We start from the raw sequence: 97,989 nt of genomic DNA on the forward strand, positions 1-97,989 counted from the left end.
AAATCATAGCCTAAACCGTTACCCAACATTAAAAAAAATGCGAACTGAAATTAAATATTTAGAACTGAAAAGTGGATTTTCCGGAAATGGTCCAGCATGGATTGGACTTGTTTCATTCTCAAAAAGCGGAAAGACAATTTATTTTGATGGTAAAGCATTTCAGAGAATGGGAAGTGTAAGAATTCAAGGAAATTTTATGGACATAGAATCTGGAAATGAATATTGGATTTCTGGAGTTAAAAAGGATTTATCTGACCGACATAAATTTGGTGGAGGAAAAGTATTTGTGGAAAAACGAATTTTGAGTGAGTATTTGAAAATTATTGACAAAACGGAATTGCCAAAAACCGACTTCGAATTGACTGAAGTTGATATTGAAATTCCAATTGGTCGAATTAATGAAATAGAAAACGAAAAATACGAAACGTCCGAATTTGGGGTAAATTTACATTTTAAAGAGCCTAATGAATTAAGTAATGCTGAAATTGAATATGTAATTGCGGAATTACTTAAAGAAGAAAAAAATGCGAGATTTAATAAAGGTCGGAGATTTACGAAAAAGAAAAGGCTTGAATTTGAGTCTGAATTAGAAAAACGTGGAATAAAAAACGTTGGGTAACACCGTGTATAATTAATTGCTTACGGATTTGTTCCTTCGGACAAATCTCGTAGACAATTAATTTCATCTATTTTAATTACTTTTACGTTAAAATTACGCAACTAACCATACACAAATACGTTAGCAATAATAACAAAAAATGAAAAAAATTATTTTAATATTTTTATTAAACTCTATTATTTCTTTTTCACAAACAGAATCAGAAAACACAGAAATTGAAAACCTTTATAATGAATTTAATCTTACATTAAATAAATATTATCCTTCAGAAAAATTAGGGACTTCATATAAGTTATTCCTTAATGATTTGGATAAGAAAAAAGTAAATCCTCAAATCATTAGAGAGAAAAATATTGTCGAAGCTTTTTCAAAAATTAAAAATTCAACGACATTTTATAAAATTTGGAAAAAAAACAATGTTAATTCTGCTCGAAATAATTCTATTAATTATGAAAGTGAATTTTATAAAAAATTAGTTAATGATTGTGAAGATGAATATTCAAAAAAACTATTGAAAGAAACAGGAAATACGGTAATTTTAATTCCTGATTTAAATCCTTTTGTAATTGTTGGAACATACGTAGATAACTTTAAAGATGAAAATTATAATAATGAAAGTGTACAGAAAGCAATATGTTTAACGATTTACTATGACATTGTAGAAGAGTTCACTAAATAACTTTGTTCAGAATGTTTAAAATTAAAGAAATACTTTAACGACTTAATTCTTTATTCAAAAGTTTTATTTTTGATAGTGTGTGAATACAGAATATGACAAACCTCTTCCCTAGCACAGAAAATTTAGAAACAAGAAAGCTAAGATTGAAAAAATTGAAAAGAAAAGAGTGAGAGAGCAAAATCAATTGAATAGCGGTATTTAATAAAATACTATTGCTAACAATGGCTATAATTAATACGGGGTTTAGTCTTTAACCCAAAATTTAGTGTATTTTTATAAAGTCCGCCAAATCTTTTGATTTGGCTTTAAAACATAAAAAGTAAAACAAAATAAAAAGTTTTGGCTAAGTGCTTAATCGGAAATTAATCGCTTTTTTATTCCCGCACTAATCATAGCCGAAGCCGTTGCCAACAAACAAAAATTCGAACTCCATTTGAAACTTTTAAAAATTATTAAAGTCTTTTATAGTTTGAAAAATACCGCTTCTACTCTATTTCAAATCTTTGTGGATAACTGGAAGTTTAATGATTCTCTAAAACTAAACTTTTCAGGGAATCGTGAACGATTTTAACAACTTGAGGAATTTACATTTTTTTTAAACCGACAAATTTTTAGTTTAATTGAACGATTTGAAACTTTGAAAACAAAGAATTTCCTCGGCTTTGTGGAAGACAAGAGTCCGATAAATCTAGTTTTTATTGAATAGAACTGCTAAGTTGAATAATTTGATGAAAATCTGGATCTGATAGTTGATACGGTTGAATTGAAAACAGTTGATTTAAAATCTCTCTATTCAATCAAAATTAAAACTTAAAGTGAATAATCCCTACTCGATTGATTTCTCACTCAGACGCTGTCTGTAGGCAACAATGCATAAACTCAATTTGGGGCTGATTTTCTTACAGAAAATCACTACTTTTAAACTCACTTCAGTAATAGGGTGAAAAGTCTACGACATTTTCTCCCCAAACTGAAGCTTATACTAAACCGTTGGCATTAATTAACAAAAAATGTAACAATAAGAAGATGTTATTGTCTTTACATAAAAACAAATTCAATGAATAAAATATTAATACCAATATTATTAAGTATCTTTTTAAATATTTCTTGTCAAAACACTATTCAAGAAAAAAAGAACTTAAAAATTGACTCTTTTATTAAAGAACAAATTAAAGTTCATGAAATTCCGGGTTTAGCATTAGCAGTAATAAAAAACGGAGAATTAATGTATGAAGGTTATTTTGGAAAAGCAAACTTAAAAAACAACTCTAAAGTAGATAAACATACTATATTCCCTCTGTATTCTATAACTAAACTTACTGTATCAACTGCTTTATATCAACTTGTAGAGCAAGGTAAGCTTTCTTTAGAAGACACAATTTCTCAATATATAGATGATTTACCTAATCAATGGAAAAGTATTGAAATAATTCACCTGCTAACACATTCTTCTGGATTGCCAGATTTTACTTTTCAAGATAGAAAACTAACCGACAAAGAATTAAAAACTAAACTATTCAATGAAAAAATTTCCTTTCAAAAAGGGAATCAATATAAATATAATCAAACAAATTATTGGCTTATTGCTCAAATTATTGAAAAAATAACCAAACAAACTGTAGCCGAATTTGTTTTAAAAAATCAATTCCCAGAAAACAAAGGGGAAGTACTTTTTTCTTCTAACTTTAAAGATTCTATACCTAATAGAGCAAAAAGGTATTACTATGTAAATGAAATAAATAGATATCGTAATGTAAGTACCAACTTTCAAGAAAGGTCTCATGCAGCTAATGGATTAAACGCTACGTTGAAAGAATTTATCAAATGGAACAAAAACCTTGATGATAATAATTTATTAAAAAAAGAAACAAAATTAAATATGTGGAAACCATTTAATTATGCAAACAATACAGATAAATTTCTTCATGGTTGGAAAATATACACTTCAAACAATACTACTTCTTATGGATTTACTGGAGGTTTACAAACGGGCTACAGAAAATTTATTGCAAATGATTTAACTATTATACTATTAACTAATGGAAATAAATATTTTCCTATTCATAATAAAATTATTAATAGCATAGCTGGTATTGTTGACACTTCATTGTTTGATAAAAAATTAGTAGCAGAACAGAAACTAACATCTCTTTTATTAGATAAAGAATTGGATAAAGCAATATCGGAATACTACATATTGAAAAATAAAAACCCAAATATATCATTTCAAGAAATCCTAAATACTTTTGGTTATTTTTTTCTAAATAAAAATAAGGTAAAAAAAGCAATTAAAATTTTTGAAATAAACGTAAATGATTACCCTAAATCAGCCAATGCTTATGATAGTTTAGCAGAAGCATATTTTATAAATAATCAATTTGAAATTTCAAAAAAAAATTACGAACAATCATTAAAATTGAATTCAAAAAATAACAACGCCAAAGCTATGCTTGAAGTAATTGAAAAGCGATTGAAGAATAACTAATGCCAACACAGTTTATAGTTAATGGCAGTTTAAGTTAAATAATTGAAAATTAGGTTTTATATTTAAAATCGTTACTGGTGGAAAAGAATCGTTTTCAAACTCCGCCACAAACCATAAACCAAACCGTTACAAGCAAGCTGAACAAACCAACATAAATGGAAATATTGATAATAACAGGACCACCATATTCTGGGAAAGGAACACAATGTGAAATTTTAAAAACACAACTTAATTTTGAACATATATCAACAGGAGATAGATGCCGATTAGAAAAACAAGATGAAACCGAAATCGGAAAAATAATGTCCGAATATGAAGAAAAAGGAGATTTAGTTCCTGATTCGATTATGAAAAACCTTTTCAGTCAAATATTGGACGAAAACAGTTCAAAAGGAGGAATTATATTAGACGGTTATCCAAGAACTGAACCACAAGTTAATGACCTAATTGAACTTGTGAATTCAAAACAAATGAATATTGGGAAAGTGCTGAATATATATGTGCCGAAATCTGAACTTTTAAAACGAGCGGAAAAAAGAGCCGAAACATCAAACAGAAAAGATGACAAAGACCCTAAAATTCATATTAAAAGAATTGAGGTTTTTGAGAATTCGACAAGACCAGCAATTGAATATATGAAATCAAAAATTAAAGTTCTGACCTTTGATGGACTTGGAACAATTGAAGAGATAACTGAACGAATAAAAGCCAACTTGTAACAACGTGTATAATTCATTGCTAGTGCAGGCTTACTTACGAAAATCCTCGCGGATTTTCTATTCGGTTTGTATTTAGCTAAATTAGTTGCTAAAACACGCAACGAAACCATACACAAACACGTTGTGCCTAATTAGAAAAAAACAATTGAATTAAAACAAGGATTTGAAAATATTTGAAAATATACTAACTGATTTACTAAAATATTATTTAGGATTAGATGATGTCTCTTTAGAGAAACATTTGAATGAAAAAGCTTTAGCAACTAAAGAACGGGTTGAAACAATCAACGACCTTCAAGTTAAAATTTATCCTAATGACCATAATCCGCCTCACTTTCACGTTATTTCAAAGAATAGAGATATAGACGCAAAATTTACTATTGAAAATTGTGAGTTAATTTCTGGAAATATGAGCTCAAAAAACCTCAAGAAGATTGAAGCGTTTTATAAAGGGATGAAAGGTAAAATGGTTTTAGAAACAATTTGGAAAAAATATCACGGAAATAATGACTGAAGTTAAACAAGAAAAAGTTCTATTTAAATATCATAGTAATGTCTTGGATGAACTAACTGTGGAAACAATGTGGGCAGAGGTTATAGATAAAGACAAAGGAATTTTCAAATTGGACAATATCCCGTTCTATGGACCATTGATTGCTACTGATGACGAATTTTATGCGGAATTTGATGAATCGGAACAAATGCTAACTTATCAAAAGACAACTAAATATTCTGGAAATTCGATTGTATTAGTTATAATCACGCAAGATGAGTTTGACAAAGAAATCATCCGAGACCGATTTAAGGAATTGAATTGTACATCCGAAGGATTGAACGACGCATACTTCTCTATGGAGATTTTGAAAGATGTGGATTATTTCGGAATTCAAAAAATACTAACTGAATACGAAAAAGACGGGATTTTAGAATATGCAGAACCTTGTCTTTCGGAAAAACATCGAGAGGACTTAAAAAAATAACTAGGCACAACAATGGTTATAGTTAATACGGGTTTGATGCTTAACTCAAAATTTAGTGCTTTTAACCAAGTCCGCCAAATCTTTTTGATTTGGCTTTATAACAAAAAAAGATAAAACAAAATAAAAAGTTTTGGCTAAGTGCTTAATCGGAAATTCATTACTTTTAATTCCCGTACTAACCATAGCCTTGACGTTGGCAACAAGCAACAACTGAATCAGATAAATAAACATAGTAGTAAAGTATTTTTATTAAAAAAACAATAAATTGCTAAAGATAGATGAATATAAAGCAAACCTGTTTCCCGATTTAATCGAGAGAATATGGATTTCGGAAAATACCGAACACACAGTAGAAATAATAATACCTCCAAATCAATATGTTAACTTAATAATTCCTTTAAACAACTCTAAATACAAGCGAAATCAAGTTTGGATAACTGCACCACATATTGAAGGTATTTCTTCAGCAAATACTATTTTGTCATATCCAACTAACACAAAATTATTAGGAATTAGATTTTTTGCTTTTGGGATCTTTCCTTTTTTTAAAACTCAAGGAAAAAATATAATTAATACATCGTTTGAATTAGCAGAAACGAATGGAAAACTTCAATACTCTATTACAGATTCAAACGCAGATTTAATTAATGAAATTCAGAAACTACTATCTGATTTATTTTCTGAAACATTATATAAAACTATTCTTCCAATTAAGAATTTTTACGAACAATTTAGATGGAATGATGATTCTATCTCTATTGAAGAATACTGTAAAACAACAGAAACTAATTATTCAACTCTCAATCGTAATTTCACTAAAATAGTTGGAATTACGCCTAAAAAATTTGAACGCCTAATAAAGTTTCGAAAATCACTCTGCAACTTAATTGGGACTAATGACAACTTGACTTCAATAGCCTTAAATTCGGGATATTTCGATCAAGCACATTTTATTCGAGAATTTAAAAAATTTTCCAATCTTACACCTTCAAATTATCAGTCTCTTATTAAACAGGATAATGATAAAAACGAAATAATTAATTACAATTTCAAATTGTTTTAATCTGCTTAAAATATACAATTTATTAATTCTTATGGTCTCTACTTTTGTCCTCAATGTTTAAATGAATATAAAATAATAAGATGAAAACAAAATTAGGAATTATAGGCTATGGTAATTGGGTTAAAGATTCGTACTTACCAGCAATAAAATACGATGGCAGGGTAGATGTTGTTGCTATTTCAGCAAAAAGTGAAGCTACAATTACAGCTATTAAAAATCAATTTGGCAATTCTGTAAAAGTTTATAGTAATTATAAGGATTTATTAAATTTAGATAATATTGATGCGGTTATGATTGCCGTTCCAGATGCAATACATGGAGAGGTAATAATGGAAGCCATACTGTCTGGAATTCCTTTTTTTTATGAACCTCCTATTGGACATACCAGAACTTTAATAACTGAAGTTCTAGAGAAATTACTAAAAGCACCTCAAATCACGCATGCCAATTTAGAGTTAGGACTGATACCTGTAATTTCTAAAGCAGCAGAACTCATAAAAAAAAATCAAATTGGCAATATTCAATCTGTTAGTATATCACTTCGATCTAATTGGGGAGCAGAACCTAATCAAGACATCAATGTTATTAATCGTTTATCTCTTTGGTATGTGCATGTACTTAATATTATATTAGATGCTTTCCCAAAGCGTGTATTACTTTTGGATGGCAATGGTGTTAGCGGAAGAAGACAAAGTCAAAGTAGTTGTATACTAGATTATGATGGTATTTGGGGCAAATTAAAAGTAAATGTTGACAGTTTAGATGAATTGATTATAAAAATTGAAGCAATTGGTAGTGAGGGAGAAATTTTAATAGATATTCTAACTGGAGAATTAACAACAAGGTTAAAGAATGATGAGATAACAAACTTTTTTCCAGCAAAACAACCTTATGCAGATTGGCCAGGAATGAGAGAATCCATTTCACATTTTTTTGATGCTATTGAAAACTTCACACCTAGTTTTTCTAATGCGGGTTTAGTTGCAGAATTACAGGCTATAGGTTTGGCTACAGAGGTTTCAAAAGACACTGGTACTTGGGCTAAAGTTAAAAATGAGATTGAGTTATAACCTTTCATTCCTATACAACTAGAACAAAAATGAATTAGATTAAAAAAAGCCAATTGCCAACAACGTGTATATTGCATTGCTAGTTCTCGTCTACTTGGAAATTCCTTCGGAATTTACTCTGGTTCGTTTTAGTTTACTAATTTAGTTGCTGAAACACGCAACGACATCATACACAAACACGTTACAAGCAAGCTGAACAAACCAACATAAATGGAAATATTGATAATAACAGGACCACCATATTCTGGGAAAGGAACACAATGTGAAATTTTAAAAACACAACTTAATTTTGAACATATATCAACAGGAGATAGATGCCGATTAGAAAAACAAAATGAAACCGAAATCGGAAAAATAATGTCCGAATATGAAGAAAAAGGAGATTTAGTTCCTGATTCGATTATGAAAGACCTTTTCAGTCAAATATTGGACGAAAACAGTTCAAAAGGAGGAATTATATTAGACGGTTATCCAAGAACTGAACCACAAGTTAATGACCTAATTGAACTTGTGAATTCAAAACAAATGAGTATTGGAAAAGTGCTGAATATAGATGTGCCGAAATCTGAACTTTTAAAACGAGCGGAAAAAAGAGCCGAAACATCAAACAGAAAAGATGACAAAGACCCTAAAATTCACATTAAAAGAATTGAGGTTTTTGAGAATTCGACAAGACCAGCAATTGAATATATGAAATCAAAAATTAAAGTTCTGACCTTTGATGGACTTGGAACAATTGAAGAGATAACTGAACGAATAAAAGCCAGCTTGTAACAACGTGTATAATTCATTGCTAGTGCTCGCCTACTTACGAAAATCCTCGCGGATTTTCTATTCGGTTTGTATTTGCTAATTTAGTTGCTGAAACACGCAACGAAATCATACACAAATACGTTGTACAACATAAGGAATGAAAATAAAATTGCTAATAACTTTCATACTTTTCGCTTTTTTAAAAGTTGAAAACACTAATTCCCAAAATGACACAATTAGAGGGAAATTATTTTTTTCTAATGCTTTTTATAATAAATTCAGTTTAATTCTGGTTAAGGAAAAAAGCACCAAAATTCCTGTGGTTCTGAATGAAAATGGAGAATTTGAACTAATTCCTAATGAAAACAAAAAAAATTATGATTTAGTCTTTATATACAAAAATGACACATTAAGAAAATTTAAGTTCAAAAAGGAATGGACAAAACGAAAAGGATATAAATCAATTTCACTGAATGAAAAATGTGACGCGAGTAAGAAAACAGCTTTAGCTGATTTAAAAAATAACAAGGTGAAAATATTTTTATTCTCCAGAAATCAAAATAAAAGAAAAATTACTGAAGATGAAAAAACACTAGAAGAATGTTATAATTTTAAATATATCTATCTGAAAAATATTAATCAGTTTGACTGTTATTCGGAATATAATCGGAAAATTTTGAAAATACTACCTCTTAAAATGGGGAGGGAATTTTTAAATGAACTGAACGAAAATGTAATTGGATGGAAATAAAAAACGTTGTACAACAATGGCTATAATTCAGCGTGGCTTATTAACTTTAAAACAAAAACCCTAACTTAGTTCTGGCTGATTTCTACTTTGGACAAATCCTGCGGATTTATCCACGCCGAAATCATAGCCGAACCGTTGTAACCCATTATGATCTCAAGAAAAAAAACAATACAGTTAATTATATCTTTTGTAAGTTTAATTGGGTTTTCTCAATCAAAAATTGGTATTATAAATGATAAAGATGGATTTGTAAATGTTAGATTAGATAAAACCATTAAAAGTGAAATAATTGGAAAAATTATCGAAAATGAAAACTTTACATATTTTAATAATAATGATTCAAATTGGTGGATTGTAAAAACCAAAAAGGGATTAATTGGCTACATACATAGATCTCGAATTCAGTTCATTAAGAAAGGTTTCTTAGAAAAAGGGAAGATATTAAACAAAATTGCTACAATTTCTGTTCATGAACATCTTTTAAAAGATATTTATATAAAAATTATCCAAATAAAACCTAGTACAAACTTTTATAATTTCAGCTGTAAAGGGTTGATAAGAACTATTAAAGATAAAAAACTAGTAGATGAGATTAGTTACCCAGAAATTGAAGCTGTTGGTGGTAATCATGGAATTACATTTTCCAAAAATCAAAATGTTCCAAATTTATTTATAGCTTCTAAATTTGGAGATTACAATGGAGAAATTATGATTGTAGACTTAAATGGAAAAATAAGTAAATTTGAAGGAGGACAATATTTCATAACTAAGAACAAAAAGTATTTGATATCAACTTGGGATTCTGATCTTAGTGGATTAACAATTTATGATTTACAAAATAAGCAAATTAAATTCAAAAAGGAATTAGATTTTTACCTAGGTAACTGGTATTATAAAGACAATATTTATTACGCACCTGAATGGAATGGAGAAAAAGAAATTAACAAAACATATCGACTTGACTTCAAAAATTTTAAACTATTAAAAAGCACATTAAAAACAACTAACGGTATAAAAATTGATGAAGTAAACCAAAGTTGTAATTGTAATTAACAGGTTACAACAAAATGTATAATTAATTGCTTACGGATTTATTCCTTCGGAAAAATCTCGCAGACAATTAATTTCAAGTATTTTAATTATTTTCACGCTAAAATTGCGCAACTAATCATACACAAATACGTTGTAATACATTTGAGTAAACTAAAAAGCATTGAGTATATTAAAAAAACTAATTGATAGAATTATTGAATTTGGAACAAATGAAAAAATTGAATCCGAAAACAAAACGCTCGAAATCCAAAGACTGTTAGTTGGAATTTATGCTGAATATTTGAAAGTAGAAACGGAATTTGATGATGACGATTATGAAAAACCTATTAATTTAGATTATGACGGAATGAGAAGTATAGTAACTCAACATTTTCCAGATTTCGGTTGGTATCATTCTGCTATGGAAAGTCATAAAATTAACAAAGATGCTTATTTGGTTACTGAAGACCCTATTGATGATTTGACTGATATAATAAAAGACTTAATAGAAGTTCAATGGAGATTTGAAAACAACAGTAAAAAAAATGGACTTTATCAATTTGAGTTTTTAATGAAAAATCATTCTGAACAACACTTGGTAAATTTACTTAAATACTTAAAAGACAAAGATGAATAATGTTTAGACTCAAATATGTATTTCTGACTTTGTTAATGTCTATTTTAGTTTTTTTATCAACTTCCTTTTTGACTGTGTTTAATCATTTGAATTCGCCAATAAATAGATCAGTTGGTTATAAATCTTTAGAGATTGGTTTTCCTTTCAAATATTACAAAGAATTTATGATAGATTGTCCAAATCCAAATTACGGTTGGAATTTGAATTATTTAATTTTAGATATAATTATAACATTAATAATTGTAGGTGGAATAATGTATTTCGTTAATAAAAACGTATTACAACAACATGTATAATTAATTGCTTACGGATTTATTCCTTCGGAAAAATCTCGCAGACAATTAATTTCATGTTTTTTAATTATTTTTACGCTAAAATTGCGCAACTAACCATACACAAATAAGTTAGGCACAAGCTGAACTCACTCATACGGAATTGAATGAATAGGAAAATTTTCATACTCATACTCGGAATTTTAATTCTATCGAGCTGTAAACAAAAAAGCGGAATTGAATACTCTTTCGCTGATGTCCAAATAAAAAAAACTGACTATTATTTGACTTTACCAATCGGAATTGAAAAAAATGAGGTTGAAGATTATACAGAAGGCATTTTCCAGAATTTTATTTATTCGGATAAAAGTTTTGTAATAATTTCAACCAGCGGATTTGGACAAATAAAATCACCTGAAAATGAATATCCTGAATTTCATTGGAGAAAAGAAAAGATTGACGGAATTCAAATCACTTATGGAAATGTAAAAACGGAACGGAAAGCGGAATTTGATAAAGCTTTTGATTTAATGAAAGAAAACAGAATAAAGAAAAAGTAAAAGCCAGTTCCTAACAACGTGTATAATTCATTGTGGCAAAGAGCTAAAACAAAAATTAAATTTATAAATTACACTGATTTCTTAAGCGGAATAATCCTGCGGATGATTCCACAACGAAATCATACACGAACACGTTGTAATGCATTTAAGGAATGTATTCTCAAGACAAATTTAAAAATTTAAAAAGTTCTACAATTAAATAAAATTTTGCAATTAAAAAGATTAAAATATGAAAACATTAAGGATTAAAACTAATCATTTTTTATTATTAATAGTTTTGTCATTAATAATTTATTCGTGTGGACCTTCGAAAAACTGGTTAGAGAAAGATAAAAAAGGATTTATATCTGGTTGTATGAAAGCAAATAATGGTAAAGTTTCAGAAGAACGCGCAAATGCGTTATGTAATTGTATGCTAAATAAAGTGATAAAAAAAAATATAACTATGGCTGAATCACAAAAAATAAAACCTGAAGTTCTTAAAAAAATAGTACTCTCTTGTATTTCTTCTGAACAAAATGAAATGAAAAAGTCAAAATAAAAATCACATTACAAACTCATTATAATGAGTTTAGAAGAATCGAATTTTTAAAAAAATAGTCTTTAACAAAGAATTATTAGAAATTTAGCAATGACTAAACATTGAAATATTAAAAGAAATTACGAATTTGAATGACACTAATGGAAAAAGATAAAAACGCATTACAACAAAATGTATAATTAATTGCTTTAGGATTTGTCCCTTCGGACAAATATCGCAGACAATTAATCTCATGTATTTTAATTATTTTTACGCTAAAATTCCGCAACTAACCATACACAAATAAGTTGTGCTTAATTAAAAAATCGAACTAAAATTGAAATTCGGAATATTTGACAAATTTTGGGATAATCAACCAAATCACTTACCTCTTTTAAATCTGATAGTTGATTTATCAGATACCGAAACTTTCAATCTTGGTAAATCTTTAAAGCTGATTGACGGAATAATATCTAAAAACCAAATTGACGATATTTATAATGATACGAGAAAAATGCTAACTGAACTAAATTGGAGGTTACATTTAGTAGCATTTATTACAATTTTAAAATTAGATAAATCTGAACAACAAAAATTCATTGAATTTTTATGGAAACGACTTTGTTTAGGGACTTGGGTTAGTCCTCAACTATTAGTTACTCTTTCTAAAATAGACTTCAATTTTAAAGAAAAAGCTGAATTAATAATTAACCAAATCGGACTGAATGAATTCAGAGGATACTATTTAAGCGAAATAGAATTGGCTGAAAGGAAATTTAACCATCAATTGACCGACAACGAAATATTAAACTCTCTTAGGTATCTAAAAGACGGAAAGTTTTTAACCAATATCGATGATGACAATGGAGCAAAAATCGCTCAAAACTGGAAAGAACAACTCACCGAATTAAATAAACTTGAACTAATAAAAAAATAAGCACAACACCATGTATAATTAATTGCTAGTGGATTTGTTCCTTCGGACAAATCTCGCAGACTATTAATTTCATGTATTTTAATTACTTTTACGTTAAAATTGCGCAACCAATCATACACAAATAAGTTGTGCTTCATTATTCAAAAATATTCGAACTGAAAAAGAACATTATCATATTATTTACATTTCTTCTGTTAACAAGCTGTAATGACGGAGCAAATTACGTTTCTCAAAATGACGGAAAAACTCACTTAATTGATTTCGACCTGTTCAGTATTATTTTGCCAACAGATTTCAAGTATAAAAAAATTGATGGAATTGATTCTTTTGTCGGAGAAATTAAAAACGGAAAATCGAAATTTATTTTTGATTACGGCTGGTATTCACCAAGTCCACCAATGGACGAAAAAAGCTATATTGAGGAAAGCCGAAAAGGAATGAATTTTGAAACGACTCAAAAGTTTTTTAATGAAATTGACTTAAAACCTTACGAAAATGAAAATGGAGGTGTAAACCCACGAGAAATCGTTAAAAAAATCAAAAACTTGACTTTACATAAAATGACTGATAGTATTGCTACACAAAATGATTTTAAAAGTAATTGTAAATACTATTACACTTTTGAGTACGATAAATCGGAATATAAAATTCCTTTCTGCATACCAAATGAAGAACGAAAACAATTTGAGAATTACGAATTGACTATTGACACAATCGGAAATTATATAAGGACAATCGCATTGTGGAATGACAAACAAAATCCGAATATGTCAAGCGTGAATTTTGAACCGATTAATAAAGAAACAGATAGTAATAAATTGTTCTTCGGAATTAAATCAAATATGGAATTTGACAAAAGTGAATTAAAAAAAATATTTAAAACAGTTGAATTAAAATAACGAAAGCACAACAAAGTGTATAATTAATTGCTTACGAATTTATTCCTTCGGAAAAATCTCGCAGACAATTAATTTCAAGTATTTTAATTATTTTTACGTTAAAATTTCGCAACCAATCATACACAAATACGTTGTGCATAATTATGAAAAACATCCAGGATTTAATAATATTTCTTTTTTCTATTGGAATTTCAGCACAAAATATATCTGAAATTAATTATGATTTGAAACTATCTGATTCTTTGACTTACCAAACAGAAGTCCGAATTTATCAGGGTGGCGGAATAACAAATTACTCTTCACTTTTTAGAATATTTAAAGACAAATCAGAGAAATGGACAGCCGAATTTTACGAACACTACGCAAAAGTTAATAGACAAGAGGAATTACGGACTGAAAAGCAAACTCTAAAATCGGAAAATAATGTGGGATTTATTTTTCAAAATTTTGTTCGCAGTCATATTTTTAACTTACCAAGTTTAAGCGAGATTCAATGGAAATTAGGGACTCGTGGAAATGTAGAAAAGGTAAAAAACATACATCGTGGAAAAGAGATTGTAGAATATCAATTAATAACCAAAAAGATTTCGATATTGGACGGAGAAGGATTCAAGGTTCAATCCAAAGGTTGGAATAAAATCAATGAATTTGAATTTTCTAATCCCGACAAATATTTAAAACATTACCCGGAAATTGACGAACTGATTTATATGTGTGAGATTTTGAACATAATCCGAAATGAATTTGGAATATGGAAAAAATAACTATGCACAACAAAATGTATAATTAATTGTCAGCGAGATTTGTTCCTTCGGACAAATCTCGCTGACAATTAATTTCATCTATTTTAATTACTTTTACGTTAAAATTGCGCAACTAACAATACACAAATACGTTGTGCAACATAATGAGACAAACTTTTAGCATCATACTAATCTTAGTGACTAGCCTATCATTTTCGCAAGAATATTATAATGTGGATATGACTCGTGAAAAGCCAAAACTTAAAAATTATTATCTCAAAACATTAAGACTAATCGACTCGACTGGAGGAAAACCATATATTTCATTAATTCAGGTTTTTGATGAAAAAGGAAGACATAAAATCGATTATGAATTTGACAGAGATGGGGACACAATTGCGAAAATCACAACCACATATCCAGGTAAGTTAACAGAAATAGAAATTCATAGTTACAAAACGGAAGAAAGCGATACTGCAATTTTCAAATACAACAAACGGAATCAACAAACGATTGAAATTTGGAAATGGGGAGAAGACAAATCAATTGATACAACTAAGTTTTTTTACGACAAAAAAAATAGATTAATTGCGAATTTTGACACTTATGATTTTGGGTCAAATCAAGATTCATTATTTTATGAAAATAATAGAATAATAAAATCTATATCTTATGATTCTGGAAAGACAGATTCTATTTCTTATCAATATAAAAATGACAAAATAATTGGTATTAAAAAATATAATAATAAGGCGGAATTAATTTCAGATTATAAAATTGAAATTGGTAAATATGATAAACCAAAACGGATTGAGAATAAATATAAAAGTTATAACACAAAAATATTCGATTTTAAAACTATAACGATATTTGAGTATCATAACAAGCGACAAATCAAGTCTAAAATAGTTACAAAATATAAGAATGGAGAGCTTGAAAAAAGTACAGAGTTTTACTTTTCAAAGTATGGCTATTTAGAAAAAAGTAAGGCAATTGATAGCGAAGGAAAAATAATAAGTGCGCATAAAATTACGTTGCACAACAAGGTATATAATAAATAGCGGTTTAATCGCTTAATTAATAGAAAATAAACAAATTAAAGGTCAGTGTAAATCCGAAAAGTTAGTGTGTAAAAATCCGCTACTTTTCATATACAAGACCGTTAGCGAAAATATAAAAAACCAACCTCTATGAATTATAAATGGACAAAAGAAGTTGAATATGGTCAATACGAAAATGGATTTGTTGATGTATTTCAAACAGTAATTAATGGAAATAAAGCATTTGCAATAATCAACTATTTACCACAATTTAAGGATAAAGACCAAAAAGTACTGACAACTTTAATTTTAGAGTCCAATAAAGATAATTGGAGCAAAGGAACTATTAAGGATATTCTTTTTGATTGTGAAGACAGAATAAAAAATGTTGCTAACTTGAAATTTAGAGTATTTAACAAATTAGACTATATGACCATTCAAACATTCTTTATTAAGGATATCGAAAATTTTGAATTTGGAACAAATGGCGATTTTAGTTTTGAATAAATAACTTGAATAAAATAATAACCAGATGGCACAAAGAGCAATAGTGATTGCAAATCACAAAACAAAAACTGCAAAACTTAATTTTATAGATGAAGAAAAGAATTTAGTCGCTGTAGATTACAAAAATGAACCTCTTACGAATATGAATTTCCCTTATCAAAATATTGAAGCATATGATTTCTTGTTTGAAAGTTTAGGGAAAATCGATGAAAATACTGAAAAATTTTATTTCAAAATATTGTAAATACTTTTGCTAACACCGTATATAATTTATTGCTAGTTCTACCCTACTTACGAAAATCCTCGCGGATTTTCTATTCGGTTTGTATTTGCTAAATTAGGTGCTTAAAACACGCAACAAACCATATACAACAACGTTAGCAAACATTTAGAACAAGATTTATGAAAAAAATATTATTCTCATTTTTAACTCTATTAGGAATAAATGTCGGAGGAAAAGCTCAAACAATGGAAAAGTTAGGTGTTGGTTTGAAAAAAACAATAGAATTGACTTCTAAAAAATTTGAAAGAAAAAATCACGCTTTTTTAATTAATGTTGCTAAAGACAATGTTGTCGTTATTCAATTAATTCATGGCATATTAATTCCTATGAGTTTAGGAAAATCTATAAACGAAATTAAAAATTCTGATAGGATTTTTAATTTTTCACTCAATTTGCCTTTCAATGATTATGAGAAAAATAAATTAGAGAAGTTTGAAAACCTTGATGTTTTTGAGAAATTTAAACATTATGATGCCAATGGAACACCTTGTTACTCAATTAATTTTGGAACGAATCAACAAGAAGCTAAACGAATTACATTAGAAATTATTCAAAAAGTCTATAGCTATAAATTAAATGATACTTTTGAATTTGAGATTTACGACCAAGGAAAATTTTAAAAAACGATTTGCCAACAACATATATAATTTATTGCTAGTACTAGCCTACTTACGAAAATCCTTGCGGATTTTCTATTCGGTCTTTATTTGCTAAATTAGGTGCTTAAACCACGCAACAAAACATATACAAACACGTTAGCACATATTTAAAAATGACCCTTTCGGAAATTTACTTCTATATACTAATTTCGATTTTTCCAATCGCTAGTTTTTTGATAATTAATTTCTCTGAAGATTTGAAAAAAAACTCAATATTTCAAAAGTATCTTAAATGGACCTTTCTAGCTGGATTTTTGGGAATATTACTCGTATTTTTAAAATGGATATTTTTCTGTAACTACAATTGTATTCTAATTACGTTTTCTCCATTTATAACACTGAATATAGTAAAACTAATCACTGTACTTTTTGACATAATATTCAAAAAAGAACCTTTCAATGTTGATGAATTTGGACTTAACGACGGATTATGGGTCAAAAATAAAGGAAATTTAAAATTTCGAGGTTATTATGCTCTTTACTCAACTGTCTTATGGATTACTCCCTTGCTTTTGATTATGTCAATTTTCTTTGTAATAAAAAAAAACATGTGCTAACAACACGTATAGTTCATTGCTGCGGATTTTCCTATCGGAAAATTCGCCACGGCTGAACAATGGGTCTTTTCTTTTTACTATCTTAGTGTTCGCACCAACGAAACCATACATTAATCGTTAGCCATAATACAAACTAAAAATGAGCAAAAAAGAAAATAATCAAAATGATAAGTCTTTTCTAGTTTTTGTTATGACACTTTTTGCTGGTTTTCCATTGGTTTTTTATGGCTTGTATGCGTTTAAAGAGAACTTAACTTCAACTTTAATTATAATTATTTCGATATTATTAATTGCAGGTTTACTTTTTCTTTTAGTAATTTTAAATAGAGAAAAAATACTTAATAAAATTTTTGGAACTTCTAAAACCACTTTAGATAATATTTTTTATCAGTTTTCTAAATCAATTGAAAACTATTCTCAAGGTCAGATAAAAGAAGGTAGCAAAAATGTGATTGATTTTTCAAGAACCATATTTTCTACTTACGCTTGGACTATATCAAGAAAGTGGATGATTCGAGTTTTGTCAAGTTTATTTTTAACTTTTGGTGTATTAATTGGTTCTATTTTATTATATCGTCAGAATAACTTAATAAGTGATCAGACACAAAAAATGAAAGAACAAAATCGCTTTTTTCAACGACAAGTTCTTTCCGATGATATTGCTAGAGAGTATGAAATTGTTTATTCTGACTATAATAAATATCCAATATCCAGAAAAGCTTTGGCTACTACAATCCTTATTGATGCTATCAAAGAGCGTTTCAGTAATATTAAAGACTATAAAGTCGACTTAAGCAAGGCAAAATTGGCTGGTGTAACACTTAAAAATATAGACTTAAGTAATATGGTTCTTAAAAAAGTTGACTTTAGAGGAGCGAACTTAAGTGGAGTAAATTTCACAAATTCGGACTTAACTGGAACTGACTTTTCTCAACTGCCATCAGACACAATTAGTGGAACAAATATTAAATTAACTAACTTAAGTCAAACATTTTTTAACGAGGCAAACATTACTAACGCAAATTTTCAGTACTCAATTATTGTAGATTCAGATTTAAATAACATTAAGCTTTCTTGGCTAAAAGAGAATGGAGAGTTAGTGAGTGACCCTGATTTCTATGATGAACCAAGAAACGATGTAAAGTTGTTTTTTAATTCGACACTCATAAATATTAAAAATTCACCAAAAGATTTTTTTAATAATTATTTTGATTGGAATTGTATAACTGACATAGCCTCATTAACAAGTAAGATTGATAATTTATCTGGAAATAACCCATATTTCAAGGGAGATGATTACTATAAACTTAAATATTATTGTGAAGTTTTAAGAAAAATACAAGGTTTTAATCCAGACGAAATCGAAGAAGAAGGAACTTGTTGGGAAATTTATCACCAATAAGTACTATGGCGAACAAAGATCTGTGGTAAAAAACAACTAATTTTTGTTTAATTTTTAACTAAAGTACTTCTATAAGTTTCATCATATATTAATCCTCTCTTTTATGCTTTCTGGTTTAATACTTAAATTTACTACTTTGTAAACATAAGATGTATAACCGCAATTACGGCGGATTCGACTATGTCCGGATCCACTCGGAATTGCAAAGATCTGTGTTAAACCGAAAATTAACGCATATTAACCAGTAAATGATGGTTATACGAGACCGTTAGCTAACATTACCCAATTAAGTGCAGATACGCACTTAAAAAGAACTGAGGTAAAAATAATTTTACTGGAATAACTTCAGTTTTAGCAAACATATCCGGCGGAAAAATTTTGAGAATTTATTATGTAGCTACTAAAGTAAGAGATAATTATGTTAGCTCTGTTTTGAGTTTTTGGAATAATGATACGATAACAAAAAATGGACTTGCTCCATTATTAGAAGAAATTATGAAACTAAAAAAATAACAAGTGACGAACAAATACCTAGATATAATAACATACGATTAGTTAAATATAACTCCTTAAAACTTCTATTTATCTTCAATTTATAGAATTGATATAATTATAGTGCTTTTTCTTATTCTATATTTATCCCCTCTTGTGACAATCAAATAAAACGTCATTACATTTTTATTCTTCTTTTGCCTTAATCTTTTGAAATTTGATTCAGAATTTACTAACCAGCTGTTATTACAGCACAATACTTCTAATCATGTCAAATTTAACAATTCCACCAATTCAAAAAACGAGCAAATCTGCAGAACAAACTACTGAATTACACAACTATCTTTTAAAAATTGCAGAAAGTGATGCACCATATCCAAACCCAATTGGCGATGCAGAGCCACTAATTTCATTCAATGGGTACTATGCTCTAAATAGTACAGGTTCTTTCCTTACTATTGACACTAATTTATTGGTTAAAAATGGTGAAGTAACTCCTCATGTAGCACTAATCTATTCACCAGACGGTGTTAACTCTAACGTATATCATCTTACTGGACCACACAAGGCTTTCAAAACTATAGAATGGACAGGAACCACCTTAACAGCCCAGGCTGATGTAAATAGTGATGTGCCAAATTTCACAATAGAGTTTACACGAAAAGACAACAGTCAGCAAATTACCTCATCTTTTAAAGGTAAGGTAACTCATGGTTTAAGTGGAGCAATAGAAAATATCAATGGAGAAACCTACAACAATCCAATTCCTATGGCTATGTATGCTGGTACTTACTACGAAGACAAAGGAAAAGGAGCAGAAATTCTTAAAATAGGAACAGATAATACACTTCAATACAACTATACCAACATAGGAGGTAATAAAGGTAACCTTCAAAATGTGGGACTTTTCGTTTACAACCTTAATATGTATGTGTTTTCTTTCAGCTCATTAGATGGTTTATTTAATTATAGCATTATTATGGGAACTTCTGCAGAAGGAGGAATGGTATGTAACGATCTTTTTTCATTAAAAAATAGTCATTTATCTATTCCTCGTTCATTACAAACAGTAACAGCGACTCCTGTTAAGAAACCTGCTAATGGAACAAATACAGCAAGTAAAGAATTGGCTAAGTTTGCTGGATTTTATCACATCAATTCAAGTTCTCAAGTATTTAATAATGCATTCATATCTATAGAAGGACAGTACAAAACCCACAAAGATGGTACAGAAGATTATACAGTTACTCTTGGTGTTTCTTTAGATGGAACTTCCTCTACCGTGTATACTTTTGACAGTACCATGTCATTCGTTCAAAATGGAAACAGTTGGGAGCTTACAGTTCCAATTACAACTCCAATAGGGAGTGACCTAAAAATAAAATTTACTCGTCAATACAAAAGTGTCTATAAAAATGCTGGTAGTTACTATGGTTCGGTTGTGAGTATTTCAGGGAGCTATAATGTTGCTCAGTTCACAGGAGAAACGTTACTTAATGTAGTTCCTTTAATGGGATTTGCAGGAGCTCCTATGAAAGTTACTGCAACATCAAATAAAACGATTGTAATTAAAAGTAACTCTGAAATAGAATATCACGGTACATCTTATAAAACTTTAACTATTGTACCTTTAATGTATATTGTTGGATTTATTGATGAAAATGAAGATGAAGTAATCCTTTCTTTGGGAACTGACGGTGGGAAAGGAAATACTTGCCTAACTACAGTAAGAAGTACTGAAATGGTTAATGGAAAACGAAAGGCTGGTTCTATCAAAAGCATTGAACTTTACACAGCTGTTCCAGATGGAAGTGCTAGTATACCAAAACACTAAAAACTATATATAGTTAAACGAAAAGCCTGGTAAACCCAGGCTTTTTTATTCAATTTAATCATCATAAAAATTTTCAAGTTAAACAATAAATAATAAAAATCTAATGTTGCGTTAATTAGAAATATATTATTTTTAAATTTCTATATTGTCACAGAAAAATAAGAAAAATTAAAAATTGATCGTTTAAAACTAGAAAATCTCCAACACTAAGCCTTAATAAAACTTAAGATGAAAAAATTAAAACTGACTATTACTTTATTTACCCTTATCCTTTTAAATTCCTGCGCATTAAAACCTATAACTTCTCAATATAACTTTGTAAAAACAACTATAAAAAATATTCAATTAAATGATTTAGGTAATGGTAATATTTTAATTTATAATGGCTCAAATATTTTACACAAAATTGACAATACTGCTCGTTTAAATATATGGCTTGACAATAAGCCGCTTGGTCAAATAAGACCTAGTGAATATGTTATAATAAACCTTAAAAAAGGTAAACATCACTTTAAGGTATTACATATTGATGTAGTGAATATGAGAAGTAAACATGAAATTGAAATTGATAACGATACCAAAGTTATTAAAATAAAACCAACCATAACATCTAACAAACTTGAAGTAACGAATAAACTTCCTAAAAAATTCAGTAAGTTTAAGTATGCTAAAAAAAGAGGTCATGAGTAAACAAAGTTTTTACTTTTTCAAACTAAATGCACTTATAAAATCGCTTCTATTAGTTTTAATACTATCAAGTTACTATAGCTGTTTTAAACAATATAAAAAAGAACAGAAAACAAATAACAATGATTATAAAAACGTAAAAATCAACACCTCAAAATCTCCACATTACAAAAAAGATGAAAAAATGAGGGTTTTAAAAAAATTCTATAAAAACGGTCAGTTAAAAAGTGAAGGAGCTTTTATAAATAATAAAAAAGAAGGGCTGCATAAGGAATGGTCAAATAATGGCACTTTAGTTTTAGAAGGCTATTATAAAAATGGACTAGCAAATGGATTAATGAAATGGTATCACGAAAAAGGATATTTAGCTGGAGTTGGATTAATGAAAAACGGATTAAGACACGGAATATGGAAAGTTTACGCTATTGAAGATGGAAAACTAACAGCTAAAGTTCAATTTAAAGAAGGTAAACAAAAAGAAGTATTAAAAACATACTAACAATTGTAAAAAACAAAATTCTTCCTACAAATGCTTTATATTTTCAAACAATAATACACTATAAAATATTTTCTTAAATTAGTATAGTAAAAATCTTATTTTCAAGATTTAAAAAAATAATAATTTCAATTATGGAACTTTCAAAAAACATTAACATCAATGGATACAATCATATCAAATATGATTCAATTAAAATATCCAAAAAAGAAATGATTGAAAAAAGTGAAATTTTCTATGAATGGATTAACAAAAGAAGATCCGTAAGAGAATTTTCTTCTGAACCAATACCAAAGGAAGTAATTGAAAATATAATAAAAAGTGCATCAACTGCTCCTTCTGGTGCGCATCATCAACCTTGGACGTTTTGCGCTGTTTCAAATCCTTTTATAAAAGCTAAAATTAAAATTGCTGCTGAAATAGAGGAAAAAGAAGGATATGAACATCGAATGAGTGAACGTTGGAAAAAAGATCTAGAGCATTTAGCCACAGATATGCACAAACCTTTTTTAGAAGACGCTCCATGGTTAATTGTTGTTTTTAAAAAGTCCTATGATTTTGATATAAACGGAGAAAAATGTAATAATTACTATGTTAATGAATCGATAGGAATTTCTTGTGGAATGCTTATTTCAGCTATTCATAACGCAGGATTGGTAACACTTACACACACGCCTAGTCCTATGAATTTTTTAACAAGTATATTAAACAGGCCAGTCAATGAAAGAGCTTTTTTATTACTCCCTGTTGGGTACCCAAAAACACCTGTTTATGTTCCTGATTTAAAAAGAAAAACTTTAGATGAAATGGCTGTTTTTTATGAATGAAAAAGATAAAAGAAAATAATTTTTATAAAAAAATTGAAAATGTTTAGTTATTAGTTCTCTTCAATACTAAAAAATACTATTTAAGGATATTTCAATATTTTTAATTCGAGGTTCTGTACCTTTGGTACTCTTATTCTTACTAAAAATTTAATCTTGATAATCATTTTACTATGAATGAAAATACGGTTATATTAAAGCCTATATCTTCAACCGTTAATGGTCAAACAAATCGTATGAACTCTGTTCATGCGAAATTAGGTATTAAAATACTCCCAGCATTTATTCATAATTTAAAAGAAATATCTAAATTTAAAAATATAGTCATTTTTGATCCTGAAGATTATAATATTTTTAAAATCATTGAAAAACTTCCTAAAAAACGAATAATATCTCATTTTCATTTAAATCCAACATATCTGGGTCTTAATAGTGAACTTTGGAAAACAAGTCTTACTATTTTAAATAGATCAGATGTAATAATTGTTCCTGCTAATTTTCTTAAAGTAGAGTTAGAAAAATATATCAATAGAGAAATCATTACAGTTCCCAATGGTGTAGATACTGAAATTTTTAAAATAAAAAATAACGTATCCCTTCCACAAACATTTGGTTTTGTTGGAAAATTAACAAATAGTAAAGGTTTACAAATTTTAAAATACATATGGAGAAACTTCCCCTCAAATTATAGAATTCAAATTGACAGTGTTAATAATGAATTACTCATAAATACAAATAATAAGATTCTTTCAAATCAAAGTTTACAACGAGAAAATCATATAACTCCTTTTTTAGATTGTTTAATTTCAACTTCTTTATCTGAAGTTGCTCCTTTAGTAATAATTGAGGCTTTAGTTGCAGGAGTACCAGTTATCACGACAAATTCTTCACCTTATATTGATGAACTACAAAAGGTATTTAGCTCCAGCATTATTCAAAAAATTATATTACCTGACACTATTAAAAACTTAAATAAAGACGAGTTAAAACTCAATAAACAAGAGGTGAAACAACTAAGCGAGGTTTTTATTGAAAAAATTATAACAATGCCAAAACTGAATAAAACTGAAAAAGAAGCAATAAGAAAAAAAGCACTAGAAATAGGATTCTCTTCTGACAAAATGTGCAATAGCTTTGCTACGATATATCAAGGTCATTAAAATTAAATAATAATATTAAAGCCTTTGAAAATTTAATTTTAAAGGCTTTAATAAATACGAATTCTATTTTTCATTAAAAAACTTCGCTAGCAATAGCTTTTATATTGCTTGATTTCCCCATTGAATAATAGTGAACTACAGGAACACCCGCTTTTATTAATTCTTTACTTTGCTGAATAGCCCATTCAATTCCAACTTGCCTCACTTCTTTATTAGTGTTACAGTTTTCAACTGCATTTACTAAATCTTGCGGTAAATCTAAACGAAAAATTTGTGGTAAAATTTGTAAGTGCCTTTTTACAGCTAAAGGTTTTATTCCTGGAATAATAGGTACATTAATTCCTATCTCTTTTGCCTTTTTAACAAAATTGAAATATTTAGAATTATCAAAAAACATTTGAGTTACCACATAATCAGCTCCCGCGTCTACTTTTTCTTTTAACCGTTTTAAATCACTTTCTAAACTTGGAGATTCTAAATGTTTTTCTGGATAACCAGCTACTCCAATACAAAAATCAGCTTTATAAGGGGTTTCAATAATTTCATGCAAATACTTCCCTTTATTCAAATCACTAATTTGACCTACTAAATCAGAAGCATAGGTATTTCCTCCATTAGAGGCTTTAAAATATTGCTCATCTTTTCTTGCATCTCCTCTTAAAGCCATCACATTATCTAATCCTAAATAATGACAATCAACTAATACATATTCAGTTTCTTCCTTTGTAAATCCGCCACACAAAACATGTGGTATTGCATCTACATCATACTTGTATTTTAATGATGCACAAATACCAACAGTTCCTGGTCGCATTCTTGTTATTTTCTGCTCTAATAATCCATTTTCTTTTGGTATATAAACATGCTCTTCTCTTGATGTTGTTACATCAATAAAAGGAGGTTTAAATTCCATTAAAGGATCAATGTTATTATATAATTCTTGTATATTTTGTCCTTTTTGTGGTGGAACTATTTCAAAAGAGAATAACGTTTTATCTTTTGCTTTTTTTATGTGATCTGTAACTTTCATTATTCTAATAATTGTTTTTTAACTAAATCATACGACTCTTGATATTCCCAATAAATCAACCTTCCATCTATATAATCAGTTAATACATATTTTTTACTTAAAGATTTAATTCTATTGATTGCTATCAATTTAGGAGAGAATTCACCAACAATTATCTCCTCTGTAATTTCTTTATTATTTTCATCATATCCATGAGAAATAATATGGCTCTTTAAATTTAATTCTATAAATTTTGTTTCCATTTCACCTCTTTTAATTGTCAGCAATTGCAGGATGAAGCCATTTTCTTGCTTTATCTAAAGAAATATTTTTTCTAGTTGCAAAATCTCTAACTTGATCATCAGTTATTTTTCCTAATCCAAAGTATTTAGCCTCTTCATTTGCAAAATAATATCCTGAAACAGCTGCAGCTGGCCACATTGCGAGGCTTTCCGTTAAGGTTACTCCAATTTTTTCTTCAACATTTAATAACTCCCAAATTGTTTCTTTCTCTAAATGATCAGGACAAGCAGGATATCCAGGAGCGGGACGAATTCCTTTATAATTTTCTTTTATTAAATCTTCATTTGTTAAATTTTCATCTGCACCATATCCCCAATGTATTGTTCGTACTCTATGATGCAAATACTCTGCAAAGGCTTCCGCAAAACGATCAGCAATAGCTTGTACCATAATTCCGTTATAATCATCATCATTACTCTTATAAGTATTCGCTAATTCATCAGCTCCAAAAATTGCCGTACAAAACGCTCCCATATAATCCGTTTTATTCGAATCGTTTGGAGCTATAAAATCTGACAAAGCAAAACTTGGTTTATCATCTCTCTTTTTTAATTGTTGACGAAGAGTTCTAAAAACGGCTATTTCTTTACCTTTTTTCTTAATTGAAATATCGTCATCATTAGTAGTATTAGCCTCAAATAACCCAAAAATAGCTTTAGGTTTTAACAATTGATTATCTACAATTTCTTGAAGCATATTCTGAGCATCTTCATACAAACTTGTAGCTTGCTCTCCTACAACATCATCAACTAAAATAGCAGGGAATTTACCATGTAAATCCCATGACCTAAAGAAAGGAGACCAATCAATAAAAGGTATTAATTCTTTTAAACTCAATTGTTCTAATGTTTGAATTCCTAATTCTTTTGGCTTTGAAATATTTGATATACTCCAATCTATTTTAAATTTACGCTTACGGGCTTCTTGAATAGTTATATATGCTTTCGTTTTACCTCTTTTAAGAAATTTTTCACGAAACTCTTCATAATCTTTTTTAAGTTTTGCTACATACTCATTTTTAGTGTTCTTATTCAATAAATCACCAACAACAGTAACGGCCCTAGAAGCATCATTTACATGAACTACCGCATTTTTATATTGAGTATCTATTTTAACAGCTGTGTGTGCTTTTGAAGTTGTAGCTCCTCCAATTAATAAAGGAACTTCAAAATTTTGACGTTCCATTTCTTTTGCTAAGTAAACCATTTCATCTAAAGAAGGTGTTATTAAACCACTTAATCCTATGGCATCTACATTTTCTTTTTTTGCTGTTTCAATAATTTTTTCAGGTGGCACCATTACCCCTAAATCAACAATTTCATAATTATTACATCCTAAAACTACAGAAACAATATTCTTCCCGATATCATGAACATCACCTTTAACAGTAGCCATTAAAACCTTACCTAAAGCTTGCTGTTTTTCTCCTTTTTCTGCTTCAATAAAAGGGTTTAAATATCCAACAGCTTTTTTCATTACTCGTGCAGATTTAACCACTTGAGGTAAAAACATTTTTCCTGCACCAAATAAATCACCAACAACATTCATTCCCGCCATTAAATTCCCTTCAATTACGTGCAAAGGTCTCTCTACTCCTAATCTAGCTTCTTCAGCATCCTCTACAATAAAAGCATCTATCCCTTTTACCAAAGCATGTGTTATTCTTTCTTGCAATGGTAATTTACGCCACTCTAATGCTTTTCCATCATCTTCTTTCTTCTTCCCTTTTACGGTTTCAGCAAAGTCTAATAATCGTTCAGTAGCATCCTCTCTTCTATCTAAAATTACATCTTCAATGTGTTCTAATAAATCCTTTGGAATATCATCATACACCTCTAACATAGTAGGGTTTACTATCCCAATATTCATTCCCGCTTGAATAGCGTAATATAAAAATACAGAATGCATTGCTTCTCTTACACTATTATTTCCTCTAAAAGAAAATGATACATTACTCACCCCTCCACTTACACTTACATTTGGTAAATTTTCTCGTACCCAACGGGTAGCTTCAATAAAATCTATTGCGTTTTTACGGTGCTCTTCCATACCAGTAGCCACTGGAAATATGTTTAAATCGAAAATAATGTCTTCGGAAGGAAACCCAACTTTATCAACTAATACCCTATATGAACGTTCAGCAATTTCAATTCTACGTTCATAATTATCAGCCTGTCCAACCTCATCGAAAGCCATTACTATTACGGCAGCTCCATATCTTTTTATTTGAGTTGCTTCCCAAATAAATTTTTCTTCTCCTTCTTTTAAACTAATAGAATTTACAACTGACTTTCCTTGTACAACTTGTAATCCAGCTTCAATAATTTCCCATTTTGAACTATCAATCATTATAGGAACACGACAAATATCAGGCTCAGCCGCAATCAAATTTAAAAAACGTACCATGGCTTCTTTTCCATCAATTAAACCGTCGTCCATGTTTATATCAATAATTTGAGCACCTCCATCTACCTGATGACGAGCTATAGCCAAGGCTTCATCAAATTTCTCCTCTTTAATTAATCGCAAAAACTTTCTCGATCCAGCTACATTGGTACGTTCTCCTACATTTATGAAATTACTTTCTGGTGTAATTATTAAGGGTTCTAAACCACTTAATTTCATGTTTTTTCTTTCTTCAATCATCTATCTATATAGTTCAGGAAATTCAACATTTAATAATTTTATTTACATTAACCATGACTTACTATTTTTGTATTGCTAATGTTCTTCTTGGTTTATAATTAACAGCTACTTCAGCAATAGCTTTAATATGAGCAGGTCTTGTACCACAACACCCTCCAATGATATTTATTAAGTCCTTTTTTAAATATTCTTCGATTTGACTAGCTGTTTCTTGTGGTGTTTCATCATACTCACCAAAAGCATTTGGTAACCCAGCATTAGGATGTGCAGAAATAGCAAAATCTGTTTTCGAAGCTATAGCTTCTAAATGAGGTTGTAATAAATTTGCCCCTAAAGCACAATTAAATCCTACAGATAATAATGGAATATGAGAAATAGAAATAAGAAAAGCTTCCGCAGTTTGCCCTGATAATGTTCTTCCTGATGCATCAGTAATTGTTCCGGAAACCATAATAGGAATATCAATATTTCGTTCTCCTTTTACCTCTTCAATAGCGAACAATGCTGCTTTTGCATTTAAAGTATCAAAAACAGTTTCAACCAATAAAATATCTGCTCCTCCATCAATTAAAGCTTCTACTTGTTGTTTATAAGCTATTCGTAATTCATCAAAGGTAACAGCTCTATATCCAGGGTCATTTACGTCTGGAGACATGCTTGCTGTTCTATTAGTTGGTCCTATTGAACCAGCTACAAACCTTGGTTTATGAGGTTCTTTTTCTGTAAATTTTTGAGCTACTTCTTTAGCTATTTTGGCTGATTCATAATTTAATTCATATACCAAATGTTCCATTTGATAATCAGCCATAGCAATTGTAGTTCCAGAAAAAGTATTTGTTTCAACAATATCTGCACCTGCTGCAAAGTATTTTCTATGTACTTCTTTTACCGCTTCAGGTTGAGTTATTGACAACAAATCATTATTACCTTGTAAAGGTGTAGGATACTCTTTAAAACGTTCTCCACGAAAATCTTCTTCAGTGAATTTATATTCCTGAAGCATAGTTCCCATTGCTCCATCGAGCACGAGAATTCGTTTTTGTATTTCTTTGTAAATGTTTGACATTCCTGATATTTAATTGTAATGTTATCAGGAAAAGAGAAGTAAAATTCTTTCCGTTATCTCCCTGCTTTCACAGTAGAATGTAGCACCTTCTTTGTTTGCACAAAGGGTTGCTAAGGTTTCGTTGGGTCTAATCCCTCCACCTTTCTTGATAACATCATTAAGTTAATGAACTATAATATAATGCAAATAAACGAATTATTTTTTATTTACTACTTTAAAAAGAATAATTGTTTTTAATATTCGAATAATTCTGAAGATAAATAACGATCTCCTCGATCACAAACAATAGCTACAATAATTCCTTTATCTATTTTTTTAGCTACTTCTAAAGCCACATGCAAAGCTCCACCGCTACTCATTCCTGCCATTATCCCTTCTTCTTTAGCTAATTTGCGTGTCATCTTTGTAGCTTCTTCTCTACTTACTTCAATAGTTTTATCTACTTTATTTTTATCAAATATTTTTGGTAAGTATTCTGGAGACCACCTTCTTATTCCAGGTATTCTAGAACCTTCTTTAGGCTGAGCTCCTACAATTTGAATGTTAGAATTTTTCTCTTTCAAATAGGTAGAAACCCCCATAATAGTTCCAGTAGTACCCATTGCAGAAACGAAATGTGTTATTTCTCCTTCAGTATCATTCCATATTTCTGGTCCAGTAGTTTTATAGTGTGCTTTCCAGTTATCATTATTCTCAAACTGATTTAGCATAAAGTATCCTTTTTTATATCGTAATTCAAGTGCTTTATCTCTTGAGCCTTCTATACCTTCACTTGCTGATGTTAAAATTACTTCAGCACCATACGACTTCATCGTTTTAACTCGTTCTTCAGTTGCATTTTCTGGCATTACTAAAACCATATTCACTCCTAAAACTTTTGCCATTAAAGCTAAAGCAATACCAGTATTTCCACTAGTTGCTTCCACCAAATAATCACCTTTTTTGATGTTTTTTCGCTTAATTGCTTCAGATATCATGTTATAGGCTGCTCTATCTTTTACACTCCCTCCAGGGTTATTACCTTCTAACTTTAATAATAATCGTACTCCTTCTTTATTAATAAGCGATGAAATTTCTACTAAAGGTGTATTACCAACACTATCTATTATTGTTTTGGTTTTCATTCGTTTTTTGTTTAATAAAAATCATTTAACATATGATTTTCTCATTATGATTTTATTTTCTGATTCATACGTTACAATTGATCCTTCAGGTACTGAATCTATTACGCACACATTTGCTCCTATAACACTATCTTTTCCTATCGTTACATCTCCTCCTAAAACAGTTGCATTTGCATAAATCGTTACATTACTTTCAATAGTAGGGTGACGTTTAGTGGATGCTAATTCTTTTTTAACTTGAATTCCACCTAATGTAACTCCTTGATATATTTTTACATTGTTTTTTATAATTGTCGTTTCACCGATAACTATACCTGTAGCATGATCAATAAAAAAAGATTCTCCAATTATTGCGCCTGGATGAATGTCTGTTCCTGTTACACCATGTGCATATTCACTCATCATTCTTGGTAAAACAGGAATTTCTATTTTATACAATTCATGACTTAATCGATATACAGCTATTGCATGAAAACCTGGATATGCCAAATATACTTCTCCTAGACTTTTGCATGCAGGGTCAGTACTTTCAAAGGCTTTTGCATCTAAATCTAATTGATTTCGAATTTCACAAAAAGATTGTTGGTAAAATTCCCAAACATTATTTGCTTTAGGAATCTCTAAGCCTTTACAAATTTTAAGAAATAACTCTCTTAAATGATTTGCTTTTTCTTGACAAACATCATTAAACAATGCATAAAATAATTGCTTTGTAAATACTTCTACATCATCTTTTAATGATAAGTCATACTGTTTAAATTGCATTTTATAGGTTTCTTTTTTACAAATGTAATTAACTTTCTGGTGCTAATTCAATCTCTAAGCCTTCTAACTTAGGGGTTATTTGAATTTGACATCCTAAACGACTATTATCCTGAACATCAAAAGCTTCTGCTAACATAGCATCTTCATCATCCGTTATTTCAGGAAGCTCATGATTTGATTTCACATAACATTGACAAGATGCACACATTGCCATTCCTCCACATACTCCAATCGTTCCCTCAGGAGCTAATTCGTATGAACGAACTACTTCCATCAAATTCATTGCCATATCAGTCGGTGCAATTACCTCATGCATTACACCTTCTCGGTCAGTTATTTTTATAGTAACATCTTGCTCCATTACTCTATAGCCTTTACTACTGCTTTTGGAGCTTCTTTTTTGGTACCATCAAAACCTTGAACTCCACCTACCGTTGTATACTTCATTACATACTTCTTATCTGGATGTATTAATTGGTAAGCACTTTGACACATTAAAGTAGCTTCATGAAATCCACATAAAATTAATTTCAATTTCCCTGGGTATGTATTCACATCACCAATTGCATAAATACCAGGTATATTGGTTTGATAATCTAAAGCATTATTTACTTTAATTGCATTCTTTTCTATCTCTAATCCCCAATTACCAATAGGTCCTAGTTTTGGAGCTAATCCAAATAATGGAATAAAATGATCTGTATCTAAAATATAAGGTTCCTGCCCTTTTTCTTCAATAACAACTCCCGTTACATGGTTATTTCCTAAAACTCCTTTTACCTCAGCTGGGGTAATTAAATTAATTTTCCCTAAGTTTTTTAATTCTTGAACTTTTTCAACTGAATCTAAAGCTCCTCTAAATTCATTTCTTCTATGAATTAGTGTAACTGATTTAGCTACATCTGTTAAAAAGATAGACCAATCTAGAGCTGAATCTCCTCCTCCTGCAATTACTACATCTTTATCTCTATATAGTTCTGGCTCTTTTATCATATATTCGATACCAAAATCTTCAAACTTTGTAATATTCTCTATTTTAGGCTTTCTAGGCTCAAAACTACCTAACCCACCAGCAATAGCAACAACAGGTGCTTGGTGTTTTGTTCCTTTATTAGTAGTTACAATAAAGCTTCCGTCGTCTTGCTTTTCTATAGTTTCTGCACGTTCACCTAATGTAAAACCTGGTTCAAACTGTTTTATTTGTTCTAGTAAGTTCTTAGTTAAATCTCCAGCTAAAATTTCTGGATATGCTGGTATATCGTAAATAGGTTTTTTAGGGTAAATTTCAGAACATTGTCCTCCTGGTTGTGGCAACGCATCTATTAAATGACAACGTAATTTTAATAATCCTGCTTCAAAAACTGTGAATAACCCAGTAGGGCCTGCTCCAATAATTAATATATCTGTCTGTATCATTTCTTTTATTTGTAATTATTATGAAAATAAGGAAATCTATATTATTGGATAGTTTTCTTATTCCTTTATTTCATTATAATTTTAATTTATTAAACCTTCTGTAAGTTTATTTAATGTTTGTACTTTTTTCTCAAAGTTCCCTTTGATTGTTTTTCTAAAACTATTTAAGTTTTCAACTAATTGATTAATGTCTTCTGGCATTACTTCTTCAAAAAATTGTCGTAACCTTTTTGCTGTTGTAGGTGATTTTCCATTTGTTGAAATTGCAACTTTTACATTTCCTTTAGTTACAATTCCTCCCATATAAAAATCACAATAGGGTGGATTATCAGCTACATTTACTAGTTTATTTTCTGCTCTACAATCTTTATATACCTGTACATTCACTTCTGGAATATCAGTTGTAGCAATAACCATGTGTTTTCCTATTAAATACTCTTTTTTATAAACATCTTTAATCATTTTTACTGATGCTTTTTGAGCTTCTTTAATCGTATTTTTTCTATAATAAGGAGAAACCATCGTTACCTTAGCATCTGGGCTTGATTTTAATAAAAATGTTAATTTTTCTTCAGCCACATAACCTCCTCCAATTATTAAAACTTCCAGTTCATTTACCTTTAAAAAAACTGGATATAAATTATTTCTTTCTTTATCTATCATACCACACTTTTTAAAACTACTTCTTGTTTTACATCTGCTAACTGTTGACGGTGTTTTACCACTTCTCCTAATACAATAATTGCAGGGTTACTTAAGTTATTTTTAGAAACCACTTCCTCAATAGTATCAACGGTACCTATTCCTATTTTTTCTTCAGGAGTTGTTCCATTTTGAATAATAGCTACTGGTAATTCTGACTTTCCTTCTTCTTTAAAAAGTGATACTATTTCAGATAATTTCCCCATTCCCATTAACACAACTACTGTTGCATTTGATTTTGCGGCTAACCTAACATCATTAGATAATTTATGCTGCTTAGTTGTTCCTGTTATTACCCAAAAACTTTCTGAACTACCTCTTTTTGTTAATGGTATGTTTTGATATGCTGGTACAGCTAATGATGATGAAATTCCTGGAATAACAGCTACCTCTAGACCATATGTTGCTGCATATTGCATTTCTTCAGCTCCTCTTCCAAAAATAAAAGGATCTCCACCTTTTAAACGAACTACATGACCATGAGAAAATCCTCTTGCCACAATTAACTCATTAATTTGCTCTTGCTGATAGCGGTAACAGCCTCTTCTTTTACCAACAAAAATTAGTTCTGCTTTTGGATTGATATAATCTAAAAGTTCTGGATTAACTAAAGCGTCATATAAAACAACATCTGCATTTTTTAGTGCTTTAATAGCTTTTAACGTAATTAGCTCAACATCTCCTGGGCCTGCTCCTACTACTGTTAATTTAGGTTGTTTTTTCATCATTATTCCTTTTAACTTTCTACTACCACTTTTCGGTAAGCATCTATAGTTGTGTAGAATGCTTTAGCTTCTTGCAAATATTTACTAGCAAATGCTTCAGTAGGTTGATTTTTATTAATTTGATATACTAATTCTGAAAATGAAGTTGATAACTCAATTTTCTTTGTTTCAACAAATACCTCATCAAAGTTTTTTATAATTCCTGCTTGAGTATTTGTCTTTTTACCTTCAGATGTTAGCAGTGCTTTTGCTGTATTTACGATAGCCGAATACCCATGATAAATACTATCAGACCATTGTTTTTCTTTAAAAGCCTGTGTTGCATTTTCTAATTTCTCTTCACTTTCAAAAAGTAAAGTTGCTATTAAATCTATTACTACACCAGCACATTCACCTACTCCAATTGCTTTTACATAGTTTTTATCATGACCCCAATCGATAAAATCATCTTCTTTTAAATTGGTAGTATCAGATAAATGTTTTAAAATATCATAAAAATATGTTTTTCCATTTCTATCATAGTATGCTAAGAAATCCTCATCTTCTTCTTTATTATCCTCAAAATCGTTTAATAAAATTCTTAATGCTTCCGGACCTCTTTTACTAGGTATTTTAACTAATTTATCTGAAAAACGACCTTCTCCATTTCCTACAATACCTCCACCAATTAACACTTGTAATGCTGGTGCTAATAAGTTCCCTACTTTTACAGACATTCCTTGAAAACCAATGTGTGCCATATTATGCTGACCACAAGCATTCATACAACCACTAATTTTTATAGTTACTTCCTTATTGTTAAGATATTCTGGATATTCAGTTTTAAAAACACGTTCTAATTCTGCCGCAATTCCTGTACTACTTGAAATTCCCAAATTACATGTATCTGTTCCTGGACATGCAGTAATATCAGCTGTACTATTATAACCTACTTCAGTAAATCCTAATTTTTGTAACTCTACATAAAAGAAAGGTAAAAACTCTTCTCTTACATGGCGTATTAAAATATTTTGTCTTAACGTAAAACGTAGTTCGTTTGCTGCATATTTCTTAATTAAATCAGCTAACAATCGTGCTTTATCTGTATAAAAATCTCCTAAATGAACTTTAACACCAACAGCATACAATCCTTCTTGCTTTTGTTTTATAACATTCGCTTGCTTCCATTCTTCATATGCTTTTTCATCTTCTATTGATACTGAAGGAACCTCTAAAGTTTCAAAAGTAATTTCTTGTTCAAATTTTGAAGTATCAATAGAGTACGATTGGTATGCTAAAGCCTTTCTTTCTGTTTCAACTAAAGTTAAAAACTGATCCAAACCTAAATCTTTTACCAAGAACTTTAATCGTGCTTTTGCTCTTTTTGAACGTTCACCATAACGATCAAACACACGTAAAACTCCTTCAATAGTTGGTATTAATAAATCAGCTTCTAAAAACTCATACATAACATCAGCATGACGTGGTTGAGAACCTAATCCACCCGCTAACAATACTTTAAACCCTTTTATTGTTTTTCCTCCAATAGTTTTAGTTTTAGCTATAAAACCTAAATCGTGCATAAAGCTTATTGCAGTATCTTCATCAGTTGCTGAAAACGACATTTTAAACTTCCTTCCCATTTCTTGACAAATTGGGTTACGTAGAAAAAATTCAAAAGTTGCATGTGCATATGGACTTACATCAAAAGGTTCATTGATGTCTATACCTGCTGTTTCAGATGCTGTTACATTTCTAACAGCATTTCCACATGCCTCACGTAATGTAATATCATCCTTTTCTAATTGAGCCCATAATTCTGGGGTTCTATCTAAGCTTACATAGTGAATTTGAATATCTTGACGCGTAGTTATATGTAACCTTCCTCTTGAATATTCATCAGAAACATCTGCTATTCTATGTAATTGCTCACTAGACACTTTACCATAAGGTAATTTAATACGAATCATTTGTACACCTAATTGGCGTTGACCATAAACTCCTCTTGCTAAACGTAAACTTCTAAAACGCTCTTCATCTATCTTTCCTTCTTTAAATAAACTTATTTTACGTTCTAATTCAAGGATATCTTTTTCTACAACAGGGTTCTCTATTTCTGATCTAAAACTTTGCATGATTTTTAATTGTTTGCTTATAAAAGCATTAATACTAGTTGTGTAATAATTGTTGTTTTACTAATAACTCTTCTTCTGTTTCTACATGATTATCATCAGGTACACAACAATCTACTGGGCATACTGCCGCACATTGTGGTTCTTCATGAAACCCTTTACATTCTGTACATTTATCAGGAACAATAAAATAATACTCATCAGAAACTGGCTCTTGAACCTCATCTGCATCTATTTGATCACCATTAGGTAATTTAACTGCTCCTTCTAAAGATGTACCTTCACTATACTTCCAATCATCAGCCCCTTCATAAATTGCTGTATTTGGGCACTCTGGCTCGCAAGCTCCACAGTTAATACATTCGTCTGTTATTATAATTGCCATTGCTTTATTTTTTTACTTAATAAAACCAACACCTGCTGTGTTGTTTGTTTTTGGATTAATAACTATAAATGCACCATTAGCTTTATTCTCTTGAAATTTATCAACAAAAAGCGGCTTACTTATTTTTAAAGTAACATTACCAATTTGGTTAAGTGATAATTCATTTGGTGAATTTTCTTCTCCTGAAAAATCAGTATGAATTAACGATGATACATCCGTTATTTTAGCTTGAGCATCATTTACACCATGCTTTATATAATATTTTTCTGATACCTGAAGTGGTTGTTTATCCATCCAACAAATAGTTGCTTCAATTTCTTTTACAACTTTTGGTTCTTCACCACTTTTAACCAACATATCTCCTCTACTTATGTTTACATCATCTTCAAGTGTTACAGTTATTGAACTACCACTTTTTGCTTCTTGATATTCATGATTAAAAAACTGAATACTTTTAACTTTAGATTGCGTATTAGAAGGTAATATAGTTACTTGATCACCTACTGCTAAATCACCTCCATAAAGTTTACCTGCATACCCTCTAAAATCGTGATATTCGTCAGTTTTTGGCCTTATAACACTTTGTATAGGAAAACGAGCTTGAGAACTAGTATTTACATTATCAGAACTTAAACTTTCTAAATGATTTAACAAAGGTTCACCTTTGTACCACTCCATCTTATCTGATGATTCTACCACATTATCACCTTTTAAAGCTGATAAAGGAATAAAAGTTAAGTTTTGATTTTGGTATTCACTTTTACTTGCTAAATACTCAATTTCACCTTTTATTTGGTTAAATTTCTCTTCAGAATAATCTACCAAATCCATTTTATTAATAGCAATTACAACATCTTTTACTCTTAATAAATTATTGATAAAGAAATGACGATACGTTTGTTCAACAACACCATTTCTAGCATCTACCAAAACAATAGAAGCTTGTGAATTTGATGCTCCAGTTACCATATTTCTAGTATACTCAATATGACCAGGAGTATCAGCAATAATAAAACTCGTTTTCGGTGTAGAAAAGTAAATATGTGCTACATCAATAGTTATTCCTTGTTCACGTTCAGCTACTAAACCGTCTGTTGCTAATGAAAAATCTAAATAATCAAATCCTCTTTGTTTACTTTTTTCTTCTATCGCTTGTAATTTATCTTCAGTTAATGATTTCGTATCGTATAAAATACGTCCTATTAAAGTACTTTTACCATCATCTACACTCCCTGCTGTTGCTATTTTTAGTACGTTCATTTTAGTATTTTTTAACTATTATTTTAAAATAGTTTATTATTGTTTTTTTAGAAATATCCTTGTTGTTTACGCTTCTCCATTGCAGCTTCCGATCGTTTATCATCTATCCTTGCTCCTCTTTCAGATATAGAAGAATCTCTAATTTCTTCTACAACTGTATTTATATCAATAGCATTAGATAATACTGCAGCTGTACAGCTCATGTCTCCTACAGTTCTAAAGCGTACCATACGTTCTTCAACCTTTTCATCATCTTCTCGATAAACAACATCGTCTTCAGCCGACCAAATAAGTCCATCTCTTAAAAAAGTAGCTCTTTTATGAGCAAAATAAATAGATGGAATTTCAATTTTCTCTTCTTTTATATATGACCAAACATCTAATTCTGTCCAGTTAGATATTGGAAAAACACGTACGTTTTGTCCTAAATCAATCTTTCCATTTAGCATGTCAAATAATTCTGGACGTTGGTTTTTTTCATCCCACTGTCCAAAATCATCACGTACAGAAAAAATACGCTCTTTTGCTCTTGCTTTTTCTTCATCTCTACGCGCACCACCGATACATGCATCAAAACCAAATTCTTCTATGGCATCTAATAACGTTTCAGTTTGTAACATGTTTCGGCTCGCGTACTTCCCTGTTTCCTCTTTTACTTTTCCTGTATCTATATTGTCTTGTACATTTCGTACAATTAACTCTACTCCTAACTCTTTTACTAAACGGTCTCTAAATTCAATCGTTTCAGGAAAGTTATGTCCAGTATCAATATGCATTAAAGGAAAAGGAATTTTTGCTGGATAAAATGCTTTTTGAGCTAGTCGCACCAATGTTATACTATCTTTTCCCCCTGAAAATAATAACACTGGTTTCTCAAATTGCGCGACTACTTCCCTCAATATATATATGGCTTCACTTTCTAAAGCTCCTACTTTAATTATATTTGTATTCATAATCATATTTTTTATATATGTAAACCACACTCTCTATTACTTTCTACTTTAGTTGGATCAAAATATTTGAATTCATTTGGTAAATTATTTTCTTCCAAATAAGTATCCAACTCATTATCTGACCAATTATAAAATGGACTTATTTTTAACTTTCCGTCTTTACTTTTTGATACAATATCAATACTATCTCTAAAAGCTGTTTGACCTTTTCTTAAATTAGTAAACCAAACATCTGGATTATGCTCATCCATTGCTCTTTTAAAAGGCTCTAACTTTACTTGTTCCGTAAAAACTGTATGATTTGGATCTTCAATTGTAGGTAATCCTAAAGTAATATCTCTATGAGCTACGGTTTGCTTAGGCACATACAAATGAATATTAAGTTTTAAATTTACTATTAACTCTTCTGCATGTTTATATGTTTGTGGAGTATTGTAACCTGTATCGCACCAAACCACCTTTACATCTTTTTTTAATGCTGCTACTAAATGTAGAATAGCACCTTCATACGGTCTAAAGTTTGTTGTTACCACTGGTTTAGTTGCCACAGACAAAGCCCATGCTACAATTTCTTGTGGTGACTTACCTTTTAATTGGTTATTTATTGCTGCTAAATCAATTGTTTCTATACTCATTTTTTACCCCATTTAATATTATTCCAAGCTCTTTCATGAAAAAAATACAATATCATTTTTGTTCCTAATTCAATCGCTCCTATAGAAAAAGCTGTTTTCACCTCTCCAGTTATTACCCAAGAAATAAGAATGGTATCAATCGTTCCAACTACTCGCCAACTAATTGATTTAACTATACTTCTTATAGGCTTTTCTGAACGCTTATCTGCGTTAAAATTTGCTTTATTTTCTATTATTTGTTCTACAATCATTTTAAAATACCTTTACCCTATCGGAATACTAGGTTTTAAGTCGACAAATATACATACTGATTATTAATATCAAAGAAAAAAATTAAATTTTTAACAATAAGATAATATTTGTAACTATCTAAACAAGATCAGCAAGTGTAGTATTACGTAATACTTGTAAGGTGTTATCTCTTACTTGAATCATTAATTTATGTACTGAACATGCATCCTCATCTGGGCAGTCGTCACATTTTTCATAATAATTCAAACTAACACAAGGAACCATAGCTATAGGACCTTCAAGAGTTCTAATGACTTCAGTCATTTTAATAGTACCTGCTTCTTTTAGCAAATAATATCCACCACCCTTTCCTTTTTTTGCTCCTAAAATTCCAGCTTTACGTAAGGTAAGTAATATACTTTCTAAAAACTTATGAGAAATATTTTCTTTTTCTGAAATAGTTGCTATTTGTACTTTACTACCAGGCTCTTGCCTAGCTATAAAAGTCATCGCCTTTATTCCGTATTTAGTTTTTTTAGAAAGCATATTACAAAAATACACTTTTACTTTTATTTATTTTCTAATTATTTAATGCTTGATTTAAATCATTAATAACATCTTCTACATTTTCTAAACCAATAGAACATCGTACCAAACCGTCAGTAATACCAACTTCTAACCTATCTTCTATACTTAATTTACTATGTGTTGTTGAAGCTGGATGTGTAACTATCGTTCTCGTATCTCCTAAATTCGCTGATAATGAACACATTTTTATATTATTTAAAAATTTTCTTCCGGCTTCAATGCCTCCTTTAATTTCAAAAGCTACAATATTTCCTCCTAAACGCATTTGCTTCTTGGCTGTTTCATATTGAGGGTGTGATTTTAAAAAAGGATATTTTACTAAGTTTACTTTTGATTCTTTTTCTAAAAACTGAGCTACTTTTAACGCATTTTCGCAATGTTTTTCAACTCTTATAGCCAATGTTTCTAAACTTTTTGACAACACCCAAGCATTAAATGGAGACATTGCCGGCCCAGTATTTCTTGAAAAAAGATAAATTTCTCTAATCAAATCAGCTTTACCAACTGTAATACCACCTAAAACTCTTCCTTGCCCGTCTATTAATTTTGTTGCTGAATGAATAACTAAATCTGCTCCAAACTTGATTGGATTTTGCAAATAAGGTGTTGCAAAACAATTATCAATTACTAACAATAAGTTATGCTTTTTAGCTATAGCACCAAGTATTTCAAGATCTAAAATATCTACAGCAGGATTTGTTGGAGTTTCCGCATATAAAACCTTAGTGTTTGATTTAATTAAACTTTCAATTTTTTCAGGTTCAGAAATTTTAAAATAACTGGTTTCAATATTCCATTTAGGTAAATACTTAGTAAACAAACTATGAGTTGATCCAAATACTGACCTGCATGAAACAATATGGTCACCAGCATTTAATAAAGCTCCAAAAGTTGAAAACACAGCTGCCATTCCTGTTGCAAAAGCATAACCAGCTTCAGCTCCTTCCATTGCAACCACTTTATTTACAAACTCAGTTGTATTTGGGTTAGAGAATCTACTATATAAATTCTTTTCTTTTTCTTCAGCAAAAGAAGCTCTCATATCTTCAGCATCATCAAATACAAAACTTGATGTTAAGTATAAAGGTGTTGAATGTTCAGAAAATTGCGATCGTTCTGTTTGTGTACGAATAGCTTGTGTTTCAAAATTTTTACTCATATTTATTTTTTTTATAGATCTAAAATATTTTTGATCTTATATATTTTAATGAATTTTAATGCCTAGTTATTGCTTTTTGTCAATCGTAGAATATCTCCAAATACTCCTCTTGCAGTTACTTTTGCACCAGCACCTGCTCCTTGAATTACAATAGGTTGTTCTCCATAAGATTCAGTGTAAATTTCAAAAATAGCATCAGATCCTTTTAAACTTCCTAAAGGTGAACTAACAGGTACAGAAACTAATTTTACATCTAACTTTCCTTTTGTTTGTGATAAATCTCCATATAAATCACCTATGTATCTTAACACATGATTTTTTTCTTGTTCCTCTTTTAATTTTTGAAAAATAGGGTTTAATTTTTCTAAGCTTGACAAAAACTCTTCAGATGATATTTTTCTGAATTCTTTAGGAATTAAATTCTCTATTATAATATCATCAAATTCATTTTCTAAATCTAATTCCCTAGCTAAGATTAATAATTTTCTTGCCACATCATTTCCACATAAATCCTCTCTTGGATCTGGCTCGGTAAATCCACTATCTATAGCTTCTTGTAACACCTCTGAAAACTCTACCTTTTCAGATGAAAACTTATTAAACAAATAACTTAATGAACCCGAAAAAACACCTCTAATTCTTGTTATATTCTCTCCAGAATCATGCAGTAACTTTATGGTATCAATTAAAGGTAATCCTGCTCCTACATTCGTTTCATATAAATAACTTTTCTTATTAATATCTAGTGTTTTTCGTAACTCTTTATAAAAATCATATGATACAGTATTTGCTATTTTATTTGACGAAACTAAGTCAAAACCAGCTTCTACTAGTGGAATATAATTATCTATAAAACCTTTACTAGCTGTATTATCTACTGCTATTAAGTTTTCTAAATGATGTTTCTTAGCATAAGCTATTACAGCATCTACAGTTTGTAAATTGTTCTCACTATTTTCTAACTCTTTTTCCCAATTTTTGGTAACTCCAGCTTTTGTTAATACTACTTTTTTGGAGTTTGCTATAGCAAAAACATTTAATTGAACTTTACGTCTATCTAAAATAGCTTTAGCACTCTCTAAAATTTGATCTATTAACGTTCCTCCAACCAATCCTTTTCCAAATACTGCTATATTTATCTTTTTTGCAACTCCAAAAACTTGTCCATGAATTACATTAACTGCTTTATGTAATTCTTCTTTTTTAACTACTAGACTAACATTTTTACCCGTAATTGTATTATTAAATAATAAAGGAACAATTTGATTTTTAATCAAGGCATTATAAGGGTGATGAAATTCACTCAAATCTTGCCCTATTATTGAAATTACTGAAACATTATCAATAATAGATATTTGATTTACATCTTTAGATAATAAATCACTTTCAAATTCTTGCTCTAATACTTTAACTGCCTCTTCTGATTTATCCTTATCAACTACTAATCCAATGCCTCTTTCAGAAGATCCTTGCGAAATAATACTAACACTTATATCCTGGCTACTTAATGCTTTAAAAATACGAGCATCAACACCTACCTTACCCAATAAACCTCTTCCTTCAAAGTTTAGTAACGCTACTTTATCTAATACAGATAATGATTTAATACCCTTAGAACTTGATTTAGCTGTAATCAAAGTACCTTTATCTTCAGGGTTAAATGTATTTAAAATACGTAGATTTATATTTTTCTCTAACAATGGAATAATTGTTTTTGCATGTAAAATGTTTGCCCCAAAATTGGCTAATTCATTTGCTTCAGAAAAAGATAACTCTTCTATTTTTTTTGCATCTTCTACTAAATCTGGGTTTGCTGTAAATATTCCATCAACATGAGTATAGTTTTGCAATTCTTCAGCATCTAAATAATTTGCTAAGAGCGAAGCTGTATAATTACTTCCATTTCTACCCAGTGTTGTTGTTTCATTTTTTGTATTAGAAGCTATAAACCCTGTTACTATATTAACCGTAGTTCCATTAAACTCTTTGAAATGTTTTTTTACATTTTCTTTTGAAACATCAAGGACTGTTTGAGCATTACCCAAATTTTTATCAGTCTTTAATAATCCTCTAGCATCAGTAGCTTTAGTGTTAATTCCTTTTTGTTCTAGTAACTCAGCTACTGTTTTTATAGACAATAATTCTCCTTGTGCTAAAACTTCATCCTTTATTTTATCACTAAAATCTCCTAATAAACTTACTCCTTCAAATAGTTTTTCTAACCTAGTAAACTCTTTTGAAAAATCAACTAATGGTGTAATTTGTGACTGCTCATATTTAAATGCTTCTAGTTGTTCTAAATATGTTTCATTTTTTGATGCCTTAACTAATAGCTCTTCTAATGTATCTGTTGCGTTCCCTCTTGCAGAAACTACAACAGCCACCTTTTCTCCTTCATTAATCTTTTGCTCTATAATAGATACTACATTATGTATCCCTTCGTTAGATAATGATTTTCCTCCAAATTTTAAAATTTTCATTTTTTTATTTTTTGAATTTTTATTGAATATTGGTTCAATAATTTTTTCTAATTGATCATGTTCCATCAAAAATGCATCATGTCCATGATCAGAATTTATTTCGTTATAGGTTACATTTGAATTTACTAATGCTAACTCTTTATGTGTTTCTCTATTTTCTTCCGCAGTAAAAAACAAATCAGAATCTACACCAACAATATGAATATCTCCTTCAATCGTTTCTAATACATTACTTCCTTTTTTACCTTTGGTTACATCAATTGTTTTTAACAATTGATTCATCAATTTATAAGAAGCTAACTGATAACGCTCTTGTAATTTTTTTCCATGGTGAAGTAACCAACTTTCTACATTAAAAATTTGTAGTTCTTCATTTTTAGATCGTTGAAAACGTTTTTTAAAAGATTCTGGTGTTCGATAACATAACATTGCATGCATACGAGCATCATGAACAGGGTTACTAGAATTTACTAAAAACTGCTCTTGTATTTGACAATTAGCAATTAACCAGTCTGTTGATTTCCAATCTGTAGCTACAGGTATAAAATGCTCAGTTATTTTAGGGTTTATAACTACCATTTCCCATGCTATCCCACCTCCTAAAGAGCCTCCAATTAAAGCAAAAAGCTTTTCTATTTTTAGTAATTTTAATCCCTCTAAAAATATTTTAGCTATATCACGAGCTACAAAACTTTTATAATCGTCAATTAAAAAATCATCAAATCCGTTTCCTGGTATATTGAAACAAAGTATTGTGTACACATTGGTATCTATTACTCTTTCATTTCCAACTAATTCTTTCCACCATCCCTCTTTACCGGCTACATTGCTGTTTCCTGTTAGCGCATGGTTTATTAAAATCACAGGAGCAGTACCCAGTTTTTTACCAAACAACTGATAACTTAACGGTAAATTAGTAAACTGAGCACCACTATCTGTAATACAACTAAAAATAGTTAGGTGATTTAATTTTTCTTTAATACTCATGATTTCTTTTAACTTCTTTTTTAAACCAAAACTTCTTGAGGAATTTTAGTAAAAGCTTCTTTTAAATCAGTTTGTAAATCATCAATATTTTCTATCCCTACTGATAAACGAATTAAGTCTTTTGTTACTCCTGCATTTTCTTGAGCTTCTTCACTCAATTGCTGATGAGTAGTACTTGCCGGATGGATAATTAAAGATTTAGTGTCTCCTATGTTTGCTAACAGTGAAAATAACTTTGTAGTATTTGCTACTGTTTTTGCCGCTTCATATCCTCCTTTTAATCCGAAAGTTACAATACCACTTTGTCCTTTAGGTAAATATAAATCTGATAATGATTTATATTTACTAGTTGCTAAACCAGGATAGTTTACCCATGATACTTCTTCTTGATTTTCCAACCATTTAGCTAACTCTAGAGCATTTTCGCTATGCTTTTGAATACGAACTTCTAATGTTTCCAATCCTTGAATTATTTGAAAAGCATTTGTTGGACTTAATGCTCCTCCAAAATCTCGTAATCCTTCTAAAATTAATTTAAATGTATAAGATGCTGCTCCTAATGCTTCATGATATACCAATCCATGGTAACCAGCTGAAGGCTCAGTAAACTCAGGAAATTTTCCATTTGCCCAGTTAAAAGTTCCAGCATCAATAATTGCACCTCCTAAAGAGTTTCCTTGACCTCCAATATATTTTGTAAGTGAATGAATTACAATATTTGCTCCATGTTCTATTGGATTTAATAATGCAGGTGTTGCTACCGTATTGTCAACAATAAAAGGGACTTCTGCTTTTTTTGCATATACAGAAATTCCTCTTAAGTCTAATACGTCTAATTTTGGATTTCCCAATGATTCAACAAAAAATGCTCTTGTATTTTCTTGTACAGCTTTTTCAAAATTTTCAGGATTTGAAGCATCAACAAATGTAGTTGTAATTCCTAATCTTGGTAATGTAACGCTTAATAAATTATAGGTTCCTCCATATAAACTACTTGATGCTACAATATGATCACCTGCTTTTAACAAAGTTAATAACCCTGTTGAAATTGCTGCAGTTCCTGAAGCAAAAACAACAGCTCCTGTACCGCCTTCAATAGCTGCTAAACGATCTTGTAAAATTTGATTTGTTGGATTATTTAAACGTGTATAAATAAATCCTAATTCTTTTAATGAAAATAGATTTGCTGCATGATCAGAATCATTAAAAACATATGATGTTGTTTGATAAATAGGAACAGCTCTTGTTCCACCTGTTTGTTTAACATCATGTCCTGCGTGCAACGCATTAGTTGCAAATTTTTGTGTACTCATTTTTCTTGTTTTTTGAGTTAATAAAAAAATTAAAACAAAAGCCAAAACACATCTTTAAAAGATGTTGCTTACTAGAAAAATGTTATTAAGAATTAAGATGTTTCTTGAATTTAGAAACTTCTCTTGGGTTATCTATCCATTTATTATTACTTCTAAATTTGAAATGAAGTAATGTTTTGGTAGAATTTAGCACCTTCTTTGCATTGCGCAAAGGGTTGCTAAGGTTTCACAGGGTCTAATCCCTCCACCTTTCTTGATAACATCGTCAATAAGTGTTTGAACTTTTACGAGTACAAATATTTTAAAATTAATTTTTAATATCCTAACATTATTTTACTTTTTTTAAATAAAACAAAATAAAACCTGCTTTTATCTCAGTTTAAAACTCATCTCAACAGGCAGATGATCAGACGATTGACCAAATTCTTTCAATACTTTTCCTTTTATATATTCTATCGTGTTTTTTGTGTAAAAAATGTAGTCTAATCGCTCAAAAGGATCTTTTGTATCAAAAGTCATTTCATATTTAGTATCTAAAAAAGCAGCATTACCAATATTTGGAATCTTAAAAACTTGTTTAATTAATGCATTTTTATATTTTGGATCACTATTAAAATCACCTAATAAAATTGTTGGGTTTGTTTTAGAATATTTTTTAAATAATTGTATTACTTTTTGTAATTGATTTCCTCTTGTTTTTTTATCAAAAGCTTCTAAGTGTACATTCATTAATACCACTTCTTTATCTTCAATAACTACTTTAGTTATTTGTAATAATCTATCTAAATAAAAAGCATCTCTATAAAAAGGGTTATCAGAAACCCTTTCTAAAACAACTCTTTTATATTCTTTTAATGGATACTTGCTTAGTATAGATTGTCCAGAAACTACTTTTCCAAAATGCATGCTTGGTGGCCAATACGGAAAAGGTAAATAGCGTTCATCCCAATTAACACCTCTAGCTACGTAATTATATCCTAATTTTGCTATTTCTTCTTCTTGATTAACTTCATATGAACGTGAAGCATTGTAATCTATTTCTTGAAATGCTATAATATCTGGATTCACATTTTTTATTTCCTTAATAACTTTCTTCAAATTAGTATCAAATAGTTCTTTTGATTTAGCTACTGCTCTATTATTTGTCATTCCGCTTAAATATCCAATATTATAAGTTACAATACTATATATAGAATCATTATCTTTTATTGTAGAGTACTCGTTTTGAAGCAATTCAGCATAACTAGATTTCTCTTTTGTTGAAGAAGATGCCCAATAAAAGAAAATTATAAAGATTACAGTTAATAGTAATACAAGCTTCAAAAGAAAGGATAAAAAGCGTTTCATAAAGATGTTAAAGAGTGTTAATATTTCTACCAAATTTAAACCTTTTTATGATTGATTAGTCATAGATGTGTAATTAAAATTTAAATAAAATGAAAAAAATAATAGGGTTTTTAGTTTTTGTAATAAGCATCTCCACTTCTGTAAATGCACAAAAAGAAAAGAAAGAAAGAATGACAGTTGAACAACAAACTGAATTAGCTGTTAAAAAAATGGCTTTAAAGTTAGATTTGACGGATTCTCAACAACGTAGAGTAAAACCTTTACTTGCTGAGCAAATTAATGAAAAGAAGGAATTACGTTCTAAAAGAAAGGCTATGAAAGAAAGTGGTAAAAAACCTTCTGCTGATGAACGTTATGCAGTTGCTAATAGTAGACTTAACAAGTTAATTGCTTTTAAAACAGAAATGAAAAGTATTTTAAACGAAAAGCAATATGAAAGATTTGAAAAAATGACCGCTAAGAAAATGCATAAAAGAAAGAAGAAAGCTAAGAAAAAAATGCACAAAAGAAGTAATAGACATTAATTAGTAGTAGTAGTAGTAGTAGTAGTAGTAGATAGGTTTGATTAACCTGTGATTAGTTTTTAAAGCTCGGTTATAAAACCGAGCTTTATTTTATTAAATTATTTTTTTCCTAGTTCTATTGAAATTGGTTTTCCTGTTTGATTATTAAGTTCTAAGTCAATCACCCAAAACTCTTCAACTAACATATCAGTATTTTCATATGTTACTATAAACTCAAAAGAACCTGAAATTTTTAATTTTGTTAGCTTTCCTTTTGTTTCTTTCTCAAAAGATTGTTGCGTCCAGTTTACAAAGTTATTCCCAACTTTATTACTATATGAATCTATTTTCAATAATTCAAATTCATTTATAATAGTACTTGGAGTATCTGGATTTATTTTTGTTTCTATATTTATATAGGTATTATTATAAGGAAACCTTACTTTAAAATAGCTTGATACAGTTTTATCTAAATTTTCTTGATAGCTCATTTCTTTAGAGTCTATTAATTTAGAAAAATTAGCAAGTAAATCTTTTACTTCTGACGATTCTCCAATCATATAAGTTGGTAAATTTGAAGTTTTTAAAACTTTCAACTTACTTGTTAACCCGATTAAAATGTTAGTTTCAATTTGAAATTTTGCAATTTTTTTAGCTTTACTTGAAACTTGATTAACTTCTAAATAATTTTTAATTTGTTTAGCCTCTTCTTCATTATTAAATAACCACAATAATTCTTCTTCATTTAAACTCTTATCAAGTAATTCATTTATTTTATTTGCTAAAATAGTTGAAGAACAATCATTTCCTTGACAATCTACAGGTAAAGAAATGCCTTCATTTTGTTCATTCAATCCTTGCTCTTGAAGTGTAGTATTAATTCCATCTGGTGATAGAGTATTAATTTCACTCTCACAATTACTTAATGCTAATGGCATGCTTAAAAAAAGTATTCCTTTGCAAATATTTACAACTAATTTTTCTGTCTTTTTTTTCATTTTTATTTTTTTTCGGCAAAACTACAAACAAAAAACACAGAGTAAGTAAGCCAACGACTTACTTTTGGTAAGTCATTGGCTTACTTTTTAAAATATTTTTATAAACTAACTATTTATTCTTTAAACCATCCAGAATACTTTACGTAATTATTTGCTATCCTATCTATTTCTCCAGAAATAAGTTCTTCTGAAATATCTTTTACTTTTTTAGCTGGTACCCCTGCATAAATACTTCCACTTTCAACTCTTGTGTTTTTTGTAACAACTGCTCCAGCAGCAATAATTGAATTTGATTCTACTACACAGTCATCCATGATAATACTCCCCATTCCTACCAAAACATTATCATGAATTGTACATCCATGGACTATAGCATTATGACCTATTGATACATTATTACCAATAGTTGTTGGTGATTTTTGATAAGTCGCGTGAATTACTGCTCCGTCTTGTATGTTCACTTTATTTCCCATTTTTATATAGTGTACATCTCCACGAATTACCGCATTAAACCACACACTACATTCTTTACCTATTTGTACATCTCCAACTATAGTAGCATTCTCTGCCACATAACAATCATCAGGTATCTGTGGATATTTTCCGTTTACTGGTTTTATAATTTTCATTTATTTAAAATATGATAATAAGTTTGCTTTTTTTGTTGATGATACTGTTATTTCTTTTCCATTAGAAACAACAATACTCCCTCCTTTACCTTTTTTATATTTTACAATAGCATTTACGTTTACCAAATACGATTTATGTACTCTAGCAAATGTGTATTCTTTTAATATTTCTTCAAAATGTTTTAATGTTTTGCTTACTAATTTTTTTGTGTTTTCAAAATATATTTCTGTATAATTATCATCAGCTTTACAAAAAAGAATATCATTTACATCTATTACTTCAAAACCGTCTAACTGTGGAATTGTAATTTTCCCAGATTTAGTAATTTCTTTAGGAGTCAATATTTCATTTTCAAGTGCTATCTCTTTTTCTTTTATTTCTGTAACATGATTTACTGCCTTTATCAATTCATCTATTGATATAGGCTTTAATAAATAATAAGAAGCTTGATTATTTAATGCATCTATTGCATAATGATCATAGGCAGTTACAAAAATAGTTTCAAAGGTTCTATCTCCAACTTTTTCTAACAAGTCAAAAGCATTTCCATATGGCATTTCAACATCTAAAAACACTAAATCTAACTCATGCTTCTGAATTAGTTCATACCCGTCTTCAATATTGCTTGCTTCTCCTAATAGCTTTACATTTGGACAATACTTTCCTATATAATTTCTAAGTATATCTCTACTTATAGCTTCATCTTCTACAATGATGGCATTTATTTTCATAGCTTAATCTTTTTTTAATATTAATTCGACTTTTGTACCTCTTCCATCAGCAAAATTATCAGTTACATTTACTGATATTTTATCTTGATACATATCATTAAGAATGCCTATTCTATTTTTTATAGTACTCATTCCTTTTGACTTTTGCTTTAGTTGATTTTTTGTTTTCATTTCCATTGACTTTTGTCTACCCACACCATCATCTTCAATGTTTATCATTATGGTATTTTCTGTTTTCTGATTCATAGAAATAATAAGATTCCCTTTTTCTTTCTTATATCGAAGCCCATGCCATATAGCATTTTCAATATAGGGTTGTAAAAGCATTGGCGGGATAGAATACTTATCTAAAGGAATTTTTTCATCAACAGAAATAGTATATTCAAATTTATCTTGGAATCTATTATGTTCTAACTTCACATATAATTGTAAAAGTTCAATTTCTTTTGAAAGTGGTATAAAATCTTCATCAGAATTTTCAAGTACAGAACGCATTAGCACTGAGAATTCAGATAAATATCGATTAGCACTTCGTTCATCATTTACAGCTATAAAACTATTAACAGAATTTAGTGCATTAAAAATAAAATGCGGATTCATTTGCGAACGCATTGATTTCAAAGCAAGTAAATTATTGGCTAATTTTTGCTGTCTTATATTTCTATACATATAATAAACAAGTAAACTAATTAACAACATACCTCCTAATAAAGAATAAATTATTATTTCTTGTCGCTTATTACTTTCTTCAACTAATTGTTGATCTTTATATGCTAAATTTATTTTACTATCAGAAAGTTCTTTATCTTTTTCTAAACTTGCAATTCTATTTTGGTTATCGAATATTCGTTTACTAAATCTTTTTACTTGCTGTATTTCTTGTTCCTTTTTTATATATAAAGTATCTACTAATTTCACATAATCTTGGTAACTTTTTAAAGCTTTTGTGTAATCACCTACAGTTTCGTGTATTTCAGATAACTTCCTTGTTGCATCTTTTTTTATAATTAAGTCTTCACTTTTATCAGCATCATCAATACTTTTTTCTAAAAAAGCTATTGCTTCTTGATAATTTTCTTTTTGAAGATATGCATTTCCAATTTTATAATTTATTTTTTGTGAAGTTATTGAATCTACAAGTGTTTCTTTATCTTCTGTTTCTATATTAATATCTTTTGCCTTTTTTAAACTCTCTTTTCGTAATTGAATTTCATCATCAAACCGACCAGATTTATTATAAAAATCAGCAACTTTTTGTTCTTCTTTTAATGATCGCTTAATATTTTCTTTATTAGCTAACTGCAATGAATTTTGAAATAAAATATCTGCTTTTTTTATTTTACCTTGTTCAGCAAACACTTCAGCTAATTTTGAATTTAAGTCTGTTACTTTAGGAGTTATTAAATTTTTCTTTGCAATTATTAATGCTTGTTTATAGTTATATTCTGCCTTAGTAAATTTTTTTTTCCCTTTAAAAACATCACCTAAACCTTCAAATGCAGTTAATTTCTCATAAGCACTTAACCTTCCTTTTAAACTTTTTAAATAAGATTGTTCGCTTTCAGAATACTGCTTATTCAAAGACTCAACTTTGGCTAGTTCTAATCGAACTTTAGCACTTTCTTTTTCTTTTAAGGATGCTTTATAATTTTCAATAGCTAAATCATATTGTTTCCAATACAAATAAATATCAGCCAACACCTTAAAAGAAGCACTTCTTCTTGACTTAGACTCTACCTCTTTTAATGTTTTTTCTATGAACGATAAACTTTTATCTATATTTTTTTTCTTATAAAATTTAGCTGAATCAAGGTATTCATTGTATGAAGATTCTCTTTTTCTCTTTTTGAGAGATCTAGGATTTTTTAAAACCCTACTAAACACTTTTTTATCTATAGTGCTTTCTACCTCTATCCGAATATCATCATTACCCTGAATAGTATAATACACAGTATTAAAATCGGAATGCCTTACTATTAATTCATCTCCTTTTTTAGCTTTTATTTCATATCTGCCTTTTATTGGAGAATATTTATAAAAAGAACCATTAACCATCACATCAGCGTTAGGTATTGATTTCTTACTTTCTATATCAACTACTTGTACTTTTATAATATAATTTGCACTTTTTAATTGTTGAGAAACTAGTGTATGAGTTACTAAAAAAAAGAGTACTATTTGTATTTTTTTCCACATTTTTATATGATTTCCTTTTTAAAGATATTTAAAATTGTAAAAAATATCTGTCCTATTTATTAGAAAAAAGTTTTACCGAAAACTTACAGTAGTTCTTTTTACTTTTAATATGATGTAAACTTATCATCAAAAAACCAATAAAAAAAATGCTTCTCCTCTTAAAATAGGGTTTTTCCCTGTGATTTTTCCTTGTTAACTAAATTAGTTATCCCGTTTACTCATTAAAAAAGGGCACATACTCATTCTTCTTTTTATTATGAAAAAGTTGGTAGTAGTTTTACACTATCAAAAAACAATAAATCATTATGAAGACTATTTACATTTTACTTCTTCTTTTTATTTCAACTACAAGTATCAGTCAAATAAATACTAATGAAAGACCACATATTAATATTACAGGAAAAGCTGAATTGGAAGTTAGTCCTGATGAAATTCACATTGATATTTGTTTACAAGAACGAGTAGAAAAGGGTAAGAAAATCACTTTAGGAGAACTAGAAAACTCTTTAAAAAGGGAATTACAACTCATTAATATCCCTAGCAAAAATTTATCTATTTCTGACGTTAACTCTATAATTTCAAAAACTGGTTGGTGGACAAAAGAAATACTTTCAATTGGTAAATATACTTTAAAAATAGCTGGGGCTCAAAAATTGAAACAAGCCTTTAAAATTTTCAAGAAATTAAAGATCACTGAAGCTTCTTTAACTAAAGCTACGCATTCAAAACTTGCAGAGTATAGAAAGAAAAATAGAATTAATGCTATTAAAGCAGCCAAAGAAAAAGCTGATTATTTACTTAATGCTATTAATGCTAAAACAGGTAAACCAATTAAAGTAACAGAAATTGAACAAAACCATCAAAATTTTGCACAAATTAACTATGTAGGTAATTCTAATTCATACAATTCTAACATTTCAAAAATTAAAAGCTACAGAAACGAAACTGTTCAATTTGAAAACATAAAACTTGTTTCTACAATCCATGTGATTTTTGAAATTAAATAATAGTAATTCAACTCCAAACTTTTAATCTTTTTATAAACTTAAAAACAAAAAATTATGAGAACTTATGTATTAAAAGTATTTCTATTAATTTATTTATTAACTGGTATAACCAGCTATGCTTCTAATAATCCAATTATTAAAAATGATGATAAAAAACAAACTGTTAAGGTTGCTTTATTATTAGATACTAGTAATAGTATGGATGGCCTTATTAATCAAGCAAAAGCACAACTTTGGGAAATTGTCAATGAACTTTCATATGCAAAATGTAGAGGAAAATCGCCTAATTTAAAGATTGCTTTGTATGAATATGGAAATAGTAGATTATCTGTTAAAGAAGGGTATATCAAACTAGTTTCAAAATTTACAAGTGATCTAGATGAAATTTCTGAACATTTATTTTCATTAACTACTAATGGAGGAAGTGAATATTGTGGTCAAGCAATCCAAACTTCCATAAATGAATTAAAATGGGGAGAAGATAAAGGTGATTTAAAAATGATTTTCATTGCAGGAAACGAACCTTTTACTCAAGGTAAGGTTAACTTTAAAGACGCTATAACAGATGCTAAAGAAAAAGACATTACTATAAATACTATTTTTTGTGGAAATTATAATCAAGGAATTTCTGGAAGCTGGCAACAAGGTGCGCATTTAGGTGGTGGTGATTATATGACTATTAATCAAAATAAAAATATTGTACATATTGTTACACCATACGATAATGACATTATAATTTTAAATAAAAAACTTAATAAGACTTACTTATATTATGGTAATAAAGGAGCTTCAAAGTATGAAAAACAAGCGAAACAAGATACTAATGCAGAGGCTTTAGATGAAGTCGTTGTTGTAAAAAGAGCTGTTACTAAAAGCTCTAAATTATATAACAATGCCTCTTGGGATTTAGTAGATGCTTCAAAAGATAAAAACTTTTCATATAAAAAACTAAAAAAGAAACAATTACCAAGTTACTTACAAAATAAATCTACTCAAGAAATTAAAAGTTATGTAAAAAAACAACATGCTGAGCGTAAAGAAATTCAACTTAAAATTCAAGAATTAAGTAAAAAAAGAAAAAAATTTGTTGCAAAAAAACAAAAGGAAAACAATAAAAAGAATGAATTAGAAAGTGTTATAATAAAAGCTATTAAAAAACAAGCGAAAAAGAAAAACTACTCATGGTAGTGATAATCGGGGGATTATTAAAAAAGCGAAGTATATATTATACTTCGCTTTTTATTTTATTGTAACAATAAATGTTGTCCTATACTAATTGTATTATCTTTTAATCCGTTTACTTCTTTTAGCTGTTTTACACTTACATCAAACTTTCTAGCAATTGAAAATAAAGTATCTCCTTTTTTAACTTTATAATAATTTCCTACAGTTTTAACTGGTGTATATTTATTTTTTTTCTTTGGAAGTTTCATATAATCATATTTTGATAGATTATACTTTTTTATAATACCTATCAATTTTTGAGGATACCTTCTATCCGTTGCATATCCCGCTCTTCTTAAACCATATGCCCATGCTTTATAGTTTGTGTGTTTGTATTTAAATAAACTCGCATATCGCTTTCTTGATGTTAAAAATTTTGAATGATCTTCATAGGATGTTTCTGGATATTTATATTTTCTAAAACATTCTCCTTTTTCATCATCATCATGTGTTACTCTTTTTCCTTTCCAACCTCTATGACACTTTATTCCAAAATGATTATTTGAACGAATTGCAAGAGGACTTCTACCACTCCCTGACTCTAATACTCCTTGAGCAAGTGTTATACTTGCTGGAATATTATATTCATACATTTTTCTTACCGCTATCGGAGCATATTTTTCAATATAAGCTACAGTATGATTAGTAGTTGTTTTTCTTACTTTTTTTACTTGTTCTAGTTGTGGTATATCTGGTACATTTTCTGGTGTTTTTTCTAACACTACTTGCTTTCTATTAGAATTAACTACTCTTTTTTTAGAACCACAACTTGTTAAAACCAATGTACTTATTATAAGTACTAAACTTATTTTTAATTTCATATATACCTTCCTAAAAATCTTTATTTTATTAATGGTTTCTTTTTTTTCTTTAACCTTTCATTTATGCCGGTTATACCTTGTAAGCCTCCTGTATGGATTGCTATTATTTTACTACCCCTCTTAAATTTGTTTTTAGAAATCATATCTAAGAGTCCAAACATCATTTTCCCAGTATAAATAGGATCTAAAAGAATACCTGTAGCATCTTTAAATTGATTAATAAATGTAATTAATTCGTCATTAAACTTTCCATACCCACCAAAATGATACTTACTTTCTATGTTCCAATTATTATTCCTATTTGATAAGTTAATAATTTCATTAATTAAAAAGTCGCCTTTCAAAGCTGGAAACCCAATTATTTTTTGACCGGAATATGCTGAATTAATCAATCCCGAAATGGTACCACCAGTACCTATTGCACAACAAATATAATTGAATTTTTCATCTTCTGAAGTCAAAATTTCCTCACAACCTCGAATAGCTAATTCGTTAGTACCTCCCTCAGGAATTAAATAAAACTCTCCAAACTCATCTTTTAAACTATCAATAAAACTTGCTGCGGTTTTATTCCTATAAACTTCTCGAGAAACAAATTTAAAATGCATTCCATTTTTATGAGCATGCTTCAGAGTTAAATTTGTTTGTAAAACTTCTTTTAAATTAATTGCAAGTTCATCTCCTCGTATAATTCCAATTGAGTTTAAGCCTGCTAATTGAGCAAAAGATGCAGTTGCAGCTATATGATTAGAGTAAGCACCTCCAAAAGTTAGTAACGTTTCTACTTTTAAATTCTTAGCTTCTTTTACATTATACTTTAACTTTCTAAATTTATTACCAGATACAAAAGGATGAATCTCGTCTTCTCTTTTAATAAAAAGTTGGATACCTTTTTCTTCTAAAACAGGTAATAATACTTCTTGATTTCTTGTAACTACTGAATTAGTAAGCATAAATTATTTCCAAAAATCAATATCAAAAACACTTCCTTTTATAATACCTGTATATGTATTACTCCAATAAATATCTCCATTTGCTAACTCAACAAAAACTCTGTAATGCCCTTCAGGATAACTTGAAAAATCAATTTTTAAAGATGATTTATTCAGCCCCTCAAACGATTTGATTGATTTTTGTTTTAGTTCACTTGAACTATATAATTTAGTATTTAAAATAGACGAATAATCTACATTCAAAAACTCTTTGCTTACTATAGCCTTAACTATCCATACATTTTTTATACTAGATGTCGATTTTACACTTAAAAAGGAATTGGTAGGTATTGGATACATTGCCACGGCACTTCTTTTTGTATAAATATTGGGGTTCGCTATTTTCCCTGTAACATTCCCCATAAGGTCTACCAACTCAAGTCCTGTAGTAATTTCAATTGCCTTTGGTTCTTTTTTAATTTCTTCATCTTTAGTACATGAAAAAATAATTAAAAGGAGAAAAAATAAAGAAAATCTTTTCATAGTATTTATTCTTAATTAAATTTTTCGACTTTTTCTTCTACTAGCTCCCATTCTTCCATTAGTGTATCAACTTTAGCTTTTTTTGCTTTATATTTTTCAAAAAAATTAGGCCTTGAAGATACTTCATCATAATTCTCAGCTAACTCTAAATCAATTTTTTCAATTTCACTTTCCAAATCAGCTATTTGATTTTCAATGTTACCTAGTTTATTTTTTAACTTTTTAAGTTCTTTTTCTTCCTCTCTAGATAATTTATACGCTTCTTTTTTAGAAGTATCTTTAGTCTCTTTTACAACCGTTTTCTTTTCTGCTTCACGTAAACTTTCCATTTTATGTTGCTCTAAGAAATAATCAATATCGCCTAAATATTCTTTAATCTCTCTATCTTTAAACCCATAAACTGTTGTTGTTAAGCCTTGTAAAAAATCACGATCATGCGATACTATAATTAATGTTCCATTAAACTCAGCAAGAGCTTTTTTTAATACATTTTTAGAGGCAATATCTAAGTGATTTGTAGGCTCATCCATTATTAACACATTAAAAGGTGATAATAATAATTTACATAAAGCCAAACGATTCCTTTCTCCTCCAGATAGTACTTTTGCTTTCTTATCTGCAGCATCACCTCCAAATAAAAACGACCCTAGCATATCCCTTACTCGCATTCTATTAGAATCAGTTGCAGCATCTTCCATTATTTCCAAAACTGTTTTTTCTGGTGGTAAATGTTCTGATTGATTTTGAGCAAAATATCCTACTTGAACGTTATGACCTAGTTTTAAATTTCCTTCAAATGGAATTTCACCAACCATCATTTTTGCTAATGTTGATTTTCCTTGCCCATTTTGACCTACAAAAGCTATTTTACTATTACGTTCAATTAATAAGTCAACATTTTCTAAAACGTGCTTATCACCATAACTTTTATATAAATTTTCAGCCTCTACAATTATTTTACCAGGTTCTTTAGATATACTAAAACGAACATTCATTGCTGCATTATCTTCTCCATCAACCTCAATACGCTGAACTTTGTCAAGCTGTTTCATTAACGATTGTGCCATAGATGCCTTACTTGCTTTGGCCTTAAACTTGTCAATTAAATGCTGCTTAGCTTTTATTTCTTTGTCTTGATTTTTCTGAGCTTGTAGTTGTTTTTCTTTTATTTCTGCTCTTAACTCTAAGAATTGAGAATATGGTTTTTTATAATCGTATATCTGACCTAAAGAAATTTCTATAGTTCTATTAGTTACATTATCTAAAAACATTTTATCATGCGATACTAATACAATAGCTCCTTGGTAATTTTTTAAGAAATTTTCTAACCAAATAATTGACTCAATATCAAGGTGATTTGTTGGTTCATCCAGTAACAAGATATCATTATTTTGTAATAATAACTTTGCTAGTTCAATACGCATACGCCATCCCCCAGAAAAAGTATCAGTTAACTTATTAAAATCTTCACGTTGAAAACCTAATCCTTGTAATATTTTTTCTGTATCACCTTGGTAGTTGTAACCTCCTAAGAGTTCATATCTTTCAGTTTTTTCGTTTAAATCAATTATCAATTGATTATAACCTTCACTTTCATAATCAGTTCTTTCTACTAATTGCTGATTTATTTCATCTAATTGAAGTTCAATTTCTTTAATTTCAGTAAAAGCCTGGTATGCTTCTTCTAAAATAGTTCTTCCCCTAACAAAGTCGATATCTTGACGTAAAAAACCTATACGTACCTCCTTATCAAAGGCCATAGTACCTCCACTGCTTTCTATATCTTTTGATAATACTTTTAATAAAGTAGATTTTCCTGCTCCATTTTTTCCTATCAACCCTATTCTATCTCCTTTATTTAATTTAAAAGTGATTCCAGAAAATAAATCAGTTCCCATAAAAGAAACTGTTAAATTATGTACGTTTAACATATATATTTTAACTTATTACAGTAACTTTGTAACTCTTGTTACTTAATGTTTTTTTGTTTTTGTTGAAATTTGTACAAACTTACAAAAACGAAATAGTTATTTAAGCTTATACCCCTAAGATTATGTTTGGAAAAGGCAGTAAATTATATAGTATATTCAAAAGTAAATGCCCTCAATGCCATGAAGGTGATTTTTTTAAATACAGAATTTCAATAAATCCTAAAAAGATTACAAAATTACATGATAATTGCCCTAATTGTAATTTAAAATACATGATGGAACCCTCTTTTTTCTTTGGGGCAATGTATATTAACTATGGTATCGCAGTAGCTTTATTTGTAGCTATTTTTATTATTGCTAAACTATTTTTTGGTCTCTCAATTTTACAAAGTTTTATTGCCATAATTATAGTATCTTTTTTACTTACACCTTTTAGTTTACGTTTATCAAGAATTATTTGGATAAACTTATTTGTTAAGTATAACAAGATAAAATAGTATCATAAAAGAGACTTTTTACTATTTACAATTATTCATTTTTTTACTATATTTGGGTATAGGGTCCCTCGCTTTTGATTTAATTGTATTTTTTAAATTAAAAATCCCCATTTGAAACAATATCTTTATTTTATACCTATTTTAATTATCTATTCTTTTTTTTATCAAAAAAAGAGATCAGATAAGAAAATCAATTCTTTTAAAACTGCTCAAGTTCAACTAAGAAATTTCGATAGTTTAATTAAACTATCGAAATCAAAAAAAGAATTTGATTTAATGGTTGATTACTCTGAAAAATATATTGAGTTAGCTATAAAAAGTAAAGAATATAAAAAAGCTATTAGCCGTGGTATCAAAGTAATTTATTATATAAACACTCATTTCGGGCAAAGAGAACGTGCTTTTAAACTACTAAATAAAATTGAAAAATTTAAAAATAAAATTGATGATAGCTTTTTAATTGGTGCCATTTATTTAAAAAAAGGTGGACTATATTTTAATGGGAAAAATTATACAAAAGCCATTGATAATTATACGATAGCTATTAATACATTTACTGATAAAGATTCTATTCATTCTGCTGATGCATATTTTTTCAGAGGTCAAGCTTATTACAACGGCCATAATTTCCTAAGCGCTCTTTCAAGTTATGAAAAAGCATTAGATTATTATACCTCCTTAAATGATGTTCATTATGCTTTTTACACAAAATCAGCAATGATTAATATACATGGAGCAAATGGATTTATTGATAAAGCTATACAAGAACGATTAAAACTTATAAATGAAAAAATTGAAACAGATTTCACTTTAGGTTTATCTAATGACTATCAAAATTTAGCTGCCGAATACAAAAAAAACAAGCAATACAAAAAACAAAAATTTTATCTTACAAAGGCTGTTGAAAAAGCAAAAAAAGAGAACGATGAGTTTAAAAACTTATCTTACATTTATTGTGATTTAGCTCAATATTATTTAGACAACAACAAAAATAACAAGGCTAAAACATATTATGAGTTGGCTACCAAACTAATAAAAACTTCAGATAATGATAACTATCATTATTATAAAAAATTAAGAAGCTACTACTTATATAAGAATAACAACTTAAAACAAGCACTTGTTGTTGCCAAACAAGTACTATTTGATGCAAAGAAACAACATCACACACAAGATGTTATCGATGCTGAAAAACTTTTATATAAAATATTTAAAGCACAAAGTAATTTTGGAGAGGCTCTGAAACATTATGATTCTTATAATTACATCAAAGATTCTATTTTCAACATAGAGAAACTAAATATTCTTTACTATTACCAAACGTTGCATGAAAAAAAGATAAATGACCAAAAAATACAACAACAAAAAAGTGATATTTTAATTCTTAAAAAAGAAAAAAAGAATAAGTATATATTACTTATTAGTCTTCTTGTTCTTAGCTTATCAATAATCACCTTAATTTATTTCTTTTTAAATAGTAGATACTTAAAAAGAAAACAACGATTACAAAGACTATATTCTCAAAATTTATTATCTTATATAGATAATGAAAGAAAAAGAGTTTCCAAAGATTTACATGATAGTCTCGGTCAAAAACTACTACTAGTAAAAAATCAAGTTTTAATTAATAGTGATAAAAAAGGTTGTGAATTAGTTAATGAAGCTATCAATGAAATACGTATAATTTCTAAAAATCTTCAACCTAATCAAATAAAGCAAATTGGAATTACGAAATCTATTGAAGACTTGATCTATGAATTAGATTCTCATTATTCAACTATTTTGGTTTTTGGAGATATTGATAATATTGATCATCTATTAACTCCTAAACAGGAATTAAATTTATATAGAATAATTCAAGAATGCCTAAACAACATTATTAAACATTCAAAAGCTGATTCTGCTCAAGTTATGATTAATGAAACTCGTAAAAGAATATTTTTATCAGTAAAAGATAATGGCGTTGGTTTTAACTATTTTGAAAAATATCAAAAACCCAATAGTATTGGATTAAAAAACTTAAAGAATAGAGTGATTTTTTTAAAAGGGTTAATTAGAGTCAAGTCTATATTAAATAAAGGTACAACCATTGAAATTTCATTTCCTAAAATATGAAACCAACCATTTACATAGCTGATGATCACCCTATATTGATTAAAGGGTTGAAAGATTTATTAATTGAAAAAGAGTATAATATCATAGGTACAGGAAATGATGGGAAATCTGCACTTAATTTTATACTAAAAAACCAACCCTCTATAGCCATTTTAGATGTTGAAATGCCTAAGTTAACAGGTATAGAAGTAGCTAAAGAATGTTTAAAAAATAATGTAAGTTCTAAAATTATACTTATTACACTTCACAAAGAAGTTCAATTATATTTACAAGCAAAGAAATATAATATCTATGGATATATATTAAAAGAATTTGCACTTGAAGAAATTGAATTATGTATAAACTCTGTTTTAAATAATACTCCTTTTTTTAGTCAAAAAATTAAAGATCTTTTAAATTTTACTGAAGATGACAATAGTGTATTAAAAGATTTCACGTTGGCAGAGAGACGAATATTAAAATTAATTTCGCAACATAAAACAAATAAGGAAATTGGTCATTTACTTTTTTTATCACCTAGAACTATTGAAAAATATAGAAGCAAAATTATTTTGAAGCTAGATTTAAGCCCTAAAACAGGGGCCTTACTTAACTGGACTCAAAAAAACAAGCACTTATTTACTTAAGCAAAAATGTTTTTGGGTATTAATACCCATCTCCGTATCAATAAAATTCGTTTATTTTGTTTAACAGAAAAGACCAAACACTGTAAGAATGTAATCTAATAAGGGAATTTATTCTTTTCTGGGGGGATTTGAATAATTTTACATCTTACTTAATACTACTTGTACAAAGCGATCTAGTTTTCATTAACTAGATCGTTTTTAATTAAACCTATTAATATCTACTTCTTTTTCTAATAACTCACCTTTTTCTAAATGCTTAAACAGCATGCTTGCCATTGTTGGACCTATCATAACACCTCGTGTTCCTAAGCCATTTAAAACAGCTAAATTTGAATGCTTTGGGTGTTTACCTAATAGAGGTCTTCTATCTTTAACTGTTGGTCTTATTCCAGCTGTATGATTAGTTACTTTATAGGGAACAGAAATTACATTTTTTAACTTCGCTTCAAGTTCTTCTCTACCCTCCTTAGTTGGAGTAGTTGTAGAATCTGTCCAATTAAATGTTGCACCAACTCTATAATAATCATTACCTAGTGGCATAACAAATACATTTGATTTTAATAAAAAGTCAATCTTTAATTCTGGTGAATGAATTGTAAGTATTTCTCCTTTTGACTCCTTTAAAGGTAAATCATTAAAAAAAGGATTCTTTGTTATTCCAAAACCTTCACAGAAAACAATTTTGGTAGATTTGATGTCTTTATATCTAAGAAATTCATCCTCTATAATTAACTCATCATAAATAAATTTTTCCTCATTTATAGCACCATGTTTACGTAGATACTCTGTATAATTTAAAATAAGTTTATGGGTATCTATTCTCCCAGTTCCTTTTAATTCACCGAAACCAAAATTACCAATAACTCCTTCTATTTTACCTTTCAAAATATCAGGTTGCATATAATTAGATAAAAATGGTTTATCTAATGCTACAAACCAATTATTTTCATCAGCAATTGAATTAAATACTTTCCTTGTTTTAAATTTAGAATCTATTTTAATATCTAATTTATTTTCTAATTCATCATATTTAGGTAGGGCAAACTCAAGTTGATCATGACCATTCCAAACTGGTGTAAATCTTTTTAAAATAACAGGGTTATAAACCCCACCAGCTACTTTTGAAGATGTTTGAGAACAATCTTCATAAACTACAAAACTATAGTTATTTTTAGCTAATTCTTCAGCAAATGAAATTCCTGCTAAACCTAAACCAACTATAATATAATCAACCTCTTTAATCATAAAGCAAAGGTAATAATAAAGAATATTCAAATAAATAAAAAAGCGTTTGCATATACTGCAAACGCTTTTCTTAATTTATCTATTAGAAATATTAATAATTCCACATATCCATTTCTCTATCACGTATTCCTTCTTTTATTCTATTAGCCTCTAAAAGTTGAAATAATGAGTTTCCACGAACATAATCTTTAATCTCTCTATCGCCATATAAGTTTTCTTCCTTTACAATTGTAGCAGTAAACCTACGAGCGTTTAATAAGTTATCATATGATATTGGAGTAGCAGAGTTTAAAGGATTAAATACTTTTGATTTATGTAGTGTTTCTCTAGCATCAGGATAAAAAATCCAAAAAAGTTCATAAATATTATCCTTATCATCAATTTCATCACGTCCTAGAACTTGAACATCTGGTCCCATTGGAGCAATTCCTAATAAACGATACTTTAACTCTCCTTGTCGCTTATCAAAGTACCAAATACCTTTAACTAAATATCCTTTAACTTGTTCAGATTTGATTGTATATGGATCAATGTTACCATAACCATCGTCTCTTAAATCTTCTGTTTTCTCTTTAATTTCATCCATTCCTATTTTAGACGTAAAATAAGAGTCATCATAAACTTCTTTTATTTCACCATCTCTAATTCCTTTTAATAAAGAATCAAATAAAGAACGTCTTCCATTACCTGTACTTACTGTATCTATTGGATAATAGTAAGGTAAGTTTATTTTTTGATTTAAATCAATGTATTCCCATACCACTTTAGACCACAAAACATCTCTGTCTGTAATATGTCCATAAGGTAAGGGTTTATCATCTTCTGAAGCAATTTGAGCTTCTGATTTAAATCCTATTTCGCTTACCTTTTTAGAATTTAAAAGGTTTGCTTGTGCACTTGCATAACTTGTTACTACAAGTGTTAATGCAACCAAATAAAAACGCTTCCAATTCATACTCTTCTTGTTTTACTTATTAATTAGTAACTTCAATGCTAACATTTAGCACTTTCTTTATTTTATAATTAGATCCAGACACAGATGCTTCAATACCAAAAATGGTAATTACATCGTTTCTTCTTGCTCTTGAAAGAGCTTTTTTAGCTCTAGCATTTAAGCGTGTTCCAGAAACTGCAATTGTTGTTTGACCAGGAACTTTAATTTTAAAGCTAGATACATTTAGTTTTAAATCAAATAAGAAATCAGGTAATCCTGCTCCAACTGTAATATTTCTAACACTAGCTTTTGGCATTCTAACTGTACCATATTGATTTCTAACCATACCTACAGCTGGTGGAATATCCTTAATTCTAAACTTCTTATTAGAACTTACTTTACTTCCGTTAGGTAATGTTCCAGAAACTCTAATTGTAACTTCACCATTTCCTTTTGGTCTCATTACATAACTATTCCCTTTTACTCTTTTTAATCCTGGAGCAGAAGCTACAACTTTGTTACCTGCTACACCTGGAATAGATATAGTTAATGGATTTGACAATCCTTTATAAACTACATTCATTTTATCAGCAGAAATTACAGCTTCATTTGGTTTAGGTATAACAGAATAACCTCCTTTAATTGGAATAATAACTGTTGAATCTCCCTCTTTAAAGTGAAATTCACCTTTAAGTTCTTTATCTCCAACAGAACCAGCAGGTCCGTCTAATATAACTTGACCAGCTTTAATTTTAGCCTCTTCTATATCTTTACCGTTAACTATTACTTTCTCAGCAGTTAAGTTAGGGTCATTTTTACCTAAAATTATTTTACCTGATAATTTTTCACCTGGATAATAAGCGTTTTTCTCAAAAACAACCATGGCTTCATAATTAGTCATAGAAACTGCTTTTGATAACTCACCTTGTAATAAAGCAGATAACGCATCAGACTCAGTTGTTTTAACATCAGATTGAATCTGTGTCATTTTAGTTAAAGAAGCAATTAAAGGAAAACCTTCATAATTATAACTTAACCAAGATTTTTTAACACCTTCTTTATCTTTAACATCGTCAGTTTTAAAACGCTCAGAAACAACTTTTGCTAAGTCTCTTTCTCCTAAAACTTCTAACGCTTTTTCTTTAAACTCCTTAATTTTAGCAACATATTCTTTACCTTTTGCTGAAATTTTTCCATTAGCAAAGAAATATTGATCTAAAAATCCAGATTTATCCATTGATTCATAGGCTTTAGTATCCTCTAAATCACTAGTCATTTTTGTTTTTAACTCATCTATATAGTTAAACAATTCATCAGCCATAACACGTAATTTATCTGTGTCTTCTTTGGCTTTCCCATATTGTTTAGCTTGTTCTGATGCTTTTAAAGCTAAAGCCTCATATGAAGCTTGATTTGATTTAGTCGCCCTAGTATTAGACTCTGACAACTTCTCATTCATTAATCCAAAAGCTGATAAAACTTCTTTACTCATGTTCATTGCTAACATTGCAATAAAAACAAGGTACATCAAGTTTACCATCCTCTGCCTTGGTGACTGTTTTCCTCCTGCCATTCTATTAGTTTTTTTTAATTAATATATATTTTAGTTAATAAAACTAATATTACTTAGACATTGCAGATAACATTCCTCCATATACTCCATTTAATGAAGATAAGTTTGTTGCTAATGATTGCATTTGTTCTTGTAAACGTTGAGAGTTTTCTACCATTGCTGAATTTAAATCAGCTTGTTTGGTTGCGTTTTCAACTTGAACTGAATATGCTCCATTTAATGATTCTAACTTAGCAGCTGCCATAGACATTTGCTCGTTATATTGGTTAGTTGAAGAAACAGTTGCTGATGTAGCAGTTAAACCTTCTGCAGCACCTTGAAAGTTTTTAATACTATCGCCTAAACTTGAAATTAAGGTAGCATCTAACTTTGCTTCTTTTAAAATATTATCTAATTTTTGAGACAACATACTTTGAGCCTCTTCTGGTGATGCTTCATTGTTTTTCCCTAATGAAGAACCTCCTGCTAATTCTGGGTAAACTTTGGTCCAATCTAATTCATCTTCGATAGGTTCAAATGCAGATATTGCAAAAATAATAGCTTCTACTACTAACCCTGCAGTTAACATTACACCTCCTGTTAATGGGCCAATTTTAAAGTGCATGATTTTAAAAAGTGCTCCTAAAATTACTACAGAGGCTCCTAAACCATAGGCCATGTTAAATACTTTCTTACTCGATTTTGATTGTGCCATAATTTTACTTTTTTAAGGGAATTAATTTTAATTTTTATTTATACTTGTTACTTTTTTTTATTACTTACTTTTACTTGTACCTAAATAATCTTGTACAGTTCTAAATCCGATATAACTTCTTGCTGTATCTGCATACTCCCAATCTCTTGAACTTACTTCTAAGAAATATGCTACATCTTTCCACGAACCACCTCTAATTATTTTTCTTCTATTTTCTCTATTTTCTACATTAGGATTCATCGTTGACCCCATATAGTACGACATTTGATTATATGCTGTATTTGTCCATTCAGCAACGTTTCCTGCCATGTTATATAATCCGTATTCATTAGCGTTATAAGAAACAGCTTCAACTGTATATAAAGCTCCATCAGCTGCATAATCTCCACGAACCGGTTTAAAATTCGCTAAGAAACATCCTCTATCACTAGTGGTACTTGGTCCACCCCAAGGATATTTAGCATAATTAAGACCTCCACGAGCAGCATACTCCCATTCAGCTTCAGTTGGTAATCTAAAAGCAGGAACTAAACCTAACTTTTTCTTTGAACGTTGGAAGTTGTTTTTAGTTTGTGTTCTCCAGTGACAAAATGCTTTTGCTTGATTCCAGCTAACTCCAACTACTGGATAGTTTTCATATGCTTTATGTGCAAAATATTCTTGATGCATTGGATCATTGTATGAATAATTAAAATCTTTAATCCAAACTGTAGTATCAGGATAGATATTAATTTCTTCATTTTTCATGAATTCTTTTCTGTCTTTTCCAGATTTAGCTGCTTTTTCATTATCAAACCAATAATATCTGTAGTTTAATAATTTAGTTTTAAAAGTTCTAATACCGTTTAAAGCTTCTTCTTTTTTAATATATAATGAATCCATTACCTCTACGTAGTCAGCATCAGGAAATTCTTGTTGTTCCCAAATAAGATCTTCTTCCCAATTTAAAGGTTTTAAAGAATCTAAACCTTCACCTACTTCATAGTAATTTTCACGCATGTATTTCTCATATGGAGTTTCATTAACGGTATCTTTAGATGCAAAAGCATACAATTGAATACCTGCTGGTTTCTCTCCGTCAGCTCCTTCTTCTCCACTAGATGCAAATTCAGCTTGATACGCTAATTTTGTTCTAGTAACTGAATCTCTTACCCAGTAAACAAATTGCTTATACTCACTATTAGTAATTTCAGACTCATCCATATAAAAAGGCTGTACAGTCACAGTCTTAGTAGGAGCGTTCATAGCGCCTAAAGGATCTTCATCTTGTTTACCCATAGTAAATGAACCTCCTGGTATTTTAGCCATACCATAAGGTTTTTCAGCAAACCATTTTCTTTTTGATTTAACTCCTGTCAATTCTCCTCTGTCTCCGTTAGAACCACAGGCGTAAATGATAGATACTAATAATGCAAATACTGCTAATTTCTTCATACTTTATTCTTTCTTATAAAAAGAGGCGTAAACCTATTATTTTTTTTATTAAAAAACAATTACGAGTTATAAAAATTTATCTTTAAAAAGATAACTCTCTTTTACGTAAGCTTTTGCAATGCCTTAAACCATCTTTTTGGTATTTTATGATTTAATGCTTGCTCATAATCTCGATAGTTACATGGTATTAACGCATGTCTTTTATGTTTATTATTCGATATTAAATTTATTTCCATCCACCAACGACCACTTTTATCGCTTTTATAAAAATTTAATGGATCATCGTCATCTAAAACAACTGTATATCTTTCATAATTTTCTTTTGTTACATATGGGTAATCATTTGCTCTATGATTCACACCTTCAATGAAATACCAAATAGTTTGAGCTATAAGTCTTGCTGTTTGATTGTTAACATCTAAACTACTACTATATTCATAGACACCAAAAGAAGTAACTTTGTCACTTATTCCTGAATATCTTGCTATTGCACATATGTCTTCACCATAAAATCCATTAGGCGAAGCATTAATAGCTCCAGGTGCGTCTCCTTGTCTAACACTTGCTATATCTAAACTAACGATATCAGCATCTCTTAAAATTGGCTCTACTAATGTAATATTTTTAACTTCTCCTAACCTAAATGTATCAAAATATAACTTATCTAACAATGCTATTTCTTCTTGCGAGTTGAAATAAGTTTGATATCCTATATTACTATAATTGAACAAATTACTTGGTTCATCCATTATAACCTTCCCTAAGAAAGATTTAGCTAATAATTCTTCATTATCTCCACCTAAATCAAACCTACTATCAATTGACACTAAGTTTACAGTTTGTTCAAGAGCATCATAAGCTCTATAATTTGCGTAGGTTACATCTTGGCTTCCTCCAATTATTATTGGAATAATATCATCTTTTAGTAATGAAGTAATAACTGAAGATACGGCAAAATAAGTATCTTTAATTGTACTTCCTTGCTCAATGGTTCCTAAATCAGCAATTTTTGTATGCCAATTACCAGAAAACAATTGATATAATTCTTTTCTGATATTATAAATACCTTCTAAACAATCGTATTGATCGGCTCCTCTTCCTTCCGAAACAGCAAGTATTGCTATTTTTACTTTAGAAAGGTCAGGAAATCCATTCTCTGAAGTATGAATACTAATATTCCCACCCAATGTCGAGGATGCCTGCGACATAACATGTGTAACAACAGAGTCACTTACCGGTGAAAAAAAATCGATATTCATCTATTTAAGGGGATTAAATAAGGAACCGCAATATAACAAAAAAACTATTCTCTTTTTAATTTACTTTATTTCTTTTTTTTAGCTTTTTTCTTTTTTGGTGTTTTAGCTTCTACCATTTTCACAGCTTCCTCTTGAGTTAACTTTTCTATTTCTGTAGTTTTTGGCAGTTCAATTTTAATTTTACCTTTAATAACATTAAAACGTCCCCAACGTGCTTTCTCTACACGAATACCAACTTCTTCAAAATTATGAATTAACTTTTCACGTTCTTTTCTTTTTTTATCTTCTATTAATTCTTCTAAATCTTCTTGCGTTAGATTATCAAAATCATATTTTTTATTTACATTAATGAAAATTGAATTCCATTTAATAAACGGTCCAAAACGACCAACTCCTTTTTGAATTGGTAATTCTTCATAGTGACCTATCGGCGCGTCAGCTTTTCTTTTAGCTTCTATTAATTCAATAGCCCTATCCATATCAACAGACATTGGATTTTCTCCTTTATCTAAAGATACGTATTTTCCGTCAAACTTAATATAAGGACCAAAACGACCATTTGCAACTATTACCTCTTTCTCTTCATAATCTCCAACAGTTTTAGGCAATTTAAATAAGTCCATTGCTTCTTCATAAGTCAAAGAACTTAGAGTTTGATCAGCCTGTAAACTTGCAAACTTCGGTTTTTCTTCATCTGTTGCTTCTCCTATCTGAACCATGGCGCCAAAGCGACCTAAACGAACATATACATTTTTACCACTATCAGGATCAACTCCTAATAAACGTTGTCCGCTAGCTCTTTCAGCGTTTTCAGCCACATCTTTTACATTAGGATGAAAATCTTTATAAAAATCTTTAATTATTGAAGTCCAATTTTCCTTTCCTTCTGCTATATCATCAAAATCACTTTCTACTTTTGCTGTAAAACCGTAATCTAATACTCTCTTGAAATTCTCTACCAAAAAGTCGTTAACAATATTCCCTATATCAGTTGGCATTATTTTCCCTTTATCTGCCCCTACCTTTTCTGATAAAACATTTTCAGAAATTTTTGCATTAGCTAGCATTAACTGAGTATACTTTCTTTCAACTCCTTCAGCTGTACCTTTTTCAACATACCCTCTTCTTTGAACTGTAGAAATAGTAGGTGCATACGTAGAAGGACGACCAATTCCTAATTCTTCTAACCTTTTTACTAAAGATGCTTCAGTAAACCTTGCTGGCGGACGGGTATACCTTTCTGTTGCTGAGATAAATTTATTAACTAAAGTTTCACTTACTTTCATTTTAGGAAGTGTTCCATCTTGCTCTTCATCTTCATTATCATTACCTTCTAAATATACTTTTAAAAAACCTTCAAAAGTTATTACTTCTCCATTAGCAGAAAAAACTTTATCATTTTTATCATTTTCTATTTTAACCGATGTTCTTTCTAATTGGGCATCACTCATTTGTGAAGCCAAAGTACGTTTCCATATTAAACCGTATAAACGATCTTGATCATATTCAACTGACACCTCATGACGAGTCATATCTGTAGGACGAATTGCCTCATGCGCTTCCTGAGCTCCTTTTGATTTAGTTGAATAATTTCTTGGTTTACTATATTCTTTACCGTAGTAATTAGAGATTTCTTCTTCAGCTGCAGTTTTAGCATCATCCGATAAATTAACACTATCGGTTCTCATATATGTTATAAGTCCTGCTTCATATAATCGCTGAGCAACCATCATTGTTTTTGCAACTGGAAAACCTAATTTCCTAGATGCCTCTTGCTGTAAAGTTGATGTTGTAAAAGGAGCTGCTGGAGATTTTTTTGCTGGCTTCTTTTGTAAATCTTCAACGTTAAAATTTGCATCAGCACAAGAACTTAAAAACTCTTCTGCTTCTTTCTTCGTTGTAAAATTCTTAGCCAACTTTGCTTTAAAACTTTTTCCTTCTTCATTAGAAAACTCAGCATCTACTCTATATGACGCCTTAGCCTCAAAACCTTCAATAGTTCTTTCTTTTTCTACAATTAATCGTACAGCTACAGACTGAACCCTACCAGCTGACAATCCTGCTTTTACTTTTCTCCACAGAACAGGTGATAATTCATACCCTACTATTCTATCTAATACACGCCTTGCTTGTTGAGCGTCTACCAAATTATAATTTATAGTCCTTGGATTTTCTATTGCTTTTAAAATTGCTTTCTTAGTAATAGAGTTAAACACTATTCGTTTAGTGTCTTTATCCTTAAGTTTTAACTGCTCTGCCAAATGCCATGCAATAGCTTCTCCTTCACGATCCTCATCACTTGCTAGCCAAACAGTTTCTGCTTTTTTTGCTAAATCCTTTAGTTTTTTTACAACTGCTTTCTTATCAGTTGAAACAATATATTTTGGTTTAAAATCTCCTTCTACATTAACTCCTAATTCTTTCGAAGGTAAATCTGCTATATGTCCAAAACTAGATTCAACTTGAAAATCTTTCCCTAAAAACTTTTCTATAGTTTTTGCTTTTGCTGGTGACTCTACTATTACTAAATTCTTTGCCATACTTCTTACTCTTATCTAAATAATACCATAATATAATGATACCCTTTTTCAGTTTGCAAAAGTAGACACTTTTTTTTTATTAGCACTTTTTCTTCTAAACTTTACTTTTTTTTAACGCTTTTAACCTTTAATTAATTTATGTCAATTTGTCATATTTTATAGTTTTTGGTCGTATCTTTGCAATCTATTTTTTATTATCATTTAAGGATTATATGGAACACATTGAGAAAGTAATTGACGAGAAAATACAAGGAAAACCTTTACTTACTGAGCAAAAAGAGAACAACAGTAAAAAGCTTTTTATTGAAAGCTATGGTTGTCAAATGAACATGAATGATAGTGAAATTGTGGCCTCTATCCTTTCTGAACAAGGCTTCAACACTACTCAAAATTTAGAAGATGCAGATTTAGTACTAGTAAATACTTGTTCTATTCGTGAAAAAGCTGAAACAACTGTTCGTAATCGTTTAAAAAAATATAATGCTGTAAAAAGAATAAATCCTAAAATGAAGGTTGGGGTTTTAGGCTGTATGGCTGAGAGATTAAAAGAAAAATTTTTAGAAGAAGAAAAAATTGTAGATCTAGTAGTAGGTCCTGATGCTTATCGTGATTTACCTAATTTAGTTGAAGAGGTAGATGCTGGTAGAGATGCTGTTAATGTAATTTTATCAAAAGAAGAAACATATGCTGATGTTTCTCCTGTAAGACTTAACTCTAATGGAGTATCTGCTTTTGTTTCAATTACTCGTGGCTGTGATAACATGTGTACCTTTTGTGTTGTTCCATTTACAAGAGGTAGAGAAAGAAGTAGAGATCCTCAAAGTATTATTGCAGAAATCAGATCAATGCAAGAGAAAAACTTCAAGGAGATTACTTTATTAGGTCAGAATGTAGATTCTTTCTTATGGTATGGAGGTGGCTTAAAAAAGGATTTCAATAAAGCTTCAGAAATGGCAAAGGCTACTGCTGTAGATTTTGCTCAACTGTTAGATATGTGTGCTACAGAATTCCCTAAAATACGCTTTCGTTTTTCAACTTCTAACCCTCAAGATATGACTCTTGATGTTATTCATGTAATGGCAAAACATAAAAACATATGTAAATACATTCACTTACCTATTCAAAGTGGAAGTAATGCTATGTTAAAAGCAATGAACCGTCAACACACTCGTGAAGAGTACATGGAATTAGTTGATAATATTTATAAAATCATTCCTGAAATGGCTTTAAGTCAAGATATGATTGCTGGTTTTTGTGGAGAAACTGAACAAGATCATCAAGATACTTTAGATTTGATGCGCCATGTAAAATACAGCTTCGGGTTTATGTTTGCTTATTCAGAACGTCCTGGAACTTTAGCAGCTAAAAAAATGGAAGATGATATACCTTTAGCTGTTAAAAAACGTAGACTACAAGAAATTATAGATTTACAACAAGAACATAGTTTATATAGAACCAAAGAAAATTTAGGGCAGATACAAGAAGTTTTAATTGAAGGTACTTCAAAGAAAAACCCAAATGAATGGAAAGGTCGTAATACTCAAAATACAGTTATAATTTTCCCTAAAGAACATTATAAAATGGGAGATTTTGTAAACGTTAAAGTTGATGATTGTACTTCAGCTACATTATTAGGAACTGCTATTGGATATTCTGACAATAATTAAATTATAAAAAATGAAACAAGAGAAAATTGAAATTATCTTTTTTCTCTATTTTTTTCTTTATTCAAAAAAAACATGGAAAACTTACAAGCAACAAAACAGCGTTTCGGTATTATCGGTAACGATCTTCAACTCAACAGGGCAATTGAAAAAGCCATTAGGGTTGCTCCTACTGACATCTCAGTATTAGTTGTTGGTGAAAGTGGTGTTGGAAAGGAAAACGTACCAAAAATTATTCATCAATTATCACATAGAAAGCATGCTAAATATATAGCTGTAAACTGTGGTGCAATTCCTGAAGGAACTATTGACAGTGAGTTATTTGGTCATGAAAAAGGAGCTTTTACAGGAGCTACTGCTACGCGTAAAGGTTATTTTGAAGTTGCAGATGGAGGTACTATTTTTTTAGATGAAGTTGGAGAATTACCTTTAACTACTCAAGTACGTTTACTACGTGTTTTAGAAAACGGTGAATTTATAAAAGTTGGTTCTTCTCAAGTTCAAAAAACAAATGTAAGAATTGTAGCAGCTACAAATGTTAACATGCACAATGCTATTAGTAATGGTAAATTTCGTGAAGACTTATACTATCGATTAAGTACCATTGAAATACCTCTTCCTCCATTAAAACAAAGAGGAGAAGATATTCATTTACTATTTAGAAAGTTTGCAGCTGATTTCGCTCAAAAATATCGTATGCCAACTATTAGGCTAGAAGAAAATGCTGTAAAGCTTTTATTAAATTATAACTTTCCTGGAAACATACGACAATTAAGAAATATTGCAGAACAAATATCAGTAGTTGAAGAAAACAGGCTTATTTCTCCTGAAAAACTCGTACAATACCTACCTAATATCCAAGGAAATCTTCCTGCAGTTGTTAATAACAACAAAGCTAATAACAATAATGATTTTTCTAACGAACGAGATATTATGTATAAAATATTGTTTGATATGAGAAACGATATTAATGACTTAAAAAAGTTAACTTTAGATTTATTAAAAGAAGGAAATTCGAAACAAGTTCAAGAAGATAATCATCGATTAATTCAAAAAATATATCAAGAGCAACAAACTGAAACTCCAAAAGTTGAAGTAGTACAAATTCCTGAATCAGCAAATCAAAACAACTATGATTTTGTTGAAACTATTGAAGAGGATGAAAATTTATCATTACAAGAAAAAGAAATTGAAATGATAAGAAGATCTCTAGAAAAAAACAATGGAAAACGTAAACTTGCTTCAAAAGAATTAGGTATATCTGAGAGAACACTTTACAGAAAAATTAAACAATACGATTTATAAAAAAATTAACTTTCGTTTTATTTATCTTTACAGAACTACATTATTAAATTAAAATGAGAAAACTTTTATACACATCTTTATCATTTATACTTCTAATTACTTTTATAGGTTGTGGAGCATACTCTTTCACTGGAGGAAACACAGGGAATGCTAAAACAATTCAAATTGATTTTTTCCCAAACCAAGCACCAATAATTGAACCTACATTAAGTAAACGTTTTACACAAGACTTAAGAGATTTATTTACTCGTCAAACTAACTTAGCTTTAGTAAGAGTTGGAGGACAATTACATTTTGAAGGTGAAATAACTGATTATCGAATTTCTCCTATGAGTGCAACTGCAAACCAAACTGCTGCTCAAAACAGACTTACCATTGTAGTTAACGTTCGATTTACCAATAACTTAGAAGAAAAAGACAGTTTTGAAAAACAATTCACCTTTTATGATGACTATGGTGCTTCTGAACAACTAATTGGTAACGTATTAGATAATGCTCTAAAAAAAATATTAGAGCGAATTACTCAAGACATATTTAATGAATCGGTAGCTAAATGGTAATATTTTAATTTGACAACAGACGACTATATAAAATTTATTCAAAGCCCTGAACTTTTCCAGGATGAAAATATTCATCAATTAAAAACTATAATTGATAAATATCCTTATTTTCAGTCTGCTCGTTCTTTATATTTAAAAGCTTTAAAAAACAAAGGAAGCTATAAATACAATAATGAGCTGAAAGTCACTGCTACCCATACAACAGATCGTTCAGTTTTATTTGATTTTATAACATCTAAAAGTTTTACATCAACTAAAAAAGATTCAGGAAAAAGAAGTTTAAAAGAAATTGTAATTCAAAAAACAAAATTATTAAAAACTGACATAACTAATGAAGAATTAGCCATAGGAAAACCTCTTAACTTCACTAAAAAAGAAACTTTTTCTTTTAATCAATGGTTAGAACTTTCTTCAAAAAATAGTATAGTAAGAGACCAATCCTCAGAAAAAAAGATTGAAGAAAACTCTGAAAAAGATATACTAATTAATCGTTTTATTGAAACTAGCCCTAAAATAACAAGACCTACAAAAGGTATTTCTAAAGAAATTAAGGTTACAGAATCTCAACAAAACAACAGATTAATGACCGAAACTTTGGCTAAAGTTTATCTTGAACAGAAAAAATATGATAGTGCAATTCAAGCATATAAAATATTAAGTTTGAAATATCCAGAAAAAAGTGGTTTCTTTGCAGACCAAATTAAGAAAATTAAAATTTTACAAAACAATAAATAATGACTACATATACTTTACTTTTAGTGTTAATTTTAATAGTTGCAATAGCATTAATTTTAATTGTAATGGTACAAAACCCTAAAGGAGGAGGATTATCTTCATCTTTTGGTGGTGGTGGATCTCAAAACATTGGAGGTGTACAAAACACAAACAATTTCTTAGATAAAACTACATGGACTTTAGCAATAACAATGTTTGCTTTAATCCTATTAGCTAACTTTGCTATCCCTAGAGGAAATGCTCAAGATGCACCTCAATTAGATGATACATTAAACGGAGTAGAAACAACAACTACTAATACTCCAGCTACAACAACAAATACAGCAAACGATAGCGTAAAATAATATCTATCTTAATCATATAGAAATGCCAACGTAATGACACGTTGGCATTTTTTTTTCACAAAAAACTATACTCGTTGAAAAAGTGTCAGCATAAAAACAATGGCATAATTTCTGACTAAAAGTAACCAGTTAAAAACTTAATTTAATTAATTAAAAAATATATAAAATGGGATTAAACATTAAACCTTTAGCAGATAGAGTTCTTGTAGAGCCTGCTGCAGCAGAAACAACTACTGCATCAGGAATTATTATTCCAGATAACGCTAAAGAAAAACCTCAAAAAGGAATTATTGTTGCAGTTGGAACTGGAACAAAAGATGAGCCTTTAACTGTAAAAGTTGGAGATACTGTTTTATACGGAAAGTACGCTGGTACTGAATTAAAACTTGAAGGTAACGATTATTTAATTATGAGAGAAAGCGACATTTTCGCTATTATCTAAATAATTATTTTTTTGAGCTATCCAATTGCTCTATATAAATTAAATAAAAACAAAGTCTAAAATTACATATAAGCTTTAGACAAAAAAAACTAAATAAAATGGCAAAAGATATAAAATTTGATGTTGATGCTCGTGACGGATTAAAACGTGGAGTAGATGCATTAGCTAATGCAGTAAAAGTAACTTTAGGTCCTAAGGGACGTAATGTAATTATTTCAAAATCTTTCGGAGCTCCTCATGTAACTAAAGATGGTGTTACCGTAGCTAAAGAAATTGAATTAGAGGATGCTCTAGAAAATATGGGAGCACAAATGGTAAAAGAAGTTGCTTCTAAAACTAACGACTTAGCTGGTGATGGTACAACTACTGCTACTGTTTTAGCTCAATCTATCGTTAAAGAAGGATTAAAAAATGTTGCAGCAGGGGCTAATCCTATGGATTTAAAACGTGGAATAGATAAAGCTGTAGCTGTTATTACTGAAGATTTAGCAAAGCAATCTGAAGAAGTAGGAAATTCTTCTGAAAAAATTCAACAAGTAGCTTCTATTTCTGCAAATAACGATCAAGTAATTGGTGATTTAATTGCAACTGCTTTTGGTAAAGTTGGTAAAGAAGGTGTAATAACTGTTGAAGAAGCTAAAGGTACTGATACTTATGTAGATGTAGTAGAAGGAATGCAGTTTGATAGAGGTTATTTATCTCCTTACTTTGTAACGGATGCAGATAAAATGATTGCTACTTTAGAAAATCCTTATATTTTATTATTTGATAAAAAGATTTCTAACTTACAAGAAATTCTTCCAATATTAGAACCAGTATCTCAATCAGGAAGACCTTTATTAATTATTGCTGAAGATGTAGATGGACAAGCATTAGCTACTTTAGTAGTAAACAAATTACGTGGAGGTTTAAAAATTGCAGCTGTAAAAGCTCCAGGTTTTGGTGATCGTAGAAAAGCAATGTTAGAAGATATTTCTATTTTAACTGGAGGTACTGTTATTTCTGAAGAAAGAGGTTTCTCTTTAGAAAATGCTACTTTAGATTTATTAGGTACTGCTGAAACTGTTACTATTGACAAAGACAATACTACAATTGTTAATGGTTCTGGTGATGAAACACAGATTAAAGCTCGTGTTAATCAAATTAAAGCACAAATTGAAACAACTACTTCTGATTATGATCGTGAAAAATTACAAGAACGTTTAGCTAAATTAGCTGGTGGTGTTGCTGTATTATATGTAGGTGCTGCATCTGAAGTAGAGATGAAAGAAAAGAAAGATAGAGTTGATGATGCTTTACACGCTACAAGAGCTGCTGTTGAAGAAGGTATTGTTGCTGGAGGTGGTGTTGCTTTAGTAAGAGCTAAAAAAGTATTAGAGACTTTAACTACTGAGAACTTAGACGAAACTACTGGAGTACAAATCGTAAATAGAGCTATTGAATCTCCATTAAGAACTATTGTTGAGAATGCTGGTGGTGAAGGCTCTGTTGTTATCAATAAAGTACTTGAAGGTAAAAAAGATTTTGGTTACGACGCAAAATCTGAAACATATGTAAATATGTTAGATGCAGGAATTATTGACCCTAAAAAAGTAACTCGTGTAGCTTTAGAAAATGCTGCTTCAGTTGCTGGGATGATTTTAACTACTGAATGTGCATTAATTGATATTAAAGAAGAAGCTCCAGCAGGAGGAGGAATGCCTCCAATGGGTGGTGGAATGCCAGGAATGATGTAATAATCAGAACTATTTTTCACATATAGTTTATATAATAAAAAGGCTGTTTGAATTATCAAACAGCCTTTCTTTATATAATTAAACGAGTTTACTTAACTTCAAATATAAAAGGTATTCTAGCTTGTATTCCTTTTATATTTTTGATTTGATTTATATTATCATATAACCTATAATTCTCCTCACCTAAAGCCTCTTTTAACAATTCTTCTTTTGATAGTTTTGCAAAAGGTGAAAACTTAAACGATTCTTTTATGTCTTTCTTGTAATTAGGGTAGTTTCTAACTCTATAATCATCTACATTAGCAATACTAGCTGCCATTTCAATAGCATCATCTAAACTACCTAAAGCATCAACTAAACCATTTTCTAAAGCTTGTTTACCAGTCCAAACTCTTCCTTGAGCTATTTTATCAACCTCATCAAATTTCAAACCCCTTCCATTTGCAACACGAGTTACAAAAACATTATAAATTTGCTCTACTCCTTCTTTAGTTACTTTATAAAATTTTTCATCTATAGGTTCAAAAACACTATAATTAGCACTACTATTAGTAGATACTTGTTCAGCATTAATACCTAGTTTATCGGTAAGTTTACTAATGTTTGGAATCATTCCAAAGACACCAATAGAACCTGTAATTGTTGTAGGTTCTGCAATAATTTTATCTGCATTACAAGCAATATAATAACCTCCTGAAGCAGCTAAATTCCCCATAGACACTACTAATGGCTTTTCTTTCTTTGTCAATTCTAATTCTCTCCAAATCAACTCAGAAGCTAAGGCGCTTCCTCCTGGAGAATTAACACGCAAAACAATAGCCTTTACACTCTTATCTTTTCTTGCCTTTTTTATTGCTTTATTTATGATTCCTTGACCAATTATATCTTCATTTCCTTCTCCATACATTATTTGCCCTTGAGCATAAATTACAGCAATTTTATTTTTTGCTAATGAAGATTTTCTACCTTTTCCTGATTTAATATAATCTTGAATACTTATTGTATTAACTTTTGAAGCTACTATTGACTTTAATTTATCTTTATATTCATCTTCATAAATTACAGCATCAATTAAATTACTCTCTTTAGCTAAATCAGCATTTCTTCCACTTGAATTATCAGCAATCTCGTTTAATTTTTCAACAGAAATTTTTCTACTTCTACTAATATCCCCAGTCATTTCAGACCAAATAGACTTTAAAAAAGAAACCGTTTGCTCTCTGTTAGCTTCACTCATTTTGTTTGTCAAATAAGGTTCTACGGCACTTTTATATTTTCCGTGACGAATTACTTCCATTTTCACACCATACTTGTCTTCAAAATCTTTGTAATATAAAATCTCTGTTGAAAGTCCTTTAAAGTCAACCATTCCAACAGGGTTTACAAAAACACTATCTGCAACAGAACTTAAGTAATAACTTTTTTGATCAAAGAAATCGTTATATGCATACACAAATTTACCGCTCTTCTTAAATTCTTCTATTTTATTTCGAATAGCTTGAGTTTGCGCTATTCCTGCATTAACATATACCGTTCTAATATTTATCCCTTTAATATTAGCGTCAGTTTTAGCATTATCAATAGCATTCAATATCTTATTTAAAGCTAATTTCTGATCATTCAACTCCAATATTTCCGCTAAAGGATTTGTATCTTTTGGAGCATAATCTTTTATTGAAGTAGTTAAATCTAACTTTAAAACTGAATTTGGTTTTACTATTATTTCATCAGGAGATCCCATTAATGAGGCTATGAAAATAAAAAAGATAAAGATTAAAAATATTGATATAAAAAAGCCTATAATAGAGGCTAGTAAATTTCGTAAAAACTTCATGCTTAGTAATTATTTTTTGATAGCAAATATACGTTTTTGAGTTAAAAAAGTATCATCTTAAAACCATTCTATATTTACCTTGTGCAAACTCAAAATAATTAAATAACTTATAATTTACTTCATAACCATAATCAATATGTATGTTATAATCAATTATGTTTTCATATATATTTGGATTAAATGTACCTGGACTCCCTACCCTTCTATTCCAGGCCATAACATAAAATCTATTTTTATTTTCTAAATAAGATTGTGAATAAAAACCTACTGGCCTAGCTATAGAATTAAGATATGTTGTAAAACCGGGATCTATTATAATAACTTCATACTCTAAACTATCATTTGCTATTACAACAGGCTCTTCTTTTGTTGTTGATTTATTTTTCACAGATGTAGAAGCACATCCATAAAAAATAACACTAAAAACTACCATTACTAATACATACTTCAAAACTTTCATAATCAATGATTTTCAACCTCTATAAAGTTCCGAAAATTATTCCATTTTCAAATTGTTTTTAAATGATTTAACAGTATTTTTAAACCTCTTAAAACAAAACAATATGAAAAACAGGTGTTTTTGGGTTAGTAATGACCCTTTATATATTGAATATCATGATAATGAATGGGGAGTTCCTGTATATGACGATGATAAATTATTTGAATTTTTAATTTTAGAAACTTTTCAAGCTGGCTTGAGTTGGATTACCGTTTTAAAAAAACGTGAAAATTTTAGAATTGCTTTTGACAATTTTGATTATAAAAAAATAGCACATTATTCTGAAAATAAATATGAAGAACTATTACAAAACGCTGGAATTATAAGAAATAAATTAAAAATAAAAGCAACAATATCAAATGCTAAAGCCTTTATGAAAGTACAAGAAGAATTTGGTACTTTTTCTAAATACATTTGGGGCTTTACTAATGGAGTACCTATTAAAAATGTATTTAATAAACGAGAAGATGTACCTGCAACTACAGATCTTTCTGATAAAATTTCAAAAGATTTAAAAAAACGAGGTTTTAAATTTGTTGGTTCAACTGTTATTTATGCACATATGCAAGCAACAGGTATGGTAAATGATCATACAACAGATTGTTTTAGATATCACGAGGTTTAATTTCGTATTTTTATCGCTCAACTAAAAATTAATTTAAATATTTATAAATGAACTTAAAACAAGTGCTTTGTACGATTGCTACTACAAGTATTTTATTTTCTTGTGGTGTTGACACTAAAAAAGAAGCTACTACAACAAAAGAAACTAAAACTACAGATTTTGAATACGTAGTTGAACAATTTGCTGACATCAAAGTTTTACGCTACCAAATTCCTGGTTTTAACGAATTAACATTAAAAGAAAAGCAGTTAGTATACTACCTAACGCAAGCTGGATTGGCTGGGCGCGATATAATGTGGGATCAAAATTATCGTCATAATTTAGAAATTAGAAATGCTTTAGAAACTGTAAACACAACTTTTAAAGGGGATAAAAAAAGTAAAGATTATGTTGCTTTTAAAACCTACTTAAAAAGAATTTGGTTTTCTAACGGAATACATCACCACTATTCTAATGATAAATTAAAACCTGAGTTTTCAAAAGAATATTTAGAGAGTTTATTAAAAGAAACAAATACTACTTTATCTCCTGAAGCTTTAGAAGTAATTTTTAATAATGAAGATACTAAAAAAGTAAATAAAAAAGCTGGTGTTGATAATGTTTTAGCTTCTGCTATTAATTTTTACAGCCCTGATATAACTAGTAAAGATGTTGAAGATTTTTATGCTAAAGCATACAAAGGTCCAGAAGGAAAACCTATTGAAGCGGGTTTAAATTCAAAATTAGTTCGTGAAAACGGAAAATTAGTTGAAAAAGTATGGAAATCTGGTGGTATGTATGGAGCTGCTATTGATAAAATTATTTACTGGCTAGAAAAGGCTAAAGGTGTAGCTGAAAACGAAAAACAAGCAACTACATTAAGTTTGCTAATAGAATATTACAAGACAGGTAGCTTAGATGTTTGGGATCAGTATGCTATTTCTTGGGTTACTTCAACTGAAGGAAATATTGACTGGATAAACGGATTTATAGAAGTATATAATGACCCAAAAGGTTATAGAGGATCTTATGAAACTGTAGTTCAAATAAAAGATTTTGACATGTCTAAAAAAATGAAAGTTTTATCTGACAATGCTCAATGGTTTGAAGACAACTCTCCTTTAGATCCTTCTCATAAAAAAGAAAATGTTGTAGGTGTTTCTTATAAAACAGTAAATGTAGCTGGTGAAGCTGGAGATGCTTCTCCAAGTACACCTATTGGAGTAAACCTACCTAACAACAACTGGATTCGTCAAGAACACGGTTCAAAATCTGTTTCTTTAGGTAATATTATTGGGTCATACAATAATGCAGGAGGAACTGGTCGTTTAGAAGAGTTTGCTCATGATAAAGAAGAAATTGAGTTAGAAGTAAAATATGGTAAACTTGCTGATAAATTACATACAGCACTTCATGAAGTTATTGGCCATGCTTCTGGTAAAATTAATGATGGAATAGGACAACCGAAAGAAACTCTAAAAAACTATGCTTCTACTATGGAAGAAGGTAGAGCAGATTTAGTTGGTTTATATTATTTAATGAACCCAAAATTACAAGAACTTGGACTAGTTGATGACTGGAAAAAAGTTGGTAAAGCGGCTTATGATGGATATATCAGAAATGGATTAATGACTCAATTAATAAGAATTAATTTAGGAGATGATATTGAAGAAGATCATATGGTAAATCGTCAATGGGTATCTGCTTGGTCGTTTGAACAAGGTAAAAAAGACAATGTTATTGAAAAAGTTGTTAAAAATGGAAAAACTTATTTTATAGTTAATGACTATGCAAAACTTCATGAAATTTTTGGTCGCCTATTAAAAGAAACACAAAGAATAAAATCTGAAGGAGATTTTGAAGCTGCCAAAGCTTTAGTTGAAGGATACGGTGTAAAGGTAGATCAAGAACTTCACAAAGAGGTTTTAGAACGTAATTCACAATTCAAATCTGCTCCATATAGTGGTTTTGTTAACCCTGTATTAACTCCTGTAACTAATGATGAAGGTATTATTACTGACATAAAAATTATGCAACCTAACTCTTTTGAAGAACAAATGTATTTTTATGCTAAAAATTATAGCTTTTTACCTAGTAAAAACTAATAATTAATTTAAGTATTATTAAATATAACAAGCCGATTCTGAAAAGAATCGGTTTTTGTATTTTTACAATCGACAATAAAAAATCCCTATGGCTAAAAAAATAAAAGATCCTGGATTGGGATATTCTTCAAAAAGAAATGCACAAAATATTATTAATAAAGACGGAACCTCAAACATTCGTCATATCAATAAGAAATTTACAATTCGTGATATTTACACGTATTTTATTGAACTATCTTGGATAAAATTTTTTGCTTTTGTTTTTATTGGTTATACACTTCTAAATATAGTTTTTGGATTAATCTACATATCAATAGGTATTGAGCAAATAACAGACGAAAAAGGTTCTTTTTTTGAAAACTTATTAAATGGTTTCTTTTTTAGCGCCCAAACATTAACCACAGTTGGTTATGGGGGCTTAGCACCTCAAGGGGTAATAGCCAATTTTATAGCTGCTTTTGAAGCTATGCTAGGTTTATTAAGCTTTTCTTTTATAACTGGACTTATATACGGGCGATTTTCTAAACCTAAAGCTGCAATTCATTTTAGCGAAAATATAGTTCTAAGAGATTTTAAAGAACACAGAGCTTTAATGTTTCGTATAATGAATAGCAGAAAAACGGTAATGATAGAACCAGAAGTTACAGTAACTCTATCAATAACAGAAGACTCAGGAGATCATAAGTTTAAACGAAATTACTATAGATTCTCTTTAGAAAGAGATAAAATAATGTACCTTCCAACTACTTGGACTATTGTACATGAAATAGATGAAAACAGCCCTTTATTTAAATATACTAGTGAAGAAATAGCTAAACTAGATGCTGAACTTTACATTCTTGTTCGTTACCATGAACAATCTTTTGGTCAAGATGTATATCAAATATCTTCTTACGATTTCTCTAAACTAAAAGTTGGTGCTAAATATATTCCTACTTTTTATTATGATGATGAAGGATATACTGTTTTAGATCATTCAAAATTAAATGAGTTAGAAGACATTGATTAATGTTTATTTATATACTTAAAAAGAAATAACAATAAAATAGTTACTATTATCGATATCGCCACGTATAATGCTGCGTTTTGATAATGCTTTTTATTTCTTTTAGCATCTTTCTTATAACTAACAACCATAGCTATTATAAAAACAACCACAAATAAGCTTGCAAAAATTATTCGACCAGGTGTAAACATAAAATTGTATTTTCAGCAAAGTTAAAGAATGATTTATATTGATGATTACTAAATTTTAGATTTTTTAAGAATTTGTATTTCAAATAATAATTATCATCTATAATAAAGTTTTAATACCTTCTTAAAAAGAGAGAGAATAAGAAATAAACTTTATATATTTACTTGATAGGTAAAATGTTTTAACCTTATCTGTAAACTAACTATATGCAAACTAAAACGGCTATTGTTTTTGGAGCCACTTCTGGTATTGGAAAAAGATTAACAGAGTTTTTAATTAATGATGGTTATAGAGTAGCTATCACAGGAAGGCGAAAAGAAAAACTAGAAGAGTTAAAAAATAATTATCCTTCTCAAATTATTAGTAAACAAAACGACATACAAGATATTGAAAGCGTTGAAAATGTATTTAACGAAATCGTTTCGGAATTAGGAAAAATTGATTTGATTATACAATCATCGGGGGTAGGTTTTACCAATACTAAGTTAAACTGGGAAAAGGAAAATACTACTTTACAAACTAACGTAATTGGTGTTACTAAGTTATATAACTTAGCTTATCTTTTATTTAAAAAACAAGGTTTCGGACATTTGGTTGGTATTTCATCAATTGCTTCGTTGCGTGGTAATCGATTTGCTCCTGCTTATTTTGCTTCAAAAGCATATCAAAAGGCATATCTAGAAAGTTTATACATCAAAACAAAATCGATACCCTCAAAAAAAGTTTATATCACAGATATTCGACCTGGTTTTGTAGATACAGCAATGGCTTTAGGTGATGGTATATTTTGGCTTACACCCCTTGAAAAAGCAAGTAAACAAATTTATAGTGCTATTAAAAGAAAAAAACGAGTAGCCTATATATCTAAGCGATGGATATTGATTGCATGGGTTCTAAAAATAGTTCCAGCTAAACTTTTAAAATTAGCCACATAACACATTATGACAAAGAAAAACTTAATCGTACTTGATATAGACGACACACTTACTAAAAGTGAAGACAAACACACCGATTCATTATTATTTGCAATGAAGCACTTTGGAATAACCGAAGTAAATACTGATTGGAAAACTTATAAAAACGCTACAGACAGTTATATTTTTAGTGTTAACTATGAAAAAACACATCAGAAAAAATTTGACTTTGATTTTATTCCTGAATTTGAAAAAGTCATGACCGAACATTTTTTAAGTTATCCTGATACTCCAGAAATTGAAGGTGCTCAAAAAATGGTTGATTTTTTTATTAATGAGACCAATTATGGTGTTTGTTTTGCCACTGGCTCTATTTTACAACCTGCCTTTTTAAAATTACAACAAGCAAATATCAATTTAATTCCTCAAGTTTTAGAAGCTTCAAATGCAATTTTCACAAGAGAAGATATTGTAAAATCGGCAATAGAAAAAGCAAAAAATTATTACCATACTTCTAATTTTGAAAACATTATTTCTTTTGGAGATGGTTTGTGGGATGTTACAACTGCTAAAAATTTAGACATCCATTTTGTAGGTGTAAATGATAAAAACATTTCAGACTTTAAAAAAATGAACATCAAACATCACATTAGTAATTGGACTCAATTTAATCTTAATGATACAGAAAAAAAACTAGGCATAAAATAATTCATTATAAAAAATCTACATACATGAAAAACAAAATTAACGCTGTTCATGAATTTCATACCGCTTTCGGTTTAGGTATTAAAAATACCCCTACAACAAACATTGATAAAGAAAGAAAACTGCTTCGTTACAACCTAATGAAAGAGGAAAATGAAGAATATTTAGAAGCTGCTGAAAATAATGATTTAGTAGAAGTTGCCGATGCTTTGGGTGATATGCTGTATATTTTATGTGGAACAATTATTGAGCATGGTATGCAGGATAAGATTGAAGAAGTATTTAATGAAATACAACGAAGTAATATGAGTAAATTAGGAGAAGATGGGAAGCCTATTTACCGTGAAGATGGGAAAGTTTTAAAAGGACCCAATTATTTTAAACCTAACATAGAACAAATTTTAAAAAAATAATTATTTAATTTTATTTACCTAAAATTTGATCTAACTCAAAGGTTAAAGTACGTACATTATTAACCATCTTAATAATAACCCCATTAGTGTCAACAATTACATGTGTAGGATATTGTTTAACTTTCAATTTCTTGGACATGTATTTTTTTTGCATTGGTATGGTTGGATATTTAAATGTTTTTGTTTTTAGAAATTTAATTAGCTTATCTTTTTCATCAAAGGCCAAACTAACGAAGGCTACTTTTTCATCTTTGTATTTATCTACTAGCTTATTTAACTCAGGAAATTCTTCTACACAAACCTTACAAGTAATAAACCAACATTTCAATACTAGTAATTTACCTTTTGTGTCTTTTTTATTATAAGACACACCATTTAAATCTACAAATTCATAAGCTGGAAGTCGTTTTCCTTCCATTCTAAAATAATGATTTGCATTAGTCGCTAAACTCTTTATTGATTTTTTAATTTTTACTTCAGAAGTGTTTTTTAAAGATACTAATTGATAAGAAAGTTCTCTTTTATCAACTCTTTTCATAGGTAAATAAGAACCTATTCTTAATAAATTTAAAAAAGCACCTTTACTAATATTTTCACCATTTTCATCAAGAGCTTTAAAAGTTGACATCAAATCAATATTCTTTTTTGAATATAAATCCCAACTCTTAAAGCTCTTTTGAACATCACTAGACTTTAAGTCTAATATTAATTTATTGTTTGTAACTTCCGATTCAGTTTTTACTTCAGCTAAATCATTTGTTTTCAAATAAGTATTTATACTAAAAAAGCTTATTCCAAAACCAGCTACAATAGATAACATTGTAAGCAGTATATTTTTCATTCTCTCCCATTTAAGTAATTATACTTTTAATATAATTAACTCTTTTTTGGAGAAAATATTTTATCCTTTTTATACTTTAACACTCCAATTATGAATATCTTCTCCTCTATTATATTGAATATTAAGTAGTTTTTCTTTAAAAATTGAAGCATATGAGTTTTCAATTTCTGGCAAATCATAATCAGTTTCCTTATACCCGAAACCAGCTATAGGAGAAATAACAGCAGCAGTACCAGCTCCAAACATTTCTTTTAATTCACCACTCTTTGCTGCTTCAACAACTTCTTTAACTGTTATTTTACGCACTTCAAATGGTATTTTATTATCTTCTGCTAATTGAAGTATACTTTTACGAGTAATACCATCTAAAATCCTATCACTTGTAGGGCTAGTTATTAAAGTATCGTTAATTCTGATAAAAACATTCATTGCTCCTGCCTCTTCAATATATTCATGTGTATTATCATCTGTCCAAACAACCTGATTATACCCTTTATCTATAGCTAACTGAGTAGGATAAAATTGAGCAGCATAATTACCTCCAGCTTTTGCAAAACCTACACCTCCGTTGGCTGATCTTGCATATTTCTCTTCAATTAGAACTGTTACTTTTCCAGAAAAATAAGCTCCTGAGGGCGCAGTACATATAATTAATTTATACTCATCAGCAGGTGATGCATGAAAACCTTCTCCTGTGGCAAACATAAAAGGACGAATATATAACGAACTTCCTTCATTAGTTGGTATCCAAGCATTATCAACCTTCAATAATTCTTTTAAACCTTTCATAAATAAATCTTCTGGAATTTCTGGTATTACCATTCTTTTAGCAGATATATTTAATCTCTTACAATTATCTAAAGGACGAAACAACAAAGTATTACCTTCTGTATCTTTATAAGCTTTCATACCTTCAAAAATAGATTGTCCGTAATGGAAAATTTTAGCAGAGGGATCTAAAGTTATAGGACCATAAGGTACTATACTAGGATTTTGCCATTTCCCATCTACATAATCACAGACAAACATATGATCTGAAAAAACACTTCCAAATTTTAAATCGTTAAAATCTACTTGACTAATTTTAGATTCTTTTATTGGTTGAATTTTAATATCCATAAAACTACTATTTTTATAATACAACAAAGTTACAAAAACAATAAGTATCAAAAGCATTACTTTAAGAGTTAAACAAATATACCTATCTTTGTTATTCTATATTTTTAAGCAACTGATTATGAAAAAACTACTAACTGCAACTCTTGTTGTTGCTACTCTATTTTTATCTTGTAAAACAGAAAAAAAAGAAACTACTACAGAAAAAAGCTCTCAAAAATCTGAATATGTATCTTTTGGTGAAAAAATTTCTAGTGATAATACTTTGTCAAAAACAGATGTTCTTGCTAAATTCCAAAATTTAAAATCTGGCGACACTTTAAATATAAAATTTGCGTCTACTATAAATGAAGTTTGTAAGAAAAAAGGATGTTGGATGAAATTAGATTTAGGAAATGAAAAGGAATCTATGGTACGTTTTAAAGATTACGGATTTTTCATGCCACTAAACTCTGATAAAAAAGAAGTTATTGTTAACGGTAAAGCTTTTGTCACTGAAACTTCAGTAAAAGATTTACAACATTATGCTAAAGATGCGGGTAAAAGCGAAGAAGAAATAGCAAAAATTACCGATCCTAAATACACATATGCTTTTGAAGCCGATGGTGTTTTACTAAAAAACTAATGAGAAGACCACTCATAATTTTGATATTAATTTCTCTTCTTTTTTCTTGTAAAAAAGAAGAGAAAAAGAATACAGAGTTAATCATGTATAAGCAGTCAGAAATGGCAGCTTTAATGAATACTATGTATCATGTTAATTTAGATTTAAAAGAAAAAATACTTAAAGGTCAAATACCTGATTCTTTTCCTGAAAGATATTTAAAAATACACACAGCTACATTAACAGATTCTACTGACAGAACATCTAGCTTTAAACAGTTTTCAAACCTCTATATACAAAATATGAAAAAAGTATATACTAGTTCTAAAGACTCTTTAACAACAAACTTTAATCAAGCTGTAAATAGCTGTATTGCTTGTCATCAAACTACTTGTACAGGTCCAATACCAAGAATTAAAAAGTTATTAATTAAATAATTTGAAAAGAGAAATAATTATAACCTCTGATGGTTCAACGACTATACATTTACCAGAATGGGATGAACAATATCATTCTAAACACGGAGCAATTCAAGAAGCTTATCATGTATTTATTAAAAGTGGTTTAGAGACTATCGAAAAAAAAGAAATTTCTATACTTGAAATTGGGTTTGGAACTGGATTAAATTGTTTAATTACTTTTTTAGAATCTAAAAAAAGCATCAATTATGTTGGTGTAGAGGCCTATCCTATTACAGGTAAAGAAATTGAAAGTTTAAATTACGTATCTACTTTAAAAGCAGAAAAACAAGCTATTCATTTTAACAAAATGCATAGTTGTTCCTGGGAAGTGAAACACCAAATTACTTCGAACTTCAGCTTATTAAAACAACAAAAAAAATTTAAAGAGATTAAAGATGAAGATACTTACAACTTAATATATTTTGATGCATTTGGAGCTAGAGTTCAACCAGAATTATGGACAGAAGAAATTTTTAATAAAATGTTTATTTCTCTAAAGAATGATGGTGTATTGGTAACTTATTCTGCAAAAGGAAGTGTTAGGAGAGCAATGCAAAAAGTTGGATTTATTGTTGAACGACTTCCAGGACCTCCAGGAAAAAGAGAAATGTTAAGAGGAACCAAAAGAAATTAATCTACCTTAAAACTCCACTCTAAAAATAATATTCGGAGTAAAACTCAAAGAGTATGTATCAATTGTATTTAAAGTAGCTTTAAAAGCATCATCATAAGAAACTTCACTTGTTCTTTTTAATATATTTTTTCTATTATAAATGTTTAAAAAAGAAATACCTACTTTAGATATAATCTTATTTTTCTTATCCCAAAAAAAATTATACGTAGCAGACGCATCTAACCTATGATATGCTGGTAAATTGGAGTTATTATACTTTTCTATCTCTAACCCATTATTAGGATTTAAATTAATCAAAGAACTAAATGGTAAACCCGCTTTATAAGTCCACCCCAAAGATAAATCCCAACTACTTAATTTAATTTGTTGTGCTATGTATAGTGAATTTGAAATATTAAATCCCCCATTAAAAGATTGATTACTATTAAAGCCATCAAAAGTAAGAGCGGTATTTCCTAAATTATAGCTAAACCAAGTATTTAATCTATTACTCCACTTTTTTCTTACTAACAAATCAAATCCTCTAATTAAAGCACTACCATTGAAAACTGTTTTACTGTAATTATTAAACCCAGAACTTAAAGAAGTTATTCCATTTATACTTTTATAGTACATTCCAAAATCAACTACCCATTTTTTATACTTAAATATACTTCCAAATGTAAATTGTTTACTTTGTAAAAGTGGGATCTCTTCATTATCAGAAAGAGCCCATAATTTATTTTCTAAACCAAAATCTGAAGTAAAAAACTCTACAATTTTACTGGTGTATTGCTGTTTTAATTCCGCTGAAGCATTCAACCAAAAATTAGGTGCTATTTTCAATTGAGTATATAATCTTGGTTCTGCAACAACTTTATTTAATGATGATAGGTAAGTTGTTCTTACTCCCATATCTACTATAAAAAAATCTTTGTTTTTATATTTATAACCCGTTAATATACTGTGGCTATTAATACTACCATCATTTTTATTTTTAGACTCAGAAAAAACAACAGTGTTTTTTTTCTCCAAATTAAAAAAAATGTTACTAAAAGCGTACTGATAGCCAATTAAAAAACTACTTTTTTTATTCAACTCTTTTGTTATCAAAAAATCAAAACTTAATTCATTAACTGTATTATCTTTATTTGTATAATCATATATAGTTTTTGCTCTATTTTTTTCTCGTTGATACCCTAAGGTATATTTTGCATGATATACATTTAAATTATGCTTCCAACTAGTATTCCATTTTGAATTCCAGGTAGCACCAAATCCATAATTTTTAATTTTTAATTTATCGCTTCTTATATCATTTATTTTAAAATTTTGCAATCTATAATCTAACGAGTTATGTATTAATATTTGTTGTAATGTTATTTTATTTTTCTCATTTAACTGGTATAGAAATTTTGTATTCATATCAAGAAAACTAAAATCATTTTTTGCTTCTACATAAGGTTGTTCTGCCAGTAAATTTCCTTTTGAAATACTTGTATTTTGAAACACTTTAGTAGAAATATTATTCATTGTAGGGGTTTTTAAAAAATCAGACAGTGAACTTCTAATAGATAATTGTATTCCTATTTTTTTTGTTAACGGTATTGTTGTGAAAGCATCAATTGCGGTCATATTTACCCCAAATCCAGTTGACTGTTTTTGAGGAACTTCATCCATGGAATTCATAGATATTACTCCAGCAATATGGTTTCCGTATTTAATATTAGAAGCATTTTTATAAACTGTTACCTTATCAATAATATTTGGATTAAATGCTGAAATAGAACCAAAAAAATGAGCTGTATTGTATAGTTTAATACCATCAAATAAAATTAAATTTTGATCTGGAGTTCCTCCTCTAATATGAATTCCTGCGGCTGTTTCTACAGGGCTTTGAATCCCTGGTATTTGCTGAGTACTTAATAATACATCTGACTCTGTTAAACCAGGTAAAACTCCACGTTTTTTGGGTCTCATAACAATAGAACCATCATCATTTTTAATTGTATTTGTTGAAAGGTAATTTGCAATAATTACTTCATCTAAAACATTAAGCTTTTCTTTTAATTTAACTTCTAAACATTTCTTTTTGTAAAAGTCGTTCCCTAACATAAGAATTGTTTTGTAACCTGCAAAAGACACCTGTAATGTATCATTAATTCTGATTTTCTTTAATTTAAAAAAACCATTAGAATCTGTTGTAGTTCCTATGCTCTGTTTATTTTTTAAAACAATAGTCGCTTGCTCCAAAGAATAATTTGTTAAACTATCTTTGATGTAACCACAAATATTTATTTTTTTAGAAGTATATTTTACAATAGAATAATAACGTTCATTTATTTTATTTATATAAACCCCTACCTTTTTTTCAATGCTTTGTAATAAGTCCTCTAAATTTTCACCATTAATAGGAAGTTCAAAATATTTATTATTTATTGTTTCTTCAGCATAAGAAAACTTTACATTATGCTTGCTTTCGATATTGGTAAGCACTGTTTTTAATAAGTTCTTTTTTTTTACTTTATTCTGGGTAAACACTGAACTTGCAACAAATAAAACAACTAGAAAAAAAAAACAATTTCGCATATAACCTATTTATAAAATAAAACTTCTTTCTCTTTAACTTCATACTTGAATCCCATAGTATCAGTTATTGCTACCAATGCTATGGTTAGATCAGAATTAGAAAAACTTCCTGAAAACCTTCTTTCTAAATCTATATTTTTTGTTTTTATTAAAACCCCAAAAACATCTTGTATCTTATTAACAACATATTTTAAAGGAGTATTATCAAAAGAAATTTCACCATTTTTCCATATTGGTTCAAAACTTTCAATATTCCAATTTTCGTAAGCTTCATTTTTAATTTGCCTAATAGCTTGATTTTTCACCAATATATGTTCCACTCCTTTTCTGCTAACCAATACTTTGCCTTCATAACACTTAACTTCTAAAAAGTTTAATTGCGAATTAACATTAAAAGCTGTTCCTAAAACTGATATTTCTCCTTCATTACTTATCACTTTGAACTTCTCCCCTTTTTTCACTTTAAAATAGGCTTCTCCTTTAAGAGTTACTTTTCTAGTTTTACTCCAAAGTTTCGGAGAAAATGACACTTTAGAATTGCTATTTAAAAGAACCTCGGAACTATCTGGTAAAAATACTGTTAATTGTTCTCCATACATTGTTGTAAACTCTTCTACTGAACTATTTTTCATTTGAAAAACTCCAAATAAAAGTAATATAGCAGCAGCAACACTAGCTCCCCAATAACCAATGCTTATTTTTTTAGTTTTATTCTTTTTTTCATTTCTTGTTTTATTTAAAAACTGATTGTACAATTCTTTTTCATTAGAACCAGGAACATAAAACTCTGAACTATATTTTGCAATTTTAGAATATGTTTCAAACTCTTTTCTTTGCTTTAATACAATTAATTCATCTTCAGAAATATCATTCTCCAGCCATTTAGCTAATAATATATTATATTTTTCATTATTCATAAACTAAATGATTTCTATTTTTTTTCGTAATTCTTTTAGTGCACTGCTCATTCTTTTTTCAACCGTTTTTATAGATATATCTAAAACATCAGCTATCTCTCTGTACTTTTTTTTATCTATTCTATTCATCAAAAAAACCTCTCGATCTTTATCCCTCAATTCAGCTATAGCTTGTTGTAACTTCTTTAGAAATTCTTTTTCTTCAAGTAAAAACTCAGGATCTTCATTTGTTGAATTAATAGGGTTTTGTAGTTTTTCATGTTCTAGAACTACCTTCTTATGAGAAAAAAAACTCATGAGTGAATTAAATGACATTTTATATAATAATGCTTTAACTGTATTAGGTATTATGTTTGAGCAATTCTTCCATATTTTCATAAATGCATCTTGCACAATATCTTCAGATAACGATACATCACCACATTTATAATAAATATAATTTCGCAGCGCTTTTATATTTGTTTTGTAAACCTCTTCAAAAACAATAGGATTACAAATTGACTTTTTATCACTAATCATACACAAACCAAGATACTGTATTTAGCTTTAAGTTTCAATTAGAAAAGATTTCTTTTTTTTAAGAAATCTTTTCTAAAATTATAGTTTTATTTTTTTTCTATTAATGAAATATCATCGATGGCTGCTGCCCCAACCATATGAATATACAGTGTATAATCTCCAGATTTTAAATCAACATTTAAATCTTTTGCATAACTAATCCACCCACTTGACTCAATTCTTGGTTCTAACTGTATAATTGAATTTTTAAAAGGATCTTTCTCTTCTTTTTTACTTATATACACTTTAAATACATATCCCCAACCGGTAAAGTCTCCTGGCCTATAATAATTAAATAAAATTTTACCTTTACCTTTTAATAATGGTACTGAAAGCTTAAAATCCTTTTTAGCTACCCCATCAAAAACACCTTTACAATTCCCCATATTCAACCCTAAAAACCTAGTATCATTACCTTTAAAATTGTACCCTTTCCAAGTTGTAAACGTTTTAGAAGTTCCGGTAAACAACCTTCCACAATGATTTTTATCTGCAGAAAGATTAACCACTGGTGTATTAGCTGTATAATCACTCTCTTTTGCTGTTAAAAAACCTTCATTGCTTTTTTCAAAAGAATATTTAAATAATTCTAACTTATTATCCTCTTCTGAATTTGGATTTACTATTTCATCATTTGAACATGATGTTAATATCATTACAGCCAATACTGCTGTTCCTAATAAATTTATTTTTTTCATTTTTAAAATTTTAGTTTTACCTTTTGATAGCATATCCAGCACCTTTACCAAGATCACTCATAGATATACTAAGTTTTATTATTTTTACTATTCTCTGAATTCTATTAATAAATAATTTCATAATCCCCCATTTTAAATTAATATTTTTTTTACCTAAACGTTTAGCTTCATATCTAATACTTTTATACTTCTTTTTACCCTATACTTTTTTAAAAAAAAATAAAATTTACTTTTTATTAATGTAAATAGATTGGTTTGTTTTACCTTCGAATTGTAATTTTTCAGAATAGAGTAAATGGAGTTTAAAAGAAGGTTTGGAAATAGAAAAAGAACAAAACCTAAAAAAGGATTGTTTTTTATAATATTATTAGCAATTGCTCTTTATTTATGGTTAAATGCAGAAAAACTTTTAGAAAGAATTTTATAAATGAAACCATTTAAATTTAAAGAATTCACAATACATCAAGATAAAACTGCTATGAAAATTGGCACTGATGCTGTTTTATTAGGAGCTTGGTGTTCACTAAACAATTATCCAGATACTATTTTAGATATAGGTTCAGGAACTGGTATTATTTCTTTAATGTTAGCACAAAGAAGTAATGCTTCTACTATAGATGCTGTAGAAATAGAAGCAAATGCATATGAACAAACAGTAGAGAATTTTGAGCAATCCGATTGGGGAGATCGCTTATTTTGCTATAATGCTCCTTTTACCGAGTTTGCTATTGAAATGACTGAAGAAGAAGAACAATATGATCTTATTGTTTCTAATCCTCCTTTTTACAATGATGAATTTGAAACAGCTGATTTAGCAAGAAATAAAGCACGCTTTACAACATCTCTTTCTTTTAAAGAATTAATTGAGGGAGTACGTAATTTACTTTCAAAGGACGGTTTATTTTCGGTAATAATTCCATCTAAAGAAGAAAAAGAGTTTATTAAAATAGCAAAATCAAATAATCTTTTTCCTAATAAAATATGTCACGTAAAAGGAAATGAAAACACAGAGTTTAAAAGAAGTTTGTTAGAGTTTTCTTTTATAGAATCTGATATTATACAAGAAGAATTAGTTATTGAAAAAGAAAGGCACCAGTATACTGATGCCTATATAAATCTTACCAAAGATTTTTATTTAAAAATGTAACTATTATAGTTAGTGTGTTTTATCTGAATAATTAAATTCTTTACTCAAAAAATCATTTACAATTTCATTAAACATTTTTGATTTATTACGAGGGGCTCCATGATTAGTACCTGGCATTATACATAATTGTGCAGTAGATAAGTTGCTAAATATCTCTACAGCATGTTTATTTTTAATAATGTCTCTATCTCCATTCATAATTAATACAGAAGCTTTAATTTTTTTCAACTCTAAATGGCTAATATTCGGTTGGGTTAACAACATTCTATCTAATTGTAATTCTGTTTTCCAATCTTTAGATGTATCACCTTTCATTATCATTGTTAATGTTTCTGCATGCATCTCTCTAACTTGCTCTAATGCCCAGCTATTAACAGCTGTAGTATCTGGTCGTAAATTAGCACCCATAGTTACTATTTTATTCACCTTAACCTCATTAGTTATTCCTATTTTTAAAGCTAAAATTCCACCATCACTCCAACCAAGAATGTTGACTGCATCTAATTTCAAATATTTTATAAGTTCCACAAAATCTTTTGTCATTTGTGTATAAGTTAAAGAGTCTGTTTTCAATTCAGATTTACCTTGACCTCTACTATCAGCTACAATTACCCTATATTTATCTTTAAAATAATCAATTTGATACTCCATTGCTTTTATATCTGCACCGCATCCATGAACTATTAATAAAGGTTCACCTTTACCGTATTCTTCGTAATAGATATTAGCTCCATTTATCTTTACATACTTCCCAACTGCAGAATTATTTCCATAAGGAGTATTAAATTTATCTTGTGCATTTATAATGCTAAACTGAAAAATTAAAAAAGAAAAAATAATTTTATGAAAGGTTGATTTTTTCATTATTGACTTTTGTTATTTGTGTTATGGTATTGTTTTTAATTAATTATATTAATAACCTGCAAAACTAGTAGGAAATAAATTAACTCCCTAATTCATTTAGGTTAAATTAACTTTACTTTATTGATTTTTATCTTTCTACTAAAAAATACTTTCTTTCTGTAGAAAGATAAAAACAGTTTTTCAATAGAAATTTCTCCCTAAGAATGTTACTTATTAAAAATAAAATAG

General features: G+C 29.1%; 99 protein-coding genes and 2 riboswitches. Of the genes, 53 read left to right on the top strand and 46 right to left on the bottom strand.

The window, feature by feature from the left end:
* From DS884_RS11090 to DS884_RS11235, 29 genes are all read left to right on the top strand, one after another.
* A partial coding sequence (locus DS884_RS11090; RefSeq protein ID WP_113786800.1) for a hypothetical protein occupies positions 1–619 on the top strand: 619 nt, incomplete at its 5' end.
* 139 nt (positions 620–758) lie between these two features.
* Complete coding sequence (locus DS884_RS11095; protein WP_113786801.1) at positions 759–1,298, top strand: hypothetical protein; 540 nt, start codon at positions 759–761, stop codon at positions 1,296–1,298.
* Between the two features lie 1,057 nt (positions 1,299–2,355).
* On the top strand, positions 2,356–3,783 hold the full coding sequence (locus DS884_RS11100) for a serine hydrolase (protein WP_113786802.1): 1,428 nt from the start codon (positions 2,356–2,358) through the stop codon (positions 3,781–3,783).
* Positions 3,784–3,938: 155 nt separating this feature from the next.
* The gene (locus DS884_RS11105; protein ID WP_113786803.1) at positions 3,939–4,502 is read left to right on the top strand and encodes an adenylate kinase family protein; all 564 of its coding nucleotides are present in this window, start codon (positions 3,939–3,941) and stop codon (positions 4,500–4,502) included.
* Positions 4,503–4,665: 163 nt separating this feature from the next.
* A complete protein-coding gene (locus DS884_RS11110; RefSeq protein ID WP_113786804.1) occupies positions 4,666–5,016 on the top strand; it encodes a DUF4160 domain-containing protein in 351 nt (116 codons plus the stop codon).
* Positions 5,009–5,482 carry a DUF4265 domain-containing protein gene (locus tag DS884_RS11115; protein WP_113786805.1) on the top strand — a complete coding sequence of 158 codons (474 nt, stop codon included), beginning with the start codon at positions 5,009–5,011 and terminating at the stop codon, positions 5,480–5,482. The genes DS884_RS11110 and DS884_RS11115 overlap by 8 nt, the downstream gene beginning before the upstream one ends.
* Before the next feature lie 265 nt (positions 5,483–5,747).
* Positions 5,748–6,545, top strand: a complete 798-nt coding sequence (locus DS884_RS11125; protein WP_113786807.1) for a helix-turn-helix domain-containing protein — start codon at positions 5,748–5,750, stop codon at positions 6,543–6,545.
* An 80-nt stretch (positions 6,546–6,625) separates the two neighbouring features.
* The gene (locus DS884_RS11130) at positions 6,626–7,615 is read left to right on the top strand and encodes a Gfo/Idh/MocA family protein (protein ID WP_113786808.1); all 990 of its coding nucleotides are present in this window, start codon (positions 6,626–6,628) and stop codon (positions 7,613–7,615) included.
* A 210-nt stretch (positions 7,616–7,825) separates the two neighbouring features.
* Entirely contained in the window at positions 7,826–8,389 is a 564-nt protein-coding gene (locus DS884_RS11135; RefSeq protein ID WP_093871501.1) for an adenylate kinase family protein, read from the top strand.
* Between the two features lie 136 nt (positions 8,390–8,525).
* Positions 8,526–9,119 carry a hypothetical protein gene (locus tag DS884_RS11140; RefSeq protein ID WP_113786809.1) on the top strand — a complete coding sequence of 198 codons (594 nt, stop codon included), beginning with the start codon at positions 8,526–8,528 and terminating at the stop codon, positions 9,117–9,119.
* A gap of 147 nt (positions 9,120–9,266) precedes the next feature.
* Entirely contained in the window at positions 9,267–10,172 is a 906-nt protein-coding gene (locus tag DS884_RS11145; RefSeq protein WP_113786810.1) for an SH3 domain-containing protein, read from the top strand.
* Between the two features lie 160 nt (positions 10,173–10,332).
* The gene (locus tag DS884_RS11150; protein ID WP_113786811.1) at positions 10,333–10,788 is read left to right on the top strand and encodes a DUF5063 domain-containing protein; all 456 of its coding nucleotides are present in this window, start codon (positions 10,333–10,335) and stop codon (positions 10,786–10,788) included.
* Positions 10,789–10,874: 86 nt separating this feature from the next.
* The gene (locus DS884_RS11155) at positions 10,875–11,084 is read left to right on the top strand and encodes a hypothetical protein (protein ID WP_147239401.1); all 210 of its coding nucleotides are present in this window, start codon (positions 10,875–10,877) and stop codon (positions 11,082–11,084) included.
* A 260-nt stretch (positions 11,085–11,344) separates the two neighbouring features.
* On the top strand, positions 11,345–11,620 hold the full coding sequence (locus tag DS884_RS11160) for a hypothetical protein (protein WP_147239402.1): 276 nt from the start codon (positions 11,345–11,347) through the stop codon (positions 11,618–11,620).
* A 229-nt stretch (positions 11,621–11,849) separates the two neighbouring features.
* Positions 11,850–12,161: a hypothetical protein gene (locus tag DS884_RS11165; RefSeq protein ID WP_113786814.1), complete on the top strand. Its 312-nt coding sequence runs from the start codon at positions 11,850–11,852 to the stop codon at positions 12,159–12,161.
* 316 nt (positions 12,162–12,477) lie between these two features.
* On the top strand, positions 12,478–13,077 hold the full coding sequence (locus DS884_RS11170) for a hypothetical protein (protein ID WP_113786815.1): 600 nt from the start codon (positions 12,478–12,480) through the stop codon (positions 13,075–13,077).
* Between the two features lie 128 nt (positions 13,078–13,205).
* Positions 13,206–13,976 carry a hypothetical protein gene (locus DS884_RS11175; protein ID WP_147239403.1) on the top strand — a complete coding sequence of 257 codons (771 nt, stop codon included), beginning with the start codon at positions 13,206–13,208 and terminating at the stop codon, positions 13,974–13,976.
* A 143-nt stretch (positions 13,977–14,119) separates the two neighbouring features.
* Complete coding sequence (locus DS884_RS11180; protein ID WP_113786817.1) at positions 14,120–14,740, top strand: hypothetical protein; 621 nt, start codon at positions 14,120–14,122, stop codon at positions 14,738–14,740.
* A 176-nt stretch (positions 14,741–14,916) separates the two neighbouring features.
* On the top strand, positions 14,917–15,780 hold the full coding sequence (locus tag DS884_RS11185) for a hypothetical protein (RefSeq protein WP_147239404.1): 864 nt from the start codon (positions 14,917–14,919) through the stop codon (positions 15,778–15,780).
* 129 nt (positions 15,781–15,909) lie between these two features.
* Positions 15,910–16,266 carry a hypothetical protein gene (locus DS884_RS11190; RefSeq protein ID WP_113786819.1) on the top strand — a complete coding sequence of 119 codons (357 nt, stop codon included), beginning with the start codon at positions 15,910–15,912 and terminating at the stop codon, positions 16,264–16,266.
* Between the two features lie 25 nt (positions 16,267–16,291).
* On the top strand, positions 16,292–16,510 hold the full coding sequence (locus DS884_RS11195; protein ID WP_113786820.1) for a hypothetical protein: 219 nt from the start codon (positions 16,292–16,294) through the stop codon (positions 16,508–16,510).
* Positions 16,511–16,668: 158 nt separating this feature from the next.
* Entirely contained in the window at positions 16,669–17,169 is a 501-nt protein-coding gene (locus DS884_RS11200) for a hypothetical protein (RefSeq protein WP_113786821.1), read from the top strand.
* Between the two features lie 735 nt (positions 17,170–17,904).
* The gene (locus DS884_RS11210; protein ID WP_113786823.1) at positions 17,905–19,167 is read left to right on the top strand and encodes a pentapeptide repeat-containing protein; all 1,263 of its coding nucleotides are present in this window, start codon (positions 17,905–17,907) and stop codon (positions 19,165–19,167) included.
* Between the two features lie 378 nt (positions 19,168–19,545).
* Positions 19,546–19,680, top strand: a complete 135-nt coding sequence (locus DS884_RS18735; protein WP_255414823.1) for a hypothetical protein — start codon at positions 19,546–19,548, stop codon at positions 19,678–19,680.
* Between the two features lie 247 nt (positions 19,681–19,927).
* Positions 19,928–21,493 carry a hypothetical protein gene (locus tag DS884_RS11215; RefSeq protein WP_113786824.1) on the top strand — a complete coding sequence of 522 codons (1,566 nt, stop codon included), beginning with the start codon at positions 19,928–19,930 and terminating at the stop codon, positions 21,491–21,493.
* Between the two features lie 228 nt (positions 21,494–21,721).
* Positions 21,722–22,183: a hypothetical protein gene (locus DS884_RS11220; protein ID WP_113786825.1), complete on the top strand. Its 462-nt coding sequence runs from the start codon at positions 21,722–21,724 to the stop codon at positions 22,181–22,183.
* The gene (locus DS884_RS11225; RefSeq protein WP_158530838.1) at positions 22,176–22,679 is read left to right on the top strand and encodes a toxin-antitoxin system YwqK family antitoxin; all 504 of its coding nucleotides are present in this window, start codon (positions 22,176–22,178) and stop codon (positions 22,677–22,679) included. The genes DS884_RS11220 and DS884_RS11225 overlap by 8 nt, the downstream gene beginning before the upstream one ends.
* A 131-nt stretch (positions 22,680–22,810) precedes the next feature.
* On the top strand, positions 22,811–23,503 hold the full coding sequence (locus DS884_RS11230) for a nitroreductase family protein (RefSeq protein ID WP_113786827.1): 693 nt from the start codon (positions 22,811–22,813) through the stop codon (positions 23,501–23,503).
* Between the two features lie 170 nt (positions 23,504–23,673).
* A complete protein-coding gene (locus DS884_RS11235) occupies positions 23,674–24,660 on the top strand; it encodes a glycosyltransferase (protein WP_113786828.1) in 987 nt (328 codons plus the stop codon).
* 73 nt (positions 24,661–24,733) lie between these two features.
* Here DS884_RS11235 and metF read toward each other — a convergent pair whose 3' ends face one another.
* The 21 genes from metF to DS884_RS11340 all read right to left on the bottom strand — a co-directional run bounded on the left by metF (position 24,734) and on the right by DS884_RS11340 (position 47,865).
* Positions 24,734–25,690 carry a methylenetetrahydrofolate reductase [NAD(P)H] gene (gene metF / locus DS884_RS11240; RefSeq protein WP_113786829.1) on the bottom strand — a complete coding sequence of 319 codons (957 nt, stop codon included), beginning with the start codon at positions 25,688–25,690 and terminating at the stop codon, positions 24,734–24,736.
* Positions 25,690–25,932, bottom strand: coding sequence for a hypothetical protein (locus DS884_RS11245; RefSeq protein WP_113786924.1), 243 nt, complete (start codon positions 25,930–25,932; stop codon positions 25,690–25,692). Before DS884_RS11245 ends, metF begins: the two co-directional genes overlap by 1 nt.
* Positions 25,933–25,942: 10 nt before the next feature.
* A complete protein-coding gene (metH, locus tag DS884_RS11250; protein ID WP_113786830.1) occupies positions 25,943–28,618 on the bottom strand; it encodes a methionine synthase in 2,676 nt (891 codons plus the stop codon).
* 61 nt (positions 28,619–28,679) lie between these two features.
* Positions 28,680–29,684, bottom strand: a complete 1,005-nt coding sequence (locus DS884_RS11255) for a homocysteine S-methyltransferase family protein (RefSeq protein WP_113786831.1) — start codon at positions 29,682–29,684, stop codon at positions 28,680–28,682.
* A 50-nt stretch (positions 29,685–29,734) separates the two neighbouring features.
* A riboswitch (SAM riboswitch) is annotated at positions 29,735–29,839 on the bottom strand.
* Positions 29,840–29,917: 78 nt separating this feature from the next.
* Entirely contained in the window at positions 29,918–30,808 is an 891-nt protein-coding gene (cysM, locus tag DS884_RS11260; RefSeq protein WP_113786832.1) for a cysteine synthase CysM, read from the bottom strand.
* A 21-nt stretch (positions 30,809–30,829) separates the two neighbouring features.
* Positions 30,830–31,573 carry a serine O-acetyltransferase EpsC gene (epsC, locus tag DS884_RS11265; RefSeq protein ID WP_093870383.1) on the bottom strand — a complete coding sequence of 248 codons (744 nt, stop codon included), beginning with the start codon at positions 31,571–31,573 and terminating at the stop codon, positions 30,830–30,832.
* A gap of 28 nt (positions 31,574–31,601) precedes the next feature.
* Positions 31,602–31,934 (bottom strand): 2Fe-2S iron-sulfur cluster-binding protein, encoded by a 333-nt coding sequence (locus DS884_RS11270; RefSeq protein ID WP_093870382.1) that lies wholly within the window; start codon positions 31,932–31,934, stop codon positions 31,602–31,604.
* A complete protein-coding gene (locus DS884_RS11275) occupies positions 31,934–32,989 on the bottom strand; it encodes an NAD(P)/FAD-dependent oxidoreductase (protein ID WP_093870381.1) in 1,056 nt (351 codons plus the stop codon). Before DS884_RS11275 ends, DS884_RS11270 begins: the two co-directional genes overlap by 1 nt.
* Positions 32,990–33,070: 81 nt before the next feature.
* A complete protein-coding gene (locus DS884_RS11280; RefSeq protein WP_093870380.1) occupies positions 33,071–33,652 on the bottom strand; it encodes a bifunctional precorrin-2 dehydrogenase/sirohydrochlorin ferrochelatase in 582 nt (193 codons plus the stop codon).
* On the bottom strand, positions 33,649–34,416 hold the full coding sequence (cobA, locus tag DS884_RS11285; protein WP_199488208.1) for a uroporphyrinogen-III C-methyltransferase: 768 nt from the start codon (positions 34,414–34,416) through the stop codon (positions 33,649–33,651). The genes DS884_RS11280 and cobA overlap by 4 nt, the downstream gene beginning before the upstream one ends.
* An 11-nt stretch (positions 34,417–34,427) precedes the next feature.
* On the bottom strand, positions 34,428–36,530 hold the full coding sequence (locus tag DS884_RS11290; protein WP_093870378.1) for a HEPN domain-containing protein: 2,103 nt from the start codon (positions 36,528–36,530) through the stop codon (positions 34,428–34,430).
* 34 nt (positions 36,531–36,564) lie between these two features.
* Positions 36,565–36,912: a 4Fe-4S dicluster domain-containing protein gene (locus tag DS884_RS11295; protein ID WP_093870377.1), complete on the bottom strand. Its 348-nt coding sequence runs from the start codon at positions 36,910–36,912 to the stop codon at positions 36,565–36,567.
* Between the two features lie 12 nt (positions 36,913–36,924).
* Positions 36,925–38,172: a sulfate adenylyltransferase subunit 1 gene (locus tag DS884_RS11300; protein ID WP_113786834.1), complete on the bottom strand. Its 1,248-nt coding sequence runs from the start codon at positions 38,170–38,172 to the stop codon at positions 36,925–36,927.
* Between the two features lie 47 nt (positions 38,173–38,219).
* Complete coding sequence (gene cysD / locus DS884_RS11305; protein WP_113786925.1) at positions 38,220–39,125, bottom strand: sulfate adenylyltransferase subunit CysD; 906 nt, start codon at positions 39,123–39,125, stop codon at positions 38,220–38,222.
* A gap of 11 nt (positions 39,126–39,136) precedes the next feature.
* Entirely contained in the window at positions 39,137–39,760 is a 624-nt protein-coding gene (locus DS884_RS11310; RefSeq protein ID WP_199488205.1) for a phosphoadenosine phosphosulfate reductase family protein, read from the bottom strand.
* Complete coding sequence (locus DS884_RS11315; RefSeq protein ID WP_093870375.1) at positions 39,757–40,011, bottom strand: DUF2061 domain-containing protein; 255 nt, start codon at positions 40,009–40,011, stop codon at positions 39,757–39,759. Before DS884_RS11315 ends, DS884_RS11310 begins: the two co-directional genes overlap by 4 nt.
* A gap of 118 nt (positions 40,012–40,129) precedes the next feature.
* Entirely contained in the window at positions 40,130–40,537 is a 408-nt protein-coding gene (locus tag DS884_RS11320) for an RrF2 family transcriptional regulator (RefSeq protein WP_093870374.1), read from the bottom strand.
* A gap of 34 nt (positions 40,538–40,571) precedes the next feature.
* Positions 40,572–41,738: a trans-sulfuration enzyme family protein gene (locus DS884_RS11325; protein ID WP_113786835.1), complete on the bottom strand. Its 1,167-nt coding sequence runs from the start codon at positions 41,736–41,738 to the stop codon at positions 40,572–40,574.
* 62 nt (positions 41,739–41,800) lie between these two features.
* Complete coding sequence (gene thrA / locus DS884_RS11330) at positions 41,801–45,199, bottom strand: bifunctional aspartate kinase/homoserine dehydrogenase I (protein ID WP_113786927.1); 3,399 nt, start codon at positions 45,197–45,199, stop codon at positions 41,801–41,803.
* Positions 45,200–45,225: 26 nt separating this feature from the next.
* Entirely contained in the window at positions 45,226–46,518 is a 1,293-nt protein-coding gene (locus tag DS884_RS11335; protein WP_113786928.1) for an O-acetylhomoserine aminocarboxypropyltransferase/cysteine synthase family protein, read from the bottom strand.
* A gap of 125 nt (positions 46,519–46,643) precedes the next feature.
* Positions 46,644–46,781: riboswitch (SAM riboswitch) on the bottom strand.
* Positions 46,782–46,887: 106 nt separating this feature from the next.
* Positions 46,888–47,865 (bottom strand): endonuclease/exonuclease/phosphatase family protein, encoded by a 978-nt coding sequence (locus DS884_RS11340; RefSeq protein ID WP_093870372.1) that lies wholly within the window; start codon positions 47,863–47,865, stop codon positions 46,888–46,890.
* 89 nt (positions 47,866–47,954) lie between these two features.
* Between DS884_RS11340 and DS884_RS11345 the strand changes: the two genes are divergently transcribed.
* The gene (locus tag DS884_RS11345; RefSeq protein WP_093870371.1) at positions 47,955–48,389 is read left to right on the top strand and encodes a hypothetical protein; all 435 of its coding nucleotides are present in this window, start codon (positions 47,955–47,957) and stop codon (positions 48,387–48,389) included.
* Positions 48,390–48,487: 98 nt separating this feature from the next.
* On the opposite strand, the gene DS884_RS11350 is transcribed toward DS884_RS11345, so the two are convergent.
* From DS884_RS11350 to DS884_RS11365, 4 genes are all read right to left on the bottom strand, one after another.
* Positions 48,488–49,366 (bottom strand): hypothetical protein, encoded by an 879-nt coding sequence (locus DS884_RS11350; RefSeq protein WP_113786836.1) that lies wholly within the window; start codon positions 49,364–49,366, stop codon positions 48,488–48,490.
* Between the two features lie 113 nt (positions 49,367–49,479).
* Positions 49,480–49,995, bottom strand: a complete 516-nt coding sequence (locus DS884_RS11355) for a gamma carbonic anhydrase family protein (protein WP_093870369.1) — start codon at positions 49,993–49,995, stop codon at positions 49,480–49,482.
* The gene (locus tag DS884_RS11360) at positions 49,996–50,727 is read right to left on the bottom strand and encodes a LytR/AlgR family response regulator transcription factor (RefSeq protein WP_113786837.1); all 732 of its coding nucleotides are present in this window, start codon (positions 50,725–50,727) and stop codon (positions 49,996–49,998) included.
* Between the two features lie 3 nt (positions 50,728–50,730).
* A complete protein-coding gene (locus DS884_RS11365) occupies positions 50,731–52,923 on the bottom strand; it encodes a histidine kinase (RefSeq protein WP_113786838.1) in 2,193 nt (730 codons plus the stop codon).
* Positions 52,924–53,228: 305 nt separating this feature from the next.
* Between DS884_RS11365 and DS884_RS11370 the strand changes: the two genes are divergently transcribed.
* Positions 53,229–53,930: an SIMPL domain-containing protein gene (locus tag DS884_RS11370; RefSeq protein WP_113786839.1), complete on the top strand. Its 702-nt coding sequence runs from the start codon at positions 53,229–53,231 to the stop codon at positions 53,928–53,930.
* Between the two features lie 54 nt (positions 53,931–53,984).
* Entirely contained in the window at positions 53,985–55,118 is a 1,134-nt protein-coding gene (locus tag DS884_RS11375; RefSeq protein WP_113786840.1) for a vWA domain-containing protein, read from the top strand.
* A 56-nt stretch (positions 55,119–55,174) separates the two neighbouring features.
* On the opposite strand, the gene DS884_RS11380 is transcribed toward DS884_RS11375, so the two are convergent.
* The 4 genes from DS884_RS11380 to DS884_RS11395 are packed head-to-tail and all read right to left on the bottom strand — an operon-like array spanning position 55,175 to position 59,381.
* A complete protein-coding gene (locus DS884_RS11380; RefSeq protein ID WP_093870364.1) occupies positions 55,175–55,975 on the bottom strand; it encodes a glucosaminidase domain-containing protein in 801 nt (266 codons plus the stop codon).
* A gap of 20 nt (positions 55,976–55,995) precedes the next feature.
* Positions 55,996–56,928, bottom strand: coding sequence for a 1-aminocyclopropane-1-carboxylate deaminase/D-cysteine desulfhydrase (locus DS884_RS11385; protein ID WP_113786841.1), 933 nt, complete (start codon positions 56,926–56,928; stop codon positions 55,996–55,998).
* Positions 56,929–56,931: 3 nt separating this feature from the next.
* Complete coding sequence (locus DS884_RS11390; RefSeq protein ID WP_113786842.1) at positions 56,932–57,450, bottom strand: hypothetical protein; 519 nt, start codon at positions 57,448–57,450, stop codon at positions 56,932–56,934.
* An 11-nt stretch (positions 57,451–57,461) separates the two neighbouring features.
* A complete protein-coding gene (locus tag DS884_RS11395; RefSeq protein ID WP_113786843.1) occupies positions 57,462–59,381 on the bottom strand; it encodes an ABC-F family ATP-binding cassette domain-containing protein in 1,920 nt (639 codons plus the stop codon).
* A gap of 122 nt (positions 59,382–59,503) precedes the next feature.
* On the opposite strand from DS884_RS11395, the gene DS884_RS11400 reads away from it, so the two are divergent.
* From DS884_RS11400 to DS884_RS11410, 3 genes are all read left to right on the top strand, one after another.
* Positions 59,504–59,878 (top strand): DUF983 domain-containing protein, encoded by a 375-nt coding sequence (locus DS884_RS11400; protein WP_093870360.1) that lies wholly within the window; start codon positions 59,504–59,506, stop codon positions 59,876–59,878.
* 111 nt (positions 59,879–59,989) lie between these two features.
* Positions 59,990–61,993 carry a sensor histidine kinase gene (locus DS884_RS11405; protein WP_113786844.1) on the top strand — a complete coding sequence of 668 codons (2,004 nt, stop codon included), beginning with the start codon at positions 59,990–59,992 and terminating at the stop codon, positions 61,991–61,993.
* Positions 61,990–62,619: a response regulator transcription factor gene (locus tag DS884_RS11410; protein WP_093870358.1), complete on the top strand. Its 630-nt coding sequence runs from the start codon at positions 61,990–61,992 to the stop codon at positions 62,617–62,619. Before DS884_RS11405 ends, DS884_RS11410 begins: the two co-directional genes overlap by 4 nt.
* A gap of 198 nt (positions 62,620–62,817) precedes the next feature.
* On the opposite strand, the gene DS884_RS11415 is transcribed toward DS884_RS11410, so the two are convergent.
* The 7 genes from DS884_RS11415 to topA form a co-directional block, all read right to left on the bottom strand.
* Positions 62,818–63,864, bottom strand: a complete 1,047-nt coding sequence (locus tag DS884_RS11415) for an NAD(P)/FAD-dependent oxidoreductase (protein ID WP_113786845.1) — start codon at positions 63,862–63,864, stop codon at positions 62,818–62,820.
* Positions 63,865–63,955: 91 nt separating this feature from the next.
* Positions 63,956–64,819, bottom strand: a complete 864-nt coding sequence (gldN, locus tag DS884_RS11420; protein WP_093870356.1) for a gliding motility protein GldN — start codon at positions 64,817–64,819, stop codon at positions 63,956–63,958.
* Between the two features lie 19 nt (positions 64,820–64,838).
* A complete protein-coding gene (gene gldM, locus DS884_RS11425; RefSeq protein WP_093870355.1) occupies positions 64,839–66,371 on the bottom strand; it encodes a gliding motility protein GldM in 1,533 nt (510 codons plus the stop codon).
* Between the two features lie 49 nt (positions 66,372–66,420).
* Positions 66,421–67,065, bottom strand: a complete 645-nt coding sequence (gene gldL, locus DS884_RS11430) for a gliding motility protein GldL (RefSeq protein ID WP_093870354.1) — start codon at positions 67,063–67,065, stop codon at positions 66,421–66,423.
* A gap of 60 nt (positions 67,066–67,125) precedes the next feature.
* Complete coding sequence (gldK, locus tag DS884_RS11435) at positions 67,126–68,499, bottom strand: gliding motility lipoprotein GldK (RefSeq protein ID WP_093870353.1); 1,374 nt, start codon at positions 68,497–68,499, stop codon at positions 67,126–67,128.
* Positions 68,500–68,600: 101 nt separating this feature from the next.
* Positions 68,601–69,758 (bottom strand): formimidoylglutamase, encoded by a 1,158-nt coding sequence (locus tag DS884_RS11440; protein WP_113786846.1) that lies wholly within the window; start codon positions 69,756–69,758, stop codon positions 68,601–68,603.
* Between the two features lie 65 nt (positions 69,759–69,823).
* Positions 69,824–72,298 (bottom strand): type I DNA topoisomerase, encoded by a 2,475-nt coding sequence (gene topA / locus DS884_RS11445; protein WP_093870351.1) that lies wholly within the window; start codon positions 72,296–72,298, stop codon positions 69,824–69,826.
* 212 nt (positions 72,299–72,510) lie between these two features.
* Here topA and miaB point away from each other — a divergent pair, with 212 nt between their 5' ends.
* The 7 genes from miaB (at position 72,511) to groL (ending at position 79,084) form a co-directional block, all read left to right on the top strand.
* Entirely contained in the window at positions 72,511–73,965 is a 1,455-nt protein-coding gene (gene miaB, locus DS884_RS11450) for a tRNA (N6-isopentenyl adenosine(37)-C2)-methylthiotransferase MiaB (RefSeq protein WP_113786847.1), read from the top strand.
* 72 nt (positions 73,966–74,037) lie between these two features.
* Positions 74,038–75,267: a sigma 54-interacting transcriptional regulator gene (locus tag DS884_RS11455; protein WP_113786848.1), complete on the top strand. Its 1,230-nt coding sequence runs from the start codon at positions 74,038–74,040 to the stop codon at positions 75,265–75,267.
* Between the two features lie 53 nt (positions 75,268–75,320).
* A complete protein-coding gene (locus DS884_RS11460) occupies positions 75,321–75,827 on the top strand; it encodes an LptE family protein (RefSeq protein WP_113786849.1) in 507 nt (168 codons plus the stop codon).
* 9 nt (positions 75,828–75,836) lie between these two features.
* Positions 75,837–76,562 carry a hypothetical protein gene (locus DS884_RS11465; protein ID WP_113786850.1) on the top strand — a complete coding sequence of 242 codons (726 nt, stop codon included), beginning with the start codon at positions 75,837–75,839 and terminating at the stop codon, positions 76,560–76,562.
* Positions 76,562–76,906: a preprotein translocase subunit SecG gene (secG, locus tag DS884_RS11470; protein ID WP_093870345.1), complete on the top strand. Its 345-nt coding sequence runs from the start codon at positions 76,562–76,564 to the stop codon at positions 76,904–76,906. The genes DS884_RS11465 and secG overlap by 1 nt, the downstream gene beginning before the upstream one ends.
* A gap of 166 nt (positions 76,907–77,072) precedes the next feature.
* Positions 77,073–77,348, top strand: a complete 276-nt coding sequence (locus DS884_RS11475) for a co-chaperone GroES (RefSeq protein ID WP_093870344.1) — start codon at positions 77,073–77,075, stop codon at positions 77,346–77,348.
* Between the two features lie 98 nt (positions 77,349–77,446).
* Positions 77,447–79,084 (top strand): chaperonin GroEL, encoded by a 1,638-nt coding sequence (gene groL, locus DS884_RS11480; protein WP_113786851.1) that lies wholly within the window; start codon positions 77,447–77,449, stop codon positions 79,082–79,084.
* Positions 79,085–79,172: 88 nt separating this feature from the next.
* Here groL and sppA read toward each other — a convergent pair whose 3' ends face one another.
* Together sppA and DS884_RS11490 are read right to left on the bottom strand one after the other, a co-directional pair.
* Positions 79,173–80,918 carry a signal peptide peptidase SppA gene (gene sppA, locus DS884_RS11485; protein ID WP_113786852.1) on the bottom strand — a complete coding sequence of 582 codons (1,746 nt, stop codon included), beginning with the start codon at positions 80,916–80,918 and terminating at the stop codon, positions 79,173–79,175.
* Positions 80,919–80,970: 52 nt separating this feature from the next.
* A complete protein-coding gene (locus tag DS884_RS11490; RefSeq protein ID WP_113786853.1) occupies positions 80,971–81,378 on the bottom strand; it encodes a DUF6146 family protein in 408 nt (135 codons plus the stop codon).
* A gap of 103 nt (positions 81,379–81,481) precedes the next feature.
* On the opposite strand from DS884_RS11490, the gene DS884_RS11495 reads away from it, so the two are divergent.
* From DS884_RS11495 to DS884_RS11505, 3 genes are all read left to right on the top strand, one after another.
* A complete protein-coding gene (locus tag DS884_RS11495; RefSeq protein ID WP_113786929.1) occupies positions 81,482–82,042 on the top strand; it encodes a DNA-3-methyladenine glycosylase I in 561 nt (186 codons plus the stop codon).
* Positions 82,043–82,089: 47 nt separating this feature from the next.
* Positions 82,090–84,126: a dipeptidyl-peptidase 3 family protein gene (locus DS884_RS11500; protein ID WP_113786854.1), complete on the top strand. Its 2,037-nt coding sequence runs from the start codon at positions 82,090–82,092 to the stop codon at positions 84,124–84,126.
* An 88-nt stretch (positions 84,127–84,214) separates the two neighbouring features.
* Positions 84,215–85,135: an ion channel gene (locus tag DS884_RS11505; protein WP_113786855.1), complete on the top strand. Its 921-nt coding sequence runs from the start codon at positions 84,215–84,217 to the stop codon at positions 85,133–85,135.
* Here the strand turns inward: DS884_RS11505 and DS884_RS11510 are convergent.
* Positions 85,132–85,323, bottom strand: a complete 192-nt coding sequence (locus tag DS884_RS11510; RefSeq protein WP_093870337.1) for a hypothetical protein — start codon at positions 85,321–85,323, stop codon at positions 85,132–85,134. The two genes, DS884_RS11505 and DS884_RS11510, sit on opposite strands and share 4 nt — an antisense overlap.
* Before the next feature lie 204 nt (positions 85,324–85,527).
* On the opposite strand from DS884_RS11510, the gene DS884_RS11515 reads away from it, so the two are divergent.
* From DS884_RS11515 to DS884_RS11525, 3 genes are read left to right on the top strand one after another with little or no spacing between them, the layout of a single operon-like run.
* Positions 85,528–86,256 (top strand): SDR family NAD(P)-dependent oxidoreductase, encoded by a 729-nt coding sequence (locus tag DS884_RS11515; RefSeq protein WP_093870336.1) that lies wholly within the window; start codon positions 85,528–85,530, stop codon positions 86,254–86,256.
* Between the two features lie 6 nt (positions 86,257–86,262).
* Positions 86,263–86,943 (top strand): HAD family hydrolase, encoded by a 681-nt coding sequence (locus DS884_RS11520; RefSeq protein WP_113786856.1) that lies wholly within the window; start codon positions 86,263–86,265, stop codon positions 86,941–86,943.
* A 23-nt stretch (positions 86,944–86,966) separates the two neighbouring features.
* On the top strand, positions 86,967–87,353 hold the full coding sequence (locus tag DS884_RS11525) for a nucleoside triphosphate pyrophosphohydrolase family protein (protein WP_093870334.1): 387 nt from the start codon (positions 86,967–86,969) through the stop codon (positions 87,351–87,353).
* 10 nt (positions 87,354–87,363) lie between these two features.
* Here the strand turns inward: DS884_RS11525 and DS884_RS11530 are convergent, their stop codons facing one another.
* Together DS884_RS11530 and DS884_RS11535 are read right to left on the bottom strand one after the other, a co-directional pair.
* Entirely contained in the window at positions 87,364–88,194 is an 831-nt protein-coding gene (locus DS884_RS11530; protein WP_113786857.1) for a TlpA family protein disulfide reductase, read from the bottom strand.
* Positions 88,195–88,263: 69 nt separating this feature from the next.
* On the bottom strand, positions 88,264–89,313 hold the full coding sequence (locus DS884_RS11535; RefSeq protein WP_093870332.1) for a branched-chain amino acid aminotransferase: 1,050 nt from the start codon (positions 89,311–89,313) through the stop codon (positions 88,264–88,266).
* 118 nt (positions 89,314–89,431) lie between these two features.
* On the opposite strand from DS884_RS11535, the gene DS884_RS11540 reads away from it, so the two are divergent.
* Genes DS884_RS11540 through mnmD form a run of 3 tightly spaced genes read left to right on the top strand, consistent with a single transcriptional unit; the run spans position 89,432 to position 91,009 of the window.
* A complete protein-coding gene (locus DS884_RS11540) occupies positions 89,432–89,935 on the top strand; it encodes a DUF4920 domain-containing protein (protein ID WP_093870331.1) in 504 nt (167 codons plus the stop codon).
* Positions 89,935–90,351, top strand: coding sequence for a hypothetical protein (locus DS884_RS11545; RefSeq protein WP_113786858.1), 417 nt, complete (start codon positions 89,935–89,937; stop codon positions 90,349–90,351). The genes DS884_RS11540 and DS884_RS11545 overlap by 1 nt, the downstream gene beginning before the upstream one ends.
* Before the next feature lies 1 nt (position 90,352).
* Positions 90,353–91,009: a tRNA (5-methylaminomethyl-2-thiouridine)(34)-methyltransferase MnmD gene (gene mnmD / locus DS884_RS11550; protein WP_113786859.1), complete on the top strand. Its 657-nt coding sequence runs from the start codon at positions 90,353–90,355 to the stop codon at positions 91,007–91,009.
* A gap of 6 nt (positions 91,010–91,015) precedes the next feature.
* Here mnmD and DS884_RS11555 read toward each other — a convergent pair whose 3' ends face one another.
* The 4 genes from DS884_RS11555 to DS884_RS11570 all read right to left on the bottom strand — a co-directional run bounded on the left by DS884_RS11555 (position 91,016) and on the right by DS884_RS11570 (position 95,750).
* Positions 91,016–93,577, bottom strand: coding sequence for a TonB-dependent receptor (locus DS884_RS11555; protein ID WP_113786860.1), 2,562 nt, complete (start codon positions 93,575–93,577; stop codon positions 91,016–91,018).
* A 5-nt stretch (positions 93,578–93,582) separates the two neighbouring features.
* Positions 93,583–94,494 (bottom strand): FecR family protein, encoded by a 912-nt coding sequence (locus DS884_RS11560; protein ID WP_113786861.1) that lies wholly within the window; start codon positions 94,492–94,494, stop codon positions 93,583–93,585.
* A gap of 3 nt (positions 94,495–94,497) precedes the next feature.
* Complete coding sequence (locus DS884_RS11565) at positions 94,498–95,013, bottom strand: RNA polymerase sigma factor (protein ID WP_093870326.1); 516 nt, start codon at positions 95,011–95,013, stop codon at positions 94,498–94,500.
* A gap of 86 nt (positions 95,014–95,099) precedes the next feature.
* Positions 95,100–95,750, bottom strand: coding sequence for a hypothetical protein (locus tag DS884_RS11570; RefSeq protein WP_147239405.1), 651 nt, complete (start codon positions 95,748–95,750; stop codon positions 95,100–95,102).
* 295 nt (positions 95,751–96,045) lie between these two features.
* Here DS884_RS11570 and DS884_RS18740 point away from each other — a divergent pair, with 295 nt between their 5' ends.
* On the top strand, positions 96,046–96,177 hold the full coding sequence (locus DS884_RS18740) for a hypothetical protein (RefSeq protein WP_255405147.1): 132 nt from the start codon (positions 96,046–96,048) through the stop codon (positions 96,175–96,177).
* Positions 96,178–96,897: a tRNA1(Val) (adenine(37)-N6)-methyltransferase gene (locus tag DS884_RS11575; RefSeq protein ID WP_113786863.1), complete on the top strand. Its 720-nt coding sequence runs from the start codon at positions 96,178–96,180 to the stop codon at positions 96,895–96,897.
* Between the two features lie 9 nt (positions 96,898–96,906).
* Here the strand turns inward: DS884_RS11575 and DS884_RS11580 are convergent, their stop codons facing one another.
* The gene (locus DS884_RS11580; protein WP_113786864.1) at positions 96,907–97,761 is read right to left on the bottom strand and encodes an alpha/beta fold hydrolase; all 855 of its coding nucleotides are present in this window, start codon (positions 97,759–97,761) and stop codon (positions 96,907–96,909) included.
* Positions 97,762–97,989: the final 228 nt, after the last annotated feature.

The organism is Tenacibaculum sp. E3R01, assembly GCF_003318185.1.
In the GTDB taxonomy this organism is placed as follows: domain Bacteria; phylum Bacteroidota; class Bacteroidia; order Flavobacteriales; family Flavobacteriaceae; genus Polaribacter; species Polaribacter halocynthiae.

Bases quoted from the DNA above. Each gene is read 5' to 3' on its own strand.
- DS884_RS11095 (WP_113786801.1), top strand. From the start codon at position 759: ATGAAAAAAATTATTTTAATATTTTTATTAAACTCTATTATTTCTTTT.
- DS884_RS11100 (WP_113786802.1), top strand. From the start codon at position 2,356: ATGAATAAAATATTAATACCAATATTATTAAGTATCTTTTTAAATATT.
- DS884_RS11105 (WP_113786803.1), top strand. From the start codon at position 3,939: ATGGAAATATTGATAATAACAGGACCACCATATTCTGGGAAAGGAACA.
- DS884_RS11115 (WP_113786805.1), top strand. From the start codon at position 5,009: ATGACTGAAGTTAAACAAGAAAAAGTTCTATTTAAATATCATAGTAAT.
- DS884_RS11130 (WP_113786808.1), top strand. From the start codon at position 6,626: ATGAAAACAAAATTAGGAATTATAGGCTATGGTAATTGGGTTAAAGAT.
- DS884_RS11135 (WP_093871501.1), top strand. From the start codon at position 7,826: ATGGAAATATTGATAATAACAGGACCACCATATTCTGGGAAAGGAACA.
- DS884_RS11140 (WP_113786809.1), top strand. From the start codon at position 8,526: ATGAAAATAAAATTGCTAATAACTTTCATACTTTTCGCTTTTTTAAAA.
- DS884_RS11145 (WP_113786810.1), top strand. From the start codon at position 9,267: ATGATCTCAAGAAAAAAAACAATACAGTTAATTATATCTTTTGTAAGT.
- DS884_RS11165 (WP_113786814.1), top strand. From the start codon at position 11,850: ATGAAAACATTAAGGATTAAAACTAATCATTTTTTATTATTAATAGTT.
- DS884_RS11180 (WP_113786817.1), top strand. From the start codon at position 14,120: ATGAAAAACATCCAGGATTTAATAATATTTCTTTTTTCTATTGGAATT.
- DS884_RS11190 (WP_113786819.1), top strand. From the start codon at position 15,910: ATGAATTATAAATGGACAAAAGAAGTTGAATATGGTCAATACGAAAAT.
- DS884_RS11195 (WP_113786820.1), top strand. From the start codon at position 16,292: ATGGCACAAAGAGCAATAGTGATTGCAAATCACAAAACAAAAACTGCA.
- DS884_RS11200 (WP_113786821.1), top strand. From the start codon at position 16,669: ATGAAAAAAATATTATTCTCATTTTTAACTCTATTAGGAATAAATGTC.
- DS884_RS11210 (WP_113786823.1), top strand. From the start codon at position 17,905: ATGAGCAAAAAAGAAAATAATCAAAATGATAAGTCTTTTCTAGTTTTT.
- DS884_RS11215 (WP_113786824.1), top strand. From the start codon at position 19,928: ATGTCAAATTTAACAATTCCACCAATTCAAAAAACGAGCAAATCTGCA.
- DS884_RS11220 (WP_113786825.1), top strand. From the start codon at position 21,722: ATGAAAAAATTAAAACTGACTATTACTTTATTTACCCTTATCCTTTTA.
- DS884_RS11225 (WP_158530838.1), top strand. From the start codon at position 22,176: ATGAGTAAACAAAGTTTTTACTTTTTCAAACTAAATGCACTTATAAAA.
- DS884_RS11230 (WP_113786827.1), top strand. From the start codon at position 22,811: ATGGAACTTTCAAAAAACATTAACATCAATGGATACAATCATATCAAA.
- DS884_RS11235 (WP_113786828.1), top strand. From the start codon at position 23,674: ATGAATGAAAATACGGTTATATTAAAGCCTATATCTTCAACCGTTAAT.
- metF (WP_113786829.1), bottom strand. From the start codon at position 25,690: ATGAAAGTTACAGATCACATAAAAAAAGCAAAAGATAAAACGTTATTC.
- DS884_RS11245 (WP_113786924.1), bottom strand. From the start codon at position 25,932: ATGGAAACAAAATTTATAGAATTAAATTTAAAGAGCCATATTATTTCT.
- metH (WP_113786830.1), bottom strand. From the start codon at position 28,618: ATGATTGAAGAAAGAAAAAACATGAAATTAAGTGGTTTAGAACCCTTA.
- DS884_RS11255 (WP_113786831.1), bottom strand. From the start codon at position 29,684: ATGTCAAACATTTACAAAGAAATACAAAAACGAATTCTCGTGCTCGAT.
- cysM (WP_113786832.1), bottom strand. From the start codon at position 30,808: ATGAAAACCAAAACAATAATAGATAGTGTTGGTAATACACCTTTAGTA.
- epsC (WP_093870383.1), bottom strand. From the start codon at position 31,573: ATGCAATTTAAACAGTATGACTTATCATTAAAAGATGATGTAGAAGTA.
- DS884_RS11270 (WP_093870382.1), bottom strand. From the start codon at position 31,934: ATGGAGCAAGATGTTACTATAAAAATAACTGACCGAGAAGGTGTAATG.
- DS884_RS11275 (WP_093870381.1), bottom strand. From the start codon at position 32,989: ATGATACAGACAGATATATTAATTATTGGAGCAGGCCCTACTGGGTTA.
- DS884_RS11280 (WP_093870380.1), bottom strand. From the start codon at position 33,652: ATGATAGATAAAGAAAGAAATAATTTATATCCAGTTTTTTTAAAGGTA.
- cobA (WP_199488208.1), bottom strand. From the start codon at position 34,416: ATGAAAAAACAACCTAAATTAACAGTAGTAGGAGCAGGCCCAGGAGAT.
- DS884_RS11290 (WP_093870378.1), bottom strand. From the start codon at position 36,530: ATGCAAAGTTTTAGATCAGAAATAGAGAACCCTGTTGTAGAAAAAGAT.
- DS884_RS11295 (WP_093870377.1), bottom strand. From the start codon at position 36,912: ATGGCAATTATAATAACAGACGAATGTATTAACTGTGGAGCTTGCGAG.
- DS884_RS11300 (WP_113786834.1), bottom strand. From the start codon at position 38,172: ATGAACGTACTAAAAATAGCAACAGCAGGGAGTGTAGATGATGGTAAA.
- cysD (WP_113786925.1), bottom strand. From the start codon at position 39,125: ATGAATACAAATATAATTAAAGTAGGAGCTTTAGAAAGTGAAGCCATA.
- DS884_RS11310 (WP_199488205.1), bottom strand. From the start codon at position 39,760: ATGAGTATAGAAACAATTGATTTAGCAGCAATAAATAACCAATTAAAA.
- DS884_RS11315 (WP_093870375.1), bottom strand. From the start codon at position 40,011: ATGATTGTAGAACAAATAATAGAAAATAAAGCAAATTTTAACGCAGAT.
- DS884_RS11320 (WP_093870374.1), bottom strand. From the start codon at position 40,537: ATGCTTTCTAAAAAAACTAAATACGGAATAAAGGCGATGACTTTTATA.
- DS884_RS11325 (WP_113786835.1), bottom strand. From the start codon at position 41,738: ATGAGTAAAAATTTTGAAACACAAGCTATTCGTACACAAACAGAACGA.
- DS884_RS11335 (WP_113786928.1), bottom strand. From the start codon at position 46,518: ATGAGTACACAAAAATTTGCAACTAATGCGTTGCACGCAGGACATGAT.
- DS884_RS11340 (WP_093870372.1), bottom strand. From the start codon at position 47,865: ATGAAACGCTTTTTATCCTTTCTTTTGAAGCTTGTATTACTATTAACT.
- DS884_RS11345 (WP_093870371.1), top strand. From the start codon at position 47,955: ATGAAAAAAATAATAGGGTTTTTAGTTTTTGTAATAAGCATCTCCACT.
- DS884_RS11350 (WP_113786836.1), bottom strand. From the start codon at position 49,366: ATGAAAAAAAAGACAGAAAAATTAGTTGTAAATATTTGCAAAGGAATA.
- DS884_RS11355 (WP_093870369.1), bottom strand. From the start codon at position 49,995: ATGAAAATTATAAAACCAGTAAACGGAAAATATCCACAGATACCTGAT.
- DS884_RS11360 (WP_113786837.1), bottom strand. From the start codon at position 50,727: ATGAAAATAAATGCCATCATTGTAGAAGATGAAGCTATAAGTAGAGAT.
- DS884_RS11365 (WP_113786838.1), bottom strand. From the start codon at position 52,923: ATGTGGAAAAAAATACAAATAGTACTCTTTTTTTTAGTAACTCATACA.
- DS884_RS11370 (WP_113786839.1), top strand. From the start codon at position 53,229: ATGAAGACTATTTACATTTTACTTCTTCTTTTTATTTCAACTACAAGT.
- DS884_RS11375 (WP_113786840.1), top strand. From the start codon at position 53,985: ATGAGAACTTATGTATTAAAAGTATTTCTATTAATTTATTTATTAACT.
- DS884_RS11380 (WP_093870364.1), bottom strand. From the start codon at position 55,975: ATGAAATTAAAAATAAGTTTAGTACTTATAATAAGTACATTGGTTTTA.
- DS884_RS11385 (WP_113786841.1), bottom strand. From the start codon at position 56,928: ATGCTTACTAATTCAGTAGTTACAAGAAATCAAGAAGTATTATTACCT.
- DS884_RS11390 (WP_113786842.1), bottom strand. From the start codon at position 57,450: ATGAAAAGATTTTCTTTATTTTTTCTCCTTTTAATTATTTTTTCATGT.
- DS884_RS11395 (WP_113786843.1), bottom strand. From the start codon at position 59,381: ATGTTAAACGTACATAATTTAACAGTTTCTTTTATGGGAACTGATTTA.
- DS884_RS11400 (WP_093870360.1), top strand. From the start codon at position 59,504: ATGTTTGGAAAAGGCAGTAAATTATATAGTATATTCAAAAGTAAATGC.
- DS884_RS11410 (WP_093870358.1), top strand. From the start codon at position 61,990: ATGAAACCAACCATTTACATAGCTGATGATCACCCTATATTGATTAAA.
- DS884_RS11415 (WP_113786845.1), bottom strand. From the start codon at position 63,864: ATGATTAAAGAGGTTGATTATATTATAGTTGGTTTAGGTTTAGCAGGA.
- gldN (WP_093870356.1), bottom strand. From the start codon at position 64,819: ATGAATTGGAAGCGTTTTTATTTGGTTGCATTAACACTTGTAGTAACA.
- gldM (WP_093870355.1), bottom strand. From the start codon at position 66,371: ATGGCAGGAGGAAAACAGTCACCAAGGCAGAGGATGGTAAACTTGATG.
- gldL (WP_093870354.1), bottom strand. From the start codon at position 67,065: ATGGCACAATCAAAATCGAGTAAGAAAGTATTTAACATGGCCTATGGT.
- gldK (WP_093870353.1), bottom strand. From the start codon at position 68,499: ATGAAGAAATTAGCAGTATTTGCATTATTAGTATCTATCATTTACGCC.
- DS884_RS11440 (WP_113786846.1), bottom strand. From the start codon at position 69,758: ATGAATATCGATTTTTTTTCACCGGTAAGTGACTCTGTTGTTACACAT.
- topA (WP_093870351.1), bottom strand. From the start codon at position 72,298: ATGGCAAAGAATTTAGTAATAGTAGAGTCACCAGCAAAAGCAAAAACT.
- miaB (WP_113786847.1), top strand. From the start codon at position 72,511: ATGGAACACATTGAGAAAGTAATTGACGAGAAAATACAAGGAAAACCT.
- DS884_RS11455 (WP_113786848.1), top strand. From the start codon at position 74,038: ATGGAAAACTTACAAGCAACAAAACAGCGTTTCGGTATTATCGGTAAC.
- DS884_RS11460 (WP_113786849.1), top strand. From the start codon at position 75,321: ATGAGAAAACTTTTATACACATCTTTATCATTTATACTTCTAATTACT.
- secG (WP_093870345.1), top strand. From the start codon at position 76,562: ATGACTACATATACTTTACTTTTAGTGTTAATTTTAATAGTTGCAATA.
- DS884_RS11475 (WP_093870344.1), top strand. From the start codon at position 77,073: ATGGGATTAAACATTAAACCTTTAGCAGATAGAGTTCTTGTAGAGCCT.
- groL (WP_113786851.1), top strand. From the start codon at position 77,447: ATGGCAAAAGATATAAAATTTGATGTTGATGCTCGTGACGGATTAAAA.
- sppA (WP_113786852.1), bottom strand. From the start codon at position 80,918: ATGAAGTTTTTACGAAATTTACTAGCCTCTATTATAGGCTTTTTTATA.
- DS884_RS11490 (WP_113786853.1), bottom strand. From the start codon at position 81,378: ATGAAAGTTTTGAAGTATGTATTAGTAATGGTAGTTTTTAGTGTTATT.
- DS884_RS11495 (WP_113786929.1), top strand. From the start codon at position 81,482: ATGAAAAACAGGTGTTTTTGGGTTAGTAATGACCCTTTATATATTGAA.
- DS884_RS11500 (WP_113786854.1), top strand. From the start codon at position 82,090: ATGAACTTAAAACAAGTGCTTTGTACGATTGCTACTACAAGTATTTTA.
- DS884_RS11505 (WP_113786855.1), top strand. From the start codon at position 84,215: ATGGCTAAAAAAATAAAAGATCCTGGATTGGGATATTCTTCAAAAAGA.
- DS884_RS11510 (WP_093870337.1), bottom strand. From the start codon at position 85,323: ATGTTTACACCTGGTCGAATAATTTTTGCAAGCTTATTTGTGGTTGTT.
- DS884_RS11515 (WP_093870336.1), top strand. From the start codon at position 85,528: ATGCAAACTAAAACGGCTATTGTTTTTGGAGCCACTTCTGGTATTGGA.
- DS884_RS11520 (WP_113786856.1), top strand. From the start codon at position 86,263: ATGACAAAGAAAAACTTAATCGTACTTGATATAGACGACACACTTACT.
- DS884_RS11525 (WP_093870334.1), top strand. From the start codon at position 86,967: ATGAAAAACAAAATTAACGCTGTTCATGAATTTCATACCGCTTTCGGT.
- DS884_RS11530 (WP_113786857.1), bottom strand. From the start codon at position 88,194: ATGAAAAATATACTGCTTACAATGTTATCTATTGTAGCTGGTTTTGGA.
- DS884_RS11535 (WP_093870332.1), bottom strand. From the start codon at position 89,313: ATGGATATTAAAATTCAACCAATAAAAGAATCTAAAATTAGTCAAGTA.
- DS884_RS11540 (WP_093870331.1), top strand. From the start codon at position 89,432: ATGAAAAAACTACTAACTGCAACTCTTGTTGTTGCTACTCTATTTTTA.
- DS884_RS11545 (WP_113786858.1), top strand. From the start codon at position 89,935: ATGAGAAGACCACTCATAATTTTGATATTAATTTCTCTTCTTTTTTCT.
- DS884_RS11555 (WP_113786860.1), bottom strand. From the start codon at position 93,577: ATGCGAAATTGTTTTTTTTTTCTAGTTGTTTTATTTGTTGCAAGTTCA.
- DS884_RS11560 (WP_113786861.1), bottom strand. From the start codon at position 94,494: ATGAATAATGAAAAATATAATATATTATTAGCTAAATGGCTGGAGAAT.
- DS884_RS11565 (WP_093870326.1), bottom strand. From the start codon at position 95,013: ATGATTAGTGATAAAAAGTCAATTTGTAATCCTATTGTTTTTGAAGAG.
- DS884_RS11570 (WP_147239405.1), bottom strand. From the start codon at position 95,750: ATGAAAAAAATAAATTTATTAGGAACAGCAGTATTGGCTGTAATGATA.
- DS884_RS18740 (WP_255405147.1), top strand. From the start codon at position 96,046: ATGGAGTTTAAAAGAAGGTTTGGAAATAGAAAAAGAACAAAACCTAAA.
- DS884_RS11575 (WP_113786863.1), top strand. From the start codon at position 96,178: ATGAAACCATTTAAATTTAAAGAATTCACAATACATCAAGATAAAACT.
- DS884_RS11580 (WP_113786864.1), bottom strand. From the start codon at position 97,761: ATGAAAAAATCAACCTTTCATAAAATTATTTTTTCTTTTTTAATTTTT.